Origin of the sequence: Roseateles noduli, from assembly GCF_050626985.1 — a bacterium.
Taxonomy (GTDB): domain Bacteria; phylum Pseudomonadota; class Gammaproteobacteria; order Burkholderiales; family Burkholderiaceae_C; genus Roseateles; species Roseateles noduli_A.
The window spans coordinates 4,749,285-4,863,362 of record NZ_CP192463.1 but is presented as its reverse complement, the minus strand read 5'-3'; the positions used below and the strand labels follow the sequence as shown (position 1 = coordinate 4,863,362).

Below are 114,078 nucleotides of genomic sequence, written 5' to 3'. Positions count from 1 at the left end.
GCACGCGCCCCGGCGCGCGCTGGATGGTCTGGGGCGACTCCTACGCGATGCACCTGGTGCCAGGACTTGTCCGCGTGGCCAGCGACCAGGGTCTGGTGCAGGCGACGAAGTCCTCCTGCGGGCCCTTCCCCGGCCTGACGCCGGTGCGGCCGGAACTTGGCCGGGGCAACAGCTTCGCGTCGCCGTGGATCGAGCAGTGCCAGACCTTCAACGCGTCGGTGCTGCGCTGGCTGGAGCGGCATACGGAGATCGACACGGTCGTCCTGTCGAGCCTGCTGACGCAATACCTGGACGAGTCGAAGTACGAGCTCCAACGCACGCGCGGCGGCGAGCGCCTGCGAGGCGAAGCGGCCATGCGCGCTGCGCTGCTCGACGACATGACGGCGACGGTGAAGCGGCTGCGGGCGATGGGCAAGCGGGTGATGGTGGTGGCGCCGCCGCCGTCGGCGCCGTTCGACATCGCAGGGTGTCTTGAACGACGCCAGGCGCGTCGCTGGACGATCGGCGCGACGCCGGGTTGCGTGATTGACGAGCGCGACGACGAACGCCGGCGCGATGCCGAGCACCGCTTCATCGCCGACCTGGCGAAGTCGGACGCGCGCCTGCCGGTACTGCGCTTCGAGCCGCTGCTGTGCGACGGCAGGACGTGCCAGGTCGAGCGCGACGGCGTGCCGCTCTACCGGGACCAGGGCCACCTGAGCCGTGAGGGCTCGCGCCTGCTGATGCCGGCGGTGATGTCCGAGTCACTCGGCGAGCGGCAGTTGGCCCTCCTCCGAAGTCCCCGGTAGCAAAACCGTCGAAGGACGGCAGTGGTTGGGGACGGGAGGGCATGGGGTTTCCGCGCTTGCCGCGGGGGCCCCATGCCCTCGCGGCCAACGCGCCAGCCGTTGCAGGCGGGCGGTCTTCAGCCCACCAGCAATCCGTGTTCAGCGCGCGCGAGGGCTTCCGGCGTCCCCGACACGACGAGCGTGTCTCCGCCCTGGAGCACCAGGTCGTCGCTCGCGTCTTTCACCGCTCCGCTGGGCCTGCGCACGGACACCACGCTGACGCCCCAGGCGAGCAAGCCGATCTCCCCGAGCGTGCGTCCTTCGAGGATGCTGGCCATCGGCAGGCTGATGGACTGGAGCCGGGCCTGGTCGCGTTCTTCGGAAGTATCGTCATCGGCGCCGTGGAAGTAGCCGCGGAGCAGCCCGTAGCGGCGATCCCGCGCATCCCGCGCGATGCGCAGCACCCGGCGCATCGGCACGCCGACCAGCGCAAGCGCATGGCTCGCCAGCATCAGCGAGCCTTCGATCGCTTCCGGCACCACCTCGGTCGCGCCGGCGGCGCGCAGTTTCTCGAGGTCGGTGTCGTCGATCGTGCGCACGACCACCGGCACATGCGGCGCATGGCCGCGGACCTCATGCAGCACCTTCAACGCCGACGCCGTGTCGTGGTACGAGATGACCACCGCGCTCGCGCGTGTCAGGCCGGCGGCGATCAGGCTGGGCAGCCGCGCCGCATCGCCGAACACGACGCTCTTGCCCGCCGCAGCTGCCTGCCGCACGCGGTCCGGATCCAGGTCCAGCGCCATGTAGGGGATGTGCTCCGCCTCCAGCAGCGTCGCCAGGTTCTGCCCGCTGCGGCCGTAGCCGCAGATGATCACGTGCGCATCGGTCTTGATCGACTTCTTGGCGATGGTCGTCAGCTGCACCGACTGCAGCAGCCAGTCGCTCGCGGACAGCTTCATGACGATGCGGTTGCTGTGTTCGATGATGATCGGCGTCAGCAGCATCGACAGCACCATTGCCGCCAGCACCGGGCTGACCCACTGCGCGGCGATCAGGTTCTGCTGGGCGCCCAGCGTCAGCAGCACGAAGCCGAATTCCCCCGCCTGCGCCAGGTACAGGCCGGTGCGCAGCGCGACGCCGGTCGGCGCGCGGAACAGCTTGGCCAGTCCCGCCACGAGCACGAACTTCGCCAGCGTCGGCACCAGCGTCAGGATGATTACCAGCGGCCACTGGTAGACCAGCGTCTGCCAGTCCAGGCGCATGCCGATGGTGATGAAGAAGAGCCCCAGCAGCACGTCGTGGAAGGGCCGGATGTCCAGTTCCACCTGATGCTTGTATTCGGTCTCCGCGATCAGCATGCCGGCGACGAACGCGCCCAGCGCCAGCGACAGCCCCGCATGCTCGGTCAGCCAGGCCAGGCCCAGCGTGACCAGCAGCAGGTTCAGCATGAAGAGCTCCTGGCTCTTGCGCCGCGCCACCAGCGTCAGCCAGCGGCGCATCAGGTGCTGGCCGCCGGTCAGCAGCAGCACCAGCAGCACGACCGCCTTCAGCGCGGCCCAGCCGAGCGACTCGATCATCTCGGCGCCGCTGCCGCCCAGCGCCGGGATCAGCACCAGCAGCGGCACGACGGCCAGATCCTGGAACAGCAGCACGCCGATCACGCGCCGGCCGTGTTCGCTTTCCAGCTCGAGCCGTTCCGACATCAGCTTCACGACGATGGCCGTCGAGCTCATCGCCATCGCCGCCCCGAGCGCCAGCGATCCCTGCCACCCCAGGTCCCAGGCCCAGCCCATCACGCCGAACAGCCAGCGCAGGAAGAGGTTGCCCGCCATCGTCCCGCCGATGGTCACGACCACCTGCAGCAGCCCGAGCCCGAACACCATCGACCGCATGCTGTGCAGCTTCGGGAGGTTGAACTCCAGGCCGATCACGAACATCAGGAACACCACGCCGAACTCGGCCAGATGCTGCACGCCGGGCACGTCGCTGGCGAGCGCCAGCGCGTTCGGCCCGATCACCACGCCCACGACCAGATAGCCCAGGATGGGCGGCAGCTTCAGCGAACGGCAGACCACCACGCCCAGCACGGCGGCGATCAGGTAGATGAGTGTCAGGTCCAGCGCGGTGAGCATGGCGGCGATGGTACTGGGCCCCCACCCTGGGCGGTCCCGGTTGCGACAAGACTGAGGCTCGATATAGTTTGCGACTCGACGTCCGTCGCATTCCATACACACATCGGACGCGTTTCACGAGGGAGATCCACGCATGACTGCCATTGTCCGCGGCGCCAGCCTGGCGCGCGCGCTGGGCGCTTTCGCGCTCGCCATCGGCCTGACCGGCTGCATGAGCGTTTATGTCGACAACCGGCCGGCGGAAGTGCCGGCCAGCCAGTTCGCCAGACCCGCCGAACCGAAACCGGTCCAGCTGTTCTTCGAGTTCCAGACCAAGGGCGTGCAGAACCAGCAGGCCACCGCCCTGCTGAAGGGTCGCATCACGGACCAGGTCCGTACCAGCGGCGTCTTCAGCAGCGTGTCCGAGACACCGGTGGACGGCGGCGCGTCGCTCAGCATCGTGCTGGACAACGTGCCCACCTCCGACGACGCGTTCAGCAAGGGCTTCGTCACCGGGCTGACCTTCGGCCTGGTCGGCTCGCAGGTCGGCGACGGCTACCTCTGCACCGCGACCTACCGCGCGCCCGGCGCCGCCGAGCCCGTCGTCAAGAAGGCCCGCGGCATCCTGTGGGCCACCGTCGGCGCCAAGTCGTCGCCCGAGGGCGCGACCAAGGCGGACAGCATCGACGCCGCCATGACCCGCATCAGTCGCCAGGTCGTCAGCAATGTGCTGAACGACGTGACGCGCGATCCGGCGTTCCGCTGATCGCGCTGGATCGTGGTCGATCGCGGCTGATCGCCGCGGTCCGCCCGCCTGTCCAGCTCCCCCCTTTCGTCCAGGTTCCTTTTCCCTTTCAAGTTTCGAGAAAGCACTTCCCATGACCTCGTTCCTGATCCGCGCCGCTCGCCTGACCGTCGTGCTGGCCGCCACCGCCGCGCTGACCGCCTGCGTGACCGCCAAGATGCCTGCGCCGTCGTCCAGTGCCGCCAACGTCGAGAAGCTGCGCGCCGCCAAGGCCGCGCCGTCGCAGGTGGGCACCTTCAAGCTCGCCGCCGGCAAGCCGGCCGGCATGGACACCGAACTCGGCGGCCTGCGCGGCTCGTCGATGCAGCCGTCCGCCGGCACGTTCTCGGGCCAGTTGCGCGATGAACTCGCCGCCGAACTGAAGGGCGCCGGCCTGCTCGATCCGAACAGCCCGGTCGTCATCGACGGCGAACTGACCGACAGCCGCGTCGATGCCGCCATCGGCACCGGCACGGGCCGCCTGGCCGCGCGTTTCGTCGTCAAGCGCAACGGCCAGAAGGTCTTCGACAAGGAACTGGCCGCCGAGTCGAGCTGGGAGTCGAGCTTCGTCGGCGCGACCGCCATCCCGATGGCGATCAACCAGTACGGCGCGCTCTACAAGTCGCTGATCGGCAAGCTGCTCGACGACGCGGAGTTCCGCGCCGCGATCAAGGGCTGATCACCGCCCGTCGATCTCGCGCCGGCTGACGGCGCGCGCTGAACAGGCCCTGCGGGGCCTGTTTTTCATGGCGCGGGCCGGAGACGATCACGCCGCGGTCTCGCCCGAAGGGGCTTGGCTTTGGTCATGTCCGAGGCGCAAACTAGCCCCCTTATGCATGGGGCGCATGCCCGCATGTGCACTCGGCTTTGCCGCACGTGGCGGACGGGCAGGGCTTCGGGGTACCGTTCGCGCCACCGAAAAGTTACGGAGCATTTCATGCCCAACCTGTCTTTCGTTTCCCCCACGCGCAACAGTCCCTGGGGCACCTACCTGTCCCAGATCGACGCCGTCGAGCCCTACCTGGGCAAGCTGGCCCGCTGGGTGGAAACGCTGCGCCGCCCCAAGCGCGCGCTGATCGTGGACATCCCCATCGAACTCGACAACGGCACCATCGCCCACTTCGAGGGCTACCGTGTCCAGCACAGCCTGACCCGCGGTCCCGGCAAGGGCGGCGTGCGCTACCACCCGGACGTCACGCTGGAAGAAGTGATGGCGCTGTCGGCCTGGATGACGGTCAAGAACGCCGCGGTCAACCTGCCCTACGGCGGCGCGAAGGGCGGCATCCGCCTGGACCCCAAGACGCTGTCGCTGAAGGAGCTGGAGAAGGTCACCCGCCGCTACACCAGCGAGATCGGCATGATCATCGGCCCGACGCAGGACATCCCCGCGCCTGACGTGAACACCAACGGCCAGATCATGGCCTGGATGATGGACACGTACTCGATGAACGTCGGCGCCACCGCCACCGGCGTCGTCACCGGCAAGCCGATCGCGCTGGGCGGCTCGCTCGGCCGCGTGGCCGCCACCGGCCGCGGCGTGTTCGTCGTCGGCCGCGAAGCGATGCGCCGCCTGAACGTGAACCTGGAAGGCGCGCGCGTCGCCGTGCAGGGCTTCGGCAACGTGGGGTCCGTGGCCGCGAAGATGTTCGCCGCCAACGGCGCCATCATCGTCGCCGTGCAGGACCACACCGGCACCATCCTGAACGAGAACGGCCTGGACATGACCGACCTGCTGGACCACGTGGCCCGCACGGGCGGCGTGGGCGGCTTCAAGGGCGCCGACCGCATCGACAACGAGAACTTCTGGGACGTGAAGTCGGACATCCTGATCCCGGCCGCCCTGGAAGGCCAGATCACCGGTGAACGCGCCAAGCGCGTGCAGACCCGCGTGGTGATCGAAGGCGCGAACGGCCCGACGACCCCGGACGGCGACGCCGTGCTGGCGGACCGCGGGATCATCGTCGTCCCCGACGTGATCGCCAACGCGGGCGGCGTGACGGTCTCCTACTTCGAGTGGGTGCAGGACTTCTCGTCGTTCTTCTGGACCGAGGACGAGATCAACGTCCGCCTGGACAAGATCCTCGTCGGCGCGTTCAAGGGCATCTGGGATACCGCGGAACAGCACAAGATCCCGCTGCGCACGGCCGCCTTCACGGTGGCCTGCACGCGGGTGCTGGAAGCGCGCGAAGAGCGCGGGCTGTACCCCTGAGCCACCGACCGCGGTTTCTCGCGGTTACGGGACGAACGGGCGCCTCTGGCGCCCGTTTTTCTTTTCCTAGTGCGTGATCTTCGTGCCGAGCACTTGCAGGAACTGCGCAATCCAGGCGGGATGCGCGGGCCACGCCGGCGCGGTGACGAGCTTGCCGTCGGTGACGGCCTGGTCGACCGGAATGTCGGCGTAGCTGGCGCCAGCCAGCTCGACCTCCGCGGCGCAGGCCGGATAGGCCGAGACCTTCTTGCCGCGGATGATGCCGGCCGCGGCCAGCAACTGAGCGCCGTGGCAGATCGCGGCGATGGGCTTGTCGGTCTTGGCGAAGTGCTGCACCAGCGGCAGCACGCCCGGCATCGTGCGCAGGTACTCCGGCGCCCGGCCGCCCGGGATCACCAACGCGTCGTAATCCTCCGGCTTGATGTCGTCGAAGCTCGCGTTCAACGTGAAGCGGTGACCCGGCTTCTCCGAGTAGGTCTGCGCGCCCTCGAAGTCATGGATCGCCGTCAGCACGAAGTCTCCGGCCTTCTTGCCGGGGCAGATCGCGTGGACCTGGTGACCCACCGCCTGCAGCGCCTGGAAGGGCACCATCAGCTCGTAGTCCTCGACGTAATCGCCGGCCAGCAGCAGCAGCTTCTTGCCCATCGCATCTCTCCAGAGTCGTTGCAGGAGCGCCGATTCTGGAAGGCCGCGATCGTCAGGGCCATGAATCCGTCATGTACCCGCGTCGGCGTCGCGGACTCGCAGCCAGGGCACCGCGAGGACCGCGAGCGTCCAGCAGATCCACGCGGTCCACATCGTGTGGCTCGGGTAATGCGCGCCGCGCGCCATCTGCGCGAAGCCGTAGAGCACGCCCATCGTCAGCACCGCGCCCAACGCGAACCGCGCCTGTCGCGGATAGGCGCGACGCAGCATGAAGAACAGGCTGAAGAAGGCAAAGGCGGAACTCGCATGTCCCGAGGGGAAGCAGTGACCCGGGCCGCCGTCGCGCACGCCGAAGTGCCAGTGCGACACGTAGTGCGCCACGCCGCCGAACTCGGCCAGGTCCCAGGGACAGCTGGTCGTGCTGCCCTGCTTCATCAATGGAATGACGATCAGGCTGACGGCCGTCAGTACCACCGCGCCCCAGCGTTCACGACGCGTCAGTCCGGGCCACAGCGGCCGGACCGCGTTGATCACCAGCATCACGGCCAGGCCGGTGGCCACCCAGCGTCCGCCTTGATGCAGCAGCCCCGACGTCATCCAGTGGTTGCGCAGCGCGAAGCCATGCGCGTCCGCGAACAGCCGCACGACCGCGAGGTCCCATCCGGCGAGGTCCCACAGCAGCAGCGCCGCCAGGCCGGCCAGCGCGACGAGCCATCCGCGCCGCAGCGCCGGCAGGGACATCGCCCCGACGGGCGACAGGACCGGCGCCGAGGTCGAGCCGGCGCCGAGCTGGAGGGAGGACAGGGGATGCGGCTTCACGGGACGCAGTGGGCGCGCCGGCACTGAAGTCGCCCTGAAGCCAAGCTGAAGGCCGGCTGAAGACCCCCGCCGTTTCGCACATCGGCGGCGCTGCTCGCGCGCCGCCCCGGCGGCTGCTATCTTTCCCGCTCGCCGATCAGGCCTGAAGGCCGCCCCCAACGCCATGCGACTGCTGCTGCTCGAAGACGACGAACTCCTGGGCGAGGCCCTGCGCGACTTCCTGCGCGCCGAGGGTCACACGGTGACCTGGGCCCGTCGACTGTCCGAGGTGCTGCCCCGCCAGCACGAGGAATTCGAGGCGCTGCTGGTCGACTGGCAGCTCCCGGACGGCTCGGGCCTGGACTGGCTGCGCGGACTGCGCCAGCGCGGCGTGTCGACCCCGGCGCTGATGCTGACCGCGCGGGACCTGCTCGCCGACCGCCTGCAAGGCCTGGACGGCGGCGCCGACGACTACCTGGTCAAACCCTTCGCGCCGGAAGAGCTCGCCGCCCGCCTGCGCGCGGTCAGCCGCCGCCATGTGGGCGCGAGCAGCTCGCAGCGGCGTCATGGCGATGTGGTGCTGGACCTGGCGGCGAAGCGCGCGACGCGCGACGGCCATGCGGTCGAATTGACCGCCCGGGAATGGGCGGTGCTGGAGGCGCTGGCGCAGCGCGCCGGCCGGCTGTATCCGAAGCGCGATCTCGAGTTGCAGGTGCTCGGCGACGATGCCGAAGTCCTGAGCAACGCGCTGGAGGTCCATGTGTCGAGCCTGCGCCGCAAGCTCGGCCGGGAACTGATCGAGACCGTCCGCGGCCTGGGCTACCGGCTCGGGCCGGAGGCCGCGTGAAAGTGGCCGTGAACGTGGCGACGAACACGCCCGCGGGACCGCGCCGCCCGTCGATCGCCGGCCGTCTGGCGCGGCAGCTCCTGATGATCTCCGCCTTCTGGGCGCTGCTGGCGGGCGTCAGCGTCTGGCTGGTCGTGCAGGAGGAGGTGGACGAGCTGCTCGACGAGACGCTGCAGGCGTCCTCGCAGGTGCTGGGACAGCTGCTGCGCCAGGGCAGCGCGATGCCGGCCGAGATCGCCGACAGCGACGACCTCAGCACCCACTTCGCCTGGCAACTCGTGGGGTCGGACGGCGCGCTGCTGCATCGTTCGCCGCTGGCGCCGGTGAACGCCTGGAAGCTGCCGCCCGGCTTCAGCGACTGGAAGGACGACGGCACCGATGGCGACGACTGGCGCGTCCATGTGCGTCCGCTGCCGACGGTCGCCGGGTCGGGCTGGCTGATGGTCGCGCAGACCAGCGCCGAGCGGAAGGAAGTGCGCAGCCGCGTCGGGCTCGCGAGCGCCTTCTCGGCCCTGCTGGTCGGCGGCCTCTGCATGATGTGGATGAACCGGCGCGCGCGCGCCGAGCTGGCGCCGCTGGCCGAGCTGTCCCGCGCGCTCGCCGACTATGACCCGCTCGACACGCGCCAGCTGCTGCCCGAGCAGCACCGCCAGGAACTGGCCGGGATCCGTGCGGCGGTGCTCGACCTCGGGCAGCGTCTGGCGCAACGCGTGGCCAACGAACGCGCCTTCAGCGCGCATGCGGCCCATGCGCTGCGCACGCCGCTCGCGGGCATGGACGCGCAGCTCGCGATGGCGCTGCGCGAGGCCCCACCCGAATCGCGCGCCCGGCTGCAGCGCACGCGCGAGGCCGCCGACCGGCTGCGTCGCGTCGTGACCGCGCTGTTGACGCTGTTCCGCACCGGCATGAGTCTGCGCTGGCAGCGCCTGGACCTGATCGAGCTGCTGGCGATGCTGCCGCTGCCGGACGGCCTCGAACTGGATCTGCCGGAGGACGAGGCCGGCATCGACGCCGACCCCGACCTGCTCGCCGCCGCGCTGATCAACCTGCTCGACAACGCCTGGCGCCACGGCGCGTCCAGAGTGCAACTGCGACTGCACCGCCAGTCCGACGGCGGCCTGCTGCTGCAGCTCACCGACGACGGCGAGGGCGTGGCCGACTGGCAGCGCGTGGACCTCAACGACGCGCTGGAGCGCCAGCAGTACGAAGGCCGCATGGGCCTGGGTCTGATGATGGCCGACCTGGTGTCGCGCGCCCACGGCGGCGACCTGCGCCTGCCCCCCGTGGACGGGGGCTTCGGCGTGGCGATGCGGCTGGGTCCGGCGCCGGACTGAATCGACCCCGGCGGCTACACTTTCGCCCTTATGACGACCCATGCCGCCCTCACCCATTCCCGCGCGCTCGACGTGGCCCGCGCGGCCTTGAAAGTCGAGGCCGACGCGCTGCTCGCGCTCGGTCCGCGCCTCGGCGAGTCGTTCGAGCAGGTGGTCCGGACGATCCTCGACAGCGCCGGTCGTGTCGTCGTGATGGGCATGGGCAAGAGCGGCCATGTGGGCCGCAAGATCGCCGCCACGCTGGCGTCCACGGGCACGCCGGCCTTCTTCGTCCATCCGGGCGAAGCCAGCCACGGCGACCTCGGCATGGTCACCCCCGGCGACATCGTGCTGGCGCTGTCCAACTCCGGTGAGAGCGATGAGCTCAACGCGATCATCCCGGTGCTCAAGCGCCTGGGCGTCACGCTGATCGGCATGACGGGCGGACTGTCGTCGTCGCTGGCCAAGCATTCGGACTTCGTGCTGGACTCGCGCGTCGAGCAGGAGGCCTGTCCCCTCAACCTCGCGCCGACGGCGAGCACCACCGCGCAGATCGCCCTCGGCGACGCGCTGGCCGTGGCGCTGCTCGACGCCCGCGGCTTCCGCGCCGAGGACTTCGCCCGCTCGCACCCGGGCGGCTCGCTCGGCCGCCGCCTGCTGACGCACGTGCGCGACCTGATGCGCAGCGGCGATTCGCTGCCCCGCGTGAGCGCGGAGATGCCGCTGCTCGACATGATGCGGGTGATGTCCGACAAGGGCCTGGGCTGCGCCGTGCTGGCCGATGCCGACGGCCACGTCGGCGGCATCTTCACCGACGGTGACCTGCGCCGACTGATCGAACGCGGCACCGACCTGCGCGGACTCACCGCCGGGCAGGTGATGCATCCCAATCCGCGCACGGTCGCCGCCGACGCGCTCGCCGTCGTCGCGGCCGACCTGATGGAGCAGGCGCGCATCACGCTGGTCCTGGCGGTCGACGACGAGCAGCGCCTCGTCGGCGCGATCAGCATCAACGACCTGATGCGCGCGAAGGTGATCTGATGAGCGGCACGCCTTCCTACACCCCGGGCAACCCGGCGGCGGCGATGCCGGCCGTGGTGCGTGAACTCAAGCCCGCGCTGTCCTTCCCGCCCGAACTGCTGCTGAAGGCGCAGGGACCGGCGCTGGGCCTCAAGGCTGCGATCTTCGATGTCGACGGCGTGCTGACCGACGGCCGCATCTACCTGAGCGAAGCGGGCGAGACGATCAAGGCCTTCGCCACGCTCGACGGCCACGGCATGAAGCTGCTGGCGCAGGGCGGCATCGTGCCCATCGTCATCACCGGCCGGGACTCGCCGGCGGTGCGGCGTCGGGTGGCCGACCTCGGCCTGCCGCACGCGGTCTACGGCGCGAAGAACAAGCTGGCCGCGGCGCAGCCGCTGCTCGATCAGCTCGGGCTGCACTGGGACGAAGTCGCCGCGATCGGCGATGACTGGCCCGACCTGCCGCTGATGGTGCGCGCCGGCTTCGCGTGCGCGCCGGCGCAGGCCCATGCCGAGGTGAAGGCGGTGGCGCATCACGTCACCGCCACCGCCGGTGGCCACGGCGCCGCGCGCGAGTTCTGCGACCTGCTGCTGATGGCGGCCGGCCAGTACGCGAAGCTGCTGCACGGCCACCTCGAGACGCTGGACGGGAGCGGGCACTGATGGCGGCACTCGTTCCGCCGCCGACCGCCCCGCGCCGTCGCGCCCAGCCGCTGCTGTGGCGCCTGCAGTCGATGCTGGCCAACTACGTGCCGCTGCTGCTGATGGCGATGCTGGCGGGCTTCACCTGGTGGCTCATCAAGAACACGCCGCAGCTCGAGGCGCCGCGTGAGAAGGCCGCGCCCAAGCATGAGCCGGACTACCGGATGAACGGCTTCGAGGTGCAGCGCTTCAGTAGCGACGGCCGGCTCACCGGCCGGATCACCGGCACCGAGATGCGCCATTACCCGGACAACGACACGCTGGAGATCGATACGCCGCAGCTGCGCGCCTACGGCAAGCTGGACGAGCTGCTGGTCGCCGACGCGCAGCGCGGCGTGTCCAACGGCGATGGCAGCGAGGTGCAGCTGCTCGGCGACGTGAAGGTCAAGCGTTATCCCAACGGCGATACGACGAAGCCGCCGGATCTGGAGCTCTATGGCGAGTTCCTACACGCCTTCGTGCCGCAGCAGCAGATCCGCTCCCACCTGCCGGCGCGGGTGGTCGGCATGGGCGGCGAGATGCAGGTGAAGAGCTTCGTCTACGACCAGTTGACCGGTCGCCTGACTTTCAGCGGCGGCGGTCGCGCGACCTTCGCCGCGCAGCCCGGCGCGCGCCCGTCCCTGCAGCCCGCTAAGGCCGCCGCGAAGGCTGCCGGCACTTCCGCGACCAGCGCTGTTGCCAAGCCGGCTGCCAGACCTGCCACGGCTGCTTCCGGCACCGCGACCTTCAGCAGCAAGCCATGACTCGACTTGTCTACATCACCGGTGCCTCCAGCGGCATCGGTCAGGCGCTCGCGCTGCAGTACTACCGCGAGGGCTGGCACCTGGCGCTGGTGGCGCGCCGCGTCGAGGAACTGGCTGCCTGGGCCGAGCAGCAGCGGCTGGAGCCGTCGCGCTGGCGCGTGTACCGCGCCGACGTCAGCGACGTCGAGGCCATCGCGGCCACCGGTCGCCGTTGCATCGCCGAGCAGGGCCTGCCCGACGTCGTCATCGCCAACGCCGGCATCAGCATCGGCATGGACACGGCGATCTACGAGGACCTCGCGGTGATGCAGCGCCTCTACGCCACCAACAACATCGGCCTGGCCGCGACCTTCCATCCCTTCGTCGGCCCGATGCGGACGCGCCGCAGCGGCACGCTGGTGGGCATCGCCAGCGTCGCGGGCATCCGGGGACTGCCAGGACATGGCGCTTACTGTTCCAGCAAGGCCGCGGTGTTCAGTTATTGCGAGAGCCTGCGCGGAGAATGTCGGCCCGATGGCGTCAAGGTCGTGACGATCGCGCCGGGGTATGTCGATACTCCGCTGACGCGCGAGAACCGGTATGGCATGCCCTTCCTGATGCAGCCCGAGGACTTCGCGCGCAAGGCTTATTCGGCCATCGCGGCGGGCGCCAGGGTTCGATTCATACCGTGGCAGATGGGCGTCGTCGCCCGTGTCATGCGACTGCTGCCGGGCGCGGTGTTCGACCGCCTGCTGGCGGGGCGTCCGCGCAAGCATCGGCAGGGCGAGACCTGACCCCGCTTCACTCCACGGCTGCTGGCCCTCACCCCCACCCTCTCCCGCAAGCGGGAGAGGGGGCAAGACAAGACCTGGCATTGCTGGGCATCTGCTGGTCTGCTGGGAGGGTGATCAAAAGCTGATCACCAAAAGAAAAGGCGCTCCGAGGAGCGCCTTTCTCATTGCAAGGCGGGATGAACCCGCCTGCCGTGCGTGGCTCAGTAGCCGCCGCGACCGCCGCCGTAGCTGCCGCCGCCGCCACCACCGTAGCCGCCACCGCCGCCGCCGCCGTAACCGCCGCCGCCGCTACGGCCACCGCCGTAACCGCCGCCGCCGCCACTGCGACCACCGCCGCCGCCACCACCGTAGCCGCCGCCACCGCCGCCGCCGTAGCCGCCGCCACCGCTGCGACCACCGCCGCCGCCGAAGCCGCCGCCACCGCTGCGGCCACCGCCGCCGCCGAAGCCGCCACCGCCGCCCGGACGGTCTTCACGCGGACGAGCCACGTTGACCACGATCGCGCGGCCGTCGAGGGCCTGACCGTTCATGCCGTTGATGGCAGCCTGCGCTTCATCGTCCGTCGACATTTCCACGAAGCCGAAGCCCTTGGAACGTCCGGTCTCACGATCCATCATGACCTTGGCGGAAATGACGGTGCCGAATGGCGCGAATGCCTCCTGGAGCGACTCGTCTCGCACGCTGTAAGCGAGGTTGCCCACGTATAGCTTGTTTCCCATGGGGGAAGCCCTTTCAAAACCAAATAACCCAATGTGCTGCTTCAACCCATCGTGAACCACTCATACGAAGGCGCTGCATTCAGGCGATCCGATTATGTGTGACAGGATTGGCGGTTCGCAACGCGTCAAGCTGGTTGTTGTTTTTCAGCCGATGCGCGCAAACCCCGAGCAGTGTCAGAGGCGCTCAACAATCTCCGCCTCCGGCGTCTTGGTGGGGCAAAGCATGCTCCCGAGTTGCTCAGTGTTTTCCACTATGCGGATGCAACCCTGCTGAAATCGCACAACGTGTCGTCCATCGCCCCGCAACACCCGCTCCCGGACGCGGCCTCGGCCACGCCGCGGCTGCGCATCGTCTCGCTCGTCCCCTCGGTGACGGAACTGCTGTTCGCACTCGGATTGGGCCCCTGGATCGTCGGCCGCACCGGTTTTTGCATTCACCCGGCGCCGGCGGTGTCAGCAATATCAAAGATCGGTGGGACGAAGGACGTCAACCTCCCGAAAGTGAGGGCGCTGGCCCCCAGCCACGTGGTGGTCAACGTGGACGAGAACCGCCTCGAGACGGTCGAGGCGCTGCGCGCCTGGATCCCCCATGTGGTGGTGACCCACCCCTGCGGGCCGGCGGACAACCTCGCCTTGATCGCGCAGATCGTCGAGATGGTGGAGGTTTTTGCCGCCGAACTGGGGGTCAGGTCTGAACCCGCCGGCAGAAATGTCCTGCCGCCGGACGACAAGGCCTACCCCGAAGGCGTGCTGCCGGATGTCCCCGATCTGCGTGACCGGGCTGAGCATCTCGCCGCCGAGTTGCAGGGGGAGTTGGCCGCGTGCCGGTCCTTCCTCGCCGAACGTCCGATGGCTCAAGCGGGACGCCGCGTGCTCTACCTGATCTGGCGGGCGCCCTGGATGACGGTCGCGCGGGACACCTACATCGCGCGCATGCTCGCCGAAGTCGGTTGGGAGACCTGGCCCCCCGTCGAAGGCGGTCCGCATGGCGCGGCGCGCTACCCGGTCGTCACCGGCGACGAACCCTGGCTGGCGGAGGTCGATGAACTGCTGCTCAGCTCGGAGCCCTACCGGTTCGGCGAGGAGCATCTGGCCGAAGCGCAGGCGCTCTGCCCGAATGCCCGGGTGCGGCTGGTCGACGGCGAACTGATCAGCTGGTACGGCCCGCGCGCCGCGGAGGGGCTGCGCTACCTCCGCGAACTGGCCCAGGCTCCGCGATGATCACGGACATGAGCACGCCTTCCATCGCCACCTCATCCGCCACGTCGCCGTCGTCCGTACCGTTCGCCGGCCAGATCCTGCTGCTGGAGGACGACCCCGCGATCGCCCAGACCGTCAGCTTCGTGCTGGAGCGCGAGGGCTACCGGGTCCGCGCCTGCGGCTGGCTGCACGAGGCGCGTTCGGCCCTGGCCGCGAACGCGCCGGACCTGGCGATCCTGGACGTCGGCCTGCCGGACGGCAACGGCCTGGACCTGTGTCGCGAGCTGCGCCAGGGGCCGCTGGCGCGACTGCCGGTGCTGGTCCTCAGCGCCCGCAGCGAGGAGGGCGACAAGGTGCTGGGCCTGGAGCTGGGCGCCGACGATTACCTGGCCAAGCCGTTCAGCAATCGCGAACTGGTCGCGCGGGTGCGGGCGCTGCTGCGCCGCGCCCAGGCGCCGGTGGCGTCGACCGGGCCCGCCGTCGCCGGCTTCGTGGTCGAGGCCGAGGGCTCCCGCGTGCGCTTCCACGGCGAGCTGCTGCCGCTGACCCGCCGTGAGCTCGGCCTGCTGCTGCGCCTGCTGAAGGCGCCGGGGCGCATCCACAGCCGCGACAGCCTGCTGGACGCCGTCTGGGGCATGGATGCCGACAGCGGCGACCGCACCGTGGACACCCACATCAAGACGCTGCGCGCCAAGCTGCGCCAGGTCCGGCCCGACCTCGACCCGATCCGCACGCACCGCGGCATGGGCTATTCGCTGGAGTGACGGCGGATGCGCCTCGGCCTGCGACTGTTCCTCGGCTTCTTCCTGGTGGCGGGGCTGAGTGCCTTCATCCTGCTGCGCGTCGTGCTGGGCGAGTTCAAGCCCAGCGTGCGCGAGGTGATGGAGGACATGATGGTGGACACCGCCAACCTGGTGGCCGAGCTGGCGCGCGACGAGCTCGCCGCCATGCCGCCCGGCGGTGATCTGAGCGGCACGCGCTTCGCGCAGCGCGTGCGCGACTACGCCGAGCGCCCCGTCGACGCCCGCATCCTCAGCGCCCGCAAGCGCTCGCTGGACTTCCGGATCTACGTGACGGACGCGGCCGGGCGTGTCGTGCTCGACACCAGCCCGGTCCCGGCGGTGGGCCAGGATTACTCCGCCTGGAACGATGTCGCCCGCACCTTGCGCGGAGAGTACGGCGCGCGCTCGACGCCCGAGAAGCCGGCGCTCTACGGCAATGCCGGCGAACTCGGCAACGGCAAGGATGCGCAGGGCAGTCCGGTGATGTACGTGGCGGCGCCGGTGCGCCTGGACGGCCGCACGATCGGCGTCGTCACCGTCGCCAAGCCGGCGGCCGCGGTGCAGCAGATCATCTATCGCGCCGAGCGCCGCATCTGGATCGCCGGGCTGGGGCTGCTGGCGGTCTCGCTGGCGGTGGGCGTCGCGGTGACCGCCTGGATGATCCTCACGGTGCGGCGCCTGCGGCGATATGCGCAGGAGGTTCAGCTCGGCCAGAGGCAGCCGCCGCCGAAGGTGCCCGGCGAACTGGGCGACCTGGCCCAGGCGATGGACGCGATGCGTGAGCGCCTCGACGGCCGGGAGCGCCTGGAGCATCTGGTGCGTGCGCTGACGCATGAACTCAAGAGTCCGCTGGCCGCGTTGCGCGGCGCCGGCGAACTGCTGCAGGACGAACTGCCCGGCGCCGACCGGCAGCGCTTCGCCGCGCAGGTGGTCTCGCAGAGCGAGCGCATGACGGAGCTGGTCGAGCGGCTGCTCGCGCTGTCCACGCTGGAACTGCGGCGCGGCCCGGAGCATCCGCGTCCGGTGGCGCTGGTCGACGCGGTCGATGAGACGCTGGCGCAGCTCGGCGACCGTCTGGAGCAGCAGGCGCTGACGGTGCGCTGGCTGCGCCGCGACGCGGTGGAACTGCAGGCCGACGCCGAGATGCTGGCGCTGGCCATCAGCAACCTGCTGACGAACGCGATCGACTTCGCACCGGCCGGCTCCGAGCTGGCGCTGCAGGTGGGGATCGAGCCCGCGACCGACGCGCAGGCCTCCCGCGCATTCTTCGAGTTGCGCGACCACGGCCCGGGCGTGCCGGCCGGCGCGTTCGCGCAACTGGGCGAGCGCTTCTTCTCGACGGCCCGGCCGGGCAGCCTGCGCAAGGGATCCGGCCTGGGCCTGGCCATCGTGCGCCAGATCGCCGGCCTGCATCGCGGCGAGTTGCGATTCGAACCGGCGGAGCCCGGCCTGCGCGTGCGGCTCGCCTTCCCGCTCTTCACCGTCGGCTCACAAACTTCGTCCTGAGCTCACGGCCGCTGCCGAGACTGCCGCCTTCTGTGGACCGCCGAGGGGCGAGGAGAAGGACGATGCAGATGAAGGCGCTGTGGTGGAAGCTGGTGATCCTGGGCGGCGTGACGCTGCTGTTGCTGCTCGTGCTGTTGCGGATCGGCTGGCTGGTCGACGAACGCCAGGATCGCCAGCGTGCCGCGGAAGCCAGCGTCGCCGCGGCGCAGGCGGGCCCGCAGGTGCTGCTCGGCCCGATGGTGCAGCGCAGCTGCTCTGAGGAGTGGGAGTCCGTCAGCGGCACCGGCAAGGACATCACGAAGACGCCGGAACGGCGCGACTTCGTGCTCTCGGCGGTTCCTGCGGATCTCAAGGTCGACGGCACGCTGAACCAGGAGCAGCGCGAGCGTGGCCTGTTCAAGGTGAACGGCTATGTGGGCGAGGTGGCGCTGCAGGCCCAGTGGGCCTCTCTCGGCGCGCTGATCCCGGTGGCGGAGCACAAGGGCAAGCTGAGCTGCGAGGATCCGCGCGTGATGGTCGCCGTCAGCGACGCGCGGGGGCTGCGCGCCGTGGCGGTCAAGCGCGGCGCCCAGGCCTTGACGGTGAGACCGGGCACCGGTCACGACAGCTATCCGCACGGCCTCCATGCGCAGCTCCCGGACCAGGCGCTGGACCAGCCGCTGACGCTGTCGTTCGCGATCCACCTGGTCGGGATGACCGACTTCGGCATCGTTCCCGCCGCGTCCGCGACGCAGGTCAAGCTGCGCTCGGACTGGCCGCATCCGAGCTTCGGCGGCCGCTTCCTGCCGACATCCAAGCGCATCGACGAGCGCGGCTTCGAGGCGCAATGGCAGGTGACCGAGCTCGCCACGACCGCGCCCCGCGATGTCCTCGCCGGGTTCTCGCTGCCCGGCGTCGAGCGCGACCCGGACGCGGGCCGGGCCTATGCGCCGAACCCGGTGCCCGGACGCGAGGGCAAGTCGGGCATCGTGGCCGACACGCTGGCTTTCTCGATGATCGATCCCGTGAATCCCTACGTGATGAGCGACCGCGCGATCAAGTACGGGCTGCTGTTCATCGTGCTGACCTTCGTCAGCGTCGGCCTGCTGGAACTGCTGTCCGGCCGGCGCGTGCATCCGGTGCAGTACCTGCTGGTGGGCCTGGCGATGACGCTGTTCTTCCTGCTCCTGCTGAGCCTGTCGGAACACCTGAGCTTCGCGCTGTCCTATGCGGTGGCGGCGGGCGCGGCGATCGGACTGCTGACCTTCTACGGGACGGCCATGCTCGGCGCGGTCAGGCGCGGGCTGGGATTCGGCGCCCTGGTGACGGTGCTCTACGCCGCGCTGTTCGTGCTGCTCAACCTGGAGAAGGCCGCGCTGCTGGTCGGAGCCTCGCTGCTCTTCGCGGTGCTGGCGGCGGTCATGGCGCTGACGCGACGCATCGACTGGTACGCGCCGAACGGGCGCACTGCGGATCTGCCCGAAGCGGAGCCGGCCGGCACTCGGTGACAACGTGGTTGCCGGCCGCCCGTGGCTCGGTCAGCATGGGTCTTCACAGACCCAACATGACAAGAGAGACATGGGCGGAGACAACCCGACGAGCCACCGCGACGCGGCCCCCGAGACGGCCTCGGGCCGCTTCGACTACATCATCGTGGGCGCCGGCACCGCCGGCTGCCTGCTCGCCAACCGGCTGAGCGCCGACACGTCCAAGCGTGTGCTGCTGCTCGAGGCCGGCGGTCGCGACGATTACCACTGGATCCACATCCCCGTCGGCTACCTGTACTGCATCGGCAATCCGCGGACGGACTGGCTGTTCAAGACCGAGCCCGACGCGGGCCTGAACGGGCGCAGCCTGCGCTACCCGCGCGGCAAGGTGCTGGGCGGGTGTTCGAGCATCAACGGGATGATCTACATGCGGGGTCAGAGCCGCGACTACGACGGTTGGGCCGAGGCCGCCGGCGACGACGCGTGGCGCTGGGATGCGGTGCTGCCGTACTTCCGCGAGCACGAGGACCATTGGCGCCTGGACGAAGGCGCCGAGCGGCCGCCCGGCTTCGATCCGGCGATGCACGGACACGGCGGCGAGTGGCGCGTCGAAAAGCAGCGGCTGCGCTGGGCGGTGCTGGACGCGTTCGCGACGGCCGCGCAGGAGGCCGGCATTCCGGCGACGCCCGACTTCAATCGCGGCAACAACGAGGGCGTCGGCTACTTCGAGGTCAACCAGCGCGCCGGCTGGCGCTGGAACACGGCGAAGGCCTTCCTGCGCCCGGCCTGCTACCGGCGCCCCAACTTCGAGATGTGGACCGGCGCGCACGCGCAGCGGCTGCTGGTCGAGCAGGTCGACGGCGAGGTGCGATGCGACGGCGTGCTCGTGCGCACGCCGCATGGGCTGGAGACCGTCCGCCTGAACCCGCGCGGCGAGGTGCTGCTCGCCGCCGGTGCGATCGGTTCGCCGCAACTGCTGCAGCTGTCGGGCCTCGGGCCGGCGGTGCTGCTGCAAGAGCACGGCATCGAGGTCGTCAAGGACCTGCCCGGCGTCGGTGCCAACCTCCAGGACCACCTGCAGATCCGCGCGGTCTTCCAGGTCGACGGCGTCAGCACGCTCAACACGTTGGCGTCGAGCTGGTTCGGCAAGGCGCGCATCGGGCTCGAATACGCGCTGCGTCGCACCGGTCCGATGAGCATGGCGCCGTCGCAGCTCGGCGCGTTCGCAAAGAGCGGGCCGGACAAGGACTGGCCCGACCTGGAGTACCACGTGCAACCGCTGTCGCTCGACGCCTTCGGCGAGCCGCTGCATGCGTTCAACGCGTTCACGGCGAGCGTCTGCAACCTGAATCCGACCAGCCGGGGCACGGTCGCGATCCGCAGTACCGATGCGGCCGATGCGCCGTTGATCGCGCCCAACTACCTCAGCACCGCCGAGGACCGCGACATCGCGGCGCGCAGCCTGCGGCTGACGCGGCGCATCGTCGAGCAGCCGGCCCTGTCCCGCTATCGGCCGCGCGAGCACAAGCCGGGCATCGAGTTCCAGACCGATGAGGAACTGGCCCGCCTGGCCGGCGACATCGCCACGACGATCTTCCATCCCGTCGGCACCTGCCGCATGGGCCGCGCCGACGACGAGCGCGCCGTCGTCGACAGCCGCCTGCGCGTGCGCGGTGTCGGCGGTCTGCGTGTCATCGACGCCAGCGTCATGCCGACGATCACCAGCGGGAACACGAACTCGCCCACGCTGATGATCGCGGAGCGCGCCGCCGCCTGGCTGCGCGCCGGGGAGTGATCGGCGCCGATCAGGCGCTGAAGCGTTCCTCGATATAGGCCAGCAGCGTCCGGATCGTCTGGGCCTCGCCGCCGACCGGGCGGCCCGGACGCGCGATGTCGTTCCAGGCGAAGAGGTCGATGTGCAGCCAGTCCTGCTCGGCCGGGATGAAGGCCTCGAGGAACAGCGCCGCGTTGATCGCGCCGGCCAGCGCGCTGCGACCGGTGTTCACGATGTCGGCGATGCTCGACGTGATGCCTTCCTTGTAGGGCGACCACAACGGCATGTGCCACAGCGGATCGTCCATCTTCAGGCCCAGGTCGACCAGGTCGCGCGCGGTGTCCATGTGCTTCGAGAACAGCGCGGGCAGTTGCGCGCCCAGCGCGATGCGCGCGGCGCCGGTCAGCGTGGCCAGGTCGATGATCAGCTCGGGCCTGGACTCGGTGGCGTAGGCCAGCGCGTCGCACAGGATCACGCGGCCTTCGGCGTCGGTGTTGCCGATCTCGATGTGCAGGCCCGCGCGGGTCTTGATCACGTCGCCCGGACGGTAGGCGTTGCCGCTGATCGAGTTCTCCACCGCGGGGATCAGCACCTGCAGGCGCACCGGCAGCTTCAGCGCCATGATCAACGTGGCCAGGCCCAGCGTGTTGGCCGCGCCGCCCATGTCCTTCTTCATCTGGCGCATGCCGTCGGCCGGCTTGATGTCCAGGCCGCCGGTGTCGAAGCACACGCCCTTGCCGACCAGCGTCAGCCGCGGATGCTTGTCGCTGCCCCAGTTCAGCTCGATCAGGCGCGGCGCACGGGTGCTCGCGCGGCCGACGGCGTGGATCGCGGGGAAGTTCTTCTTCAGCAGGTCGTCGCCGACGATCTCCTTGAACTTCGCGCCGTGCTGCTTGCCGACGACGGCCGCGGCCTTCGACAGCTCTTCGGGCCCCATGTGCTCGGCGGGCGTGTTGACCAGGTCGCGCACCGCGCTCATCGCGGTCGCGATCGCCAGGCCGCGCTGGCCGTCCGCGCTGTTCTTGATGAGCAGTTGCGCCGGCTCGCGCTTGCGCGGCTTGTAGAGGTCGAACTGGTAGCACCCCAGCTCCCAGGACATCGCGGCGGCCTCGTCCTGCAGCGGCAGGCCGTCGGGCGACAGGGTGTAGTCGCCTTCAGGGAGCGCGAGCGGCAAGGCCGACAGGGCGAACGGATGGGCCGCGTGCGCCACGCCGGCAAAGACCTGCGCGAGCTTGCCGTCCTCGCCCGGCACCAGGGCGAAGGTGTCCGGGGCGGCGGAGAAGCCCAGCGTCGCCAACCATTGCTGGGTGCGCTTGGGCAGCTTCGGGGCGAGGGCCTGGTAGGCGGCGCGATCCAGCGCCAGGATGGGCGTGGCGCGAGCCACCGAGTTCTTGAATTGGACGTTCATCGATGCAGCGGCCCGCCGCGGGTCGCGCGGAGAGCCGGCCTTGGGGGTTGGCGGTGGCCGCATTCTCGCTCGCCCTCCCTCCGGAGGTGGGGGTCGCCGCGCTGTTCGGAGCCGGGCTGCCGACGAGCGTCACTCTCTGGGCGGAAGGCGTCAAACGGCGGGCGAAGGACGCACGGCGACGGGGCGCCGGCGCAAGAAAGGTCAGCAGGACTGTCGCAGACGCGACAGCAGGGCCTGTGCCGCGGCGGTCGTGCCGGCCGGTGCGTTGGGGCTGGCGGCGGACATCGCGGGGTTGTCCTGCGCGGCCTGGATCAGCCGCTGGGCCGCGGCCGGTCCGGGCAGCACCGGACCGATGAAACACACCCGCTCGCCCTGGCCGATCAGCAGCGTCGGGAATGTCTCGACCTCCAGGTCGTCGACCAGCTCCGAGTCGTCCTCGATGTCCACCCACAGGAAGCGCGCGCCCGGGTGCTGCTGGCGCAGCGTGGCGAAGTCGTCCCGATAGGTGTCGCAGGTCCGGCACCAGGCGGCGCACAGGCAGGCGACCAGCAGGTCGGAAGACCCCTCGGAAGCGGGAGCCGGCAGGGGCGACGAGGGCGAAACAGCGGACATGGGGCCGGAGCTTAGCCGAGTTGCGCCGAGGGCGAATTCGTTCGCTATACGTCCAAAGCACCGTCTTGGTGCCGTGTGCGTGACGATGGCGCGAGCTTTGTTCAGATTTGTGAGGAGGCTGTCAACGGCCTCCCAAGGGCTCGCGTTAGCTGGCACAAAGCGGTCTTTGCCAGCGGTCTTCCCCCCGCTCCCGGCCGCCGAAAGCCAAGAAGGTCCACGACCATGATGAAGTCTCATACCCGTACCGAATCCCAGCCGCGCCGCCTCCCGATGCCGGAACTGGCGCAGCACGACAAGGGCCGCAAGCACGAAGCCTTCGAAGTCGCCAGCCTGGGCTGCGACCGCCGCAGCGTCGCGCGCGCCCTGCGCTTCGACCGCAAGCGCTGATTCCCCGAGCGGGGCCGCCCCGAGTCCGGGCGGCGGTCCCGCCCCTTGCGCCCGTCAGTCCTCGTCGTCCGGGGACTGCAACGGCGCCAGCAGCCGATCGATCTCGTCGGCGCTGAACTTCTCCAGACGCTCCCCCCCGTCACGGCCCAGCAGGCCGTCCGCCAGCGCCCGCTTGCGGGCCTGCAGTTCGAGCATGCGCTCCTCGATCGAGCCCTCGATGGCCAGTTGGTGGACGAACACCGGCCGTGTCTGGCCGATCCGGTGCGCCCGGGCATGCGCCTGCGCGTCGACGGCCGGGTTCCACCAGGGGTCGACCTGGATGACGGTATCCGCCGCCGTCAGCGTCAGCCCCACACCCCCCGCTTTCAGGCTCACCAGCATGAGGGGCGCCTCGCCCGCCTGGAAGCGCCGCACCACATCGCCCCGTTTCCCCTCCGGCGTGGCGCCGGTCAGCTTCATCAGGGGGATCTTGAGCTCGTCCATCGCGGCCTCGATCAGGTCCAGCATGCCGGTGAACTGCGAAAACACCAGGATCGTCCGACCCTGGCTGATCATCTCGGGCACCTTCTCCCGGATCCATTCCAGCTTGGCGGCCTCCATGCCCTGCGGGACCTCGACCCCTGGCACCAGCCGCGGATCGCAGCAGACCTGGCGCAGCTTCAGCATCGCGTCCAGCACGGACATCAAGCCGGAGCCGAAGATCTCCGAATCCTTCAGCAGCCGCCGGACCAGGTGGTCGGCGCCGATCCGCACGCTCTCGTACAGCTGACGCTGTCGCCCTTGCAGGGGGATGCGCTGGGTGAGGACCGTCATTGGGGGGAGGTCCTTGGCGACCTCCTCTTTCAGGCGTCGGAGGATGAATGGCCGCACGCGCGAGGCCAGTTCCCGGGCACGACGGGCGTCGCCGGTCTGTTCGATCGGCTTGCGCCAGTGCCGGGCGAAGGAGCGCGCCTCGCCGAGGTAGCCCGGCATCAGGAAATCGAACTGGGTCCAGAGCTCGCCGAGGTGGTTCTCCAGCGGGGTGCCGGTGAGCACAAGGCGTTGGTCGGCCTGGAGCCGGCGCAGTGCCCGCGCGGCCCGGGAGCGCGGGTTCTTCACCGCCTGGGCCTCGTCCAGCACCAGCACCGAGAACTTCGGTTTCGAAAGCGCCCGGACTTCCCGCCACGCCAGCCCGTAGCTGCACAGCAGCACGTCGATGTCGCCGAGACGCTTCATCACCTGGGCCCGCTCCTCGGGATCGGACAGGGTGGCCACGCGGAGGTCGGGCGCGACGCGCGCGGCCTCCTGCGTCCAGTTGAAGATCAGCGAGGTCGGCGCGACGACCAGCGCCGGCGACCTCAGCCGCCCGGCCTGCTTCTCGACCAGCAGATGCGCCAGGGCCTGGGCCGTCTTGCCCAGCCCCATGTCGTCGGCCAGGATGCCGCCGAGCTCCTGGCGCGCCAGGTACTGGAGCCAGGCCAGGCCTTGCAACTGATAGGGGCGCAGCGTGATGCCCAGACCCTCCGGCGCGGTCGATGCCGGCGGAGGACCGGCGTCGCGCAGGCGCTCCCACATCGTTCGCAGCTCGTCGGCCCCGAAGACCTGCCAGCGGCTGTCGGGGACGTCGAGCGCCGCCAGCCGCGCCGCTTCCCACGAGGTGAGCTTCACCGGTCCGCGCCGTGAGCGTTGGGCGACCAGGACGTCCAGCAGGTTGAGCATCAACCGCTTCAGCGGCGCCGCCGTCGAATGCAGCCGGCGTCCGCCCGGCGCCTTCAGGCTGATGATGGCGTCGTCGTCGATGCCGGCGATCGCGTCGGCGTAGAGCCAGCGGCGGTCCTTGCGCAGCAGGTCCCAGATCATCGGTGCGAGATCGACCCGCTGACCCTGGACCGTCACGCCCAGGCTCAGCATCCACGAGCCCTTGCGGCGCGAGAGCGCCAGCGTCGGCAGGCGGTCGCCCGTGCCGGGCGCGATGGCGGTCTGGACATCGACCGGCTCGTCGCCTTCGGGCTGGATCTCCAGCGACCACGCGTCGATCGCGACGCTGTGGTGCGCAAAGCCGGGCAGGACATCGATCTCCCAGCCGAGCTGGCGCAGGCGGGGCACCTCGTCGGCGGCGAAGTCGGGGAACAGGTCCTCCTGCTCCAGCGTCCAGCACGGGGTCAGGCCCCGCCCGAACGAGGCATCGCGCCACTGCAGCATCCCGGCGTCCACCGGATGCAGCGGCAGCGCCTGCCATTGCTCGAGCGCCGCCGGATCCGCCGGCCAGCGCTCCAGCCGCAACAGCGTCACGCGGTCGCCGCGTGGGCCCAGCTTCCCGTGCGGCCGCATGCCGAGCAGGCCGTCGCCGCGGTTGAGCGTCTGCAGGATCAGCTTCGGCGGGAGCGGGGAAGGCGGTGCGGTCATCGGGGACGCATTGTCGACGCGCCGCCGACCCGCCAGATCGATCCGCCAGCTCAGCCCTCCTTGCGCTCCTTGCCGTCCTTCGGCACACGCGGCTTGGGCAGGCCCGTCTTCGCGAAGTCCGCCGGCACGCGCATCAGCGCGGCCTCGGGCTCGGCGCGGCGGATGTTGCGCAGCTGATAGTTCTGCTCGCCGCTGCGCGGGTCCTTGGTCTGGACGCTGACCGTGACCTTCAGGTCGGGCGACGTCCAGACCTCGCGGGAGATGACGATCGGTTTCTCATTGCCGATCTTGCCCGCCGGGATCGTGCGCGTCGTGCGCCCGCCGGTGACCTTGAGCCCGTCGATCTCCTTGGGCGGCAGATTGTTCGGCTGCATATCCTGTCCGTTCAGGATCAGGGGCTCGACCCGCATCGCCACGGCCGGTGGCAGGGGCGACATCGGCGACAGCGGGCCCAGCGGGTTCGGCGGCGTCTCGACACGGATGACGCGGACCTCCTGGCTGCCTTCTCCCGGGGCGATCACGACGGGTGTTGCGTTGCGCACCGTGGTCGGTGCCGCAGGCGCGGCCGGCGGCTTCGGCGCGTCGACGCGCTGCGCCGCGTCGCCGTGGCCGAAGTTCTCGCGCGCCCAGTCGCGCATCTTTCTGCCGTACTCGCGCATCTTGTCGTTGTAGTCCCGCATCTTGTCCTGGTACTCGCGCATGCGCTCGCCGTACTCGCGCTGCGCGTCGGCATCCGCGCGGCCGCCGCCGAGGTAACGCGCCGTCTTGCGTTCGGGATCGAGCAGCCAGTTCTCACCGCTCACGGCGTCACGCAGATAGACCACCTTGCGGCCCTGGCGTTCGACCTCCTGGCGCGTCCGGCCTTCGCCGTCGCGGCAGAGCTGGCTGGTCTGCTGATGGACGATGCGATTGCCGTCGGCCAGCGGCTGGACGGTCTCGTGCACGGCCTGGGCGCAGTACGGCGCGCCCTTGACGACGCGCTCCGCGCTGAGGATGTGCATCGCGACGCCGGACTCGGCGATCAGCTCGGCCACATCGGGCACGGGCGGCGTCGGCGGAACGGGCGGGACAACGGCGGGCATCTCCGGCGGTGCCGGCTGCGCGCTGGGATCCGGCGATGCATGCGCGACGGGCTGGGCCTGGACCGCGAGGGCGGCGAGTGCCAGGGCAAGGGTGGTGAGGGAAGTCTTCATGGCGGTCTCCAGGGAGGGGAGCGGGACGTCGTTCAAGGGAGCGGGAAGCAGGGTTGCGGCGGGACGGGCGATGCCGGAACGCTCAGGGCATGACCCGCATCGCGAGCACATCGCCGGAGGCGTGCACCAGCAACTCGGCGCGCACCGGCGCGGCGGCATCGGCGGGGTCGTAGGGCAGGCCCAGCAAGGCGAGTCGTTCACGCGGGACCTCCGCGGGGACGAGCCACGCGGTGCCGGCGCCGGCCTTCTCGAAGGCGGCCCAGCGATCGGCGGACACGAGCACGATGAAGCCGCTGCCGGGATTGCCCATGACGGTGGCGCCCGATTCGCCCGGCGGCGCGGAGCCCAGCAGCCAGACGCAGGCGGCCAGCACCGAGGCGCACAAGGCCGGGCCGGCGAGCGCCCATCTCCAGCGGCCAGCCCTGCCCGCCTTCTGACGGGCGGCGAACTGCTGGCGCATCGCGCCGAGCACCGCGTCGTCGCGCTCGAAAGGCGGCGTGCGCTGGCGCAGGTCCTGGGCCACGGCCCACAGCCAGTCGGCCAGGCGCGCGGTGCGGGGCGGGGAGGTGTCGGTGGTCTTCATCATGCGGACTTCGATGAGCGTTCGATCGCGTCCGACGTGGCGGACGACAGGGGTCGGGACTCGTCCTGCAACGCGGCCAGCAGGCGCGCGCGGCCCCGGTGAAGCCGGGTGCGCAAGGTGTTGAGCTCGACGCCGGCGATGCGGGCGGCCTCGGCATAGGCCCGCTCCTGCAGATCGACCAGCACGATGGCCTCGCGGAAAGTCCACGGCAGGGTCTGCAACGCGGCCCATACACGCGCCTGGTCCTGCGCGCGGACCAACTGCTGCTCTGGCGCGTCGGCGTGGTCGTGGTGAAGGTCCTCGGCCTCCTCTTCATGGGCGACCGGCAGATCCCGCCAGCGCGCCAGCAGGTGATGCCGCGCCACGCCGGCGAGGTACGCGCCGAGCGGGCCTCTGCCGGAATCCCAGCCCTCGGGCCGGCCGGCAAACTGCACGAAGGCTTCCTGCATCGCGTCCGCCGCCCAGTCGGACTGGCCGCACAGCGCCAGCGCGTAGCGGTAGACGCCGGGCGATTCGCTGCGGTACAGCGGTTCCAGGGCGCTCGCGTCGCCCTGGCGCAGGCGGCGCACCAGCGCTTCGCCGACGGCGGCGTTGGAAGGCGGCGGCTCGCGCTCGCCACCGTCAGGCGCGGCGGCGGGATCGGGGCGGCCGCGGCCAGCCAGGCGGGTCCAGAAGCTCATCGGGCGTTGGGCGTGCGTTGCGGGGGTGGACGCGAGACAGTTCTCTCGCAGCATGAACGTATTGCGTCAGCGGCTCAGAAAGTTCCCGGCTCGCACACAAGAATCTGGCAAGCCGGCGTTCTTGCCGAGAGGCCCCGCATCAGATCGATCCTCCCCCGTGTTTCAGGGGAATGACACCTCCACGCCACACCGGGCGAACATCGCCCGGAAGTCGAGAACAGTGCACCGTGCGATGTTCGCAAATCGTTTTCGTCGGGGCCATTTCACGCAAGTGAGCGCCGGCAAACCGTTCCATCTTGGTGCATTCGCCGAGTGAAAACCCCAAGTGCGTGCATGGGGGTGCGGTCCTAGCATCCACCCCACTCGACGCGACACCCGTCCCGGGTCGGCGACAAGCCGGCGCAAATGGGGGTTGCCTACGGGGGCTGAGGAGACAAACAGATCAAACCAACACCAACGAATAGCAGTGACACTGTCACAATTCGCGGGCACCTGAATCAGGTGCCCGTTTTGTTTTCGTGGCCTGGTTTTGCGCGCATCCTGCGATCGTTCTCGGCCCGTGTCCGCGGCCCCGAGGCCGCTCTTGCGAGTCGTTGCTGATGATCGAGTTGTTGACCGCGGCCGTGGCGTCGCTGCTGGCCGGATTCGTCGATGCCGTCGTGGGCGGCGGCGGGTTGATCCTGGTGCCCGCGCTGTTCAGCGTTTATCCGAATGCCGCGCCCGCCACCCTCTTCGGCACCAACAAGGGCGCCGCCATCTGGGGGACGGCCTGGGCCACCCATCAATTTTCCAAGCGTGTGTCGCTGCCCTGGCTGGCCTTGATGCCGGCGGCGGCCGCCGCGCTGGCCGGCAGCTTCGCCGGCGCCTGGGCCGTCACGCAGGTGGACCCCAGCGGCCTGCGCAAGGCCTTGCCGGTGATCCTGCTGGGCGTGCTGCTGTACACGCTGGCGAAGAAGGACCTCGGCCGGCACCACGCGCCGCGCCACGAGGCCGCGACGCAGACGCTGATCGCCAGCGTCATCGGGCTGACCATCGGCTTCTACGACGGCTTCTTCGGACCGGGCACGGGCAGCTTCTTCGTCTTCCTGTTCGTGCGGCTGCTGGGCTTCGACTTCCTGCACGCGTCCGCGACCGCCAAGCTGATGAACACGGCGACCAATTTCGCCGCGCTGGTGCTGTTCGCCTCCAAGGGCCACGTCTGGTGGCACGTGGCCGCGGTGATGGCGGTGGCCAACGTCGCCGGCAGTCTGGTGGGGACGCGCCTGGCCCTGGCCAAGGGCGCGAGCTTCGTGCGCGGCATGTTCGTCGTCGTCGTGTCGCTGCTCATCCTCAAGACCGGCTACGACGCCTTCCTGCGCTGAGGCCGCGCACCGCCCTCCGGGCCTGCCAGACGCTATCCGAACAACACGCGCCGGGTGTCCGCCAAAGGCGGGATGCCCGGCAGCCCATCGCCCGGGCTACCATCCGTCCAAACAACCGCTGACCACCATGCCTGTCGATCCTCAACTCCGCGCGCTGGATATCGAGATCCCCACCCAGCCGGACGTGCTGGTCAAGCTCTCCCTGCTGATGGCGGACGAGGACATCGACCTGCAAGCCGTCTCAGGCCTGGTGGAGACCGACATGGCCCTGGCCGCCGCCGTGCTGAAGGCGGTCAACTCGTCGCTCTATGGCCTGCGTGGCCGCGTGCAGACGGTGCACCAGGCGCTGACCTACCTCGGCATGCGCGAGGTCGCTGCGATCACCTTCGAGATGGGCCTGCGCGCGGCCTTCCCGCCGGCCGTCGAACTGGAACCTGTCTGGACCCGCGCGGCCAAGCGCGGCCTGCTGATGGGCCGCATGGGTCAGATGCTGGGTGTCGACCCGTGGGCGGCGCACTCGGCGGGCCTGTTCGAGGAATGCGGCAAGGCGGTGCTCTACCGCCATGCGCCGGGGCACTATCCGGCGATGCTGCGCGCCACCGCCAGCGACAAGGAACTGGTCCAGCTGGAGCACACCGCGTTCGGTGTCAGTCACGACGCGCTGGGCGCGGCCCTCTGCGAGAGCTGGGGCCTGGCGCCCGCCGCCGTCGCCAGCGTGCGGTACCACGTGCAGCTGCAGCATGAACTGCTGATGCCGGAAGCGATGCAGCGCCGCGGCGTCGGCGCGATCTCGCTGGTGGCATGGACGCTGATGAACAAGCCGGAAGCGCTCGACGAGACGGTGATGGAGATCGCCCCGCAGGCGCAGCTTGACGAGACGCTGATGCTGCGCGCCGCGCGCCGTGTCGAGGAGCAGCTGCAGCAGGCCGAGTCCCGCGGCCGCTGACAGCGGTTTTGCGCGTCCCTCGCCTCCCGGGGCGAGGCCGCCGCGCTCACGACGCAAGGCAGAGCCGGTCGCGTCCCATGTGCTTGGCAAGGTAGAGCGCCTCGTCCGCCGCCTGCAGCAGCGCTTGCGGGCTGAGGTAGGGATGCCCCGGCTGGGAGGCCGCGAGGCCGGCGCTGATCGTCACGATCCCGTCGTCCGTCTTTCCCTCGGGCGTCCCCGCCGGCAGCGCCCCATGTGGCACGGCCAAGGCGCGCCAGCCCTCGCGCAGCGCTTCCATCAGCCCCTGCGCGGACTCGATGTCGAAGCCGGGCAGCAGCACCGCGAATTCTTCGCCGCCCAGGCGGGCGACCAGGTCGGTGTCGCGCTGGAAGTGCTCGGCGAGCAGCCGCGCGAGCCGGCGCAGCACTTCGTCGCCGGCGCTGCGTCCGTGGCGCTCGTTGAACGGCTTGAGGTGGTCCACGTCGAGGATCGCCAGCGCCAGTCGCCCCTGGTCGCGCTGCGCGCGCTTGAACTCACGCCGCAGCGCGGCATCGAATTCCCTGCGGTTGGCGATGCCCGTCAACGCGTCGTGGCGTTCCATGGACGCCAGTTCGCGCCGCTTCGCTTCCAGGGATCGCTCCGCCTGCTGCAGCGCGCGGTGCTGGCGGGCGATCTCCTCCCGCAGTTCGCGCCCGCGGGACTGCTCGCGGTGCAGCTCGTCCCCCAGCGAGGTCCGGACATGGTCCAGCGCCTGCTCCAGTTGCAGCAGCTCGCGGGGCCGCGGCTCGCCGGGCTCGAGCCAGGTCAGGGTCTGCGGCGGCAGCGTCGGATCGAAGCGGCGGGCCTGCGCGGACAGGTGGTTCAACTGCCGCAGCAGCCAGCGGTCCAGCAAAAGCGCGGCGACCAGGCCCAGCACGGTCGCCAGGGTCAGGTGGATCAGGGCGGAGCGCAGGAGCGGATCGCGGCGCAGCGTGTCGCCGATCGTCGAGGCCGACGCCTGCAGCCGCAGCTCGCCGCTGCCGGCGAGCGAGAACTCGGCGCTCTGGCCCGGTTCACCGTCGTCGTCGGACAGGGCACGGAACTGCTGGCCATCGCGCGTGTGCAGCTCGACGCGGCGCAGGTTGTGGCGGGTGAGGATGTGGTGGAGCAGGCCGTGCAGCGCTTCGGGCCGCTCCAGCCGCTGCTGGAGGCTGTACGCCAGCGGCCCGGCATAGAGCAGCGGGATGGCACTCAACTCGGCGTCGGCCTCCACGGCGCGGCGTTGTGTCGTTTCGCGCAACTGCCAGCCGCTGGACAACGCGACGAGCAGCAGTCCGAACACGAACAGCGCCAGCAGCGGGCGGGCGCCCACCGAGATGCGGATGGCCTTGTGGGTCATGCGTGGATGCCGAGCTTGCGACGGGAGTCCCGCCATACATCGTCAAGTCATCGTCGGGCCATTGTGCCGAGCCGTGTTCGCTGGTTTCCCCGGGGAAACTCCAAGCCGTGGCGTGTCCCCGAATGGCCCAGGCGGGCCGGGACGGTCGCCCGAATCGATCTGGCGACTCGTCGCACTCAGGGTGGCCCACCTCTGGGGGAACACCGGTCGCAGCCGTGGGGACATGCGGACCGCCCCGCTCCGATCCGGGTTCGGAAACCTAGAATCCGCCGGCTCCGCGTACCCTCTTTCCGAAGGCGCGCGGGGCAGCGTTCTCAGGGCGGGGTGGAAGTCCCCACCGGCGGTATCCGGGGCGCGGTCGACAGACCGACGACCCCGGGAGCCCGCGAGCGCCCGGCACCGCCCTTGTGGTGCCGGGGTCAGCAGACCTGGTGAGAAACCAGGGCCGACGGTCACAGTCCGGATGAAAGAGATCGCGTCCATCGTCGGCCTCGCGGGCCGGCGCAAGCGTTCGCGCCTGCGCCGCCGGGCGGCCGCGTTGTGCGTGCGCGCCCTGATTCATCGTTCCAACCGAAGGGTTCACATGAATCAGACCCAACTCCACTCTCCCTCCTCCGCCGTTCCGCGCGTGGCCATCGTGTCCGCGAGCTGGCATGCCGACCTGGTCGGCCGATGTCGCGAGGCCGCGATCCGCGGACTCGAAGCCGGCGGGCCCGTCCGCGTCGAGACCTTCGAGGTCCCCGGCGCCTTCGAGATCCCGCTCCATGCGATGAAGCTCGCGCGCAGCGGGCAGTTCGACGCGGTGCTCGCGTGCGCGCTCGTCGTCGACGGCGGCATCTACCGGCACGACTTCGTCGCGCAGGCCGTCATCGACGGTCTCATGCGGGTGCAGCTCGATACCGGCGTGCCGGTGTTCTCCGCGGTGCTCACGCCGCTGGCGTTCCATGAGCACGCGACGCATCACGGCTTCTTCCATGAGCACCTCGTGATCAAGGGCACCGAGCTCGCCGGCGCTTGCCGGGCGACGCTGGCCGCGTTGCGCAAGCTCGACGCGTTGAGCGCCTGAGCGCTTTGCCGACGGCGCTCGCGTGCCGTCGCCAGGCGCGGCCCGCCACAGGGTAGGAGGCCTCGCGTCCGCGAACCTCCCACCATGTTCCGGGCCCAGGGAGACCCGTGGGGCGCGCTACGAGGGCGTCGCCGCGGCGGTTAGCTGGAGCGAGGTCACGAACTTCCTCGGCTGACCGCTCACCGGATCCGTGAAGGCGATCTCGCGTGCGAGCAGTTGCAGCGGACGCGTGAAGTCCACCGTGTCCTCGACGGGCTGCAGCACCGGATAGATGCGGTCGCCCTCGATGGGCAACCCCAATGCGCACAGCTGCGCGCGCAGCTGATGCTTCACGCCGCTGTGCGGGCGCAGCTCGTAGCGGGCGCGGTCGGCGCCGAGGCGTTCGATCAGCGCGATGCGCGTGCGCGCATTCGGCGTGGCTTCCATGTCGTTGATGGTGCGCATCTGCATGAAGTCGACGGGATGCTCCTCCAGTCGGCTTTCGTACTCGAATGGGAGTCGTGCGCCGATGTCGTCGCGCCACGGCGCAATGGCCTCGTAGACCTTCTCGACGTCGCGATCACGGAACAGCCGTTGGTACGCGTCGCGCGTGGCCGGCTGCACGGAGAACAAGGTCAGCCCCGCCGTCTCGCGATCGAGCCGGTGCACGGGACTCAGGTCCGCCAGGCCGGTCTCGCGACGCAGGCGCGTCAGCAGCGTCTGCTGCACATAGCGACCCTTCGGCGTGACCGGCAGGAAGTGCGGCTTGTCGGCGACGAGCAGATGCTCGTCGACGTGCAGGATGCGTGCCTCGAAAGGGACTGGCGGCTCGTCGTCCAGCCAGCGCCAGTAGTAGAGGCGACGTTGCGCGCGATAGGGCGCATCGGGCGGCAGCGGCGTGCCCGTGTCGTCGAGCACGTCGCCGCGCGCCATCCGCGCCGTCCAGTCGTCGCGCGCGACCAGCGGCAGACGCTCGGCGAGAAAGTCCAGCACCCGCGTCCACGGGCCCGGCGGGCAGGCGAGCGCACTCGCGGCGACGCCGTCGCGCAGCGGCAGGGCGAGCTTCGGCGGACGGGCCATGCGAACTGAACTTTCAGCCTGCGGCGGTGTTCACTCGATCTGCGCCGGACTGCGAGCGCGCTCGTCGAGGAAACGGTTCAGGCGCTGCAGGTCGTCGGTATCGATCGGCGCGCCGTTGCGCCAGGCCTTGATCCACGCATCGCGCTGCGATTCGGCGGCGAGCTGCCGCGCCGCCTGGTCCATCGCCTCGATGGCGCGGCGACCTTCCGGCGTGCGGCTGCAGCCGGCGGTGGCCACCGATGTGCTGCGACCCTCGGCCAGCGGCAGCTTGGCGAGTTCGGGCGGTCCGGGATGCGTCGCGTTGTACTCGTCCACCATGATCGGGTACTCGAGCGTGTAGTCCATCCGTCTGGCCCGCAGCATGGGCAGCAGGTGGACGCCGCGTCCCGCGACGATGGAGCGCGGCGCGCGTTCCGGATTCGCGGCGAGCAGCTTGTCGATGCGCGGCCCGTAGCTGCGGTCGCGCGGCAGCAGGCCGGTGAGATCGGTGCGACGCAGCAGGTCCGCGAGCTGCAGCGGCTGGCCGTTGGATTCGAAGCGGGCCAGGTCCTCGCGCCGGACGATCACATGGATCTGGCGCGACAGCATGGCCGGGAAGAGCGTCGTGAAGTACAGCCACTGGAGTCGCTCGGGCGTGCGCACATGCAGCACGGAGCACAGCGTCTCGCCCTGGCGCACCTGGGCCTCGAAGCGGGGCAGGCTGAGTTCGATGAACTCGTGCCGGTATTGCGGCATGCGCTCGATGAGCAGGCGCAGGAAGCCGTCGACCTCGCCCTGGCCGAGGTCCTCGGCGCGCTGCGGCGGCTTGCCGTCGCGATAGACGAAATGCGGCGGCATGTCCTGCACGAGCCAGCGCAGCACGGGCGGGGCCGGCGGCGGCGATGGCTGCGCCACCGCGGGCGCGGTGGTCGAGAGCGCGGCAAGTACCGCGACGATCAGTCGCCCTCGACCCATTCCACCTTGGCGCCGAGGCGGGTGATGTTCTCGGCGAACTGCGGATGGGCGCGGCGGACCGGCGTCGCGTTGCGGATCACGGACTTGCCGGGGATGCTGGCCGCGACCATCAGCAGCGCGATGGCGACGCGGATGATGTAGGGGCTCTCGACCTCGGCGGGGCTCAGCGTCTTGCCGCCGAAGGTCACCATGCGGTGCGGGTCGGACAGGAAGGCGTGGGCGCCGAACTTGGACAGCTCGGTGGTCCAGCCCATCGCGCCGTCGTAGACCTTGTTCCAGAACATCACGCTGCCCTCGGCCTTCACGCCGAGCGCGACGAAGATCGGCAGCAGGTCGACCGGCAGGTAGGGCCACGGCGCCGCCTCGACCTTCTGCAGGATGTTGCGGGTGAAGGGCTCCTTGACCTTGAGCTTGCCGTCGACGACGGAGCGCGACCAGCCGTCCTCATGGATGATCTGGACGCCGAACTTGGCGAAGGTGCGGTCGATCAGCGGGAACTGCTCGGGCTGCGAGTTCTTGACCCGGACGTCGCCGCCGGTGATCGCGCCCAGCGCCAGGAAGGTGACGATCTCGTGGAAGTCCTCGGCGAAGGTGAATTCGCCGCCGCCCAGGGCCGCGACGCCGTGGATGGTCAGCCGCGAGGTACCCAGGCCTTCGAGCTTCGCGCCGAGCATCTGCATGAACTGGCAGAACTCCTGCACATGCGGCTCGCTGGCGGCGTTCATCAGCGTCGAGGTGCCGTGGGCCAGCGCGGCGCAGAGGACGAAGTTCTCGGTCGTGGTGACGGAGGCGTAGTCGGTCCAGTGGTCGTTGGCGCGGAGCTGGCCCTCGACCTTCACGACCAGGCCGTCGGGGGCGCGGTCGACGTTCGCGCCGAAGCGCTGGAAGACCTCGACGTGCGGATCGATCTCGCGCGCGCCGAGGGTGCAGCCCTTGACGTCGTCCTCGATGCGGGCGGCGCCGAAGCGCGCCATCAGGCCGGGGACCAGCATGATCGAGGAGCGCATCTCCTCCGGCAGGTGGTCCTTGGCCGGATCGAAATGGGTGTCGAGGTGGTGCAGGTCCAGCACGCCGCTCTTGAAGTCCACGGACACGTTGCTGCCGAGCTTGCGGAAGACCTCGAGGATCTTCTTGACGTCGGTGATCTCGGGCACGCCGTGCAGCCGGACCGGCTCACGCGTGAGCAGGGTGGCGCAGAGGATGGGCAGGACGGCGTTCTTGTTGGCCGAGGGAACGATGCGGCCCTTCAGGGGCGAGCCGCCGTGGACGATGAGGTTGGACATGGCCTGGCGCGGGCGCGCGGATGGAATTCGGTGGACGAGCGCGAATTATCGGGGGTCGCGGGATGGCCCGGCGCTCGAACGGGACATCGATGTGCATCTTGCAACCTGGGCCTCGCGGACACCAGCGAGCTTGTGTTCCGGCGACGGAGGAAATCCTCCGGGGCGAGCGGTTCGAGGGCGGCTGACTTGCATGAGTCGGTTGGCCTACGAATCCAGGGAGGATTCGCTCGAATGACTCCTATCCTGGGCAGGTGTTGGAAGAGGAACTGATGCCTAGAGTCGATGCTTTTGGAGGTGCCCATGCAGCACGGGATGGAAGCAGCGAATGATGATTCTCCGATCGCGGATCGGTCGACCCCAAAAGACTTGCCAGAGGGCCTGCCGGAGCTGTTCTTCGGATTTGTAGGGCCGACAGGGGTCGACCTGAGCCTCGTCTGCGAGACCTTGGCGAGCCAGCTGAACTTGGCGGGCTATGAGACGCGGGTCGTATCGTTAGGCGATCTGATCGACCCCTTCATGGGCTTGGTCCATCGCCCTGGCAATGAGTTCGAGCGCATGGATGCGCTCATTACCAAGGGCACGAAGTTGCGGCGCGCGACAGGCAATGCGGACATCGTGGCACGGCTGGGTCTGGCGCACATTCGAGTTCTTCGCGAGCAGATCACGGGAAGCATGGATGTCCGCGCGACTCATGGCCTTGCCTATCTCGTGAAGTCGTTCTGTCGCCCCGAGGAAATCGCGCTCTTCCGAGAAGTCTACGGTCAGGCCTTCCTGCTCGTTTCCGCCTATGCGCCCAGGGAAAGTCGACGTCGCAATCTCGCCCTGAGGTTTGCTGGTCTTCAGCATGGGAACGCGGGACCAGAGGAACTCGCGATCCGCCTCATTGCCCGCGACCATGCTGAAGACACCCCGTTGGGACAGAAGGTGGGCGACGTGTTTCCGCTGGCGGACTACTTTGTGTTGGCGGGCCGCCGTGCGGCACTGAGGGCAAACCTGAAGCGACTGGTCCAGCTGGTCTTTGCCGAGCCCTTTGTCTCGCCCACGCGCGACGAGCAGGGCATGTTCTTCGCGCATGCGGCCGCGCTCCGCTCGCACGACCTTTCCCTGCCACCTCTGCGCCCGGCACATCCTTGCAAGCGGCATTGCGGACGTGCTCTTCATCGAGCCTTACGAAAAGAGCCGCACGGATCAGCTCCACGCGGACGCCATCAGCGTGGAGCCCGAGGAGCCGTCTCGGATTCGCACCAACTTCCGGGCCTTTGTAGGCGTTGCGCCTCGGCGCTACATGGAGTTCTTCTCCGTAGGCACAGCGCCCCGCAAGACCGACGATGGGCAAGTCACGCAACGCGCTATCCGAGGCTGGGGCCCGCGATTCCGGGCGACATCCATGGACTACGTCACCGAGGAGCAGCGACTCATCCGCGAGCTTCCCGATGCCGGGCCCGACAGTGGGCCCGGAGCACCCCTGCACACCACGAAGGCGGCCTGACCATGACATTCAACAGCAACGATTACCCATTCCTCCGAGCGATCCAAGAGGCCAAACGAGAGGTCGACAGCTGGCCGGAATGGAAGCAGCGCTCTGTGCGCATGAGGATCTGGGCTCCCGGCGTACCCAGCACGGTCTATCTCATTGATGATCGCATCTACCGGGACATCCCCCTCTGGTACCGCGAGGAGCAAGAGCGTGGCGAGAGCTAGGGAAGTCATGGGCCTCGAAGAGGGAACGCCCTCGCGACAATCCTGCCGCATGATCCCGCCCGTTGAACCGCCCACTTCCGAGACCGTTCCGCCGGTGCCGGAAGCGCCCGTGCCTTCGCCTTCGCCTTCGCCTTCGCCAGCGGCGTCCCCTGTCCGCCGGCTGCTCGCGAAGCGGCGCGCCGCGGCGGAGGCGCCCGAGGACCCGCGCGACTGGATCACGCCCGAAGACCTCAACGTCGCGCCGGCCCTGCTCGGCTTGCCGCTGGCCTCTCCCTGGCAGCGCGCCAAGGCGATGGCCGTCGACGTGACGCTGGTGACGCTGCTCTCTAACTTCGGCAACACGCCGCTGCTCGCCGGCTGCTGCTGGGTCGCGTGGCGCTGGTACAAGCTGCAGCGCGCATCGCGCGGGGAAGTCCGCAAGGAATCCGGCTGGCTCGGCTGGGCGCCGGCGCTTTGCCTGGTTGCGTTCGGGCTCTACTCGAGCACGATGGAGCACATCGACGAGCCAACGAAGCAGGCCCGCCGCGAGGCCGCCGCGGCCGCATCGACTGACAAGGCCGCCTCGACCGAGAAGGCCGACCGCCACGACGAGGACAACGACACGACCGAGGTCCACGAGGACGTCAAGGACCTCGTGAAGCACGCGATCGCGACAGCCGCGACCGCGGCGTCGGCCGCTTCCGCCTCGGCCTCCGGCGGGCTGGAGCAGGAGGTGATCCGGCAGGTCGAGAAGGACGGCGAGCTGCAGCGCAAGGCCGACCGCCTGCGCATCAAGGCGCTGCAGGAAGAGGTGCGCACGCTCAAGGACGAGGCCCAGCGCTCGCCGCTCGAGAAACTCCGCCATTGGTGGGAGGTGGTGGGCCTGAACCTGGTCTGGGCCTTCGTGTACTTCGTGGCCTTCCCGCTGATCTGGCCGGGCCAGACGCCGGGCAAGAAGCTGATGGGCCTGCGCATCGTCGAGCTGACCGGCAAGCCGCTCAAGCCGATGCTGTGCGTGCGCCGCTACGGCGGCTACGCGGCCGGCGCGACGACCGGCGGCATGGGCTTCCTGCAGATCCTGTGGGACGCCAACCGTCAGGGCTTGCACGACAAGGCCGCGCACACCGCCGTCATCGACACGCGCAACCCGCGTCGCCTGCGCCTGACCGAAGACCTGACGGGCTGAACTCAGCCCTTCGGATCGAGCCGCTTCGCCCGCGCGAGGCGCCAGGCCTCGGCGGGATCGTCGCCATAGACCTCTTCGGCCGTCGTCGCGGTCTCGCGTCGATGCGTGTCGATCGCGATGCGCTTGTCGAAGACGAAGCACTCGCCGCGCCAGTCCGCGTCGGCATCGGGCATCTGCTCGAAGTAGTTGAGGATGCCGCCGTCCAGTTGCCGCACAGTGAGTCCGCGCGCGGTCATCCAGCCGGACAGCTTCTCGCAGCGGATGCCGCCGGTGCAATACATCGCGACGGTCTTGCCTTCGCGCTGCCAGGCGTCGGCGTGAGCGTCGATGTAGGCCGGAAAGTCGCGGAAGTGACGCACGCCGGGATCGATCGCGCCGTCGAAATGGCCGAGTTCGAATTCGAAGTGGTTGCGGTTGTCGAGGACGACGACGTCATCGCGCCGGATCAGCTCGCGCCATTCGCGCGGCGAGACATGCGTGTCGCGCGTGTCGGCCAGTCCGGTCACGCCATCCAGCCCGAAGGCGACGAGCTCCGGCTTCTCATGCACCTTCAGCAGCGTGAACGGGCGCGTCGCGCAGAAGCTGCGCTTGAAGTGCAGGTCGGCGAACGGTGGCTCGGCACGCAGCGCGGCTTCGTAGGCATCGAGTGCCTGCGGCAGCCCGCCGATGGCGCCGGTGATGCCTTCGGGAGCGAGCAGCAGGTTGCCGCCGATGGCGCGTCCCAGGGCGTCGTTGACGTCGCGCAGCCGCTGCGCGAGCGCCCCCGTCTCGTCCAGCCGGACGAACTTGTAGAACGAGCTGTGCTCATGCGCATGCTCGTGCGCGTGTTCGTGCTGCTGCGCGGGGGAAGACATCGGAGGGACCACTGAAGACGGACGCCGTAAGGCAGGAAGGCAGGCAGGAAGGCGGGCAGGGCGTCATGGTACCGACCTTCCGCGCGGGGCCCGTGGGAGGGCGCGAAGCCCGCTCGGGAGCAACCCGGGTGTGGGACCCGTACTTGCCCGCCTAGAATCCGCCACCCATTTTTCGCCCCTTCGGGGGCCCGATGCCGTGTCCGATCGCCTTGCCGTCCTGCCTCAATACCTGATGCCCAAGGGCGCCATGACGCGGCTGGCCGGTCGGCTGGCGAGCGCGGAACTGGGCGGCTTCACGACCTGGACGATCAAGCGCTTCATCGCCATGTACGGCGTGAACATGGCCGAGGCGGTCGAGTCCGATCCGACCGCCTATTCGACCTTCAACGACTTCTTCACGCGGGCGTTGAAGCCGGGCGTGCGCCCGCTGGCCGACGCGCCGCTGATCTGCCCGGTCGACGGGGCCATCAGCCAGTTCGGTCCGATCCGCGCGGACCAGATCTTCCAGGCCAAGGGCCACCAGTACTCGACCACCGCGCTGGTCGGCGGCGACCAGCAGCTGGGCGCGCAGTTCCGCGACGGCCACTTCGCGACGATCTACCTGAGCCCGCGCGATTACCACCGCATCCACATGCCCTGCGCTGGCCGCCTCGTGCGCATGGTGCATGTGCCGGGCGACCTGTTCTCGGTGAACCCGACGACCGCCCGCGGCGTGCCGGGCCTGTTCGCCCGCAACGAGCGCGTGGTCTGCCTTTTCGAAGGCGAGCACGGCCCGTGGGTGCTGGTGCTGGTGGGCGCGACCATCGTCGGATCGATGGCCACCGTCTGGCACGGCGTGGTCAATCCGCCGCGGCCGGGCCGCCTGCGCACCTGGCACTACGAGAACGAGCACTTCAGCTACGCGCAGGGCGCGGAGATGGGCCGCTTCCTGCTCGGTTCCACCGTCGTGCTGCTGTTCCCGAAGGACCTGCCGATGCAGTTCAACGCGCAGTGGCAGCCCGGCGGCGCGGTGCGCCTCGGCGAGTCGATGGCCACGCTGGGCTGATCGCCCGCGCGCTGGCAACCCCTGTCCCTCCGACGGGGGCCCGCCTTTGCGGGACAATCGCCGTTTTGCGAAACGACGGCGACGAGTTCCCATGACCCTGCGTGTCCTGACCGGCATCACGACCACCGGCACCCTGCACCTCGGCAACTATGTCGGCGCGGTGCGCCGCGCCATCGCGGCCAGCCGCGAGCCCGGCGCCGAGAGTTTCTTCTTCATGGCCGACTACCACGCGCTGATCAAGTGCGACGAGCCGGCCCGCATCGAGGCCTCGCGCCTGCAGATCGCCGCGACCTGGCTGGCCGCCGGCCTGGACACGAGCCGGGTCGTCTTCTACCGCCAGAGCGACATCCCCGAGATCCCCGAGCTGACCTGGCTGCTGACCTGTGTCACGTCCAAGGGCCAGATGAACCGCGCGCATGCCTACAAGGCGTCGGTCGACGCCAACGTGGCCGCGGGCGAGGACCCGGACGCCGGCATCACGATGGGCCTGTACAGCTATCCGATCCTGATGGCCGCGGACATCCTGATGTTCAACGCGCATCGCGTGCCGGTGGGCAAGGACCAGGCGCAGCACATCGAGATGGCGCGGGATGTCGCGCAGCGCTTCAACCACACCTTCAAGACGGAACTCTTCGTGCTGCCCGAGGCAAGCATCGATGAGGAGATGGAGCTGCTGCCCGGCCTGGACGGCCGCAAGATGTCCAAGAGCTACGACAACGTGATCCCGCTGTTCGAAGGCGGCGCGAAGGCGTTGCGCGAAGCGATCTCGAAGATCGTCACCGACTCGCGCCTGCCCGGCGAGCCCAAGGAGACCGAGGGCTCGCACCTGGTCCAGATCTACGACGCATTCGCCACACCCGCGCAACGCCAGGCGTTCCGCGCGGCGCTGCAGGGTGGCCTGTCCTGGGGCGAGGCCAAGGACCAGCTGTTCGCGCTGATCGATGCGGAGATCGGACCGATGCGCGCGCGCTATGACGCGCTGATGGCCAATCCCGAGAAGATCGAGGAGATCCTCATGGAAGGCGCCGCCAAGGCCCGCGCCATCGCAGGTCCGCTGCTGGCGCAGGCGCGCGAGGCCGTCGGCCTGCGACGCTTCCAGCCGCTGGCCGCGCCGGTCGCCCAGGCGACCAAGGCAAAGTCGACGGTGCCGGCGTTCAAGCAGTACCGCGAAACCGACGGCCTCTTCTACTTCAAGCTGCTCGCGGCCGACGGCACCCTGCTGCTGCAAAGCACCGGCCTGTCGCAGGGCAAGGAAGCCGGACAGTGGGTCGCCAGAATCAAGCGCGAAGGCGCGGCAGCGTTGGGCGAGGCGCCGGTGGCCAAGGAGACCGGCGACGATGTGCTGCTGCCGGCGCTGGAGGCGCTCGTGGCCGCAGAGCTGGAAGCGGCGGCGGCGAAGGGCTGATCCTCGGTTCGGGGGACCGAGCGCGTCGGCGGGAGCCGGGGCACCCCCGGGCTCATACGCTCGCAGGCTCCGCTAAATCGCCCGGGGGTGCCCCGGCTCCCGCCGACTGGGGCATCGTGGTCTCCGTGTCGAAAGGAAACCCTGGTTTAGGGTGCCAAGTCGATCACGTTCATCGAAGAAACCCGCTCGTTACTCGACGCGAGGCGTCGTAGTCTCCAACGTTGATTCCGTCACGATTCAACACCACAACAAGGAGACCAACGATGTCCACGACGACCCGCCTGCCTGCCGACTCCCTGGCGCTGCAACGCCTCTATGCCTGGGAGCTGGACACGCCGGACCGGGTCACGCTGCGCCAGCCGATGGGCGGCGGCATCGTCAAGGACTTCACCTGGAAAGAGGTCGCCGATCAGGCGCGCCGCATGGCCGCGCATCTGAAGACGCTCGGCCTCGAACAGGGTTGGGAACCCGGCGCCCGCGTCGCCATCCTGTCCAAGAACTGCGCGTGGTGGCTGATGAGCGACCTCGCGATCTGGATGGCCGGCTACGTCAGCGTGCCGCTGTATCCCACGCTCGCTCCCGACACCATCCATCAGATCCTCAGCCACAGCGAGGCCAAGCTGCTGTTCGTCGGCAAGCTCGACGGCTGGGAAGGGATGCGCCCCGGCGTGCCGCTGGGCCTGACCTGCATCTCCTATCCGGTCTCCCCCGACGACGCCCAGGACACCTACGACCACTGGGACGCGATCTGCGCCGAGACGCAGCCGCTCAAGGGCAAGCCCCTCCGCGCCGCCGACGACCTGGCCACCATCATCTACACGTCCGGCACGACCGGCGCGCCCAAGGGGGTGATGCATTCGTTCGGCAACTTCGCGTGGGCCATCGCCACGGGGCTCAAGCGCATCCCGCTGAGCGAACGCGATCGCATGCTGTCCTACCTGCCGCTGGCGCACGTCGTGGAACGCGCGCTGGTCGAGCACGGCTGGCTCCACACCGGCATGACGATCTATTTCGCCGAGAGCCTGGACACCTTCGCCGCGGACCTGCAGCGCGCCCGGCCGACGGTGTTCTTCTCCGTGCCGCGGCTGTGGACCAAGTTCCAGCAGGGCGTGCAGGCCAAGGTGCCGCAGCCGAAGCTGGAGCGCCTGCTGAAGCTGCCCTTCATCGGCAACCTCGTGCGCAGGAAGATCCTGAAGGCGTTGGGCCTGAACGAGTGCACCTTCGCCGCCGGCGGCGCCGCGCCGATGCCGGTCGCGCTGCTGAAGTGGTACCGCGCGCTGGGCCTGCCGATCAACGAGGGCTACGGCATGACCGAGAACCTGGCGCTGTCGCACATCACCGTGCCGGGCCGCGACCAGATCGGCAGCGTCGGCCCCGCCTATGACGGCGTGCAGACGCGGCTGGATCCGATCACCGGCGAGCTGCAGATGAAGAGCCAGGCGCTGATGCTGGGCTACTACAAGCAGCCCGAACTGACGGCCGAGACGCTCACCGCCGACGGCTGGCTGAAGACCGGCGACAAAGCGGAGATCTCCGACAAGGGGGCGCTCGCGGGCTGCGTGCGCATCACCGGCCGGGTGAAGGACCTGTTCAAGACGAGCAAGGGCAAGTACGTGTCGCCGGCGCCGATCGAGGACCGTCTGTCGACGAACCCCGCCATCGAGGCCTGCGCGGTGACCGGCGCGAACTTCGCGCAGCCGGTGGGCATCGCGATGCTGTCGCCGGAGGCCGCCGCGCGCGATCGCGCCGGGCTGGAGCAGGAATTGACCGCGCATCTGGAGAAGGTCAACGCGCGCCTCGATCCGCATGAGCAGCTCGACTGCCTGATCGTCACGGCGACGCCGTGGACCGTCGACAACGGCCTGATCACGCCGACCTTCAAGGTGCGCCGCAATCGCGTCGACGAGGTCTACGGTCCGCGTCTGGAAAACTGGATCGCCCAGCGCCGGAAAGTCATCTGGGCGGACTGACGCGCCGCCCCAGCGGCTGGCGCATGATGGGCGGATGAAACGCGGATCCCTCAAGCGCTGGGCCGCCCTGCTCAAGGGCGAGCTGCTCACCGTCTTCTACGCGGCACGCGATCCGGAGGCGCCCTGGCTGGCGCGCTTCGTGGCGATCGCGGTCGCCGCCTATGCGCTCAGCCCGATCGACCTGATCCCGGATTTCATCCCGGTGCTCGGCCTGCTCGACGATCTGATCCTGGTGCCGCTCGGCTTCTGGCTGGTGCTGCGCCTGATGCCGCCGCAGGTGATCGCCCGGGCGCGTCTGCGTGCCGCCGAGCAGCGCGGCCGGCTGCCGCGCAACCTCAAGGTCGGCGCGGCCATCGTCGTGCTGTGGGTGCTGCTGATGGTGCTGCTCGTCGTGTGGCTGGCCGGCCGCGGCGGCGCGCCGGCCGGCGCCGTCTGAGCGCTCGACCCCATTGACCGGATCAATCGGGACCGAGGCCCTTCTTCGCCAGCGTCTCGGCCACCCACTCGATGAACACGCGCATCCGCGCCGACACGTAGCGGTTGGGCGAATAGACCAGGTGGACCGGCACCGCGTTGTGGTGCCACTCCGGGAACAGCGGCACGAGCTTGCCGCTGGCGAGCTCCTCCTGCACCGCGTACTTCGCCAGCTGGACGACGCCCAGTCCCGCCAGCCCGGCGGCCACGTAGGCGTTGCTGTCGTTGACGTCGAGCCGGCGGCGGCCCTCGACCTCGATGCGCTCGTCGCCGCGATGGAACACGAACGGGAACACGCGCCCGGTCCGCGGCGAGAAGTAGCCCACGGCCTGGTGGGGCTCCCGGTCCAGGTCCTCCGGCGTCTCCGGCGTGCCGTGCTTGGCGAGGTACGCCGGCGACGCGCAGGTGCAGAACTGGATCTGCCCGACGCGACGCGCGACCAGGCCGGCGTCCTGCACCGCGCCGACGCGCAGCACGAAGTCGACGTTGTCGACCAGCAGATCGATCGCGCGGTCGCTGACACCCAGGGCGATCTGGATGTCGGGATAGCGCTCGTGGAAGTCTCCGAGCGCGGGAATCAGCACCCGCGATCCGGTCAGCGTCGTCACGTCGACACGCAAGCGGCCGCGCGGCTTGCTCTGGTCGTGGAGCATCCCCTGGTCGATGGCCTCGAGCTCGCTCAAGAGCGCCATCGTCCGCTCGTAATAGGCGGCGCCATCCTGCGTGACCGTCACCTTGCGGGTGGTGCGCGTCAGCAGCTGGACCCGCAGCCGCGCTTCCAGCGCCTGCACCAGCCGCGTCAGGCTGGCCTTGGGAAGATCCATCGAGTCGGCCGCCTTGGTGAAGCTGCCGGTTTCCACCACCCGGGCGAACGCCCGCATTTGCACGATCCGGTCCATCCGATGCCCTTGATCTGGCGGCCCGAAGAGGGGGACTGCTGGGGGGCCGCGGGGCGATTCTCCGGGATTCCGCACGGTCGTGCGCGTTGCGCGCCGCATTCCCGTGTCACGCGTTGTTCCGGGGCGATCCGGGCGAATGCCGGATGAATATGTCGTCCCTGCCCGTTGAATATCGGACGGGGTATCGGGGGCGCGAAGACTTAATTGGTGCTTAAGCAAAAGAAAACCCCCTCGGCGAGTAGTGGCTCATCCGAGGGGGGTATAGGCGGTCGGTGACGGACAGGAGGGAGGAGTGCGGAGAACCGCCACCGACCAGGGCCGGAGCCCTTGACCTCAAAAAATGCTCTCTACCAAACTATTGTTCGAGTTCTCTCTCAGGGGGTTGCTTGCAGGCGGGTATCAGGAACGGGAATCAGCGGCCGGCGACGGAAGTGGCCGGGGCGCTGCCGCCGAACTTCTTCACCAGCGTCGCGTAGTACGGCGAGCTGCGCAGTTGGGCGTACTTGGCCTGGGCGGCATCGCGGCGGGCGTTGTCGTAGCCGTAGGTTTCCGACTGCTCGACGGCGGCCAGGCCGGACTCGCGGTAGATCTCCAGGTCGGCCAGCACTTCGGCGCGGCTCACGGCGCTCGGGGTGTTGACGGGCTGGGTATGCGGGTTGTCGTTGGCCATCGCGCTGCCGGCCACCAGGGCGGCGGAAGCGAACAGGACGGAAGCCAGGATGTTCTTGGTGCTCATGATCTTTCCTTTCAGATTCGGTCCCAGGGCAACAGCGAAGGGGCACGGGGTGGATGATTCGACCCGTCGATTGCGCCAGGGATTCAATTCGGTTTCGTTTGAAACCCGTCAGTTGCCCGGAGGTTTCAAGCCGTCGCCTGGTGGAGATTCCCGGAAGCGGTATCGGTGTGTCGATGGGATGAACTATGAACGATAAGGGTTCACCCTTAAATCCATTCCTTCGCAACAGTCCGTTGAAAAGATCGGAACAATCACTGCGCGAATCTCGCGCGGTCTGCGCAAGCGGGGGGCGGGCATGATGGCGGCCTTTCAGGAGATGCATTCGATGCTCGGCACCCACGATCTCGGCCTCTTCATCGCCTCCGGCCTGCTGCTCAACATGACGCCGGGACCGGACTCGCTGCTGATCATGGCGCGCAGCGCCACGCAGGGTTTCCGCGCCGGCTCGGCGGCGGCGCTCGGCATCGGCGCCGGCACCTGCGTCCACATCCTGGCCGCGGCGCTGGGCCTGTCGGCGCTGCTGTCGGCCTCGACGGCGGCGTTCACCGTGGTGAAGCTGCTCGGCGCGGCCTACCTCGTGTACCTCGGCGCCGGCATGCTGTTCAAGCGCCGCGCGGCCGACGCCCGGGCGGAGGACGGGCGCGAGGAACAAGTCCCGACGCCGCCCCCCGCCGCACCGCTGCGGAAGATCTTCGCGCAGGGCTTCCTCACCAATGTGCTGAACCCCAAGGTCGGGCTGTTCTTCCTGGCCTTCGTCCCGCAGTTCATCTCGGCCGACGCGCCGAGCAAGGCGGTCGCCTTCCTGTTCCTGGGCGCCGTCTTCAACGTCAACGGGATGCTGTGGTGCCACCTGCTCGCCTGGTCGAGCGCCGTGGCGGGCGCCCGCGCACGTGGGCAGGGGTGGGCGCGCGCGCTCGGGCGATGGCTCAACCGCGGCATCGGCGCGCTGTTCCTGGCCTTCGGCGTGCGATTGGCGGTGGCCGAAATGGCCTAGCCCATCCGCGGTGCGCGTGGCGTTCGGTTCGTCCGAACCGCGCCTGCGGGTTTTCCATCGCGGGAGTAGGCTGCCGGCATGAATGCCAACACCCCTCCCCTGTCCGGCGGCGCGATGTCGCCGGCGTCCGGTGTCCCCGGGCACTACACCGCGCACGAGAAGCGCGATCGCATCTTCGCCATCGTCGGCGCGTCGTCCGGCAACCTGGTCGAATGGTTCGACTTCTACGTCTACGCGTTCACGTCGATCTATTTCGCGCACGCGTTCTTCCCGAAGGGCGATCCGACGGTCCAGCTGCTCAACACGGCGGGCGTGTTCGCGGCGGGTTTCCTGATGCGGCCGATCGGCGGCTGGCTGTTCGGCCGGATTGCCGACCGCAAGGGCCGCAAGACGGCCATGATGATCTCGGTGCTGATGATGTGCGGCGGCTCGCTGGCCATCGCCTGCATGCCGACCTACGAGACCATCGGCGTCCTGGCGCCGGCGCTGCTGCTGGCGGCGCGGCTGTTCCAGGGCCTGTCGGTGGGCGGCGAGTACGGCACCAGCGCCACCTACATGAGCGAGGTCGCGCTGCGCGGCCAGCGCGGGTTCTACGCGTCCTTCCAGTACGTGACGCTGATCGGCGGCCAGCTGCTGGCGGTGCTGGTCGTGGCGGTCCTGGAGCAGACGCTGAGCGAGACGCAGATGCATGACTGGGGCTGGCGCATCCCGTTCGCGGCGGGCGCCGCGACGGCGGTGATCGCGTTCTACCTGCGCCGCTCGCTGGCCGAGACCGCGAAGGCGGAGCAGCTCGACCGCAAGGAATCCGGCTCGATGCGCGAGCTGTTCAGCAAGCACATGCGCTCGTTCCTGATCGTGCTGGGCTTCACCGCGGGCGGGTCGCTGGCCTTCTACACGTACACGACCTACATGCAGAAGTACCTGGTGCTGAGCGTGGGCATGGACAAGAAGGTGGCGAGCACCGTGATGACGGCGGCGCTCTTCGTCTACATGTGCATGCAGCCGTTGTTCGGCGCGTTGTCGGACCGCATCGGGCGGCGCACGTCGATGCTGTGGTTCGGCATCCTCGGCGCGCTGGGCACGTGGCCGATCCTGTCGGCGCTCAAGGGCGTGCAGAGCCCGTACGCGGCCTTCGGGCTGATCATCCTGGCGATGGCGATCGTGTCGCTGTACACCTCGATCGGCGGGCTGATCAAGGCGGAGATGTTCCCGCCGGAGATCCGCGCGCTGGGCGTCGGCCTGTCGTATGCGATCGGCAACGCGATCTTCGGCGGCTCGGCGGAGTTCGTCGCGCTGAGCCTCAAGTCCGCGAACATCGAGAGCGCGTTCTACGTCTACGTCTCGGTGATGTGCTTCTTCGCCTTCCTCGTCTGCTTCCTGATCCCCGACCTGCGCAAGCATGGGCATCTGAACGAGGTGCATTGAGGGCCGTCCCTGTTTGATCGATCGCCCCTTCAAACCAACAGGCATCGCGCTTACACTGATCACCGACAGTCAAGCGCAGCGCTTGTAGAGGTCTCCGCAAGGAGGCAGCCCTGAATGGGTGGGATCCTCGAAGCTGGGGGCTGTCACCAACTTTCGAATGCCGCACCCAGGTGCGGCATTCGGCTTTTCAGGGATTCGAAGTCCGACAGGAACTTCATGCCGTAGCCCAACCAGCTCCGGCCGTTGCGATAGACGTGCCGTCGTAGCAGGTGGAGATAGCTTGGATCGGTGACCCCGAAACGACTTGGATTGACGGCGTAGAACGTGCTGCTCGCGACGGCATCCGCAATCTGAAGCCCCGCCAACTGGCTGTGCTGCACGGCGCGTAGACGATCGATGTCGATGGCAGGCCAATGGACCTGTCCCTCCAAGTTTGGATCGGTGGCTTGGCGCAGCAGACGCATTTGTCCGCGTATGTCCTCGTAAGACATCGCTGCGCGATCCGAGAAGATCAGCTCCACAGTGCCGTCCCCTTCGCCGGATCGCGCATGGTCTCGACACAGCCAAGAAACCCGTTCGACCAGCAGACGAGTCAGGTCTCGATAGAGCAGGAACTTGTTGGACTGGTAGGTAGCGATGTCCAGGATGTCGGGCTTGTAGCTGAGCACGCTCACGGTACGGAAGCTCAGCTGCGCCAGCTCATGGAACAAGACCAGGCGTGGAAGATGGTCCATCTTGCACAGATGGAACGGGTGCGACCGTTCTCGGCCGAGCCGCTGACGCACGCGCATCAATGCGTCCACGCCTGATCGCTCATTGATCCGTCGAAACACAACGGCCGACAACACGAACCAGCGCGAGCTGCCGCGGCCATCTTCCTTGAAGAGAAATCCTTCGTCGCCGGATTCATCGATGTACGCAATGAAGCTCGAATGCATCCGAGGAATTCTGTTGTGCCCGTCGGAGGTTGACGGACCAAGCTCATCTCGATTCGATCAACATGGACGCACGTTCCAGCGCTGTCATTGCGTCCTCGTGTCGGCAACGTGATCAAGGAGCGTCTCGCATCCCCAGGTGATGCGACAGGTACAAGCGCCCACGGAACCATGATTCCCAGCCGCTGGCCTTGAGCCGGTCGAGCACCGGCCCCTTGACCTCGCTGAGGTCGAGTCGCCGGCCCTGGCGCTCGAGCGTCTCGTGCAGTTCCTTCAGCGCGCTGAGGCCGCTGAAGTCGATGCTGTTGACCGGCGACATCTGCAGCAGCACGCGCCGCGTGGTCGGGTGCGTGTCGAGGTGGGCCTGGACCACGTCGGCCAGGCTGCGACCGTTGAGGAACAGCAGGCTCTCGTCGATGCGCAGGCCCAGGACTTCCGGGTCGAGCTCGACCTGGTAGCGCTCGACGTTGCGATAGTGCTCGGTGCCGGGAATGCGTCCGATCAGCGCGACGTGCGGCCGGGCGCTGCGCTGCAGCAGCAGCGCGATCGCGCTCGCCACGCCCAGGCCCAGGGCCGCGGTGATGCCGACGAAGATCACCAGCAGCGTCACCGCCGTCATGAGCAGGGCCTCGGCGCGGTCGTAGCGCCAGGCATCGGCATAGGGACCGAATTTCAGGCCCGACAGCACCGCGACCATGATGCTGGCCGCCAGCACCGGCTTGGGCACCCAGGCCAGCAGCGGCGACAAGGTCAGCAGCACGAGGCCCATCATCGCGGCGACGAAGACGCCGGTCATGCGCGTGCGGCTGCCCGCGTCGCTCATCAGCACGCTGCGCGAGAAGCTCGCGGCGGCGGGCATGCCGCCCGAGATCGCCGCCGCCAGATTGGCGACGGACAGGCCCATCAGCTCGCGCCGCGCGTCGACGCGTTGACCGACCCGGCGCGCCAGCGATTCCGCCACCGCGAGGCTGGACACGTAGCCGAGCAGGCCGATCAGCGCGGCGCCGGGCAGCATCGCGGTCCAGAGCTCGGGATCCAGCCGCGGCGGCGTGAAGACCAGCGCCAGCGGCGGCAGTTCGCCGACGCGCGGCAGGCCCTGCGGATTCCAGCCCCACGCGACGCCGATGCCGATGAGCAGTACGGCCAGCGGCGCGATCCGGGAGACGAAGCCCTTCGGCAACCGCCGCACCACGACCAGCGCCAGCAGCGACACGACCCCGAACAGCGCCGCGACGCCGCGCCAGTCGAAGCCGTGGGCCGACAGCGAGCGCCACAGCTCCGGCAGCGTGCCGCCGGTCGCCGTCGAGCCGATCAGCACCGGCAGTTGGCTGGCGGCGATGGCGATCGTCGCGCCCGATTCGAATCCGTGCAGCACCGGCACCGACAGCAGCGCGGCCAGCGCGTGCAGGCGCAGCAGCGCCGCCGCGCCGAGGAACAGGCCGACCTCGGCGGACAGCACCAGCGCGGCCTCGCTCGGGCTCACGCCGGCGGGCGCCAGCTGCAGCGTCTGCATGATCATCAGCGCCAGCACCGCGACCGGGCCGATGTTGAGGAAGGGGCTGGAGCCCAGCGCCGCGTAGAACAACGGCGGCAGCAGGCTCGCGTAGAGGCCCACCTGCGGCGGCAGCCCCGCGAGCATCGCGTAGGCCAGACTCTGCGGGATCAGGAGGACGCTGACCACCACGGCGGCGACGAGATCGTCGCGCAAGGCGTCGCGCAGATAGGGCCGGAAGGCGGCGAGGGAGGGCAACGTCGGCATGGGGGGAAGCCGCAGGAGCAGCGCGCGGCAGTATAGGTGCCGCCTTCCCCTCGGGGGCCCGGCCGACGCGCGTGCGGACCTCTTCTCGCCCATCGGCGCTCAGAGGATCAGCGACCCGGCGGGATGGTCCGGCGGCACGCGCGGCAGCGGCGGCGTGCGCGGCTCCAGCAGGTCGATCGACACGCGCAGCGTCAGCTCCTCGCCGCGCGGCAGCGGCTGCAGCCGCGGCGTGTCCGGCGTCATCAGCCGGAGCTGGACCGAACTGCGCGTCGCATGGCGCTCGAAGCTCAAGGTGTCCAGCGGCGGCTCGCCGCGCAGCAGCGCGATGCGCCCGCCGGCGCCGCTCAGCGAGGCGATGCCGCACCAGGGGTCGCGCCGCTCCGCGTGATCGCGGCCGGAGAGCTTCACCACGTCCAGCGTGTCGTCCAGCCACGCGGCGTCGGCGAAGTCTTCCGGGAAGTTCAGCAGCCACCCCAGGCGCGCCGGCATCGGCATGCGGCTCAGGTTGCGCACCGACAGGCTCCAGTCCAGTCGGTGTTCGTCCAGGCGGAATGTCTGGCTCGCCTGCAACCCCCAGGTGCCCGGCGACGGGCTGCGAGGATGCAGCATCAGCGTCATCGCGTCGGGCGCCTGCTGGGTGACGCGCCAGGGCTCATCGAAGGCGCCCGGGTCCGGGACCAGGGTCGCCATTTCCTCGGGCACGTCGGACGGAGGCGCCAGTCTCACGGCGCCTCCGCCGATCAGCCTGCCCCGCTCGATCAGCAGCGGGCGCAGCCACGGTTGGCGACCGCCGGGCCCGCTCTCCCCCAGCCAGCGCAGCCGTCCGCCGCGATCCGGCGCGATCACCGCGCGCCAGCGCCCCGATTTCAGTTCGACGACTTGACCCACATGCATCCCCCATGTCCAAAAGCGGCGGAGTCTGCGCGCGAGGGAAGGGGGCCAGTTCTACCGAAAGAGGGGTGGATCCTTGCAGGTGTGATGGATCGAGGTGGGCCGGCTGCAAGGCTTTGCAGGGCGCCCCTCGTGGCCGCTACGCGCCGGCGATCAGCGCGGCGATGCGCTCGTCGGAGAGGCGGATCGGCGAGCCGTTCGCGGGCAGCAGGGCGACCACGGCGTGGTCCTCGCGGCTGCTGTCGCGCAGCACCGGCGTGTGGCGCGGCTCGCCATTGGCGTTGGTCAAGGCCGACACCATCGGACGGTGCGCCTTGTCGCCGTTGCGCACGACCAGCCCCACCTCGCCGCTGGCCAGCCGCACCAGGCTGCCCGGCGGAAAGATGCCGAAGGACTTGATCAGCGCCGCCGCCAGCGGACTCTGCGCCGCCATCTGGTGGAGCTCGCGGCCCGCCTGCGCGGCGCTCATCGCGGGCCGGTTGGCCCGGCTGCTCAGGCGTGCGGTGTAGATGTCGGCGTAGCGCAGCATCTCGGCCAGCTCGCCGACGTCGCTGATCCCGTGCGGGTAGCCGCGTCCGTCCGGCGTCTCGTGGTGCTGCAGCACGGCGTCCAGCCAGTCGGGATCGTCGATGCCGGCGGCGCTCAGCATCTCGACGCTGCGGATCGGATGTTCATTGATCGCCTCGCGCTGCATCGACGTCAGCGGCGAGACCTGGCTGGACAGCCGCGCCTGCAGGTCCAGCATGCCCAGGTTCATCGTCAGCGCGGCCTGGAAGGCGCGCCGCTGGTCGTCCGGACCCCAGCCCAGATAGCGGGCCGCCGCGTGGCACGCGGTGGCTGCATGCAAGGAATGCGTAACGCCGTAGTGCCCACTGGTGGATTCAGGCTGTCGTACCACCTGTGAGAGTGCGACCTCGGGCGAGCTGTCGATCAGGGTCAGCATCAGCGCCGTCGCGCCGTCGAGCGCCCCGGCCATGCGATCGGGCGAGGCCGAGAGGGCGTTGCGCACATCCTGCATGCCGCGGTCCCATTCCTCGGGCAGCCGGTCGCGCAGGTAGGCGGCGGAGCGCGTCGGCGCGGGCGTGGCCTGGCGCGCGGACTCGGCGAGTTCGTTCGCGTCGACCAGCGCGCCGCGACGCATCAGCGCGTCGAGTTGCGCCGCGTCGGCGATCACCTGCCCGCGCGCAAGCAGCAGCGTCCTGTCGGTGTCGCGCACGCTGAAGGCGAGCGGCTGACCGAGGACGATCCGGTTCTTGACCGATGACAGTGAACAGACACGCATGACAGACGTGGGGAGCGGAGGGCAGGCCGGCCACGTGTCGACATGTCTTGAAGTTGTAACGTGGGCGGCCCGGACTCTACATCGTCCGTTCGGGCTCCGACCTGAACGGTCGCGGCAGCCCCCGCGCCCGGTGGGGCGGGAAAGCGCCGACTCCGTCACGGATCGGCGCCCGGGGACAGGCGGCTGGCCGGTCAGGCGGCGACGGCCGTGACGGCCGCGGCGGTCTCGGTGGCCGCCGGATAGTCGCTGTACCCGGCCGCGGTGCCGCCGAAGAGGGACTCGCCGTCGAAGCCCGCGAGGGGCAGGTCTTGCCGCAGCCGCGCCGGCAGGTCCGGGTTGGCGATGAACGCGCGCCCGAACGCGACCAGGTCCACCAGACCCGAGGCCAGCAGCGACCGGGCGCGCGCAGCGTCATAGCCACCCGCGACGATGATCCGGCCGTCGTAGGTCTCGCGCAGCGCGCGGCGGAAGTCCTCCGGCACCTGCGGCGCGTCGTCCCAGTCCGCCTCGGCCAGATGGAGGTAGCCGACGCCTCGGCGGGACAGCTCGCGCGCGGCCTGCAGGATGGTCGGGATGATGTCGGGGCAGTCCATGTTGCGCGCGGTGATGAACGGCGCCATGCGCACGCCGATGCGCGCCGGATCCACCTCGGCGGCCACGGCGTCCACCACCTCCAGCAGGAAGCGCAGGCGGTGCTCGCGGGGACCGCCGTACTCGTCCTCGCGGTGGTTGGAGGTGGTGCGCAGGAACTGGTCGATCAGGTAGCCGTTGGCGGCATGGATCTCCACGCCGTCGAAGCCCGCGCGCATCGCGTTGGCGGCGGCGCGGCGGAAGTCGTCGACGACGGTGCGGATCTCGTCGCGCGACAGCGCGCGCGGCACCGGGCAGTCGACCATGCGGCCGATGCCGTCCTCGCCGGCGACCCAGACGCGCGCCTCGGGCGACAGCGCCGACGGTGCGACCGGCAGGCCGCCGTCATGGAAGACCGGATGCGACATCCGGCCGACGTGCCACAGCTGCAGCACCATGCGGCCGCCGGCGCGGTGCACCGCCCGGGTGACGAGCTGCCAGCCGGCGACCTGGTCGTCGCTGTGGATGCCCGGCGTGAAGCTGTAGCCCTGCCCTTGCTGCGAGATCTGCGCGGCCTCGCTGACGATCAGCGCGGCACTCGCGCGCTGCGCGTAGTAGTCGGCCATCAGCGTGTTGGGAATGTTGCCGGGCTGGGTGCTCCGGGCGCGGGTCATAGGCGCCATCACGACGCGGTGGGGCAGCGTCAGCGGGCCGAGGGTGATCGGGGTGAAGAGATCGGTCATGGAGGTCCTTGAGGAGGTTTCGGGCGAGTTGCCGGGGGTCACTGGATGAGAGCGCCGCCGTCGATGTCGATGACGCCGCCGGTGACGGCGACCGGGTCCACCGGTCCGATCTCGGCGAGGAAGGCCTCCACGGCCGCCGGATCGGCGACGTCCAGGTCGGTCGATCGACCCGTGACGACGACGCGGCCCGGGCGTGCGTTGAGCGCGTCCGCCACGGCCCGACCGATACCGGCGGTACCACCGAAGACGACGCTGACGGTGTCCGCCGTGAAGACGGAGGAGGCGGAGGAGGCGGAGGCAGAGGCGGGCTGGGTGTCCATGTGTGTTCCAGGCTGTTTGATGGTTGACAGTCTGGAATGGATGGGCTCGGGGTTGAGTGCCCTGGCGGACGAAGCTTTTTCAAAGAAAATCGAACAATGGCCCGGATTGCTGACCTTGAACTGCTGGTGCGCATCGCCGACCTCGGCAACCTCACGGCCGCGGCGAAGGCCCTGGACTGGTCGCCCGCCGCCGCCAGCGCCTCGCTCAAGCGCCTGGAGGAGGAGCTGGGCTTCCCGCTGTTCGTGCGCAGCACCCGCAGCCTGCGCCTGTCCGGCGAAGGCCAGCGCTACCTGCCGCATGCGCGTGCCGCGTTGCGCGCGCTGACCGATGGCCGGGATGAAGCGCTCGCGGGACGCGAGGCGCTCAGCGGCGAGCTGCATCTGACGGTGCCCTCCGACCTGGGCCGCCATGTGCTGCTGCCGTGGCTGGAACAGTTCCAGGAACGCCATCCGGCGCTCACGCTGCGACTGCAGATCGGCGATCCGCTGACGGACCTGCTGCGGCGCCCCGTCGATGCCGCCGTCCGCTACGGTCAACCGGCGAGCGGTGCCCAGGTCGCGTTGCCGCTGCTGCCGGACTGCCGCCGGGTGCTGGTCGCCGCGCCGCATTACCTGGCGCTGAATGGCATGCCGGCGTCGCCCGAGGACATGCCGCGCCACGAGGCGCTGCGCTACCTCGTCGCCGGCGAGGTGCCGACCCACTGGCCCGTCGAGATCGCCAGTCAGCCGGTGGGGCTGCCGCTGGCTGGACGACGCGTCGCCGACGACGGCGAGGTCGTCAAGCGCTGGGCGCTGGCCGGCCTGGGGCTGGCCTACAAGTCGTGGCCGGACGTGGCCCAGGAACTGGCCAGCGGCCAGCTGGTCCACGTCAATCCGCACTGGCGCGGTGACCCGGCGCCGCTGCACCTGATCGTGCCGGGCCGGGCACAGCTGTCGCCCGCGCTGCGGCTGGTCCGGGACGAACTCCGCCGACGGCTGGAGGAATTCGCCCGGGCCATGCCGCGCTGAGCGGCGGCGCCGGCTCGTCCCAGGCTCACCCCTGGTTCATCCCTGGTTCAACCGAAGACCGCCTTGATCTCGGCTGCGACCTGCGGGGCGAACTCATCCAGCACGAAGTGGCCGCCGTCCAGCCAGACCAGCCTGGCCTCGGGCAGGTCGTTCAGGTAGGCGCGGGCACCGGGCGGGATGAAGATCGGATCGTTCTTCCCCCAGACGATCAGCGTCTTCGGGCGGTAGCGGCGGAAGGCGGCCTGCCAGTCCGGATAGAGCGCGACGTTGGTCTTGTAGTTCTCCAGCAGGTCGACGTTGGCGTCCTGCATGCCGGGCCGGTCCAGCAGCGCCTGGTCGACGATCCAGTGATCCGGATCGATCAATTCGGGGTCCTTCGCGCCGACCAGCCAGTGCCACTTCGTGCCGGCCATGGTGATGAGCTGGCGCGCGGGCGCCTCGCTCTCCGGCGTGCGCGATGCCCACAGCGGGCCGAACACCGACTTGGCTTCCTCGCCCACGCCGTCCAGGTAGGCGTTGGCGTTCTGGATGATGAAGCCCTTCACCTGCTCGGGCCGTTGCTGAAAGAGACGGAAGCCGATCGGACCGCCGTAGTCCTGCATGTAGAGCGTGTACGAGCTCAGTTCGAGTGCGTCGACGAGCCCGGCGACATGGGCCGCCAAGTGGTCGAAGGTGTATGCGAAGTCCTCGCGCTTGGGCGCGTCCGAGTGACCGAAGCCGATGTAGTCCGGCGCGATCACGTGGAAGCGGTCCGCCAGCAGCGGGATCAGCGGATTGAACATCCGGCTGCTGGTCGGCAGGCCGTGCAGCAGCAGCAAGGTCGGGGCGGTCGGGTCGCCGGCCTCGCGATAGAACACCTGGCGGCCGAGCACGGTCGCGGTGCGGTGGTGGATGGCGGTGTTGATGGCGCTCATGGCGGTGTCCTTGGCGCCTTCCCCGGGTCGGCGACCCGCCTTGGAAGGCATGGGATGCAGTCTCGGCATTCCCGGATTCCTGCGGAAGCCGCTAGGATCGAGAGCAACCCTCCCGAAAATTGGAAGGCCTGGCCGCTCACGCCCGGTCGCGAGTGCGCATGGATCGAATCGACGCAATGGCGATGCTGATCGCCGCCGTGGACGCCGGCAGCCTGTCGAAGGCGAGTCAGCGGCTCGGGCTGCCGCTGGCGACCGTGAGCCGCAAGGTCGCCGACCTGGAGAAGCACCTGCGCGCGTCCCTGCTGATCCGCTCGGCCAAGGGCCTGGACCTGACCGACGCGGGACGCTCCTACGTGGAGGCGGCGCGGACGATCCTCGACCAGCTCGACGAGGCCGAGCGCGCCGCCGCCGGCGAGTACACCGAGCCGCGCGGCGAGCTGATCGTGACCGCGCCGACGATGTTCGGGCGCTTGCACGTGCTGCCGACGGTGATGGCCTTCCTGGATGCCTTTCCCGAAATCGCCGTGGAGCTGAAGTTCACCGACCGGGTCACGCATTTCCTCGACGACCAGATCGACGTCGCCTTGCGCATCGGCGAGTTGCCGGACAGCAGCCTGGTCGCCACGCGACTCGGCGAGTGCCGCCACGTCCTCTGCGCCTCGCCCGCCTACCTGGCCAGTCACGGGGCGCCGCAGACGCCGGACGACCTGCGTCGCCATCGCGTGGTGTCCTTCGGGAGCCTCTCCAGCGACGGCGCGTGGCCGTTCCGGCAGGATGGCGCGGTGCGCACCGGGACGTTCCGATCGCGCCTGAGCGTGACGACGATCGACGCCGCCATCGATGCCGCGCGCGCCGGCGCGGGCCTGGCGCGGGTGCTGTCGTACCAGGTGAACGAGGACGTCCGGGCAGGTCGGCTGCGACTCGTGCTGGAGCCCTTCGAGCCCGCGCCGCGGCCGGTGCATCTGATGTATGCGCCGCGCAGCCAGAGCCGGCTGCCGCTGAAGCTGCGGGCGTTCATCGACTTCGCGGTACCGCGGCTGCGGGAGCGGCTCGTGCAGGCCGCGCTGCCGTCGGCGGGCTGAGCCTCAGGTACGAGCGACGCTGCTGCGCGGCGCTGTCGGCGCCTCATCCGGATGGCAGGCGCACGCCTCGCCATGCGCCGCCGACACGAGCTCTTCGAGGATCCCGCAGGCGTGATGGTCGTGGTCCGCGTCGCAGCGCTTCTGCAGGGCGACGAGCTGCGCCTCCAGCGCCCGCATGCTCTGCAGCCGGGCGCGGACCTTGCCGAGCTGCGACGCCACCAGCACGTCGACCTTGACGAGCTCCTCCGGGTCGCGGGTCTCCAGGCTGTTCAGCAGCAGCGTGACGTCCGCCAGCGACATGTCCAGCGCCCGGCAGTGCCGGATGAAGGCCAGCCGCTCCAGGTGTTCATGGGCGTAATCGCGGTAGCCGTTCTCGCTCCGCGCCGGCGGCGGCAGCAGGCCGCTCTTCTCGTAGAAGCGGATGGTTTCGATGTCCACGCCGGTGGACTTGCTCAGTTCGCCGATTCGCATGTCGATCAGGATAGCCGCTTGACCTTGGAGCGGCTACAGACTATCCAATCGACCCCCATGGCACATCAGGAACACGATCACCGCCCCGCCGCGCCCGAGTCTTCGGCTTCGTCCTGCGGGGGATGTTGCGGTCACGCCGCCGACGTCGCGACAGCGCCACCCGTCGCGCCGGCCGCCACGCAAGCGCATCGACACGCGGGCCATGCGCACGGGCACGGGCATGGGAGCGGACATGGTCACGACCACGACCACGACCACGACCACGACCACGACCACGGGCATGGCTCGTCGTGCGCCGCGCCCGCGCCGAAGTCCCAGGCTCCGAGCGCCGAGGAACTGGCCGGCACCACACGCCAGCGCTACTTCATCGCCGGCATGGATTGCCCCACCGAGGAAGGCCTGCTGCGCAAGCAACTCCAAGGCAGGAACGGCGTGGTCGCGCTGGAGTTCGACCTGATCAACCGCCTGCTCGACGTGCACCACCGCCTGCCCGACGACGCGCCGTTGCGCGCCGCGATCAGCGCGGCCGGCATGAGCGCCGAGCCCATCGAGGCCGAAGCCCCGCCGCCGGTGCCGCCGCCGGCGATCTCGACCAGCCTGCGCTGGCGCATGGCGATCGCCGGCGTTGCCGCGATCGCGGCGGAGACGCTGGCGTTCTCCGGATTCGACGAGTCCGGTCCGCTGGTGATCGCGCTGTCGGTCGCGACGATGCTGCTCGGCGGTCTGCCGACCTTGCGCAAGGGCTGGATCGCGCTGAAGAGCGTGACGCTCAACATCCACCTGCTGATGAGCCTCGCGGTCATCGGTGCGATCGTGCTGGGCCAGTGGCCCGAGGCGGCGATGGTGGTGTGGCTGTTCGGCCTGTCCGAGATGATGGAGAGCCTGAGCCTGGCCCGTGCTCGCGACGCGATCCGTGCGCTGACGCAGCTCGCGCCGGAGACCGCGCAGGTGCAAGGCACCGATGGTCGCTGGACCTCGGTGCCCGCGGCCGACGTGGCGATCGGCGCGCGGGTTCGTGTCCCTCCCGGCGAACGCGTGCCGCTCGACGGGCGCCTGCTCACGGGCCGCTCCAGCCTGAACGAGGCGGCCCTGACCGGCGAGGCGATGCCGGTGGACAAGGCACCCGGCGATGCGCTGCTGGCCGGCAGCATCAACGGCGATGGCTTGCTCGAAATGACCGTCACCGCCGGCAAGGGTCACACGCTGCTCGACCGCATGGCCGCGGCCGTGCAGCAGGCCCAGTCGCAGCGCGCGCCGACGCAGGCCTTCATCGACCGCTTCGCCCGCGTGTACACGCCGGCGGTGGTGCTGGTAGCCGTCGCGCTGGCGGTGTTGCCGCCGCTGCTGGGCTTCGGGACCTGGAGCGACTGGATCTACAAGGGCCTGGTGCTGCTGGTGATCGCGTGTCCCTGCGCGCTGGTGATCTCCACGCCGGTGACGGTCGTCAGCGGTCTGGCCGCGGCGGCGCGGCGCGGCATCCTGATCAAGGGCGGGCTCTACCTGGAGCGCGCCCGGCAGCTGAAGACGCTGGCCTTCGACAAGACCGGCACGCTGACCGAGGGCAAGCCGCAACTGGCGGCGGTGCAGCCGCTGTACCCGTCGGTGAACGCCGATCAGGCGCTGCACCTGGCCGCGCGGCTCGATGCCGGCAGCACGCACCCGCTCGCACAGGCGATCGTCGCGGCGCACGCGCAGCGCGTGGGGACTGTGCTGGCGCCGGTCGATCACCTGCAGAACCTGCCGGGCCTGGGCCTGACCGCGCAACTGGACGGCGCCGAATTCGCGCTCGGCAACGAACGTCTGGCCGAGCAGCGCGGCGCCGTCGACGACGAGGCTCGCAACGCGGCCCGCGCGTTGCAGGCGCAGGGGCACACGCTGGTCTGGCTGATGCGAGGCGCGCAGACGCTGGCCTTGCTGGCGCTGTCGGACACGCCGAGACCCGAGGCCGCCGAGGTGCTCAAGACGCTGCGCGCGCGCGGCCTGTCGCTGACGATGCTCAGCGGCGACCAGCGTGCGAGCGCCGTCGCGATGGCGGGCCGGCTCGGCATGCCGGAGGACGCCGTGCGCGCGCCGCTGCTGCCGCAGGACAAGCTCGAGGCGATCGCGACGCTCGCGGACGAGCAGGGACCGGTCGCGATGATCGGCGACGGCGTCAACGACGCGCCGGCGCTGGCCCGAGCCGACATCGCGATCGCGATGGGCGCCGCCGGCAGCGCGACCGCGCTGGAGACCGCCGACATCGCGCTGATGCAGGACGACCTGCGCAGGCTGCCCGAGCTGATCGACCTGTCCGAGCGCGTCGCGACGGTGTTGAAGCAGAACATCGTCGTCGCGCTGGGGTTGAAGGCGATCGTGGCGGCGCTGACGCTGGCGGGCATCGGCTCGTTGTGGCTGGCGGTGCTGGCCGACGCGGGCGCGAGCCTGCTGGTGGTGCTGAACGGTCTGCGGCTGCTGCGCGAAGAGCGCCCCTGAACGTCCCCTGAGCGCCGCCCGAGCGCCTCCTGAACGCGTCGCGCGGACGCCCCCGCCGGATCGGCGTTTCAAGCTGCCGCGACGTGTGCGGAGACGCCTTGGGAAGGGTCCCGGCACCTAGGGTGAGCCCTAATGCCGGCGGGCCGGTTCCCGCTGACCTTTGGCTGACAATGGCGCCGCCTGCCGCTGGCGGGCCCCAAGGGATCGGATCGGTCCGGGGCCTGGACCAGCGGCAAACGCGTTCTGATCCCTGGAACGCGGTTTCCCGTGACCCGGACGCCGGGTCATTGATTCCTCAGCGATCCACGAGCGATCGATCACGGAGCGTCGTTTGAACACAATTCAAACTCCCGGAGCGCGGCAGACCATCCTCGGCCAGCCCAACAGCCTGTTCGTCCTGTTCTTCACCGAAATGTGGGAACGGTTCTCCTACTACGGCATGCGGGCGCTGCTCGTGCTGTACCTGATCTCCGAGGCCGCCAAGGGCGGCTGGGGCTGGACGCGCGAGGAGGCGACGAGCCTCTACGGCACGTACACGATGCTGGTGTACCTGACGCCGATCATCGGCGGCTACATCGCGGACCGGTTCCTCGGCACGCGGCGCTCGGTGGTGCTGGGCGGCTTCATCATCGCGGCGGGCCACATCGCGCTGTTCTTCGACACCAAGGCGACCTTCTACGTCGGTCTGGGTCTGGTGATCCTGGGCACGGGCCTGTTCAAGCCGAACATCTCGGCGATCGTCGGCCAGCTCTACAACAAGGACAACGAGGGCCAGCGCGACGGCGGCTACACGCTGTTCTACATGGGCGTGAACGCGGGCGCGTTCTTCGGCATCTCGCTGTGCGGCTACATCGGCGAGAAGATCGGCTGGCACTACGGCTTCGGCCTGGCGGCGGTCTTCATGATCCTGGGCGCGCTGCAGTTCTGGCTGGCGCAGGGCATCTTCGGCGACATCGGCGGTGCGCCTGGCAAGGACGCGCCGCTGGTGGACGCGAGCGAGCCGCTGGACGACACGCCCGCCCACATCGTGCGCGACCGGCTGATCGCGATCGGCGTGTTCTCGTTCTTCACGATCTTCTTCTGGTTCGCCTTCGAGCAGGCCGGCGGATCGATGACCATCTTCGCGGCGGACTACACCGACCGCGCGCTGGTGGGCACGAGCGGGCTGATCTTCAAGATCGTCAACTCGCTGATGACGCTGATCCCGGTGGCGATCCTGAGCTGGCTGCTGGTCAAGCTGGGCCGCAGCACCGAGGGCCTCTACAAGCTGTCCAACGCCCTGCTGGCGCTGGCGCTGGCGGTGATCTGGGGCCTGTCGCTGTGGATGCTGGGCCGCGAGTTCCAGATGGAGCAATCCGAGATTCCGGCCACCTGGTTCGGGGTGCTGAACTCCTTCTTCCTGGTGATCCTGGCGCCGATGTTCAGCAAGATGTGGGAACGTCGCTGGAACCCGAGCGGTCCGGTGAAGTTCGGCGTCGGCCTGGTGCTGCTGGGCCTGGGCTTCGCTGCGCTGTCGTATGGCGCGTCGGGCATCCCGGCGGGCGCGAAGACGGCGCAGGTCAGCATGATCTTCCTGACGCTGGCCTACCTGCTGCACACGATGGGCGAGCTGTGCCTGTCGCCGGTCGGCCTGTCCTACATCTCCAAGCTGGCGCCGGCGCGCCTGCTGGGCCTGATGTTCGGGGTCTGGTTCGTCAACGCGGCGATCGCCAACAAGATCGCCGGCATGACGGGCTCGTACATCGACACGATCTCGTCGACGTACTCGATGTCCACCTTCTTCCTCATCTTCACCATCGTTCCCGCGGGCGCCGGCGTGCTGCTGATGCTGCTCAGCCCGGTGATGAAGAAGCTGATGCACGGCGTGCATTGAGCGGAGGCGCTGAGCGCCTTCCTCGAATCGAACAAACCCGGGCTCTGCCCGGGTTTTTTCTTGTCCGTCGTCACCCCGCGAGGCTTGTGCAGATCCGGTCGAACTTGGTGCCCTCATGGCGGCGTTGAATGCCATCGAGCATTTTGGGAGAGGAACCTGATGCATGGCGTGCATTCAGCCGTGGCGCTCGATTCGACTGCCTGCAAGCTTGTCGAAGGCTTTCTGCAAGCGTTGTTAGTCGAACGTCAATACTTGTGCATCTATCGATCGGCACAGCATTGCTTTACCCGCCGGAAACAAGCCATTTCGCGATCGTCACTCCTAGAATGATTTACATGTCATCCGGATTACGGATTGCTCGCAAGAAATAAATAAGGAGCAAGCCACCGGTCAATCAACTGCTGTCTTGCCTCAAGGGAGTGTGACAACAATGTCAATTGTTCGTCAAGGCGTCGATGCGCCCGCTATTACCAAGATGTTGAGATTCCTGGTATTGCTCGCAATAGTTTCTATATGGGCTTCAACGGCTTGGCCCCAAACTGCGCCGCCGCCTGCTGTGGACCGATTGGAAACATTGGCCGAGTGCGGTGACGCAGTCATCGAAACCATTACCTTCTGCACTCGCTCATCCGTTCCCGGCGAAGGGAGTTGCTTTGGCCAGCAGGTTTCCCTGCGCAACAAATCCGGGTCATACATCTTCCTCCTCGCCAATCCGAATTCCTGGACGGATCGATCCTTGGCCCGCGGGGGCCAATGCATCGCCAGCGGACGTGAACATTTGGTCGCCATCTCGTCCTCCAACCTGGGATCGGGCGCGACATGCGACGAGTGCGAGCGCAATGACGTCTTCGCCCTCTCGCCTGCGCCTCACTACATCGGCAGTGTCGGTGCACTGCCTTCGCTGATCTTTGCTGCGCCGGACCCGCTCAAACCGCTCGATGACGCTTCAGCCCTGCGCGCCTACCGGGACAGGATGGCAAGGCCGGGTGCGCCGATTTATGACTTCGATCTCAAGTGGTTCATTCGTTGATTGAAAGAAGGGGAGCAGGAAAACATGCCGTCGAGCAATTCGCATTACAACGACCCCGGAGTTAGTTCCGGGAATTCCAGGGATTGGGGAGACGCTTCCCAAGATGTTCGTGACTTTGTCGCTGCTGAAATCATTGCCCAGGGCAAGGAGGCGGGTCTCAGCAATGAAGACATCAGCAATCTCCTCGCCATTGCCGACAAGGAGTCGGGCTTCAACCCGGATGCCGCCAATGTCGGATCGTCCGCCTCAGGGGTTTTCCAGATCATCGATGGCTCCGCTGCGGATGCGGGCAGTCGACTCAGCGGCAGCAGCCAGATAAATGGCTACAAGATTGATGTGCCTTACAGCCGATTCGATGCCGCGTCGAACATTGCGACAGGTATTGCAATTTATCTGGATGACAAGAGGAAAGCCGGGAATTCAACGGATATCGGCGCCATCTACAAATTCTTCAACCCCAAGGCGACCGCGAAAGATATCGCCACGTTGAGAGGATTCAAGGCATCGTTCCAAAGCACGGTGCAGAACATCAAGATGATTGGTGGCGGAGAACCGTTGCCGACCTTCCCTGACGGATACAAGGAGATCACCATTGAGGTGCCTTCCCATACGGCCAGTTGGACCATTGGCGCTCCTCAAACCGCATTGACGCCTCAGGCTCCGCAGGGGTCCTACACGGTTGGTCAAGAAATCGACTCTCCCGACGTGGAGAACCCGGACGGCAGGGATCCCGACGGTGGTCAAAGCGGCGATCCGGGTGGCGACCCCGGTGGTGATCCAGGCGGCGACCCCGGTGGTGATCCAGGCGGTGATCCCGGTGGCGACCCGGGTGACACGGAAGGATTCAGCATGTTCGCGATGGCCTCCTCTGCCGTGCATTCGAACCGCAGCGCGGAGGCTGTACAGGCCGCGCCTGTTCCGATCGTGCGTCGGGGGAGATCCGCCCAACCGGAGCCTGCAGAGTTCCTCCATCCGTCGGAGCCAACACACTTTGCCGATGCATCGGCCCTGATCCATGCGATGAGCGCGGTCCATCCGGCCGTTTCGGCGACGGAGCGGCCGCAGGCCCCCCGCTTCCACGAGAGCGTCCACATCGTCAGTCGCAGTCTTTGACGGCGGCTCGATCGGAGAGGGCCTGAGGGCCCTTTTTTTCATGAACTTCGAGTTGCCACGCTCAAGCTTCGTGCCGTTCCCGGTCACGCGCATCGCCGCGCCGCGCCTGCTATGGACGAACCCGTCGATTGTTCAGGAGTGGGTACAGCCGACCACTTTCTGGTGTGTGCCCCATCCGGGCGACGATCCTTCCGCCTTCGGTGCCGAGCAGCGTCCGATGTTCGCCGACAGGTACGGGGGCAAAGGGGTCGGGGCCAACGGCGGAAGCGGGAGATCCGCCGTGGACGCGTCGCTTCAGGTCAAAGGGGTGGGAAGGACGCCGCTTGTCGGGCAGAGCTCCGATCCGGAGTACTCACATGGCGGCATGACGCTGTCGGAGGCCGTCCGTGAAGCCATCTGGAGCGAAATCTACGCCGGGACCACGCCCTTCGGGAGCGTGAAGAGTCTGGCGATCGTGGCGACAGGGACCAAGACCTACCTGGAGTCCGATCGTCGCTCGAAGTCCGCCACCCGAGTGCTGCTGCTGCGAGAGCGCGCCATCAGGCCCGCGCACTTCATGCGCGCCCCGAATTTCTCGCCCGAGCCAGAGCCCGGGCTGCATCAAGCACGCGCCGACGTCGTGAGGACGCGGGACAGCGTTCGTGCGCTCGTGGAGTGTGTGGACAAGCTGCGGCTCGAGTCCTGCACTGCGACGACGCTGATGGACGTCCTCCTGGATGCCGTCCTCCGATTCGCGGCGCAGATCGCCGCGACCCGGGCGAAAAGGATCCCGCATGGATCGCTCAACTGTTCCAACATCGCCATGGACGGCCGGCTGATCGACTTCGGGACGGCGACCAGCCTGTCGGACTTCGGACCTGCGATGACATCGGTCGGAAAGTTCCCGTTTTGGCGCGAAGACCTCGCCCTGCTGCCGTCGATCCGCAATCTCGTGTTCTCCTTTGGCCGATACGCTGGCGGGAAGATGGGGCGAGAAGTTGTTCATGGGGAGCAACATCTCGTCGAGACGTTCTCTCGGGCGCTCGAAGACCGGACGGCCGTCGAGATGGTCAAGCTGACAGGGTTGACTGAGCGCCAGGCAAGTGCGATCCCGCTGTCTTGCAGAGCGCAATTCGCTGCGGTGGCCGAAGGGATCACTGCCCTGCGTGGCGGCGCGCCATTCCTGCTCGAAGAAATGCCGACCAGCATGGGTGGGGCCGCGCACTTGCCGACCGTGCTCGCTTTGCTTGCCTGCTCAAGTTCCCATCAGGCCGCAGCCGGAAGTCTCGCCGCGCTGGGGCTCTCCCCCGGACAGACGAGCAGCCTCGTCGACAGCTATGCGCGACTTCGGCCAGCGGACCCCTCTGCTCAGGGGTCTTCTGCCTTCCATCCCTGGGACCAGGCGGAACCGGTCAGCCGCTCCTGGCGGGCTCTCAATGCGCTTCGCCTCAGCTTGCCGCATCGGCGCCTGCATCGACTCCAGTTGGCACGTGACATCACTGCGGACCTTCAGCAGGGGGGGACCGACTGGCAGCGCTTCATAGACGATCGAGCCACTGCTGGCGTCCGGTCGCTGGCCGATACACAGAGTGTCGACGCGCAGGTCCTGGCCGACGCCATCGCGTCGATCAGGCAGGCGGGGTCGGAGGGCGGGGCGGCATCCACAGGTCCCGCCGCTTGGCGGGCGACCGTGCAGGTGGCCCGGGAGTGGCTGGAAAAGGGCCGGCTTCCCGCTGGGTTCCCATCTTGAGGCCCTACTTCTCGGTCTTCGCGCCCGTCGATCCGGCGACACAAGGCGTGTCGACGGCGCTCGGCGGCATCGCTGCGATCGAGTTGTGCACCGGCAATCCGAACGGACTGACGCCGGCGCGTCTTCGCGAAGTGGTCCTTCCGGCGATTCACCAGCGCCGGGTCCGTTGGGTTCTTGACGACGCGTCTCGGCCGGTCGCTTTCGCGGTGTGGGCAATGCTGGCCGACGATGTCGATGCCTCCTTCCAGCATCTCTACGGAAATCGTCTGCACGTCAGCCAGTGGAACGAGGGGCGGTGCCTCTGGATCCTGCTTGCCGGAGCCCTGCCCGGCTCTGCCATGGCGCTCTTCCTGAATCTTCGTCGAAGCCTCTTCCGGGAAGCCGGCGGAGTGAACTACTTTCAGCGGCCGCGGGGCGCCCTCCCGAGCCAGACGCAGCGAACCTCCGGCATCCGGTCCACCCACTTCATCGATCCGCGACGGATCGAGGATCTGGGACACATCCTGACGCTGCAGGCGCTGTCCCCCGTACATCGCGACAGGTCACTGGGCGAATGCATTGGGGACGTGACCGTTACCCGTGCCACAAGGCGCCTGAAGGTGTTCTTCGGTGTCGAGGGGCGCCCGGCTGGTTACGTGATCTGGCAGCAGCGACCGGCGAAGACCGGGAGGGGTGGGCCCGTGGTGCGGATCCTCGAGGTCGTCGCGCCGTTCGGCCACTTGAGGCATCTGCTGCGGCGTCTTCTCGAGACCGAGTTCCAGGGCTGCGCGACAGTCATCTACACGAGAGAGAACAGGCGCCATGTCCGTCGATTCCGTCACCCGAGCCCCCCTTCGCAAGATGCATAGCGCGCCGTCATGCCTCCGCCTGATTGCGGATTTTCATCATCGAGCACTTGATGCGGCGAAGTTGCTTCACGAGTTCGGCACGGAAGACTGGTCCGCGGACACGCTGGTTCTTGCGGCGCGGTCGTCGGGGTTCATCGCCAGGCTGATCCGCCAGACACCGAGCCGGCTCGCCCGAACGCCGCTGCCGGCCATCGCCATCGATGACGGCGGACGATGCTTCGTGCTGGCGAAGGTCTACGAGGAAGGCGGCGTCGCCAAGGTGCTGCTGCAGGATCCGGAGAGTCCCCGCGAATCGTGGACGTGGAGGCGCTGACAGCGTCGTGGTCCGGTCGACTGGTCTTGCTGCAGTCCTCGGAGTCGCTGGTGGGAAGTCTCGCGCGCTTCGACATCAGCTGGTTCATTCCCGCCCTCGTGAAGTACCGCCGGATCTTTGCGGAGGTGCTCGCCATCTCGATGGCGCTTCAGTTGATCGGCTTCGCGACGCCCATGGCGTTTCAGGTCGTGACTGACAAGGTCATCGTGAACCACGCCGTCCAGACACTCGACGTCGTCGGTGTGGCACTGGCGGTCTCCATCCTTTTTGAAGTGATCCTGACGTTCCTGCGCACGGTGGCTTTCAACCACGCCACCAGCAAGATGGACGTGGAACTCGGCTCCCAACTCTTCCGGCACCTGCTCAGTCTTCCCATTTCCTACTTCCACTCGCGGCGGGTGGGCGATTCGGTCGCAAGGGTCAGGGAGCTGGAGAACCTGCGTGCCTTTCTGACCGGCAATGCGATCACGCTGATCCTGGATCTTCTGTTTTCGACGGTCTTCATCGCGATGATGCTCTGGTACAGCCCGGCCCTGGCTGTCATTCCGTTGGCCTCCATCCCGCTTTACGCATTGATCTCGGCGGCCCTCACGCCGGAAATCCGGCGACGGCTGAACGACAAGTTCACGAAGGGGGCGGCCTCCCAGTCCTTCCTGGTCGAATCGATGACCGGCATCGACACCGTCAAGTCGCTGGCGGTCGAGCCGAGGTGGAAGGAGCAATGGGACCGGAAACTGGCGGCCTACGTGAGCGCCAGCCTGCGGGTGACCGGTATGTCTGCCGCGGCATCGGGCGCGGTGACGGCAGTCGGCAAGATCTCCGGCGCTCTGGTGCTGTGGTTTGGCGCATCGCAGGTCATGCAAGGGGCGATGACCGTCGGTGAGCTGATCGCCTTCAACATGTTCGCTGGGCAGGTCGCCTCGCCGATCCTGCGGATGGCTCAGCTCTGGAATGATTTCCAGCAAGCCTCCGTCTCCATCGAACGGCTGGGCGACATCCTGAACACGCCGGTCGAAGGCGCGGTGGGAAAGCCGCAGACGCCGCCGCTTCGGGGCGCCTTGCGCCTCGACAACGTCCGCTTCCGATATCGCCCGGACGGACCGGAGATCCTGCGCGGGATCTCCATGTCCATCGCCCCAGGCAGCATCGTGGGGATCGTCGGGCGGTCGGGATCGGGCAAGAGCACGATCGCCAAGGTCCTCCAGAGGCTCTACCTCCCCGAGAGCGGAAGGATCTCCGTCGACAACATCGACGTGACGCAGATCGAACTCTCGACCTATCGGAACCAGGTCGGGACGGTGCTGCAGGAGAGCTTCCTGTTCACCGGGACGATCAGGGACAACCTGAGCGTGAGAAAGCCGAACGCGTCCTTCGAGGAGATCGTCGAGGTCTGCCGCCTCGCCGGCGCCCACGACTTCATCAGCGAGTTGCCGGAAGGCTATGACACGTCGGTCGGCGAGAACGGCACCGGACTGTCCGGAGGGCAGAAGCAGCGGATCGGCATTGCCCGGGCCCTCCTGGGCGACCCGCGAATCCTGATCTTCGACGAGGCCACCAGTGCATTGGACTTCGAGTCTGAACGCGCCATCCAGGAGAACCTGAGAGACATCGCCCGTGGCCGCACGGTGATCATGATTGCGCATCGTCTGTCGACGGTGAGGGACGCGCACCAGATCGTCGTGATGGATCGCGGCCTGATTGCCGAGCACGGCAATCACGACGTGCTGATGCGCCAGCCGGACGGCATCTACGCCGCGCTTTGGAACGCGCAGGCGCCTAGGCGAGGGAGTCTCCCTCTTCCAGGGGACGCCGCCTTGGAGTCGCAATGATCCCAGGACCAGCATCACCGGTCTTCCTGCTGTGGTCCCGGTATTGGGCGGTATTGAGGCAGGCCTGGTCGAGTCGGAAAGCGAACCGATCGCCGGGATATACCGCACAGGAGGCGGAGTTTCTCCCTGCTGCGCTGGCGGTCCAGGAGCGGCCGGTTTCCGGGACGTCGCGCTACACCGCCTATGTCTTGCTGCTGCTGCTGTCCGTCGCGATCGGGTGGGCAGCACTCTCGCGCGTCGACATCGTGATCCAGGCGACAGGGAAAGTCGTTCCTGCTTCCCGGACACGAACGATCTCCGCCACCGAAACGGCATCCGTGCTGGCGATCGATGTGAGGGAAGGGCAGGTCGTCAAGGCGGGCGACACATTGCTGGAGCTCGATAGCATCTCTGCCGACGCGGACCGCAAGAGATCGGAAGTGGATCTCAGGATGGCGATTCTTGACGGACGGCGGGCGGCGGCTTTGCTCAGAGGCCTCGGATCGATGACTGCCCCCCGGTTCGGCCCTTGCGACGGATCCTGGGAGTGTCAGCAGATGTCGCGCAGCCTGGATGCCCAGTGGGCGGAGTTCACGACGCGGCTGAACCAGGTGGACGTGCAACTAGAGCACGACCTGCTCAATCTGGCGACTGCGCGTCGGCGGGCCGACGACTACGAGGCGCTGCTGGTGCATCGCGATATCGCTGAGCACGCCTGGCTGGACAAGAAGCAAGCCGTGGAGGATCTGGTCGCCCAGGTGAAAGCGCTTCGGCTGCAGCGAGCGGAGGTCGTCGGCCAGATCAGGCGCGAGGCGTTGTCGGCGCTGCTCGAGGCAGAGAAAGCGAACAAGGCTCGCACGGTCGACGTGGAGCGCGCGTCCTCCAAGGGCCGCCAGTCCATCCTGACCAGCCCGGTGGATGGGGTTGTCCAGCAGCTCAACGTCCATACGATCGGCGCCGCAGTGGCCGCCACCCAGCCGCTGCTCCTGATCGTTCCCCGGGACGACAAGCTCGAGATCGAGGCCACCGTGGACGCCAAGGACGTCGGCTTCCTGCGTACCTCTCTCGGCGCGGAGGTCAAGGTCGACGCCTTCGACTACACGCGCTACGGAACGGTCCCGGCCGAAGTGACGAACGTCTCGGCCGACGCCATCCAGGACGAGAAGAAGGGCCCCCAGTTCGCCATCAATCTCAAGCTTGCGCGGGACCAGATCGTCGTGGACGGCAAGCCCGCCCCGCTAACTCCGGGGATGGGGGTCCGCGTCAATATCAGGTCGGGATCCCGCACGGTGCTGCAATACCTGCTGTCCCCCGTGCTGAGCCATGCGCAGGAGTCCTTGAATGAGCGTTAGCCGGAAGCTGAGCGGGTGGATCGCCGCGAATCTGGCGCTTCTCGCCGGTGTGGCGGGGGCGACTCCACTGTCCGAAGGCCCAACGGATGTGCGCCCGGGCGACGCGTTCTGCAAGGAACAAGGGCCCCTGCCCACGCATCCCCTGACATTGGACGAAGTTACCGCGCTCGCGATCTGTCACAGCGCGTCGATTTCCGCCGCCCAGGCGCAGGTGCGCCACCAATCCGCACAAGTCCGGGTTGCCCGCGCGCCCGCTTATCCCCAGGTGAGCGCGAGCACGTCGAGGGTGGCTGATCGGACGAGTTTCTCTGGCGCGGAACCCGGCACCCGCCTGAGAAGCACGTCCTTCACCGCCGGCGCATCATGGCGCGCTTACGACTTCGGCGCGAGGAGCTATGCGGTGGCCGCAGAGGAGCATGCTCGGCTGGCCTCCCTGGCGGGCGCGGATGATGTGAGGGACGCGGTTGTCCAGGACACGACGGCGGCCTTCTTCGACCGTCAGCGTATGGAGGCGCTGGCGCTCTTGAAGGAAGAAGAGGTCGCGCTGGCTCAAGACGCCCTGGATGGCGTCAATCGCAAAGTCGTGTCCGGGGTCGGCAGCGAGTTCGAGCGACTCCAGGCGCTCACCTTTCTCGGCAGGATGATGCTGGAACGGCGCCTGGCGACGGCCAACGTCGAGAAGGCCCGGTCGACCCTGGCTTCGCTGCTGGAGCAGTCGGCCCCGTTCGCCATCTCGGACCAGCCCCTGGACGCGCTCGAGCCCGACTTGGCCTTCGGCGAAGGGGTGCAGGATGCCCTGATCGAGGGCAACGCCGCCGTGCAGGCTGCGCGCGCTCAGCTTGAGGCGGCAAGGCAACGGGTGAGGCAGGCGCGGGCCGAATCGAAGCCGACCGTCGATACGAGCATCGACTACTACCGCAATGGTCGGCCGGCGGTGGGACTCTCGTCGGTCAGGGCGAGCGAACGAGTTGCTTCGATTTCGCTGACCATTCCGCTGTTTGATGGATTCAGGGGAAGCGCCTTGATCGATCAGGCGGCCGCACTGGTGGATCAACGCCAGGCGGAACTGGCGCAGGCGCGAAGCCGCGTAGCGCTCGATACGCGGCACATGGTGGATGACATCCTTTCGGCGACCGATGCGCTCTCGATCTCAAGCTCGACGGTCAAGTCCGCAGAAGACGCTTACGCCTCGGCGCGGAGACGTTTCCAGCACGGCGTGGCCGACCTGTCCGAATTGATCGCCGCTCAGACGGGTCTGGTCAGTGCCCGAGAGGCGCGGGTGGACGCTCGCACCAGTCTTTCTCTCGCGGTGGCGCGCATCCGGTCCGCCAGGAAGTGATCTCCGCAAGTCCGGCGACCTTGCCCAATCCTCCGAACCCCCATCCTCCTGACGTTTTCCGGCAGTGTCTCCAACGAGACTTGCTCATAACCTTGCCCAGGCAGTCAATCGTTTCCAAGAAGCCCTCCGGCAAAGGGACAGGTATTGCCTGAGGCACTGGAAGCGTTTTCATGTACCGCGTACATTCCGCCGCACGCTGCGGTGCAACAGATGCCGTGGGCGTTTTCGGGAGTGATGCATGGCTGGACCTTCTTTCAATCGCAACGCCGTCGCCGGTGCCTTCGTGGCGCTGCTGCTGACCGCCTGTGGACAACAGGATCAACAACAACAGCATGGCGGCCCTCCGCCCGTGACGGTCGCCCCGGCGATCTCGCGCGAAGTCCAGGACTTCGATGAATTCACCGCGCGCCTGGAAGCGCCCGACACCGTCGAGATCCGCGCCCGTGTCGCCGGAACACTCGACAAGGTCCACTTCCGCGAGGGCCAGGTCGTCAAGAAGGGCGACCCGCTCTTCACCATCGACCCGCGGCCGTTCCAGGCCGAGCTCGCCCGCGCCGAGGCGCAGGCCGCCGCCGCCCGCACCGCCGCCGATCTGAGCAAGTCCGACCTGGGCCGCGCCGAGAAGCTCGTCGCCATCCAGGGCGTCAGCCAGCAGGAGATCGACCAGCTCAAGGCCGCCGTCCGCAACAACGAGGCCAACATCCGCGCCGCCGAGGCCGCCGTGACGCAGGCCAGGCTGAATGTGGAGTTCACGCAGGTCCGCGCCCCGGTCACCGGCCGCAGCTCGCGCGCCAACGTCACGCCCGGCAACCTCGTCAACATCGGCGAGCCGGTGCTGACCACCGTCGTCTCCAGCGACAAGGTCTACGCCTACTTCGACGCCAGCGAGGCGACCTTCCTGAAGTACGCCGCGGCCGCCCGCGCCGGCGGCGCCAAGCGCGAGCAGGCCAACAGGATCCGTCTCGGCCTGGCCAACGAGCAGGGCTACCCGCACGAGGGCCGCATGGACTTCGTCGACAACCGCCTGAATCCGGCCACCGCCACCATCCGCGGCCGCGCCGTGTTCGACAACAAGGACGGGCTCTTCACCCCGGGCCTGTTCGCGCGCGTCAGGCTGGAAGGTTCCGGCTCCTACACCGCCACGCTGATCCCCGACCGCGCCATCGGCACCGACCAGGCCAACAAGGTCGTGATGGTGGTCGGCGCCAACAACATCGTGGCGCCGCGTCCGGTCGTGGCCGGCGCCCTGTTTGACGGCTACCGCGTGGTGCAGGGCGTCAAGCCCGGCGAGCTCGTGATCATCGACGGCCTCCAGCATGTGATGCCCGGCGCGCCGGTCACGCCGCAGCAGGCCAAGCTCGACGACAAGGGACGCCCCGTCGCCGCGCCGCAAGGCGCCGCTCCCGCCGCTCCTGCCGCGTCGTCGAAGTAACCCGACGCGAGGCCGTCCATGGATATCTCACGCTTCTTCATCGAGCGGCCGCGCTTTGCGTCGGTCCTCTCGATCTTCATCTTCCTGGTGGGCCTGCTGGCGATCTTCCGGCTGCCCATCTCCGAGTACCCCGAGGTCGCGCCGCCGCAGGTCGTCGTGCGCGCCCAGTTCCCCGGCGCCAACCCGCGCGTGATCTCCGAGACGGTGGCCACGCCGCTCGAGGAACAGATCAACGGGCTGGAAAACGTCCTGTACTTCGACAGCCAGGCCACCGCCGACGGCGGCATGACGCTGACGGTCACCTTCAAGATCGGCACCAACCCGGAAGCCGCGGAAACGGCGGTCCAGAACCGCATCAACCGCGCGCTGCCGCGCCTGCCCGACATCGTCCGGCAGATCGGCGTGACGACCGAGAAGTCCAGTCCCAACCTGACCATGGTCGTCCACATGGTCAGCCCGGACAACAGCCGCGACGCGCTGTACCTGCGCAACTACGCGCAGCTGCAGGTCCGCGACGAGCTGCTGCGCGTGCAGGGCATGGGCTCGGTGCAGGTCTTCGGCTCCGGCGACTACGCGATGCGCGTCTGGCTGGACCCGGCCAAGCTGGCCGGTCGCGGCCTGACCGCGTCCGACGTCACCAACGCCATCCGTGAGCAGAACACGCAGGTGGCGGCCGGTGTCGTCGGCGCGCCGCCCGCGCCCAAGGGCACCGACTTCCAGCTGCAGATCAACACGCAGGGCCGCCTCGTCACCGAGGAAGAGTTCGCCGACGTCATCATCCGCACCGACACCGCCACCGGCGGCCTGGTGCGCGTGCGCGACGTGGGCCGTGTCGAGATGGGCCCCGGCACCTACGCGCTGCGCAGCCTGCTGAACAACAAGGAAGCGGTCGGCATCGGCATCTTCCAGGCCCCGCAGTCCAACGCGCTGAACATCTCCAAGGATGTGCGCGCGACGATGGAGCGCCTGAAGACCAGCTTCCCGGCCGGCGTCAGCTACGACATCGTCTACGACCCGACGCGCTTCGTCGCCACGTCCATCGAGAAGGTCATCCACACCCTGATCGAGGCCGTGCTGCTGGTCGTGCTGGTGGTGATCATCTTCCTGCAGACCTGGCGCGCGTCGATCATCCCGCTGCTGGCCGTGCCGGTGTCCATCGTGGGCACGTTCGCGGTGCTGCTGCTGCTGGGCTACTCGATCAACACGCTGACGCTGTTCGGGCTGGTGCTCGCCATCGGCATCGTGGTCGACGATGCGATCGTGGTCGTCGAGAACGTCGAGCGCAACCTCGAGGACGGCCTCACGCCGCATGCCGCGACGATCAAGGCGATGCAGGAGGTCTCCGGGCCCATCATCGCGATCGCGCTGGTGCTGTGCGCGGTGTTCATCCCGCTGACCTTCGTGCCGGGCCTGTCGGGCCAGTTCTATCGCCAGTTCGCGGTCACGATCGCGATCTCGACGGTGATCTCGGCCTTCAACTCGCTGACCCTGTCGCCCGCCATGGCGGCCTTGCTGCTGCGTCCGCACGACGCGCCCAAGGACCCGATCATGAAGGTGATGGACAAGCTGTTCGGCCGGTTCTTCCACTGGTTCAACTGCTTCTTCCAGCGCCGCAGCGAAGGCTACAGCCGCGGCGTCACCGGCATCCTGAAGCGCAAGGGCGGCGCGCTGGTCGTCTACGCGATCCTGCTGGGCCTGACCGCGCTGCTGTTCACGCGCATCCCGTCGGGCTTCGTGCCGGCGCCGGACAAGCAGTACCTGATCGGCATCGCGCAGCTGCCGGCCGGCGCCACGCTGGACCGCACCGAAGAGGTCATCCGGCGCATGAGCGACATCGCGCTGAAGGTGCCCGGCATCCGTGACTCGATCGCCTTCCCGGGCCTGTCGATCGCCGGCTTCTCGGCCGCGCCCAACGAAGGCATCGTGTTCTTCGGCCTGGACGAATTCGAGAACCGGACCTCCGCCGACAAGTCCAAGGACGCGATCCTGGGCAAGGTCAACGGCGCGATCCAGCAGATCCAGGGCGCGCGCATGTTCGTCGTGCCGCCGCCGGCGGTGGACGGCCTGGGCAACGCGGGCGGCTTCAAGGTGCAGGTGCAGGACCGCTCCGGCCTCGGCGAGCAGGCGCTCTACGGCGCCGTCTGGGGCACGCTGGGTCCGATCTACGGCGACCCGAAGAGCGGCATCGGCACGCCGTACTCGACCTACGACATCAACGTGCCGCAGCTCTTCGCCCACGTCGACCGGGTCAAGGCCAAGCAGATGGGCGTGAAGCTGCAGGACATCTACGACACGCTGCAGATCAACCTCGGCTCGCTGTACGTCAACGACTTCAGCCGCTTCGGCAAGACGTATCAGGTCATCGTGCAGGCGGACGCGCCCTTCCGTTCCAACGCCGGCAGCATCACCGACCTGAAGACGCGCAACGAGAAGAACGAGATGGTGCCGCTGGGCGCGCTGATGAACGTCGATCCGACCTTCGGACCGACGCGCGTGACGCGCTACAACGGCTTCCCGAGCGCGGACATCAACGGCGCGGCCAAGCCCGGTTTCTCCAGCGGCCAGGCCGAGGCGGAGATCGAGCAGCGCCTGAAGAACCTGCCGCGCGGCATGACCTACGAGTGGACGGAGCTGACCTACCAGGACCGGCTGACGCGCGACATCAAGGTCGGCGGCTTCTCGATCCCGACGCTGGGCGCGGTGCTGGCGATCTCGGTGCTGCTGGTGGTGCTGGTCCTCGCGGCCCAGTATGAAAGCTGGTCGCTGCCGCTGGCCATCATCCTGATCGTGCCGATGTGCATCCTGTCCGCGCTCTTCGGCGTGTGGCTGTCGCACTTCCCACCGTTCGCGCAGGCCGGGGATCTCAACATCTTCTCGCAGGTGGCGCTGGTGGTGCTGGTCGGCCTGGCGTGCAAGAACGCGATCCTGATCGTCGAGTTCGCCAAGGAACTCGAGGAGCGCGGCGAAGCGCTGCACGACGCGATCATCCACGCCTGCCGCATGCGGCTGCGTCCGATCCTGATGACCTCGATCGCGTTCTGCGCGGGCGTGATCCCGCTGATCCTGGGCTCCGGCGCGGGCAGCGAGATGCGCCGCGCGATGGGCATCGCGGTGTTCTCCGGCATGGTCGGCGTGACGCTGTTCGGCATCTTCCTGACGCCGGTCTTCTACGCGCTGCTGCGCAAGAGCACCGAGAAGAAGCGCGCCCATGCGGTCGAGCTGCGTCATCAGATCGATGCCGCCGCCCATCCGTTCCACCCGGGCGTCGACGACGCCGACCCGCCCAAGGGCGGCACGCCTTCGCCGAAGGGGGGCGCATGATGTTCTTCCGAGTCTCTCTGATGGCCGCCGCGGCGGCCGCAACGGTGGCGCTCACGGGCTGCTCGACAGCCCCGGCGCCGAAGAAGCCTGAAGTGCCGCTGGCGAATGGCTTCGCCAACGCGCCGCAAGGCGACGGCGCCACGCTGGCGCAGGCGCCGGTGGGCCGCTTCTGGCAGGGCTTCAACGACAGCGGGCTGGACTCGCTGGTGAACCGTGCGCTGCAGGCCAACACGGACCTGCGCATCGCCTCGGCCAACCTGCGCGAAGCGCGGGCGCTGTCGCGCTTCGCTGATGCGCAGCTGTTCCCGACCGTCGACCTGACGGCCGGGGCCGGCCGCGCCCGTGCGCCGGACTATCAAGGCAATCCGCAGAGCAGCAACGCGTTCTCCGTCGGCTTCGACGTGCGCTGGGAGGCGGACCTGTTCGGTCGCCTGTCCGACGAGCGACGAGCCACTGCGGCCGAGCTGCTGGCCGGCGAGGCCGGCCTGCGTTCGGCGCAGGTCAGCGTCGCGGCGGAAGTGGCGCGCAACTACTTCGAGCTGCGCGGTCTGCAGGAGCAACTGCGCGTCGCCCAGCAATCGCTGGAGACGCAGCAGGGCGCGCTGAAGCTGGTGGCCGGTCGCCAGGAAGCGGGCCGCGGCAACGGCTTCGACACCGAGCGCGCCCGCGCGCTGGTGCAAAGCACAGCGGCCACGATTCCCGCACTGGAAATGGCGCTGGCGCGCACGCGCTACCGCCTCGCCGTGCTGACGGGCCAACCGCCGACGGCGCTCGACGTGGAGCTGTCCGATGTCAAGCCCTTGCCGGGCCTGAAGACGATCGCGCTGGACCGCATCGGCACGCCCGAGGACCTGCTGCGTCGTCGCCCGGACGTCCGTGCTGCTGAAGCGCAGGCGGCCGCGGCTGCGGCGCGTGTCGGCGTGGCGCGTTCGTCGATGTTCCCGCGCATCACGCTGGGCGGCACGATCGGCCAGAACGCCTCGCGCATCGGCGACCTGGGCGATGGTCCGGCCTACGCCTACAACCTCGGCGCGCAGCTGGTGTGGAACCTGATCGACTTCGGTCGCATCCGCGCACAGATCGCAGCGGCGGACGCGCGCAACGAGGCGGCCTTCATCAGCTACGAGCGCACCGTGCTCGCCGCGCTGGAGGAGACTGAAGGCGCGCTGGTGACCTACAACCGCAGCCAGCAACAGGCGCAGGCGCTGTTCGACGCGGCGGTGTCGGCGGAACGTGCCGCCAACATCGCGCGCGAACGCTTCAAGGTCGGCATCAGCGATTTCCTGGCGGTGCTCGACGCCGAGCGCGAGCTGCTGACGGCGCGCAACCAGCTGGCGCAATCGCAGACGGCGGCCGCGACCTCGCTGGTCGGTGTCTACAAGGCCCTGGCGGGCGGCATCGATGCCGAGGCCCCCGCGCCGACCGCGATGCGCTAAGGGCACGCCTCGCTGCCTCGGATCGAGGCGGCCGAAGTCCCCTTTTCGGAAGTCAAGGAGGGAATTCGGCTGCCGCGAGGCAGACGAAGGAGGGACATGGAGAAAAGGGGACTTCGGCCGGCTCGATCAGCGCGCCGCCGGTGGCAGTCTTCTCATCGCAGTACGCTGCTCTCCGACGCTTCCTTGAGCAGACGATCGCGATCGGCGGACAGGAGAAATCCTTCCGTCGATGCCTTTTCTGCCGCCGCTTTCACTGCGCCGACGTAGCCCGCGTGATCGCGATACCGCTCTTCCAGCGACAAACGCGGGTCACCGTTGGCTTCACGCTCCGCGCGGGTTCGTGCGAACGGCACATAGCCACCGGCGTAGTTGCAGACCTGCCCGGCATGGATGCCGTTGGCGGTGATGTTCCAGCCGAGGTAGGTCCCCAGAGGGGCCATCGTCAGCACGGTGGGCACGCCGCCGACCTCGTTGCCATCGGCGTCCACGCGGGGCACCTTCGCCGGCAGCACGCGTTTGATTTTCGGCGGGATCTGGTCCGGCACGCCTGAGGCTTCGACGCGATCGAAGCCAGGCCCCCAGTCGTAATCGAAGACGGGGAAGACGAAGTTCTCCGGCAGGAACACGCGCTCAGGAATGCCCGGCACGCCACGCGGGAAGCCCATCGCCGCGCGCGTCGGATCGACGAGCTCGCCGCGTGCCAGCGTCGGATAGCGACTGGGTGGCGGCGACCTGCCCTTGAGCACCCAATCGCGCATCGCCGCGCTCAACACGTTGCGCAGCTCGCGATGCGGCACCGGATTGGGCGCCAGCGTCGCCTGCCCGAAGTGGTTGCCCGGACAGCTGAATGACGTGCCCTCCGCCTCGTGACGGAAGCCGCCGCCCCCGCCGCCATGCGGGCTGCCGGCGACGTAATAGCGGCGCACGTCCGGCGCGAGCGGGATGTCGGTATCCGCCGACGATCCCACCCATTCCAGCGACAGCTTCAACGCGTAGACCTCGGCGGCGCCGAAGTGCTCGAACACCTTCGGGCAGGTCCTGCTCGCGGTACAGCGGGTCAGCAATCCCTTCGCGGGCAGACCCCGCGCCTTGTCGGCCCAGTCGACCCACCATTGCGGCCCTTCGCTGCCCATCTGGAAGAGCTCCAGCACACCGTCCGGCTGCGCCCAGCGCGCGTTCGCCGCGACGCGCCGGCCCGCGATGATGGCCCAGGCGCCGTCGTGGACCTGGCGGCCGGCCTCGTCCTGGTTCAGGCCCATGAACAGGAACTGCCGAACCATGTTCCCCGATTGCGAGACACCCCGGATCGCGCTGCCGCGCACCTGGCCGGCGATCGGGTTGGGCGTGCCGGCGTCATCCGCCTTCGCGTGGCGGAAGAACGCGCCCACATCGCGGAACGCCGCCATCCCGACGCCCAGCACGTAGGCGTTGCCGGCCGTGTAGACGAGCTGGTAGACCTTGTCCGCTTCGAACCCATTGCGCAGACAGACGTGGATCGGCAGGTTGGCCGGCGCGCGCGCCGGATCGATGTCGATCGGCGTGCCTGGGAAAGCTTGTCCGCGATCGCAGCGGGCGAAGGCCCAGTCCTTCGGGTCGACCGTGCCGGCCGTCGTGATGCGGCCGTCGACGGTCTCCTTCGTGTGGACCGTCAGCGTGGCGCCCGTCGTGTCCAGCGAGACCGGCAGGTAGGGCATCGGGTTGCCCTGCACCATCAACGGCTGCGAGTCCGGCCCGCTGCGGTTGACGATGCGCGCCATCACGCTGCCGGTCACCGGCTTGCCGTCGATGCGCGCGATCGGAACGCGGACGTAGTGGCTGCGGGCCGCCTCAGGCCGGAAGCGTGGCACGCCGGTGTTGCCCGCGTTGTCGGCCTGCCAGCCGCTGCGCAGGCCGATGTCCCCAGCGGCAAGTTCCCCGGACTGCAGCCGGACTTCGCCACCGCGATTGGGCACGTCGTGCCACAGGAAGCCGCTCGAAGACTTGCGACCGACGGGCCGGGTGATCACCCAGTTCGTCTCGTAGCGCACGAGGCCGTCGGCATCGGCGCCCAGCTTCAGATCGGTGATCACCGCGTTGTGCGGATCGGCCGGATCGAGCTCGCCGAACGCGCGTCCGCGGATCTGCTCGTAGCCGCGCTGCTCGCCGATCAGCGGCGACACCTCGTCGACGACGATGCGCGTCACGCGCGCCTGCGCCGCGCCGACGGCGAGCAGGGCCATCGTCACCAGCGTCGTTGCCCGGAGGTCTCGTCGCGTGCGGCGATCCCGCATCACTGGCCCTTGAACAAGCCCTGGAACTGCCGCGATACCGGCAGCTTCTCCACGCAGCCCTTCAGCGAGAGCTGCATCGTGTTCTCGTCGACGCGCGTCGCGCTGGTGATGAAGCGGCTGTTGACCAGCACCGAGCGGTGGACCTGCCAGAACACGCCCGGGTCGAGGTCGCTCAGCAGTTCCTTGAGCGCGGTGCGGATCCAGGCCTCGCCGTCGCGATGCACGACGCGGGTGTAGCGGCTGTCGCTCTGGAAGAACAGGATGTCGTCGGGGGCGATCAGCTGGATCTCGCGACCCTGGCTGGCCTGGATGGGGCGCATCGAGGGCCGCTGCGCGGGCAGCAGCTGGCGCAGCAGTTCCAGCGTGGCCGCCGGCATCTCCGCCGAGGTCGCGCGTCTGTCCTCGCCGTCGTCCGATCTGTCGTCATCGGTGGCAGCGCCGTTCGAGGCCTGCCGCTGTCGCAGTCGCTGGAGGCATTGCTCGAGCCGCGCATCCTCGACCGGCTTCAACACGTAGTCGACCGCGCCCGCTTCGAAGGCCGACAGCGCGTGGTCACCATAGGCCGTGACGAACACGACCTGCGGCGGCTCCGCCAGCTGCGACAGGCGCTGTCCGACCTCCAGGCCGGACATGCCCGGCATGCGGATGTCCAGGAAGCAGAGGTGCGGCTCATGTTCGAGGCAGTCGTCCCAGGCGTCGCAGCCGTTGACGCTCGCCGCCACGATCTCGATCTCCGGCGCCAGCCGGGCCAGCGCGGCGCGCAGCTGCTCGCGCGGGCCTTCCTCGTCGTCCGCGATCAGGGTGCGGATCTTTGTCGTCATGCGTGTTCTCTCCCCGATGTGACCGATGAGGTCTTCGATGTGTCCTTCGGCCTATACCGGCGGCGGCCGCCGATCCTGCGACCGTCAGGCGGTCGGCACCTCGACCCACGCGAGGCATCCGGGCGCTTCCGCCGAACCCGACTCCAGGCCCAGCGCGGCGCGGGTACCGAACTGGGCGCGGAGCCGCTCCCGCGTGTTGGCGAGCCCCAGACCCTCGCAGGCACCCGGTGTCAGGCCCTGGCCGCCATCCTGCACCTCCAGGCGCAGGTGCCCGTCCGCCGCCTTCACCCGCACGGCGATGTGCCCGCCGCGCAGGCTGGGCTCGATGCCGTGCGTGATCGCGTTCTCCGCCAGCGTCAGCAGCGTGCCCGGCGGCAGGCTTGCGCGGGCGATCGCGGCCCGCGCCGTCTCGTCCGTGTCCAGCGACCAGCTCAATCGCTGCCCCAGCCGCGCCTGCATGATGTCCAGGTAGCTGCGCACGATCTGGAGCTCCTGCTCCAGCGGCAGCCGGTCCTGCTCGAACATCGGCAGCGTCGCCCGCAGATACCGCGTCAGCGAGCGCAGCATCGGCCCGGCGCGGTCGTCGCGGGTGTCGACCCAGTGTTGCAGCGACGCGAGCGTGTTGAAGAGGAAATGCGGCTGGATCTGCGCCGTCGCCAGCCGCTGCGCCATCGCGATGCGCTCGTCCTGCGCGTCGAGCTCCGCCAGCCGCGCGCCCAGCTGCTGCGTCCGGTACAGCGTCAGGAACCACCACGACGAGACCGTCAGCGTCATCCCGCCGGCCACGAAGGGCAGCAGGTCGCGGGCTTCCTCGCGGAAGCCCGCCTTCACCATGCCCAGCGTGAACAGCACCATCAGCACGCTCAGCGCGAGCGTCGCGCCGTTGAAGCGGGTGCGGGTCGGCTGGCGCCACAACCAGCGCGCGACGGCCAGTCCCACCGACGCCATCGCCAGGCCGCCGATCAGGATCACATGCGCCAGCTCGCGCGGCAGCATCGTGTAGAAGACCAGCCCGAGCACCAGCACGTTGCTCATCACGTAGCTGTCGATGGCGGTGGACCACCGCTTCAGGCCGGAGCGCTCGATCTCCGCCTCGCTGAACGCGCGCCGCGGGCCCGGGAACAACCACTGGGTCCAGTCGACCTGGACGGTGCCGGCGTCGGCCGATGAGGCCGTTGCCGTGGCGGTCGGTGCCGCGGTGCCAGCCGCCACGGGCGGCTTGGCGTCAGGGACCGCGTCGGCGGGAGCGCTGGGCGAAGTCATGGGGCGAGTCTAGGCGAGGGGTCCGGCAAGCGCCTCCGGATGCGGCGAATGGCGGTCGGCGGCGACGGTTGGCCGACTGCGACGACCGAGCGAACGCCGTGGCGGCTGGTGCCCCGTTCCGCTCAATCGCCTCCTCACGCTCGGCATTCGCTTCACGGGGCACCGGCCGCCACGGCTAGCAGAGCGGCTCGCCGCCGACGAAGACCTTCAGCGTGCCGGGCTCGATGGGGAGCCAGGCCTCGCCGCGCGTGAGCGGCTCGGTGGCGACGATCGCGATGCGGTCGTCCTCGGTGGTCTTGGCGGCCAGGTCGACGCTCACATCCTCGTCCTGCAGCGTGACGTGGCCGAACGGCGGCCGGCGCAGCAGGTAATGCAGCTTCGTCGAGCCGTGCGCCCACAGCGCCTGGCCGTTGGACAGCAGCATGTTGAAGGTGCCGTGGCCGTTGAGACGCGGCAGCAGCTCGCGCAGCGTGTGGTTCAACTCCTCGATCGCCGGCATGTCGGCGTGCGCCTTGGCCAGTTCCTGCATCAGCCAGCAGAAGGCCTGCTCGCTGTCCGTCTGCCCGACCGGCTTGAACGCCGCGTGCAGCCGGGGCGTGAAGCCCTTCAGGTCGCCGTTGTGCGCGAACACCCAGTAGCGGCCCCACAGCTCGCGCACGAACGGGTGCGTGTTCTCCAGCGACACGACGCCCTGCGTCGCCTTGCGGATGTGCGCGATGACGACGTCGCTGCGGATCGGGTAGGTCTTCACCAGCTCCGCCAGCGGCGAGACCCGCGCGCTGTGGTGGTCGACGAAGTGCCGCAGCCCGCGGCCCTCGAAGAACGCGATGCCGAAGCCGTCCTTGTGCTCGTGCGCCCGCGTCGCCAACCCGGCGAAGCTGAACATCACATCGGTCGGTCGGCGGGCGTTCATGCCCATCAGCTGGCACATCGCGGTCTCTCCAGGCTCAGGTCGCGGCGCTCATCCTAGGCGACTTGCCGAACCTCATTCCAGGAACAGCCGCGTGAGCCCCTTCAGGCTCACCAGGTTGCCGGGATTGCTGGTCTCGTTGAGCACGCCGCTCATCCGCTTCAGCAGGCGCGGGCTCTTCTGCGCGCGCCAGATCAGCAGGTCGGCCAGCCAGGGGAAGCGGTTGACGCGGTTGCCGCGCTCATAAAGGTCGTACTTCGGCTGCAGCGCTCGCAGGCCTTGCTCGTATTGCTCGCGGACCTGGGCGTCGGCGGCGGCCGCCGTTCCGGCCCGGTGCGCCAGGATGGCCTCCGCGGCCAGCAGGCCGGTCTCCATCGCCTTGCCGATGCCCTCGCCGGTGAACGAGTAGGTCGAGCCCGCCGCCTCGCCCGTCACCAGCAGGCCGGGCCGCGTCCAGCGCGCGCCGTTGAGCGTGCAGCGCAGCGGCGCGCCCTTGAGTTCGCCGATCAGTTCGCCCTCGGCCATCAGCCGCTTCGCGGGGGGGTAGTGCTCGACGAAGGCATCGAAGATGGCGCGCAGGTTCACGTCCTTCTTCTGCCCCTTGCCGGCCATGTCCTTGTGGCTGTCGGTCACGCCGACGCCGATGTTGAAGCTGCCGTCCGGCGCCGGGAAGATCCAGCCGTAACCCGGCTGCACCGGCTTGCACCAGACCACCTCCAGCGCCTTGATCTCGCCGACCATCGAGGGCGCGCGCACGTAGCCGCGCAGCGCGACGCCGCTGGGGGTGTGGCGTTCGCACATGCCGGCGGCCGTGAGGGCCTTGGGCACGGCGCCGGTGGCCAGGATCACCCAGTCGGCGGTGATCTCGTGGGGCTGGCCGTCGATGGTGAACCGCGCGCCGCGCACGCGGCCCTGATCGTCTTCCAGCGCCGCCTCGAAGCGGGCCGGCGCCAGGAACCGCGCGCCGGCCTCCTGCGCGCCGAGGTTCAGGATCTCGTCGAGCTGCTTGCGCGGCAGCACCGCGAGGTGACCCGGCACGTCGATCCGGCCGCCGCGCGGTCCGATGCAACCCACGTGCGCCGAGCGCTGCGCCCTGGCCATCACACGGTCCAGCAGGCCCAGTCGGTCGAGCGCCTTGTGCGCGTCCGGGATCAGCCCGTCGCCGCAGACCTTGTCGCGACCCAGCGGCTGCTGGTCGGCGAACACCACGTCCACGCCCGCCCTGGCCAGCCAGCGCGCCGCCGCGCTGCCGGCGGGGCCGGCGCCGATGATGAGGATCTGGCAATGGGACGGAGCGCGCGGCGTTTCAGACATGGATGAAGGAAGGAACGCGGTCGAAGTGACGCGGAAATGAAAAAGAGCCCCGAAGGGCCCTTGGATTGTGCTCGGATTTCTGAGGATCAGAAGTCGTACGAGCCACGGACGTAGAAGGTGCGGCCCGATGCGTCGGTGAAACGCGGGTCGTAGCCAGCCTGGAACACGGCCTGCTGGTACGACAGCGGGGGATCGCGGTCGAACAGGTTGCGCACGCCAGCGGTCAGCGACAGGCTCTTGATCGGCCTGTACGCGCCGTACAGGTCGAACGTCGTGTACGACGCGACGCGGTTGGCGGCGCCTTCGTCCGTCGACGGATCATCCGCGTAGCCAGTCTTGTGGTGCGCCGTCAGGCCGACGGTGTACTTGTTGGCGTAGCTCCACACCGCGCTGACCGTGTGCTGCCAGCGGAAGACCGGACCCGCGCCGGCATAGACCGACACGTTCTGGTTCCAAGGACCGTTCTGGTATTCCTGGAACTCGTACTTGGTGACGTAGGTGCTGTTCAGGCCGAACGTGACGTTGCCGTAGGCGGTGCGCAGGCGGTAGTTGCCGTTCAGGTCGAAACCATTGGTGTTGGTGCCACCCAGGTTCTGCTGACGCACGTCGATGTAGCCGCAATCCGCGCCGGGGCAGGCGGTGCCGTCGGTGGACAGCTGGCCGGCCGGGTTGCGGTGGAAGTACTGACCGAACTGGCCGTAGTTCGCAGGGTCGTACAGCGAGGCATCACCGATCACGCCGATCAGGTTCTTCAGGCGCAGCCACCAGAAGTCGATACCGAAGCTGGCATCGGCGATCGGGGCGAACTGGAAGCCCAGGGTCGCGCTCTTGCTCTTTTCAGGCTTGAGCTCGGTGTTGCCGCCGTTCAGGACCTGGAACTGCGTCTTGCAGAGCAGCGGGCTGCCGGCGCCGGTGGGGCACAGCTGCGGGTCGCTGACGGTGCTCGAGTTCGTGTAGGTCTGCGCGGCGTTCAGCTCATACAGCGACGGGGCACGGAAGCCGGTCGAGTACGAACCACGCACCAGCACTTCCTTCGTCGGCTGATAACGGAAGCTGAACTTGGGGTTGGTCGTGTTGCCGAAGTCGTTGTACTTGTCGTAGCGGACGGCGGCGGTCAGGTCCAAGTCCTTGAGCACCGGAACGTTCAGCTCGCCGTAGAAGGCGTAGACCTTGCGGTCACCACGGCTGTTCGTGTTCGGGTCGACGCCGGTGGAGGCGACGACGATCTCGGCGTAGTCGGTGTTGGCGACCTGCGAGAACTTCTCCTTGCGGAACTCGGTGCCCAGCGCGATGGCTGCGGCGCGGCCGGCGCCGAACCAGTCGCCGACTTCGCGGCTGGCGTGGGCGTCGACGTTCCAGGTCTCACCCTTGCCGGTCATCAGCGTGCCCGCGGCCGCAGCGCTTTCGGCCAGGGCTTGGCCGGCTGCGGTCTGCGATCCGAACGGGTTGATGATGCCGTCGGCGACACCCTTCGTGATCACGTTGCCGTCGGCGTAGCCGTGCGTCAGCTTCTCGGTGACCTTGTTGACGTTGTAGCTCGCGCCGGCCGAGTAGTCCCAGCCCTGCACGGTGCCGTCGGCGGTCAGCAGGAAGCGCTGCTGCGTGTTGACGTTCTCGTCACGGCGCGGGCCGTTGACGGTGTCGCGCCAACGCACCACGATGTCCTGGCCGCCCAGGGCCGGGTTGTTCGGGTAGTTGGGATTGGTCGCACTCATCGACAGCGCGCCGTATGGCACCGGAGCGATCTGGGTGCGGACTTCGCTGCGGGTCACGAAGTATTCAGCGCCGATCTGGTGATCGTTGTTGATCTTCAGGGTGCCCTTGATCATGCCCGAAGCGCGTTCGCTCTCGGGGATGTAGTCCACGTACGGCGAGGTCGTGATGTAGCACGACGTGTTGTCGCCAGAAGGCAGCAGGTTGTTGCCCGAGCAAGCCGGACCGGCCGGGTTGTACACCGTGACGGTGTCGGCGGCGGTCTTGGGCGGGACGTAGTAGTTGGCCGGGAACGTGCTGGCCGACAGACCCCCTGGGTAACGGCGGTTGAAGTCGCGCTGGTTGCCGTTGATCGAATCCTGCTTCTGCAGGTCGACGAAACCGAAGACATTGAAGCCTTCCTTGTCCAGGTCGCCGTAGCCGAAGCCGGCGTTGGCGTTGCGGGTCTTGCCGCCGGCGTGCTGCGGCGAGTCGAAGCCCAGGCTCACCGAGCCGCCGGTGTAGTCCTTGCGGGTGATGAAGTTGATCACGCCGCCGATCGCGTCCGTGCCGTACAGCGACGAGGCGCCGTCACGCAGCACCTCGATACGCTCGATGGCGGCGATCGGGATCATGTTCAGGTCGGGCGCGGAACCGTCGAACGCGTTGTTGGCGATGCGGCGGCCGTTCAGCAGCACCAGCGTCTTGTTGGCGCCGATGCCGCGCAGGTCGGCGAAGGACGCGCCGCCCGTCGAGGAACCGACGGCCTGGCTGGTGCCCAGGCTGCTCTGGCTCGCGGTCAGCGTGCTCAGGATCTGCTCGACCGTCGTGAGACCCTGGTCACGGATGTCGCTCATCTTCAGCGTGGTCACGGGGACCGACGACTCGGCGTCCAACCGCTTGATCGCCGAGCCCGTCACCACGACGCGTTCCAGCTGCGTCTGGTCCTGTTGACTCTGTGCCAGCGCCGGGAAGGACGCGGCCGCGAAGGTGGCGGCGACTGCCAGGCTCACCGCGTTCAGCTTGTACATATGCACCTCTAGGGAGAGCGCCCGCCCTCCTCGTGGGTGCGGCGAGCCGGAATTGAAACGGCCCCGCATCGCGAGGCCTGACAAAAGTGTGCTGACGAATTGCCAGAGGTCATAGGTGCCTGTTCGTAAAGCGCGCGAATTGGGGACCGTGCGCGCCGAAACGGCCCGTTTTCGCGGGTTTCTCCTTACCGTTTGGTGACGGTTCGGTCGTGCCTGCGCCACAGTTTCGGAATTTACGAATGCTTAACTCGCATGGAAATGTCGGATTTCAAACGGCGGGGTTTTGAGCGGTTTTCGCACGTATCGTTGATTTATCGTTTGTGTGACGTTAAGGAGTCGAGAATATTCGTCGGTGCGAAGCAACGTCGAATTTATCGATTCGATGTGATGAATATGGAAAATAGCCGTCAATCCAATGGGTTATGGATATCGGACGGAGTATGGAAACAATACTTAACCTGCGTGAATCGACCTTAAGCCCTTGCGATGGATTCCGTCCCGTGGCAGCCGAAAAAAAAGGACTCCCGGAGGAGTCCTTGTCGTGAGGCATCCGATGCCCCGCCGTGGTGCGGCGGGACGTCGTGATCGCGATCAGAAGTCGTAGCTGGCCTTGACCTGGACGGTCCGGCCCATCGGGCTGTAGTAGCGGTAGTCGAAGCCGAGCATGTGGCCGCCGTTGGCGCGCAGCGACAGGGGAGGTTCCTTGTCGAACACGTTCTTGATGCCCAGGGCGACCGTCAGCTGCTTGTTCCAGGTGTAGGCGGTCTGCCAGTCCAGCGTGGCGTACGGCTTGACCTTCAGGCGGACGTTGTGTTCGTTCGTCTGCGGATTCGGGTCGTCACGGTCGACCACCCAGGTCGGGAAGTCCTTGTAGCCCGACTGGAAGTTGATGTTGGCCGTGTGCGCCCAGTTGCCAGTCTGCAGCGTGTTGGTCCACTGGCCCTTCCAGCGGAAGGTCACTGTGCCCAGCGAGGCGTGGTTCTCGGCGACGTCGGAGAAGTACTCGCCGTTGGCCAACAGCTGTACCTTGCGATCCAGCATATAGGTGGCCCGCACGTTCGACGTCAGGCGGCCGAACGGCGTGTTCACGCGGCCAGTCACGTCGAAGTCGATGCCAGAGCTATACGACTTGCCCAGGTTGGTCGTGCTGGCGTTGTAGGCCAGGAACTTTTCGCCGGTGACCGGGTCCGTGTAGACCAGCCAAAGGTTGGAGTACTTCTGCGGATCGCCGAAGGCCTCATTCTCGTCAACCGAGCCGAAGGTCTTGTCGATACCGACCCACCACCAGTCGGCGCCGAAGGAGAACGACGACGTCGGCTCGATCCGGAAGCCCAGCGTGGCCTGCTTCGACTCTTCCGGCTTGACGGACTTCACGCCGCCGGTGAACACGTTGTATTGCTTCTCGCCGGGTTGGCATGTGGCGCCCAGGCTGGCGGCCATCGCGGCCATGCCGGGGCTGCACTCGTACGGCGTCGCCGTGACGCCGAATTCCTGCAGCGGACGGTACAGCTGGCGCAGCGTGGGGGCGCGGAAGCCGGTGCCGACCGAGCCGCGGAACAGCAGTTCAGGCATCGGCGTGAACTTGAAAGAGAGCTTGCCGTTGGTCGCGCTGTCAACGTTGCGGTAGTTGTCGTAACGCACGCCGCCGGTGATTTCCAGGTTCTTCACCACGGGGACGACAAGTTCCGCGAACGCGCCCATCGTGTCGCGCTTGGCGTCGTAGGGGATCACGACGGTGCTGTCGCCGAAGCGTTGGTCATCGCCGTTCACGCCGCCTTCGCCGCGGGCGACCTTGCCCGGGTTGTCCTCGACCTTGTCCTGCTGGAAAGAGGCGCCCAGCGCCAGGTAGGCACCGCCGGACGCGGTCTTGAAGATCTCGCGCGAGGCGCGGAAGTCGACGTTGGCCATCGTGCTGGTCTCCACGCCGTAGGCGCCGGAGATCATGATCTGCGACACCGCGTCCTTGGCCGCCTGCGATTGCTGTCCAGGCAGCACGAAGGGGTTGTAGACGCCGCTGCGCAGCAGCGTGCCGAAGGCCTTGGCGAGCGGGTACCCGGAGTTGCTTTCCTCGACTTCCGCGCGCTGGTAGCCTGCCGTCGCTGTGTAGTCCCAGCCGGCCAGTTGGCCTTCCAGGGACAGCCAGAAGGCCTTGTTGTCACGCTCGAAGATGCTGGTGCGGTTGCCCAGGTCGAAGGCGCGATACGACACCGAGGCGATCCGGCTCGGATCCAGGCCCAGCGACTGCAAGTAGGCAGGCGTGTAGCCGACGGCGGCCAGTTCCGCGGCGAACGGACCATTCGGGTCCACCGCCACGGCGCCCGGCACGGCGGCGATCTTGCCGCTCGTCTTGGTCTTGCCCAGCAGGAGGTCAGCGCGCAGCGTGTGCTCGCCCAGCTTCACGGAGCCCGAGCCAAAGAGGTTGGTGCGCTTGCGGTCCGGGAAGGCCTGGACGGTGCCGGCGTAGTCGAAAGAGCAGTAGTCGTCGACGCGCACGTGCTGCGGCGCGCATTCGCCGTTCTGCGCCAGGTATACGTTGCGCAGCTCGGAGCCGATCGAACCGTCGGGGTTGCGGATCGGCACGTTGACGTTGCCCGGGATCGCCGACGGCGAGCCGTTGAAGAACTGGTAGTTCTTGCCTTCGTGACCGAAGTTGATCACCCCCGTCTTCGAGAAGTCGCGCTGGCTGGCAGTCAGCGCGTCGCGCTTGTCCATCGACAGGCCGAACATCACGTTGAAGCCGTTGTCCTCCAGGTCGCCGAAGCCGCCGGAAATCGATGCGCTGCGTTCCTTGCCGCCGCTCTCCGTGGGCACGGAGACGAACGCGGAGATGTTCTTGCGCTGCGAGTTGGTGCGAGTGATGAAGTTCACCACGCCGGCCACGGCGTCGGAACCGTACAGGGCCGAGGCGCCGTCGGTCAGCACTTCCACGCGCTCGATGATCGAGAGCGGGATCATGTTCAGGTCGACCGCGCCGCCGGCTTCGCCCAGCAGGCGCCGGCCATTGAGCAGCACCAGGGTGCGGTCGCCGCTCAGGTTGTGGATGGAGACCGTGGCCAAGCCGCCACCGCCGCCGCCGACGGTGTCACCTTCGGTGAAACCGCCCTGGACGGAGGACAGGCTCTGCATCAGCTCGGTGACCGAGGTCACGCCGCTGCGCTCGATCTCGGCGCGGGTGACGGTCTGCACGGGCAGCGAGCCTTCGGCGGCGATCCGCTTGATCGCCGAGCCGGTCACGACGACGCGTTCCAGCTGGGTCTGGTCCTGGGCTTGGGCGATCGCGGCCGACGACGCGATTGCAATGGTGGCGGCGACTGCCAGGCTCACCGCGTTCAGTTTGGTCTTCAAAGAAACACTCCTAAAGGTGTCGAGCGGCGGCGCTTGTGACGTCGCGCGAAACATGTCCGGACGACCTTGTTCCGCAGAATTGCGTGAAGGTCGCGTGAAAGAAGTGTCAATGACTGCAATTCGACAACCGGCGCGGGTTCCTACCAATTGAGGCAGTACCGGCCCTCGGGAACGGGGCATCCTGGAAGGACCGATACCCCTGCATGACCGGCGTCACGGGTGACTTCCGGCCATGCAGGGGTATCGGCGGGCAATCCTCTCCCGAGGATTGCCCGATTCATCATGCGCCCAACTCGTTGTTGAGTAGCAACAAACAGTATCCCGGCTGCCACAGACAGCCGGAAGGGTCTGTCAGGGACCTATCAGAAACCGTACGCGGCGCGCAGGAAGAAGGCGCGGCCGGTGGGGTCCGAATAACGGGGGTCGTAACCGCGCTGCGAGCGCGTCGACTGGTTCGAGAACGACGGATCGGTGTCGAACAGGTTCTTCACGCCCAGCGTCAGCGACGTGGACTTGTTGAACTTGTAGGTGCCCGACAGGTCGACCAGCGTGTACGTCGCGACATCGCCGTAGAACGAGGCGCCGCCGACCACGGTGGTGGGATCGTTCTGGTCGCGGTAGCCGCTCTGGTGACGGATCGACAGACGCGAGCTCCAGCTGTTCAGCGCCCAGGCGGCCGAGAACGTGTGCTTCCAGCGCAGGACCGGATTGGCATCCTTGTAGATGCCGACGTTCTCGATGAAGTCGCCCGACGGGTTCGTCTGGTACTTGTAGCTGTGGACGTAAGTGCTCTCGTACGACAGCGCCAGATTGCCCCAGCCAGCCAGCGGGGTGGAGTAGGCCGCCGCGAAGTCGATACCGTCGGTCTTGACCCGGCCGATGTTGTCGTTCGTCTGGATGACGTAGCCGATGGCGTTGCTGTTGACGTCCAGTCCGCCGCAGCGCTGCAGGTTGGCCTGCACAGCGGTCGGCAGCGTGTTGCAGCGCACGATGTTGGCGGCGTAGCGGGTCGGGTCCGCGAAGATCACGTCGATCGGCAGGACGTTGATCTGGTCCTTCAGGCGGATGTTCCAGTAGTCCACCGAGACCGTCAGCGCCTTGATCGGCTCGACCACCAGACCCACGGTGAAGGTCTTGGACTTCTCCGGCTTCAGGGCCGGGTTGCCGCCGTTCTGCACCTGCGGTTGCGATTGGCAGTCACGGCTCTTCACGCCGCCGTTGATCGCGTTGCCCTGGGCGTCGCACAGCAGCGGGTCGTTCTTCGCGCCGGACGAGAAGGTGACCGTCTGCGGTGCGTACAGGTCGTCCAGGCCGGGGGCGCGGAAGCCGGTGTTGTAGGAGCCGCGCAGCGCCAGTTCCTTGATCGGCTGGAAGCGGATGCCGACCTTCGGGTTGGTCGTGGCGCCGGCGTCGGAGTAGTCGTCGCGGCGCACGGCCAGCTGGACTTCCACCGACTTCAGCACCGGCAGCAGCAGTTCGGCTCCGACGGCCTTCACGTTGCGGTCGCCGCCGACGTGGTTGGGCGAACGGCCGGCCGACGGGATCGCCAGCACGACATCGTCATTGGTGTCGCTTCTGTACTCTTCCTTGCGGTACTCGGCGGCCACGGCCAGCGCGGCACGGCCGCCAGGCAGGTCGAAGAGTTCGCGCGACGCGCGGAGGTCGACGCTCTTCGTTTCGCCGGTGGCGTTGGCGAACACACCGCGGCGCTTGGCCTGCTGGATGATGGCCAGCTGTGCCGGCGTCGCGTCGGCGAACGGGTTCAGGTTGCCGGCGGCGACCTGGGCGCGGACGAACGGCGCGTTGACGTAGCCGTCGACGGCGGCGTCATTGGCGGTGCTCTTCGAGTAGAGCGCGCCGGCGCGGTAGTCCCAGTCGGCGATCACGCCCGACAGGTCGGCCACGGCGCGTTCGGCGGTGGAGTGTGAACCGTTGGTCCGCGGGCCCGCCGGCACCATGCGCCAGCCCACGCTGATCGGCTTGGTCGGATCGATGCCCGGGTAGGTGCTCGGGAAGAACGGGTTGTTCGGCTGGATCGTGATGGCGGACACAGGGTCCGGCGCCACGCGGGCCGTGTTGTCGTTCTTGGTCGAGATCGCGTCCAGCGACAGGATGTGGTTGTCGCCGATCTTGACGGTGCCGCGGCCGGACAGGGTCGTCTGGTCGATGTCGGGCGCGATGTCGATGGTCGAGCTGAAGTCGAAGATGCAGACCTTGTTGTTGGTCGGGTTCACGACCGACAGGGGGCCCTGGCAGCCGGGCGCCGTCGGGTTGCCCGACAGGCTGCCCTGCGTGAAGTTGCCCGGGAAGGTGGTCGGCGAGCTGCCGGCGACGCCCTTGCTCGCGATGATGCCGGTCTTGGCGAAATCACGGTCCAGCGCGCGGATGCGGTCGCTGCGACGCTTGTCGAGCGAGCCCCAGAAGTTGACGCGATCCTTCTCGAGGTCGCCGAAGCCGAAGGTGACGGAAGCGCCTTCCTTCTTGCCGCCCTTTTCCTGCGGGTTGGACAGCTCGACCACCGCCTGGCCGCCGCGGAAGTTGGACTTGGTGATGAAGTTGATCACGCCGCCGATCGCGTCCGTGCCGTACACGGCGGAGGCGCCGTCACGCAGCACTTCCACGCGGTCGATGACGGCGAAGGGGATGGAGTTCAGGTCGACCGCGTTGGCGCCGAAGGCGAACGCCGTCATGCGGCGGCCGTTCAGCAGGACCAGGGTCTTGTTGGTGCCCAGGCCGCGCAGGTTCGCGTAGGTCGCGCCGCCGGTGCTCGAACCGATGGAGTTGGCGCCGGTGTTGCTGGACTGGCTGGACGACAGCAGTTCGATGATCGCCTCGACGCTCGTCACGCCGGAGGCGCGCAGTTCTTCGGCCTTCATCACCGTGATCGGCAGGGCGCCTTCATCGGAGATCGAGCGCTTGATGGCGGAGCCGGTGATTTCGATGCGTTCGAGCTGCGTGGCCTCTTGGGCTTGAGCGGCGCCGATCGAAGCCGCGAGGATCGCGGTGGCGATGCTGATGCGGCGGAGTTGATGCGAAGGGGTCATGCCTGTTCCGTGAAATGGCAAAAATGATTGCTGAGCCGATGGCTTTTTGTCACCGGACACTGCGCGTAAGTGAAGAAACTTTAAGGAACAGGAAATGCCGCCCACCCCAGGGCCCTCCCCTAAGGGTTTCCATGCTTGAACGTTCACGTTTCGCCCATGACGGCATGCCGAATGGCATCCGCATGCCGAAAGTCACTCAGACTGGTTATGTCCAAGTGCTGAAAGTGACAAGGCCGCAACGAGAAAAGCGGCCCGGAGGCCGCTTTCGCATGTGGAGACGTACCCCGCACGATGGCGGCGATTCGCTGCAGATCGTTACCGTTGCCGCGTCATTCAGTGACTGGTGGCGTTGCCGGCAGCCTTGCGCTTCTGCCGCCACGCGTGCAGCAGCGGCTCGGTGTAGCCGCTCGGTTGCTCACGTCCCTTGAACACCAGATCGAGCGCCGCCTGGTATGCCATGCTGTCCGGATGGCCGGCCATCGGTGCGTACAGCGGGTCTCCAGCGTTCTGGCTGTCGACAACGGCTGCCATCCGTTCGAATGTCGCCCGAACTTGTTGTTCGGTCACGACGCCGTGGTACAGCCAGTTCGCCACGTGCTGGCTCGAAATGCGCAATGTCGCACGGTCTTCCATCAGGCCGATCTGGTTGATGTCCGGCACCTTCGAGCAACCGACGCCCTGGTCGATCCAGCGCACCACGTAACCGAGGATGCCCTGGATGTTGTTGTCGAGCTCCTGCTGCTTCTCCGTGTCGCTCCACGACGGCGCGGCCGCCACGGGGATCGTGAGCAGGCGCTGGAGCAGCTCGGCGCGATCGACGCCGGGGGCCTCGGCCTCGATCTGCTGCTGCACCTGCGCCACGCTGACCTGGTGGTAATGCAGCGCATGCAGCGTCGCGGCGGTCGGGCTGGGCACCCAGGCGGTGTTGGCGCCGGCCTTGGGGTGGGCGATCTTCTGCTCGAGCATCGCGGCCATCAGGTCGGGCATCGCCCACATGCCCTTGCCGATCTGGGCGCGGCCGCGCAGGCCGGCGCTCAGGCCCGTCAGCACGTTGTTGCGCTCGTAGGCCTGGATCCAGGCGCTGGCCTTCATGTCGCCCTTGCGCAGCATCGGACCGGCGAGCATCGCGGTGTGCATCTCGTCGCCGGTGCGGTCCAGGAAGCCGGTGTTGATGAAGGCGACGCGGCTCGGCGCCTCGGCGATGCAGGCGGCGAGGTTGACGCTGGTGCGGCGCTCCTCGTCCATGATGCCCAGCTTGACCGTCGAGGCCGGCAGGCCGAGCAACTGCTCGACGCGGCCGAACAGCTCGTTGGCGAAGCCGACCTCGGCCGGGCCGTGCATCTTCGGCTTGACGATGTAGATCGAGCCGCGGCGCGAGTTGCGCAGCCCCGAGCCCGAGAGCTGCTTCAGGTCGTGGATCGAGATGAGCGTCGTGATGACGGCGTCCAGGATGCCTTCGGGGATCTCGCGATCGCCGTCGAGCAGGATGGCCGGGTTGGTCATCAGGTGGCCGACGTTGCGGACGAACAGCAGCGAGCGGCCCGGCAGCACGACGTCGTCGCCGCCGCCGGCGGCCTTGTAGACGCGGTCCGGATTCAGTCGGCGGACGAAGGTCCGGCCACCCTTGCTGACCTCCTCGGTCAGCGAGCCGCGCAGGATGCCCAGCCAGTTGCGGTAGGCCAGCAGCTTGTCCTCGGCGTCGACGGCGGCGATCGAGTCCTCGAGGTCCAGGATGGTCGACAGCGCCGATTCCATCAGCACGTCCGAGATGCCGGCCGCGTCGCCCTGGCCGATCATCGAGCTGCGATCGAACTGGATCTCGAGGTGGATGCCGTGGTGGCGCAGCAGGATCGCGTCCGGTGTCGCGGCATCGCCCAGATAGCCGATGAATTGGGCCGGATCGGCCAGCGCGACCGTGCGGCCGTCCTTCAGCGCCACGGACAGCGCGGTGCCGCTGACCGTGTAGCCCGCCGCGTCGGCGTGCGACGCGCCCGTCAGCGGCGCGGCTTGGTCCAGCACCTGGCGCGCGAAGGCGATGACCTTCGCGCCGCGCACCGGGTTGTAGCCGCCAGCGCGCTCGGCGCCGTCGGCCTCGGGAATGACGTCGGTGCCGTAGAGCGCGTCATAGAGCGAGCCCCAGCGCGCGTTCGCCGCGTTGAGCGCATACCGGGCATTCAGGATCGGCACCACCAGCTGCGGACCGGCCTGGATCGCGAGCTCGGCGTCCACGTTGGCGGTCGTCGCCTTCGGGTCCGCCGGCAGGGGCACCAGATAACCGATCTGCTTCAGGAAGGCCTGGTAGGCCGCCATGTCGGCGATCGGGCCAGGATGGGCGCGATGCCAGCCGTCGATCTCGGTCTGCAACCGGTCGCGCTCGGCCAGCAGCGCGGCGTTCTTCGCGGCCAGCTCGTGCGCCAGCGCGTCGAAGCCTTGCCAGAACGCGGCTGGCTCAACGCCGGTGCCGGGCAGCGCCTCGGTTTCGATGAAACGGGCCAGGGCGGCATCGACCTGGAGACGGTGGTGTTGGCTGCGTGCGGTCATGACGACTCCCAAAGGCGGTTCAACGGTTCAGCGGTCCGTCGACTGTAGGTCGTGCAGGGGTGCCGATTCATGTCGGCCCTGGTCGAAGATCCCTGACTTTTTTGCACAAATAACAACGTGCAGAGTCGTCATTCATTGCGCCGGGCGGCGCAACGGGCCAACAATCACCGCCCATGGACCGCCTCAAACAGATCGAGTCCTTCGCCCTGGTCGCGACCAAGGGCAGCCTGACCGCCGCGGCGCAGGCCGAGGGCGTGGCGCCGGCGGTGATGGGTCGCCGCCTCGACGCGCTGGAGGCGCGGCTCGGGGTGAAGCTGCTGCTGCGCACGACGCGCAAGCTCACGCTGACGCACGAGGGGATCGCCTTCCTCGAGGACTGCCAACGTCTGCTCGCCGAGTTCGCCAGCGCGGAGGCCAGCGTCAGCGCCGGCGGCGTGAAGGCCAGCGGGCACCTGCGCATCACCGCGCCGGCGGGCTTCGGCCGGCGCCACGTCGCACCGCTGGTGCCGGACTTCCTGTCGCGGCATCCGGAGGTCAGCGTGTCGCTGAACCTCAGTGATCGGGTGGTCGACATCGTCAACGAGGGCTTCGACTGCGCGGTGCGTGTCGGCGACCTCAGCGATTCCAGCCTGATCAGCATGCGTCTGGCCGACAACCGGCGCCTGTGCGTGGCCGCGCCGTCCTATCTGAAGCGCGCCGGCACGCCGAAGCATCCATCCGAGCTGATGCGGCACGAATGCCTGACGCTGAGTTCCGACGCGAGCCAGACGCGCGGCTGGGCCTTCCGCATCGACGGCCAGGTGCAGCACCTGCGGCCCAGCGGGCGGCTCGACTGCAGCGATGGCCAGGTGCTCCATGACTGGTGCAGGCAGGGACTCGGCCTGGCCTGGCGCAGCACCTGGGAAGTGGCCGCGGCGCTGCGCGCGGGCGAACTGGTCAGCGTGCTCGACGACTTCGCCGCGCCGCCCAACGGCATCTTCGCCGTGCTGCCGCAGCGCAAGCACCTGCCGCTGCGGGTGAGGCTCTGGATAGACTTCCTGAAAGAGCATCACGGCAGTCCCGACTACTGGACGCGCGCCTCTATCTGGGAGACCCCATGACCCTCGAAGCCCTGCTCGCCGGCCTGCACATCGTGGCCATCCTCAGCCTGGTCGTGTTCCTGTCGAGCCAGGCGGCGCTGTGCCGCAGCGAATGGATGAATCCGGCCGTCGTGCGCCGGCTGTCGCGGCTGGACATGATCTACGGCATGACCGCGGTGGCCGTGCTGCTGACCGGCCTGGCCCGCACCTGGTGGGGCATGAAGGGCCTGGGCTGGTACTGGCACCAGCCGCTGTTGCACTTCAAGTTCGGCATGTTCGTCGTGATCGGGCTGATCTCGATCAAGCCGACGCTGACCTACCGGCGCTGGCTCAAGACGCTGGACGGCGGCGGCGGCCTGCCCAGCGAGACCGAGGTGCGCGCCACGCGCCGCCTCGTGATGATGCAGGCGCACCTGCTGATCCTGATTCCGATCGCCGCGGTGATGCTCGCGCGCGGCGTGCTGGTCAAGTAGCGCCCAGTCGCCGGAGGAACGCGGCGTCGCATCGGGAGGCCCGCGTCAGGCGCAGACCGGAGCCATGGCGGCGCCATGGCGGGGATCTGCAACGACGCGGGGCGCCCCATGCGGCGTCGCGTTACTTCGCCGAGAGGCATTCCTTCATGAAAGCCTTGCGCTCGTCGCCGGTCTTGCCCTTGGCGTCGGCATTGCAGGTGGTCATCTTGGTCTGCTGAGCGGTCTTGGCCGGCGCGGTCTCGCCCTTGAGGCAGCTGCTCATGAAGGCCTTGCGCTCGTCGCCCGCCTTGCCCTTGTCCTTGGCCTCGGCGTTACAGGACTTCATCAGTTCCTGCTGCTTCAGCTGCTTCTCGGACGGCGCCTTCTTGGCATCGTCCGCGGCGTGGGCGCCGAGCGCCGCCAGCGCGAGCACGGCGCCGGCAAACAGCGAGGTCGGGGTCAGGTGTTTCATCACTCTCTCCTACGGGGCTACAGGGGGTTTGGGGAAGGACCTGTGCAGCAGTTGAGCATACGAACGAACCGCCCTCAAGTGCGGTTGACGTACGTCAAGAAACCCGGTGACCGGAACCGGCTGACATCCATTCGACTCGCGCTTCCCGACGCGAGTCAGATGACCACTCACATGATCCGGCGCGGAGAAGCCAGCGCCTCATGGGCGAGATGGAGCCGCCTGACAAGAACCTGGATGAAAGCCCGGTCGAAGCGGTGCTGGCACTCGGGGCTGAGCTGCCCCAGCGACTCCGGCGTGAAGGACACGGTTGTGCAAAGTTGGGTCACCCGGATGTCGGTGCTGTGGCGGCGCAGATCGGGATTCGGCGCCAGGTAGGCCATCTCGCCGACGGAGGTGCCGGTGCCCAGCGTCGCGACCAGCGCCTCGTCGCGCCAGACCTCGACCTCGCCCTGCGTGATGATGTGGAAGGTGTTCCCTTCCTGGCCCTTCTTGAACAGCAGGTAGTCGAGCGGATAGCGGCGCCAGCGCGCGCGCCGCACGACCTCCCAGAGCTCGACGTCGCCGAAGCCCGCGAAGAACTCCAGCCCGCGCAGCAGGTTGAAACGTTCCGAGTCCTTCACCTCGTTGAGCCGCGCCAGCGGCACCAACTGCTTCGCGACCAGCTCCGACAGCGCCTGGCCGAAGGACTCCCAATCCGGGTAGCGCTCGGACGGGTGCTTGTAGAGCGCCCGCTGGATGACCGCGTCCAGTTCCGCCGTCACGCCGCCGCGCTGGCCCAGCAGCGGCTGCGGCGCCTGGTGGTAGATCTGATGCATCAGCGCCATCTGGTTGGGCGCGTCGAAGGGCGGCCGGCCGCTGACCAGGTGGTACAGCACGGCGCCCAGCGCATAGATGTCGGCCTGCGCGCCGACGTCGCCGCCCTCGATCTGCTCCGGCGGCATGTAGGCCAGCGAGCCGACGCGATGCACCTGCGTCATGTCGGCGTTGAGGTTGAGCGCGCTGCCGAAGTCGCTGACCTTGACGTCGGTGACCTGACCCTGGTTGTCGAGCACCGCCAGCAGGTTCGCGGGCTTGATGTCCCGGTGGACGACGCCCTGGCGGAAGACATACGACAGCGCCATCGCGCACTTGAAGCCGAGTTCGACGATCTGGTCCAGCGGCAGCAGCCGGTCGTTGCGGCAGAAGTGCTTCAGCGTGACGCCGTGGACGAACTCCATGACCAGATACGGCAGGTCGCCGTCCTGCACGGCGTCCAGGATCTGCACGACGTTCGGGTGCTGCAGCCGGCCGGCCAGCGCGGCCTCGGCGGCGAAGAAGCGGATGCTGAGCGTGTCTTCCTCGGTGCGGCCGCCGGGTGACCAGGTGCGCATGCGCTTGATGGCGACCTCCTGGCCCTTGAAGTCGTCCATCGCGAGGAAGACGTCGCTGGTCGCGCCTTCGCCCAGCCGTCTCAGCACGCGGTACTTGCCGATCTGCTCCGGCAGGTCGGCCAGTCCGCCGAGCGTCGAATCGGAAAAGGCGGAGGGACGGAGATCGTCGGAGGCGCTCATCGGAGGGTCATCCTGCCCCAGGGAGAGGGTGCGGGCAAGGGGGCACACGGTCTCTTACAGGGGAGGTCCCCTAAAATGCGGCCCCATGATCCAAGCCAAGCAGGAATTGCTCGCCGCCCTCGGCACCGTGCTCCAGGGCCTGAGCCAGGAGGCCGTCGACGCCGGCCTCATCGCCGCCGCGCCCGCGGCCGCCTTCGAGAACCCCAAGCAAGCCTCCCACGGCGACTTCGCCTGTACGGCGGCGATGCAGCTGTCCAAGGCGCTGAAGAAGAACCCGCGCGAACTGGCGCAGACGCTGATCGCCCAGCTGCAGGCGCAGCCCGCGTTCGAGCGCTGGGTCGACGCGCTGGAGATCGCCGGCCCCGGCTTCATCAACATCCGCCTGAAGCCTGCGGCCCGGCAGGCCGTGGTCGGCGAAGTGTTCGCGGCGACCTCGCGCTTCGGCCATCAGCCGGCGCGCGACACGTCGGCGCTGGTCGAGTTCGTCTCTGCCAACCCGACCGGCCCGCTGCACGTCGGCCATGCGCGCCAGGCGGCGCTGGGCGATTCGCTCTGCCACCTGTTCGCGACGCAGGGCTGGAAGGTCAGCCGCGAGTTCTATTACAACGACGCTGGCGTGCAGATCGCGACGCTGGCGCAGTCCACGCAGTCGCGCCTGAAGGGCCTGAAGCCGGGCGATGCCGGCTGGCCCGAGTCGGCCTACAACGGCGACTACATCCAGGACATCGCCGACGCCTTCCTGCGCCAGGAGACGGTGAAGGCGGACGACCGCGAGTTCACCGCCTCCGGCGACATCGAGGACCTCGACGGCATCCGCCAGTTCGCCGTGGCCTACCTGCGTCACGAGCAGGACCTGGACCTGCAGGCGTTCGGGCTGCGCTTCGACAACTACTTCCTCGAGTCCTCGCTGTACAGCGGCGGCCAGGTCGAGGACGCCGTGTCGCGCATCATCGCCAACGGCAAGACCTATGAAGACGGCGGCGCGCTGTGGCTGCGCTCGACCGACTACGGCGACGACAAGGACCGCGTGATGCGCAAGTCCGACGGGACCTTCACCTACTTCGTCCCGGACGTCGCGTACCACGTCAACAAGTTCAAGCGCGGCTTCTCCAAGTGCATCAACGTGCAGGGCAGCGATCACCACGGCACGATCGCCCGGGTGCGCGGCGGCCTGCAGGCCACGGGCGTCGGCATCCCGCCCGGCTTCCCCGACTACGTGCTGCACAAGATGGTCACGGTCATGAAGGGCGGCCAGGAGGTCAAGATCTCCAAGCGCGCCGGCAGCTACGTCACGCTGCGCGACCTGATCGACTGGACCAGCCGCGACGCGGTCCGTTTCTTCCTGATCAGCCGCAAGGCCGACACCGAGTTCGTCTTCGACATCGACCTCGCGCTCAAGGCCAACGACGAGAACCCCGTGTTCTACGTGCAGTACGCGCATGCGCGCATCTGCTCGGTGCTGCGCAAGGGGGCGGAGCAGGGTCATGACGAGGCGTCCGTGGCCGGCGCCGACCTGTCGCTGCTGACCGCGCCGACCGAGTCCGCGCTGATGCTCAAGCTGGCGGACTATCCCCGCATGCTGACGGCGGCGGCGCAAGACCTGGCCCCGCACGACGTCGCGTTCTACCTGCGCGACCTGGCCGGCGCGCTGCACAGCTACTATGGCGCCGAACGCGTGCTGGGCGACGACCCGGCCCTGACGCGCGCGCGCCTGGCGCTGCTGGCCGCGACGCGGCAGGTGATGCGCAACGCGCTGGCGGTGCTGGGGGTGTCGGCCCCGGACGCGATGGAACGTGACTCGCAGGAGCAGCAATGAGCAAAGAGAAGCAGCGCGGCGGATTCGCCATGGGCCTGATCGTGGGCCTGCTGCTGGGGCTGGGGATCGCGCTGGGCGTGGCCCTCTATGTGACGAAGGCCCCGGTGCCGTTCGTCAACAAGCTGCCGCAGCGCACCGCGGAGCAGGACGCCCAGGAAGCCGAACGCAATCGGAACTGGGACCCGAACGCGCCGCTGGCCGGCCGCGCCGGCGCGAAGGCCGCGTCGGGCGTGGTGACGCCGGCGGTGGCGCCGCCCGCGACCCCGCCGGCCCCGCAGGTCAGCACGGGCACGACGCCGGCACCGGCGGTCGAAGGCCGCCCGGTGGAACGCGCCCCTGCGGTTCAGCCGCAGGCCCAGAGCCAGATCCCGTCCGTCAAGCCGGAGCAGCGTCCCACCGAGCCGCGCGCCGACGGGGCGCGTCCCGACGGCTCGCGCGGCAGCTTCTTCGTCCAGGCCGGCGCCTACACGCGCATGGAAGACGCCGAGCAGCAGCGCGCCAAGCTGGCGATCCAGGGTTTCGCCGCCAAGGTCATGGAACGTGAGCAGTCCGGCCGCACCGTGTTCCGCGTCCGCCTGGGGCCTTTCGACACGCGTGACGAGGCCGAGGCGCAGCAGAAGAAGCTCGAGGGCGCCGGCGTCGAGGCCAACCTCGTGGCGATCCAGCGCTGAGCGCCTGAACGGCGCGCGTCCCGCCCCCGTACAACGTTAATGCCGCTCTAAGTTTGACTTTCTAGGATGGCCGGCCGCTGCCGCGCCGGTCGAAGCGGAACCAACAAGGAATCGAAGATGAAGCGTCGCGAATTCAACGCCCTCACGGCCCTGTCGACCGCCGCGGGCGGTGGTGCGCTCCTGGCCGGCGCGCCGGCGCAGGCGCAGGGCGGCCCGGTCGAAGGCCGCCAGTACCAGCGCCTGGCCACGCCGGTGGCGGGCTCGGTGCCGGGCAAGGTCGAGGTGATCGAGTTCTTCTGGTACGGCTGCCCGCACTGCTACGTCTTCGAGCCGACGATCGAGGCCTGGGCCAAGCAGCTGCCCGCGGACGTGGTGTACCGCAAGATCCACGTGGCCTTCCGCGCCAACGTGAAGATCCACCAGCAGCTGTTCTTCACGCTGGAGGCGATGGGCAAGGAAGCGCAGGTCCGTCCTGCCATCTTCAACGCCATCCACCGCGGCAACCAGAGCCTGCTCGACGTGGACGAGATGGCCAAGTTCCTGGCGCCGCTGGGCGTGGATCCGGCCAAGTTCAAGGAAACCTTCAAGTCCTTCACCGTGCAGTCCAAGTGCCAGCAGGCCGAGAAGCTGCAGAACCAGTACAACATCGACGGCGTGCCGTCCGTCGCGATCGGCGGTCGCTTCCTGACGTCGCCCGCGATGGCCGGATTCGGCCTGCGCGTCAGCGAGGAAGAGCTCGGTCAGCGTTGCATCGCCGTCGCCAACTACCTGCTGCCGCTGGCGCGCAAGGGCGCCTGAACGGCCTGATCGACGTACTGCCCCGGCTACCGGCCCTCACCCCGCCCTCTCCCGCGGTGCGGGAGAGGGAGTCCAGCCGGAGTCCTTGGTAAGCGCCCCTCGTGGGCGCTTTCTGCTTTTTCGGTGCCAGGACTTGCGCAACCGTGCGTCCGGGGCTTAAAGTGATATCACCTTTTTGGAGGAGTTGGTGATGAGCACGACCGCAGTCCCGAAGACCCCCCCGTTGCGCGCCGCGGCGCCGGCGACGATGGAGCGCCGCGCCGGGACGGCCAACGGCTACGCCGCGCTGCTGATCGGCCTGGGTCTGCTGGCCTTCGCCGTCTGGCGCGTCATCGCGTTTCGCCACGATGCGATCGACCTGACGCAGTTGACGCTGATCCTGGCGGGTCTGATCCTGCTGTCGGGCCTGTACATCCAGCAACCCAACGAGGCGCGCCTGCTGACGCTCTTCGGCCGCTACGTCGGCACCGACCGTGTGTCCGGCCTGCGCTGGACGATCCCGCTGTTCATGGCGAAGCGCCGTCTCTCGCTGCGCGCGCGCAACCTCGATGCGCCGACGCTGAAGGTCAACGACAAGCGCGGCAACCCGGTCGAGATCGGCGCGGCCGTGGTCTGGCGGGTCCAGGACACGGCGCGCGCGGTGTTCGAGGTCGACGACTTCGAGCAGTACGTCAGCATCCAGGCGGAGGCCGCGATCCGGCATGTCGCCTCGCAGTTCGCCTACGACGAGGGCGACGACATCGACAGCCAGGAGATCACGCTGCGCGCCGGTGCCGACGAAGTGATGGCCGCGATGATCGACGAGCTGCAGGCGCGCCTCCAGCCCGCCGGTGTCAGCGTCGAGACGGCCATGCTGACCCATTTGGCCTATGCGCCGGAGATCGCGCAGGTGATGCTGCGCCGCCAGCAGGCCGAGGCCATCATCAGCGCCCGCAAGAAGATCGTGCACGGCGCGGTCAGCATGGTCGAGGAAGCGCTCAAGGGCCTGAGCGAGCGCGAGATCGTGCAGCTCGACGACGAGCGCAAGGCGGCGATGGTGTCCAACCTGCTGGTGGTGCTGTGCTCCGACAAGGACACGCAGCCGATCATCAACGCGGGCACGCTCTACAACTGAGCGCGGCCAGGGGAGCAGGCATGGCCACGACACCGCGGACATCACGCGCATCACGCACGCCATCGACCGGGACCTCCGCGGAGACGGTCATCCCGTCGAAGGGGGGCGGCTGGAGCCCCTGGCGGGCCTTGTTCCTCGCGTGCTGGGGCGCGCACCTCTCGTTCATCCTGCTGTCCGCCGATTCGTTGCCGGCCGTCGTGGTGGATCCTTCCCACGGGGGCAAGACCTGGAGCCGGGACGCCTATCTGGCGATCTCGCTCGGCATGGGTGTCTTCGTGCCCGCGATGTGCACCTGGGGCGTGACCTTCATCGCCCGGCATTTCTCCGGTGCGCTCAACATGCCGAACAAGGACTACTGGATGGCGCCGGAGCGCCGCGCGTCGACGCTCGCCACGCTGGGCCGGCTGATGTGGCCGCTGGGATTGCTGATCGTGCTGGCGCAGACCGGATCGACCGTGATGGTGCTGGTCTCGGTGATGCATTGGCCGCTGGACGCCGGGATGCCCATCGCCGGCGGGGTGCTGTGGGTCGTGGCGATGGCGGCCTGGGTGGGCGTGGTGCTGCGGACCTTCCGCCTGCCCGAGCGGCCATCGATGTCGACGACATCGTCGTCGGCGCCGCAGGGCATCCGTCAAAGACCGCGCACCCCCCACCGCCGTCCCGGGCGCTGACGACGGAGCGACGCAGCGATGGGCAGCCCCGGCAAGAAGCAGTTTCCGCTGCGCCTCGATCCCGCGTTGTGGGAGGAGATCGAGCGACTGGCCGCGGTCGAGCTGCGGTCGTCCAACGCGCAGATCGAGCTGCTGCTGCGCGAGGCCCTGAAGCGCCGCGGCATCAAGCCTGCGCTCTCGCCCACGCCACGTCGTGGTCGCCCGCCGGCCGGCGACGCCGACGCCGACGCCTCCACCGGCAACGACAGCGGCAGCGGCGAGGCCTCTGGTGATTCTGACGATCACAACGCTGACGAATAACCCGTCCGGTGTCCTTGCCTTCGCGGTGATCAGCGGACTTCGCACGACCGTGCTAAATTTCAGTCCATGGAAGCCAAGACCGCCCGCAGCGAACTGACGCAGAGCGCCATCGTCGATGTCGCGCTGGAGATGGCGCGCCTGGACGGTCTGGACAGTTTGTCGATCGGCGAAGTGGCCAAGCGGCTGAATCTGTCCAAGAGCGGCGTGTTCTCGCGCATCGGCTCGCGCGAGGCCTTGCAGGCCGCGGTGCTGGATGCGTTCGAGAAGATCTTCCAGCAGGAGGTCATCCTGCCCGCGCTGCGCGAGCCGCGCGGCCTGCCGCGGATGGACGCCATGGTGCGTGCCTGGCTGAACCGCGTCGACGGACCGCACGGCAACTGCCTCTACGTCGCCGGCGCCTTCGAATACGACGACCGCGACGACGTGATGCGCGATCATCTGCTGGACGGCGTGCGACGTTGGCGCGGGACGCTGCGACGCACGCTGCTGCAGGCGCAGGACGCCGGCCAACTGCGCGCCGATGCCGACCTGGATCAGTTGATCTTCGAGCTCGACGGCCTGTTCACCGCGCTGGTCCGCGAGGTGCGTTTCCTGCGCACGCCGGACGCCGTCGATCGGGCCTGGACCAGCTACCGCCGCCTGATGGCGCCGGCGCTGGTCGCGGGCGATCCGCCCACCCCCGGTTCCCCCGTTTCCTCCGTCTGAGGCGGCCGACCATGAACCGCCTCGTCCGCATCGTTTCCACCAATTTCGCACGATCGTGCGAAGTCGTTCGCGGCGTGTGCCGCGACGCCTTTTGATCACCTTGAAGGAGTCGATCATGACCATCCTGCTGATCCTGAGCCTGCTGTCCGGCGGCGCGCTGTGGCGTGCCTGGGCGTCCTGGCGCCGCCTGCTGCGGCAACTGCCGCGGCGCAATCGCGACATGGTGCTGTTCTGATCCCGCGCCGCGGGGACGCCGATCCGCCGCCGGCCGACCACCCGGTCACGGGATAAGCCGGAGTGGCGATGCCATGAGCGCTCCTTACACTCGCTGGCTTGTCCCATTGAGGAAAGTCCATGGCGTGGTTGATGCGCTGGCGGCCCGTGACCGTCGGCCCCGAGAAGGCGATTGCTCCCGATGAACGCCTGTCCTGGCCGCAGACTGCGGCGCTCGGCCTGCAACATGTGATCGCCATGTTCGGCGCCACCGTGCTGGCGCCGCTGCTGATGGGCTTCGATCCCAACGTCGCCGTGCTGATGAGCGGCGTGGGCACGCTGCTCTTCTTCTTCCTGACCGGCGGCCGCGTGCCGAGTTACCTCGGCTCGAGCTTCGCATTCATCGGCGTGGTCATCGCCGCGACCGGTTATGCCGGCAGCGGTCCCAATCCCAACCTGCCGCTGGCGCTGGGCGGCATCATCGCCTGCGGTGTGCTGTACACCGCCATCGGCCTGCTGGTGTCGGCCACCGGCAGCGGCTGGGTCGAGAAGCTGATGCCGCCGGTCGTGACCGGTGCCGTGGTCGCGGTGATCGGGCTGAACCTCGCGTCGGTGCCGATCAAGAACATGGCGCCGACGCCCTTCGACGCCTGGATGCAGGCGGCGACCTTTGTCAGCGTCGCCGTGGTCGCGGTCTTCGCGCGCGGCATGCTGCAACGGCTGCTGATCCTCGCCGGCCTGATCCAGGCCAGCCTGATCTACGCGCTGCTGACCAACGGCTTCGGCCTGGGCGCCCCGATCGACCTGTCCAAGGTCGCGGCGGCGGCGTGGATCGGCTTGCCGCAATTCCATGCCCCGGTCTTCGATGGCGCCGCGATGCTGATGATCGCGCCGGTCGCGCTGATCCTGGTCGCGGAGAACCTGGGCCACCTGAAGGCGGTCGGCGCGATGACCGGCCGCGACATGACGCCCTTCCTCGGTCGCGCGTTCATCGGCGACGGCCTCGCGACGATCGCCAGCGGCGCCGTCGGCGGCACCGGTGTCACGACCTACGCCGAGAACATCGGCGTGATGGCCGCGACCCGCATCTATTCGACGGCGGTTTTCGTCTTCGCGGCATTGATGGCGCTGGCGCTGGGCTTCTCGCCGAAGTTTGGCGCGCTGATCCAGGCCATCCCGCTGGCCGTGATGGGCGGCGTCAGCATCGTCGTGTTCGGCCTGATCGCGATCGCGGGCGCCCGCATCTGGGTGGACCACCAGGTCGACTTCCGCGACCCGCGCAACCTGATGGTGGCCGCGATCACGCTGGTGATCGGCACGGGCGACTTCACGTTGAAGCTGGGTGGGTTTACCCTGGGCGGCATCGGAACTGCCACCTTCGGCGCGATCCTGCTGCATGCGCTGCTCCGGCGCGGCCGCACGGACTGACCCCAACGCCGCATGCACGAGCGCGAACTCGTGCACGCTTCACCGGTTCAACAGGGTCGCACGTCAAGTAACGAGACATACAACTCGACATCAGCACGATGAGCAAGGTTGGGGTGTTGCGAGCAGCGGTGACAGCAGGGTCGTCGGCAGGCGTGGCCGATGGGCGCGTGCGTCCGCCCGCCCGCCGCTCGGCGTCCTTCATCCGCCTGATGCTCCCGGCGCTTCCGGATCTCTGCGCAGCGGCGCTGGCGCTGGCGGTGAGCCTCGCGCTGCTGTCCGGCTGCGGGCCCGGCGACGGCGCCGGATCGCGCGGCAACGCCGCCTCGGCCGGGGCCGCCGGACCGGCCTTGCAGGACCGCGCGCTGCAGGCCGAGCTCGAACAGCAGGAGCGCGTCGGTCAGGCCCATCCCCGCGAGCACGTGCGGGAATTGCAAGCCATCGAGGCGCGCGCCCCGGTGGGCAGCGCCGAGCGGCTGGAAGCGCTGAGTCAGCGCGCGGCGCTGCTCGCACAACTGCGCGACCGCAGCGGCCATGAGGCGGCGCTCGAGCAGCTCAAGGCCTGGCCCGAGGCCGCGCCGACGCGGGGGCAGATTCCGCTGGCGCTGATGCTGGCGCGAGCGCAGTGGCTGAAGGCGAACGGCGAACTGGGTGCGGGCGTGCGGCTGCTGGGCGGCCTGTCCGACATCGACGCCGCCACCGCCGACCGCCGCATGATGTGGCGCGCGACCGAGCTGCGCGCCTATATCCAGGGCGATTACGGCGAGGTCGACGCGGCGGTCGAGAGCGGACTGAAGGCGCTGGACCAGGCGCGCGCGATGGAATCGCGCTGGCGTGCCGCGACCACCGAGGCGACCCTCGCCTTCAACTACTACCGCAGCCAGCAGATCGACCATGCCAAGCGCACCGCGCGCGAGGCGTTGCAGGCCGCGCAGCAGGATCCTGACCCGGTGCTGCTGTACTCGGTCCACACGATCCTGGGCATCGTGTATTCGCAGGACGAGGATCCGAAGTTCAGCCAACAGGCCCGCGAGCAGGCGCTGCAGTACGCCCGCGAGGCGCAGGCCCAGGGCCTGCAGGCGCTGGCGCTGGGCAACCTGGCGGACTACGAGCTGCGCAGCGGCAACTACGCGCGGGCCCTGGAGATGTCGACGCAAAGCCTGGCACTGGCGCACGAGAGCGGCGACATTTCCACCGAGATCCTGGCCCGGCACAACTCGGGCATCGCCAAGATCGGCCTGCGCAAGCTGGAAGAGGGCAAGCGCGACGTGCTGCAGGCCATCACGATGGATGCCCAGCGCGAGGCCGGCAGCTACACGGCCGAGTCCTGGCTGGAGCTCGGCATCTACCTGGAGAAGTTCGACGACCTGCCCGGCGCGATCGCGGCCTTCCATCAATCGCGCAAGGAATTCGACGAGGTGCTGCGCGACGAGACCCGCAAGGCCGTGCTCGAGGCGCAGGCGCGCTTCGAGGACCAGCAGCGCCAGCGCGAGATCCGGCTGCTCAACCAGGACAACAGCCTCAAGGCCGAACAGATCCGCACGCGCGACCTGCAGCTGAAGCTGTGGGCGGAGGTCGGCGGCTGCGTGCTGCTGTCGGGCGCGCTGCTGGCGCTGGCCTACCGGCGCATCCGCCGCACGAACGCAGCGCTGGCGCAGACCAACGAATCGCTGCGCGTGCAGAGCGAGCGCGATCCGTTGACGGGACTCGCCAACCGGCGGCACTTCCAGCAGGCCATCGCGTCGCGCACCCGCGAGGGCGGGCTGCGCGGCAGCCTGTTCCTGATCGACATCGACCACTTCAAGCGCATCAACGACCAATGGGGCCATGCGGCCGGCGACACCGTGCTGGTCGAAGTCGCGCGCCGTTTGCGCGGCGTGCTGCGCGAGCAGGACCTGGTCGTGCGCTGGGGCGGCGAGGAGTTCCTGATCCTGGTGAATTCCGAGTCGACCGAGGATGCGCGCCAGCTCGGCCAGCGCCTGCTGGACCAGATGGGCGGCCAGCCCGTCGACCACGGCGCGCTGCGCATCCCGATCAGCGCGTCCATCGGCTTTGCGAGTTTCCCGATGGCGCCGCAAGACCTGACCCTGGAATGGGAGCGCGCCATCGATCTCGTCGACACCGTGATGTACATGGCCAAGGCGCACGGCCGCAACAAGGCCTACGGCGTGGCGGCGATGCAGGCGCGCGATCGGGATCAGCTGCTGGCACTGGCCGGGCGCATCGAGTCCGCCTGGCACCAGGGGCAGGTGCAGCTGGTCAGCCTGCTCGGCCCGACGCAGGAGCCGCGCGCATGAGGACAGGGTTCCGCGCCTGCTTGATGACTGCCGGGACGGCCCGGACGGCCCGGACCGTCCGGACGGCCGCCAGGATGGCGGTCCTGACGACCGTCCTGCTGGGCCTGGGTGCGACCCTGGCGCACGCGGAGATCCCCGACCGCGCGCTGGATGCGCAGCTCGCGCAGCTGGACCGCTTCGGCTACAACGAGCCGGGCAAGGCGGGCCAGCAGTTGCGCGCGTTGCTCGCGGAGCCGGCGCATGCGCCGCATCGTCTTCACATCGAGTACACGCTGGGCCGCAACGCGGTGCAGGCCGGACGTCCCGAGGAGGTGCGCCGCATCGCCCGCGAGCTGGAGGCCAAGCCCGGCGGGCGGCCGCTGTCGCGCATGCTGCTGGCCGAGTTGCAGGATCGGCAGGGCCAGACCGGGCGCTCCGGCGAGATGGCCCAGCTGGCGCTGGATGAATTGGCGCCGGCCTGTGCGTCCGCGTCGGCGTCGACGATTCCGACTGGCTGCGATGCGCGCGTGATGATCCAGGCCCTGCGGCTGATCGCCCGGGCCCAGGGCGCGCGCGGCGAGTACGCCTTCGCCGAGACCTCGTTGCGGCGCGCGTTGACGCTGGCGCAGGCGATCCAGGACCACAGCGTGACCGGCACGATGATGGGATCGCTGGCGGTCAACAGCCAGGTGCGGGACGAGTCCACGGCGGCCCAGCAATGGATGGCGCAGGCGTGGCAACTCGCGCAGGGCGACGTCTCGGCGATGAGCCGCGCGAAGATGGTCGAGTCGATGGTCGCGTCCCGGCGCGGGGACCGGACGACCCAGCTGGCCGCGCTGGAAGATGCGCTGCGGCTCGCCGAGCAGGCGGGCGGCCGGCGCGATGTCGCGCTGCTGCAGAACAACCTGCTCGACGCCTACATCCACACCGACCAATCCGCCAAGGCCGTGCAGCTCGCGCGACTGGCGCTGCCCGTGGTGCAGTCCTACAACGACCAGACGGTCGAGCGCACGCTGCGCCACAACCTGTCGGTGGCGCTGGTCCAGCAGCGGCAGTTCGAGGCGGCGCGGCGCGAGATCGCACGGGTCCTCGAGCTTGCGCAGGGCGACTTCGATCCCGTGCGCCGTGCGCTGCAGTTGCGGGAACTGGGCGAGGCCTACGCCAAGGTCGGTCAGGCCAAGGAAGCGCTGCGGCTCTATCACGAGGAACGCGCGCTCAGCGCGGACACGGCGCGCCGCAACCGCGAGTCCTCCTTGCAGCAGCTGCGGCTGAAGTACGACAGCGAGGCCAAGCAGCGCGACCTGGAACTGCTGCGCCGCGAGCAGACGCTCAAGGACCGCGAGCTCGGCAACCGCCGGCTGGCGCAGTACGTCGGCGTCGGGCTGGCGGCGCTGCTCGGGCTGTCGCTGATCCTGATGGGCGTGATGCTGGCGCGGGTGCGCGAGGCCAACCGCAAGCTCAAGGCCAACCAGAGTCTGCTGCGCGCGGCGAGCGAGCGCGATCCGCTGACGGACCTCGCCAACCGCCGGCACTTCCTCGCGGTCATGGACCGCCATGCGAAGGACATGTTCACCGGCGCGCTGCTGATGATCGACATCGATCACTTCAAGCACGTCAACGATCGCCACGGTCACGCGGCCGGCGACGCCGTCATCATCGAGGTCTCCCGGCGCATCGCGCAGGCGGTGCGGGCGGAGGACCTGGTGGTGCGCTGGGGTGGCGAGGAGTTCCTGGTCTTTGCGCGCAATGTCGCGCCGGACCAGCTGCAGCTGCTGGCCGAGCGCGTCCTGTTCATCGTCGGCGAGACGCCGGTGCAGACGGCGGCCGGGCCGCTGCGGGTGACCTGCTCGATCGGCTTCGCGCATTTCCCGTTGCCGCCGGCGCAGCTCGCGCTCCACTGGGAGCAGGCCGTCAACTGGGCCGACATGGCGCTGTACACGGCCAAGTCGCAAGGCCGCAACCGGGCGCGCGGCATCGTCACCGTCGAGGCCGGCGACGCGCAGGCGCTGATCCAGATCGAGGCCGACTTCGACGCGGCCTGCAGCTCGGAGCGCGTGCAGCTCCAGACCATCCTGGGTCCGGAGTCGCCCGAGGTGCCCGGCGCGGACTAGTCACCCATACTGGGGCGGCCAAGATCACAACATCGGAGACGCCCCCATGAGCCTGAACCGCCGCGCGCTGCTCGCGCTGTCGTCCACTGTCTGGCTGCCGGAACTCGTCCGCGCGCAAGCGGCCTGGCCCTCGCGCCCGCTGCGCATCGTCGTGCCGTTCCCACCGGCGGGCACCACCGACCTCCTCGCCCGCGCGATGGCGCCCGAGCTGCAGAAGGCGCTCGGCCAGCCGGTCGTCGTGGAGAACAAGCCCGGAGCCGGTGGCAACACCGGCTCCGCCGACGTGGCCCATGCGACCGACGGGCACTCGCTGCTGATGGGCACCGTGGGCACGCATGCGATCAACCAGTCGCTGTATCCGAAGATGCCTTTCGATCCGGTCAGGGACTTCGCGCCGATCACGCTGGTCGCGGCCGTGCCCAACGTGCTGGTCATGAATCCGGCGAACGCGCAGAAGTACGGCATCAACAGCGTGGCCGACCTGGCACGCGTGGCCAAGGCCAACCCGGGCAAGCTGAACATGTGCTCCAGCGGCAACGGCACCTCCATCCATCTGGCGGGGGAGCTGTTCAAGAGCCTGACCGGCACCTACATGATCCACTTCCCGTACCGCGGCTCGGGGCCGGCGCTGCTGGACCTGATGGGCGGGAACATGGACCTGATGTTCGACAACCTGCCCTCGGCGCTGCCGCACATCAAGTCCGGCAAGCTGAAGGCGATCGCGGTGACCAGCGCGAAGCGCAGCGAGGCGCTGCCCGACCTGCCGACGATCGCCGAGAGCGGCGTGCCGGAACTGAAGGCCTTCGAGGCCTCGTCATGGTTCGGATTGCTGGCGCCGATCTCGCAGCCGGCCGATCAGGTCGCGCGCGTGCAGCGCGAGGTGGCAAAAGCCTTGGCGACGCCCGTGATGAAGGAGCGCATGGCCGCGCAGGGCGCGGTCCCGGGCGGCGGCACGAGCGCGGAGTTCGCCGCGCTCATCGCTCGCGAGACGACCAAGTGGGCGAAGGTGGTCAAGGCATCGGGCGCGAAGGTCGACTGACCGCGCCGACTCGACCGCGCTCCACCCTTCGACCGCCGAGCGCAGATCCGAAGCCGGCGCTGCCGGTGCCCCTCAGAGCGAATGCCGAGCGTGAGGAGGCGATTGAGCGGCGAGGGGCACCGGCAGCGCTGGCTGGCGCAGTCAGAGAACCTCTTCAAAAGACTCAGAACTTGAAGTCGTAATCGATCGTCAACGGCGCATGGTCGCTGAAGCGCTGCTCGAGGTAGATCGCTTCGCGCGTGGCCAGGTGGGCCATGCCGGGGGTGGCCAGGTGGTAGTCCAGGCGCCAGCCCACGTTCTTCGCCCAGGCCTGGCCGCGGTTGCTCCACCAGGTGTATTGATCGGGCTTGTCGTTGAGGAGACGGAAGACGTCCACCAGTCCGACGTCCTTCTCGAGCAGGCGTGTCATCCAGTCGCGTTCCTCGGGCAGGAAGCCGCTGTTCTTCTGGTTGCTCTTCCAGTTCCGGAGGTCGATCTCCTTGTGGGCGATGTTGACGTCGGCCACGAGGATGAACTCGCGCTCCGCGCGCAGGGCCATCAGGTAGGGGTACATCTCCGCCAGGAAGCGGAACTTCGCGGCCTGGCGCTCCTCGCCGCTGGAGCCGCTGGGGAAGTAGCAGCTGATGAGGCTGAGCTTGCGTCCCGGCTTGTCGAAGCGTTTCTCGATCCAGCGGCCTTCGTTGTCGAACTCGCTGCTGCCGAAGCCGACGATCACGTCGCTGGGCGTCTCCTTCGTGTAGAGGCCGACGCCGGAGTAGCCCTTCTTCTGCGCGTAGTGGAAGTGGCCGCTCAGGGTGTCGTAGCCCGCGAACTGAGATTCGACGACATCGGCTTGCGCCTTGAGTTCCTGGACGCCGACCACGTCGGCCTGCTGCGGCGGCAGCCAGTCGAAGACGCCCTTGGTGGCGGCCGAGCGGATGCCGTTGAGGTTGAGGGTGATGAAGCGCATGGGCGGTGGACGGGTGACCCTGGAAGAGGGCGGCAGTATCGCAAAGCCTCGTTCCGAAG

At 68.5% G+C, this 114,078-nt stretch carries 93 protein-coding genes and 1 riboswitch (1 of these 94 cut by a window edge); of the genes, 55 read left to right on the top strand and 38 right to left on the bottom strand.

Going from position 1 to position 114,078, the window contains the following annotated elements:
• Positions 1-788: the end of an acyltransferase family protein gene (locus ACQ4L4_RS21060; RefSeq protein WP_431100814.1), read on the top strand. 1,294 nt of this gene lie to the left of the window's left edge; the window shows 788 of its 2,082 coding nt (coding positions 1,295-2,082); its start codon lies off the left edge, out of view; it ends in the stop codon at positions 786-788.
• 116 nt (positions 789-904) lie between these two features.
• Here ACQ4L4_RS21060 and ACQ4L4_RS21055 read toward each other — a convergent pair whose 3' ends face one another.
• Entirely contained in the window at positions 905-2,902 is a 1,998-nt protein-coding gene (locus ACQ4L4_RS21055) for a cation:proton antiporter (RefSeq protein ID WP_431100813.1), read from the bottom strand.
• Between the two features lie 133 nt (positions 2,903-3,035).
• Between ACQ4L4_RS21055 and ACQ4L4_RS21050 the strand changes: the two genes are divergently transcribed.
• The 3 genes from ACQ4L4_RS21050 (at position 3,036) to ACQ4L4_RS21040 (ending at position 5,874) form a co-directional block, all read left to right on the top strand.
• On the top strand, positions 3,036-3,647 hold the full coding sequence (locus ACQ4L4_RS21050; protein ID WP_377159057.1) for a hypothetical protein: 612 nt from the start codon (positions 3,036-3,038) through the stop codon (positions 3,645-3,647).
• A gap of 112 nt (positions 3,648-3,759) precedes the next feature.
• A complete protein-coding gene (locus ACQ4L4_RS21045; RefSeq protein ID WP_431100812.1) occupies positions 3,760-4,344 on the top strand; it encodes a hypothetical protein in 585 nt (194 codons plus the stop codon).
• 258 nt (positions 4,345-4,602) lie between these two features.
• Positions 4,603-5,874, top strand: a complete 1,272-nt coding sequence (locus ACQ4L4_RS21040; protein WP_377159060.1) for a Glu/Leu/Phe/Val family dehydrogenase — start codon at positions 4,603-4,605, stop codon at positions 5,872-5,874.
• Between the two features lie 66 nt (positions 5,875-5,940).
• Here the strand turns inward: ACQ4L4_RS21040 and ACQ4L4_RS21035 are convergent, their stop codons facing one another.
• Together ACQ4L4_RS21035 and ACQ4L4_RS21030 are read right to left on the bottom strand one after the other, a co-directional pair.
• Complete coding sequence (locus tag ACQ4L4_RS21035; protein ID WP_377159061.1) at positions 5,941-6,519, bottom strand: DJ-1/PfpI family protein; 579 nt, start codon at positions 6,517-6,519, stop codon at positions 5,941-5,943.
• A gap of 69 nt (positions 6,520-6,588) precedes the next feature.
• Positions 6,589-7,338, bottom strand: coding sequence for a phosphatase PAP2 family protein (locus tag ACQ4L4_RS21030; protein ID WP_431100811.1), 750 nt, complete (start codon positions 7,336-7,338; stop codon positions 6,589-6,591).
• Between the two features lie 163 nt (positions 7,339-7,501).
• Here ACQ4L4_RS21030 and ACQ4L4_RS21025 point away from each other — a divergent pair, with 163 nt between their 5' ends.
• From ACQ4L4_RS21025 to ACQ4L4_RS21000, 6 genes are read left to right on the top strand one after another with little or no spacing between them, the layout of a single operon-like run.
• Positions 7,502-8,164, top strand: a complete 663-nt coding sequence (locus ACQ4L4_RS21025) for a response regulator transcription factor (RefSeq protein WP_377159064.1) — start codon at positions 7,502-7,504, stop codon at positions 8,162-8,164.
• Complete coding sequence (locus ACQ4L4_RS21020) at positions 8,161-9,498, top strand: sensor histidine kinase (protein WP_431100810.1); 1,338 nt, start codon at positions 8,161-8,163, stop codon at positions 9,496-9,498. The genes ACQ4L4_RS21025 and ACQ4L4_RS21020 overlap by 4 nt, the downstream gene beginning before the upstream one ends.
• A gap of 30 nt (positions 9,499-9,528) precedes the next feature.
• Positions 9,529-10,518, top strand: coding sequence for a KpsF/GutQ family sugar-phosphate isomerase (locus tag ACQ4L4_RS21015; protein ID WP_431100809.1), 990 nt, complete (start codon positions 9,529-9,531; stop codon positions 10,516-10,518).
• Between the two features lie 44 nt (positions 10,519-10,562).
• Positions 10,563-11,162, top strand: a complete 600-nt coding sequence (locus ACQ4L4_RS21010) for a KdsC family phosphatase (protein WP_377161682.1) — start codon at positions 10,563-10,565, stop codon at positions 11,160-11,162.
• On the top strand, positions 11,162-11,944 hold the full coding sequence (lptC, locus tag ACQ4L4_RS21005; protein ID WP_431100807.1) for an LPS export ABC transporter periplasmic protein LptC: 783 nt from the start codon (positions 11,162-11,164) through the stop codon (positions 11,942-11,944). The genes ACQ4L4_RS21010 and lptC overlap by 1 nt, the downstream gene beginning before the upstream one ends.
• Entirely contained in the window at positions 11,941-12,717 is a 777-nt protein-coding gene (locus ACQ4L4_RS21000; RefSeq protein WP_377159069.1) for an SDR family oxidoreductase, read from the top strand. Before lptC ends, ACQ4L4_RS21000 begins: the two co-directional genes overlap by 4 nt.
• Positions 12,718-12,917: 200 nt before the next feature.
• Here ACQ4L4_RS21000 and ACQ4L4_RS20995 read toward each other — a convergent pair whose 3' ends face one another.
• The gene (locus tag ACQ4L4_RS20995; RefSeq protein WP_067280428.1) at positions 12,918-13,436 is read right to left on the bottom strand and encodes an RNA recognition motif domain-containing protein; all 519 of its coding nucleotides are present in this window, start codon (positions 13,434-13,436) and stop codon (positions 12,918-12,920) included.
• Positions 13,437-13,730: 294 nt separating this feature from the next.
• Between ACQ4L4_RS20995 and ACQ4L4_RS20990 the strand changes: the two genes are divergently transcribed.
• The 5 genes from ACQ4L4_RS20990 (at position 13,731) to ACQ4L4_RS20970 (ending at position 20,185) form a co-directional block, all read left to right on the top strand.
• A complete protein-coding gene (locus tag ACQ4L4_RS20990) occupies positions 13,731-14,657 on the top strand; it encodes a helical backbone metal receptor (protein ID WP_431104980.1) in 927 nt (308 codons plus the stop codon).
• Between the two features lie 8 nt (positions 14,658-14,665).
• A complete protein-coding gene (gene creB, locus ACQ4L4_RS20985; protein ID WP_431100806.1) occupies positions 14,666-15,400 on the top strand; it encodes a two-component system response regulator CreB in 735 nt (244 codons plus the stop codon).
• Positions 15,401-15,406: 6 nt separating this feature from the next.
• Positions 15,407-16,924 carry a two-component system sensor histidine kinase CreC gene (gene creC / locus ACQ4L4_RS20980; protein WP_431100805.1) on the top strand — a complete coding sequence of 506 codons (1,518 nt, stop codon included), beginning with the start codon at positions 15,407-15,409 and terminating at the stop codon, positions 16,922-16,924.
• Positions 16,925-16,986: 62 nt separating this feature from the next.
• Positions 16,987-18,411 carry a cell envelope integrity protein CreD gene (gene creD / locus ACQ4L4_RS20975; RefSeq protein WP_431100804.1) on the top strand — a complete coding sequence of 475 codons (1,425 nt, stop codon included), beginning with the start codon at positions 16,987-16,989 and terminating at the stop codon, positions 18,409-18,411.
• Between the two features lie 70 nt (positions 18,412-18,481).
• The gene (locus ACQ4L4_RS20970; RefSeq protein WP_431100803.1) at positions 18,482-20,185 is read left to right on the top strand and encodes a GMC family oxidoreductase; all 1,704 of its coding nucleotides are present in this window, start codon (positions 18,482-18,484) and stop codon (positions 20,183-20,185) included.
• A 10-nt stretch (positions 20,186-20,195) separates the two neighbouring features.
• Here ACQ4L4_RS20970 and ACQ4L4_RS20965 read toward each other — a convergent pair whose 3' ends face one another.
• Both ACQ4L4_RS20965 and ACQ4L4_RS20960 read right to left on the bottom strand, forming a co-directional pair.
• Positions 20,196-21,572 carry a leucyl aminopeptidase family protein gene (locus ACQ4L4_RS20965; RefSeq protein ID WP_431100802.1) on the bottom strand — a complete coding sequence of 459 codons (1,377 nt, stop codon included), beginning with the start codon at positions 21,570-21,572 and terminating at the stop codon, positions 20,196-20,198.
• Positions 21,573-21,773: 201 nt separating this feature from the next.
• A complete protein-coding gene (locus ACQ4L4_RS20960) occupies positions 21,774-22,184 on the bottom strand; it encodes a thioredoxin family protein (RefSeq protein WP_377159077.1) in 411 nt (136 codons plus the stop codon).
• A 222-nt stretch (positions 22,185-22,406) separates the two neighbouring features.
• Between ACQ4L4_RS20960 and ACQ4L4_RS20955 the strand changes: the two genes are divergently transcribed.
• On the top strand, positions 22,407-22,571 hold the full coding sequence (locus ACQ4L4_RS20955; RefSeq protein WP_377159078.1) for a hypothetical protein: 165 nt from the start codon (positions 22,407-22,409) through the stop codon (positions 22,569-22,571).
• A 54-nt stretch (positions 22,572-22,625) separates the two neighbouring features.
• Here the strand turns inward: ACQ4L4_RS20955 and ACQ4L4_RS20950 are convergent, their stop codons facing one another.
• The 4 genes from ACQ4L4_RS20950 to ACQ4L4_RS20935 form a co-directional block, all read right to left on the bottom strand.
• On the bottom strand, positions 22,626-24,956 hold the full coding sequence (locus ACQ4L4_RS20950) for a DEAD/DEAH box helicase (protein WP_431100801.1): 2,331 nt from the start codon (positions 24,954-24,956) through the stop codon (positions 22,626-22,628).
• A 50-nt stretch (positions 24,957-25,006) separates the two neighbouring features.
• The gene (locus tag ACQ4L4_RS20945) at positions 25,007-26,149 is read right to left on the bottom strand and encodes a hypothetical protein (RefSeq protein WP_431100800.1); all 1,143 of its coding nucleotides are present in this window, start codon (positions 26,147-26,149) and stop codon (positions 25,007-25,009) included.
• 82 nt (positions 26,150-26,231) lie between these two features.
• Positions 26,232-26,735 (bottom strand): hypothetical protein, encoded by a 504-nt coding sequence (locus ACQ4L4_RS20940; RefSeq protein ID WP_431100798.1) that lies wholly within the window; start codon positions 26,733-26,735, stop codon positions 26,232-26,234.
• Positions 26,732-27,412: an RNA polymerase sigma factor gene (locus ACQ4L4_RS20935; RefSeq protein WP_431100797.1), complete on the bottom strand. Its 681-nt coding sequence runs from the start codon at positions 27,410-27,412 to the stop codon at positions 26,732-26,734. Before ACQ4L4_RS20935 ends, ACQ4L4_RS20940 begins: the two co-directional genes overlap by 4 nt.
• Before the next feature lie 599 nt (positions 27,413-28,011).
• Here ACQ4L4_RS20935 and ACQ4L4_RS20930 point away from each other — a divergent pair.
• Both ACQ4L4_RS20930 and ACQ4L4_RS20925 read left to right on the top strand, forming a co-directional pair.
• Entirely contained in the window at positions 28,012-28,773 is a 762-nt protein-coding gene (locus ACQ4L4_RS20930) for a TSUP family transporter (RefSeq protein WP_431100796.1), read from the top strand.
• Between the two features lie 127 nt (positions 28,774-28,900).
• Positions 28,901-29,719: an HDOD domain-containing protein gene (locus tag ACQ4L4_RS20925; RefSeq protein ID WP_331612937.1), complete on the top strand. Its 819-nt coding sequence runs from the start codon at positions 28,901-28,903 to the stop codon at positions 29,717-29,719.
• Positions 29,720-29,765: 46 nt separating this feature from the next.
• On the opposite strand, the gene ACQ4L4_RS20920 is transcribed toward ACQ4L4_RS20925, so the two are convergent.
• Entirely contained in the window at positions 29,766-31,076 is a 1,311-nt protein-coding gene (locus ACQ4L4_RS20920; protein ID WP_431100795.1) for a diguanylate cyclase domain-containing protein, read from the bottom strand.
• A 306-nt stretch (positions 31,077-31,382) separates the two neighbouring features.
• Positions 31,383-31,555, top strand: a riboswitch (FMN riboswitch).
• Between the two features lie 104 nt (positions 31,556-31,659).
• Here ACQ4L4_RS20920 and ACQ4L4_RS20915 point away from each other — a divergent pair.
• The gene (locus tag ACQ4L4_RS20915; RefSeq protein WP_431100794.1) at positions 31,660-32,142 is read left to right on the top strand and encodes a 6,7-dimethyl-8-ribityllumazine synthase; all 483 of its coding nucleotides are present in this window, start codon (positions 31,660-31,662) and stop codon (positions 32,140-32,142) included.
• A gap of 117 nt (positions 32,143-32,259) precedes the next feature.
• On the opposite strand, the gene ACQ4L4_RS20910 is transcribed toward ACQ4L4_RS20915, so the two are convergent.
• The 4 genes from ACQ4L4_RS20910 to ACQ4L4_RS20895 all read right to left on the bottom strand — a co-directional run bounded on the left by ACQ4L4_RS20910 (position 32,260) and on the right by ACQ4L4_RS20895 (position 36,512).
• Positions 32,260-33,201 carry a pseudouridine synthase gene (locus tag ACQ4L4_RS20910; RefSeq protein ID WP_431100793.1) on the bottom strand — a complete coding sequence of 314 codons (942 nt, stop codon included), beginning with the start codon at positions 33,199-33,201 and terminating at the stop codon, positions 32,260-32,262.
• A 30-nt stretch (positions 33,202-33,231) separates the two neighbouring features.
• On the bottom strand, positions 33,232-34,155 hold the full coding sequence (locus ACQ4L4_RS20905) for a TIGR02285 family protein (protein ID WP_431100792.1): 924 nt from the start codon (positions 34,153-34,155) through the stop codon (positions 33,232-33,234).
• A complete protein-coding gene (locus tag ACQ4L4_RS20900) occupies positions 34,137-35,438 on the bottom strand; it encodes a UDP-N-acetylglucosamine 1-carboxyvinyltransferase (RefSeq protein WP_431100791.1) in 1,302 nt (433 codons plus the stop codon). Before ACQ4L4_RS20900 ends, ACQ4L4_RS20905 begins: the two co-directional genes overlap by 19 nt.
• 492 nt (positions 35,439-35,930) lie before the next feature.
• Positions 35,931-36,512: a hypothetical protein gene (locus tag ACQ4L4_RS20895; protein ID WP_431100790.1), complete on the bottom strand. Its 582-nt coding sequence runs from the start codon at positions 36,510-36,512 to the stop codon at positions 35,931-35,933.
• A 417-nt stretch (positions 36,513-36,929) separates the two neighbouring features.
• Here ACQ4L4_RS20895 and ACQ4L4_RS20890 point away from each other — a divergent pair, with 417 nt between their 5' ends.
• Positions 36,930-37,139, top strand: coding sequence for a hypothetical protein (locus ACQ4L4_RS20890; protein WP_377159093.1), 210 nt, complete (start codon positions 36,930-36,932; stop codon positions 37,137-37,139).
• A 109-nt stretch (positions 37,140-37,248) separates the two neighbouring features.
• On the top strand, positions 37,249-38,304 hold the full coding sequence (locus ACQ4L4_RS20885) for an RDD family protein (protein ID WP_431100788.1): 1,056 nt from the start codon (positions 37,249-37,251) through the stop codon (positions 38,302-38,304).
• A 2-nt stretch (positions 38,305-38,306) separates the two neighbouring features.
• Here ACQ4L4_RS20885 and ACQ4L4_RS20880 read toward each other — a convergent pair whose 3' ends face one another.
• Positions 38,307-39,158 (bottom strand): rhodanese-related sulfurtransferase, encoded by an 852-nt coding sequence (locus tag ACQ4L4_RS20880; protein WP_431100787.1) that lies wholly within the window; start codon positions 39,156-39,158, stop codon positions 38,307-38,309.
• A 196-nt stretch (positions 39,159-39,354) separates the two neighbouring features.
• Here ACQ4L4_RS20880 and asd point away from each other — a divergent pair, with 196 nt between their 5' ends.
• The 4 genes from asd (at position 39,355) to ACQ4L4_RS20860 (ending at position 44,014) form a co-directional block, all read left to right on the top strand.
• On the top strand, positions 39,355-40,203 hold the full coding sequence (asd, locus tag ACQ4L4_RS20875; RefSeq protein ID WP_431100786.1) for an archaetidylserine decarboxylase: 849 nt from the start codon (positions 39,355-39,357) through the stop codon (positions 40,201-40,203).
• Between the two features lie 91 nt (positions 40,204-40,294).
• Positions 40,295-41,608, top strand: a complete 1,314-nt coding sequence (locus ACQ4L4_RS20870) for a tryptophan--tRNA ligase (protein ID WP_431100785.1) — start codon at positions 40,295-40,297, stop codon at positions 41,606-41,608.
• Between the two features lie 263 nt (positions 41,609-41,871).
• On the top strand, positions 41,872-43,578 hold the full coding sequence (locus tag ACQ4L4_RS20865) for an AMP-binding protein (protein ID WP_431100784.1): 1,707 nt from the start codon (positions 41,872-41,874) through the stop codon (positions 43,576-43,578).
• 34 nt (positions 43,579-43,612) lie between these two features.
• The gene (locus tag ACQ4L4_RS20860) at positions 43,613-44,014 is read left to right on the top strand and encodes a YkvA family protein (protein ID WP_377159098.1); all 402 of its coding nucleotides are present in this window, start codon (positions 43,613-43,615) and stop codon (positions 44,012-44,014) included.
• A gap of 22 nt (positions 44,015-44,036) precedes the next feature.
• Here ACQ4L4_RS20860 and ACQ4L4_RS20855 read toward each other — a convergent pair whose 3' ends face one another.
• Together ACQ4L4_RS20855 and ACQ4L4_RS20850 are read right to left on the bottom strand one after the other, a co-directional pair.
• Complete coding sequence (locus ACQ4L4_RS20855; protein WP_431100783.1) at positions 44,037-44,933, bottom strand: LysR family transcriptional regulator; 897 nt, start codon at positions 44,931-44,933, stop codon at positions 44,037-44,039.
• 430 nt (positions 44,934-45,363) lie between these two features.
• Positions 45,364-45,687, bottom strand: coding sequence for a DUF4148 domain-containing protein (locus ACQ4L4_RS20850; RefSeq protein ID WP_377159100.1), 324 nt, complete (start codon positions 45,685-45,687; stop codon positions 45,364-45,366).
• Positions 45,688-46,012: 325 nt separating this feature from the next.
• On the opposite strand from ACQ4L4_RS20850, the gene ACQ4L4_RS20845 reads away from it, so the two are divergent.
• On the top strand, positions 46,013-46,681 hold the full coding sequence (locus ACQ4L4_RS20845) for a LysE family translocator (RefSeq protein WP_431100782.1): 669 nt from the start codon (positions 46,013-46,015) through the stop codon (positions 46,679-46,681).
• Between the two features lie 78 nt (positions 46,682-46,759).
• A complete protein-coding gene (locus ACQ4L4_RS20840; RefSeq protein WP_431100781.1) occupies positions 46,760-48,106 on the top strand; it encodes an MFS family transporter in 1,347 nt (448 codons plus the stop codon).
• A 143-nt stretch (positions 48,107-48,249) separates the two neighbouring features.
• Here the strand turns inward: ACQ4L4_RS20840 and ACQ4L4_RS20835 are convergent, their stop codons facing one another.
• From ACQ4L4_RS20835 to ACQ4L4_RS20810, 6 genes are all read right to left on the bottom strand, one after another.
• Entirely contained in the window at positions 48,250-49,044 is a 795-nt protein-coding gene (locus ACQ4L4_RS20835; RefSeq protein WP_431100780.1) for a DUF3800 domain-containing protein, read from the bottom strand.
• Positions 49,045-49,156: 112 nt separating this feature from the next.
• Positions 49,157-50,800 carry a SulP family inorganic anion transporter gene (locus ACQ4L4_RS20830; RefSeq protein ID WP_431100779.1) on the bottom strand — a complete coding sequence of 548 codons (1,644 nt, stop codon included), beginning with the start codon at positions 50,798-50,800 and terminating at the stop codon, positions 49,157-49,159.
• 99 nt (positions 50,801-50,899) lie between these two features.
• Positions 50,900-51,694, bottom strand: coding sequence for a hypothetical protein (locus ACQ4L4_RS20825; RefSeq protein ID WP_431100778.1), 795 nt, complete (start codon positions 51,692-51,694; stop codon positions 50,900-50,902).
• A gap of 136 nt (positions 51,695-51,830) precedes the next feature.
• Positions 51,831-52,973 (bottom strand): HD-GYP domain-containing protein, encoded by a 1,143-nt coding sequence (locus ACQ4L4_RS20820; protein WP_431100777.1) that lies wholly within the window; start codon positions 52,971-52,973, stop codon positions 51,831-51,833.
• A gap of 191 nt (positions 52,974-53,164) precedes the next feature.
• Complete coding sequence (locus tag ACQ4L4_RS20815; RefSeq protein WP_431100776.1) at positions 53,165-54,286, bottom strand: alkene reductase; 1,122 nt, start codon at positions 54,284-54,286, stop codon at positions 53,165-53,167.
• 38 nt (positions 54,287-54,324) lie between these two features.
• A complete protein-coding gene (locus ACQ4L4_RS20810; RefSeq protein WP_431100775.1) occupies positions 54,325-54,606 on the bottom strand; it encodes a hypothetical protein in 282 nt (93 codons plus the stop codon).
• 96 nt (positions 54,607-54,702) lie between these two features.
• On the opposite strand from ACQ4L4_RS20810, the gene ACQ4L4_RS20805 reads away from it, so the two are divergent.
• Positions 54,703-55,614 (top strand): LysR family transcriptional regulator, encoded by a 912-nt coding sequence (locus ACQ4L4_RS20805; protein WP_431100774.1) that lies wholly within the window; start codon positions 54,703-54,705, stop codon positions 55,612-55,614.
• Between the two features lie 47 nt (positions 55,615-55,661).
• Here ACQ4L4_RS20805 and ACQ4L4_RS20800 read toward each other — a convergent pair whose 3' ends face one another.
• A complete protein-coding gene (locus ACQ4L4_RS20800; RefSeq protein WP_431100773.1) occupies positions 55,662-56,528 on the bottom strand; it encodes an alpha/beta fold hydrolase in 867 nt (288 codons plus the stop codon).
• Between the two features lie 158 nt (positions 56,529-56,686).
• Here ACQ4L4_RS20800 and ACQ4L4_RS20795 point away from each other — a divergent pair, with 158 nt between their 5' ends.
• Positions 56,687-57,610, top strand: coding sequence for a LysR family transcriptional regulator (locus ACQ4L4_RS20795; RefSeq protein WP_431100772.1), 924 nt, complete (start codon positions 56,687-56,689; stop codon positions 57,608-57,610).
• Between the two features lie 3 nt (positions 57,611-57,613).
• Here ACQ4L4_RS20795 and ACQ4L4_RS20790 read toward each other — a convergent pair whose 3' ends face one another.
• Positions 57,614-58,081 (bottom strand): Cd(II)/Pb(II)-responsive transcriptional regulator, encoded by a 468-nt coding sequence (locus ACQ4L4_RS20790; protein WP_431100771.1) that lies wholly within the window; start codon positions 58,079-58,081, stop codon positions 57,614-57,616.
• Positions 58,082-58,138: 57 nt separating this feature from the next.
• Here ACQ4L4_RS20790 and ACQ4L4_RS20785 point away from each other — a divergent pair, with 57 nt between their 5' ends.
• The 13 genes from ACQ4L4_RS20785 to ACQ4L4_RS20725 all read left to right on the top strand — a co-directional run bounded on the left by ACQ4L4_RS20785 (position 58,139) and on the right by ACQ4L4_RS20725 (position 78,147).
• Positions 58,139-60,553 (top strand): heavy metal translocating P-type ATPase, encoded by a 2,415-nt coding sequence (locus ACQ4L4_RS20785; RefSeq protein ID WP_431100770.1) that lies wholly within the window; start codon positions 58,139-58,141, stop codon positions 60,551-60,553.
• A 331-nt stretch (positions 60,554-60,884) separates the two neighbouring features.
• Positions 60,885-62,426, top strand: coding sequence for a peptide MFS transporter (locus ACQ4L4_RS20780; RefSeq protein WP_431100769.1), 1,542 nt, complete (start codon positions 60,885-60,887; stop codon positions 62,424-62,426).
• 430 nt (positions 62,427-62,856) lie between these two features.
• Complete coding sequence (locus tag ACQ4L4_RS20775) at positions 62,857-63,456, top strand: hypothetical protein (RefSeq protein ID WP_431100768.1); 600 nt, start codon at positions 62,857-62,859, stop codon at positions 63,454-63,456.
• A gap of 24 nt (positions 63,457-63,480) precedes the next feature.
• A complete protein-coding gene (locus ACQ4L4_RS20770) occupies positions 63,481-64,569 on the top strand; it encodes a transglycosylase SLT domain-containing protein (RefSeq protein ID WP_431100767.1) in 1,089 nt (362 codons plus the stop codon).
• Positions 64,570-64,609: 40 nt separating this feature from the next.
• Entirely contained in the window at positions 64,610-66,298 is a 1,689-nt protein-coding gene (locus ACQ4L4_RS20765) for a hypothetical protein (RefSeq protein ID WP_431100766.1), read from the top strand.
• Positions 66,295-67,146 (top strand): toxin-activating lysine-acyltransferase, encoded by an 852-nt coding sequence (locus ACQ4L4_RS20760; protein ID WP_431100765.1) that lies wholly within the window; start codon positions 66,295-66,297, stop codon positions 67,144-67,146. Before ACQ4L4_RS20765 ends, ACQ4L4_RS20760 begins: the two co-directional genes overlap by 4 nt.
• The gene (locus ACQ4L4_RS20755; RefSeq protein ID WP_431100764.1) at positions 67,100-67,459 is read left to right on the top strand and encodes a cysteine peptidase family C39 domain-containing protein; all 360 of its coding nucleotides are present in this window, start codon (positions 67,100-67,102) and stop codon (positions 67,457-67,459) included. The genes ACQ4L4_RS20760 and ACQ4L4_RS20755 overlap by 47 nt, the downstream gene beginning before the upstream one ends.
• Entirely contained in the window at positions 67,441-69,288 is a 1,848-nt protein-coding gene (locus tag ACQ4L4_RS20750; protein ID WP_431100763.1) for a type I secretion system permease/ATPase, read from the top strand. The genes ACQ4L4_RS20755 and ACQ4L4_RS20750 overlap by 19 nt, the downstream gene beginning before the upstream one ends.
• A gap of 188 nt (positions 69,289-69,476) precedes the next feature.
• Complete coding sequence (locus ACQ4L4_RS20745) at positions 69,477-70,619, top strand: HlyD family efflux transporter periplasmic adaptor subunit (protein ID WP_431100762.1); 1,143 nt, start codon at positions 69,477-69,479, stop codon at positions 70,617-70,619.
• Complete coding sequence (locus tag ACQ4L4_RS20740) at positions 70,609-71,958, top strand: TolC family protein (protein WP_431100761.1); 1,350 nt, start codon at positions 70,609-70,611, stop codon at positions 71,956-71,958. The genes ACQ4L4_RS20745 and ACQ4L4_RS20740 overlap by 11 nt, the downstream gene beginning before the upstream one ends.
• A 238-nt stretch (positions 71,959-72,196) precedes the next feature.
• Positions 72,197-73,390, top strand: a complete 1,194-nt coding sequence (locus ACQ4L4_RS20735) for an efflux RND transporter periplasmic adaptor subunit (RefSeq protein WP_431100760.1) — start codon at positions 72,197-72,199, stop codon at positions 73,388-73,390.
• Positions 73,391-73,408: 18 nt separating this feature from the next.
• Positions 73,409-76,711: an efflux RND transporter permease subunit gene (locus ACQ4L4_RS20730; protein WP_431100759.1), complete on the top strand. Its 3,303-nt coding sequence runs from the start codon at positions 73,409-73,411 to the stop codon at positions 76,709-76,711.
• A complete protein-coding gene (locus tag ACQ4L4_RS20725) occupies positions 76,708-78,147 on the top strand; it encodes an efflux transporter outer membrane subunit (RefSeq protein WP_431100758.1) in 1,440 nt (479 codons plus the stop codon). The genes ACQ4L4_RS20730 and ACQ4L4_RS20725 overlap by 4 nt, the downstream gene beginning before the upstream one ends.
• A gap of 152 nt (positions 78,148-78,299) precedes the next feature.
• Here the strand turns inward: ACQ4L4_RS20725 and ACQ4L4_RS20720 are convergent, their stop codons facing one another.
• The 9 genes from ACQ4L4_RS20720 to ACQ4L4_RS20680 all read right to left on the bottom strand — a co-directional run bounded on the left by ACQ4L4_RS20720 (position 78,300) and on the right by ACQ4L4_RS20680 (position 96,378).
• On the bottom strand, positions 78,300-80,366 hold the full coding sequence (locus tag ACQ4L4_RS20720) for an alpha/beta hydrolase domain-containing protein (RefSeq protein ID WP_431100757.1): 2,067 nt from the start codon (positions 80,364-80,366) through the stop codon (positions 78,300-78,302).
• Between the two features lie 50 nt (positions 80,367-80,416).
• Positions 80,417-81,238: a LytR/AlgR family response regulator transcription factor gene (locus ACQ4L4_RS20715; protein ID WP_431100756.1), complete on the bottom strand. Its 822-nt coding sequence runs from the start codon at positions 81,236-81,238 to the stop codon at positions 80,417-80,419.
• Positions 81,239-81,322: 84 nt separating this feature from the next.
• The gene (locus ACQ4L4_RS20710) at positions 81,323-82,501 is read right to left on the bottom strand and encodes a sensor histidine kinase (RefSeq protein WP_431100755.1); all 1,179 of its coding nucleotides are present in this window, start codon (positions 82,499-82,501) and stop codon (positions 81,323-81,325) included.
• A gap of 175 nt (positions 82,502-82,676) precedes the next feature.
• On the bottom strand, positions 82,677-83,432 hold the full coding sequence (locus tag ACQ4L4_RS20705) for a class II glutamine amidotransferase (RefSeq protein ID WP_431100754.1): 756 nt from the start codon (positions 83,430-83,432) through the stop codon (positions 82,677-82,679).
• Between the two features lie 54 nt (positions 83,433-83,486).
• A complete protein-coding gene (locus tag ACQ4L4_RS20700; protein ID WP_431100753.1) occupies positions 83,487-84,725 on the bottom strand; it encodes a geranylgeranyl reductase family protein in 1,239 nt (412 codons plus the stop codon).
• 86 nt (positions 84,726-84,811) lie between these two features.
• Complete coding sequence (locus ACQ4L4_RS20695; protein WP_431100752.1) at positions 84,812-87,448, bottom strand: TonB-dependent receptor; 2,637 nt, start codon at positions 87,446-87,448, stop codon at positions 84,812-84,814.
• 591 nt (positions 87,449-88,039) lie between these two features.
• Positions 88,040-90,793: a TonB-dependent receptor domain-containing protein gene (locus tag ACQ4L4_RS20690; RefSeq protein WP_431100751.1), complete on the bottom strand. Its 2,754-nt coding sequence runs from the start codon at positions 90,791-90,793 to the stop codon at positions 88,040-88,042.
• A 362-nt stretch (positions 90,794-91,155) separates the two neighbouring features.
• On the bottom strand, positions 91,156-93,837 hold the full coding sequence (locus ACQ4L4_RS20685) for a TonB-dependent receptor (RefSeq protein WP_431100749.1): 2,682 nt from the start codon (positions 93,835-93,837) through the stop codon (positions 91,156-91,158).
• Between the two features lie 333 nt (positions 93,838-94,170).
• Positions 94,171-96,378 carry a malate synthase G gene (locus ACQ4L4_RS20680; protein ID WP_431100748.1) on the bottom strand — a complete coding sequence of 736 codons (2,208 nt, stop codon included), beginning with the start codon at positions 96,376-96,378 and terminating at the stop codon, positions 94,171-94,173.
• Between the two features lie 173 nt (positions 96,379-96,551).
• Here ACQ4L4_RS20680 and ACQ4L4_RS20675 point away from each other — a divergent pair, with 173 nt between their 5' ends.
• A complete protein-coding gene (locus ACQ4L4_RS20675; protein WP_431100747.1) occupies positions 96,552-97,478 on the top strand; it encodes a LysR family transcriptional regulator in 927 nt (308 codons plus the stop codon).
• Positions 97,475-97,930, top strand: a complete 456-nt coding sequence (locus ACQ4L4_RS20670; protein WP_377159127.1) for a DUF2214 family protein — start codon at positions 97,475-97,477, stop codon at positions 97,928-97,930. Before ACQ4L4_RS20675 ends, ACQ4L4_RS20670 begins: the two co-directional genes overlap by 4 nt.
• A 121-nt stretch (positions 97,931-98,051) precedes the next feature.
• Here ACQ4L4_RS20670 and ACQ4L4_RS20665 read toward each other — a convergent pair whose 3' ends face one another.
• Both ACQ4L4_RS20665 and ACQ4L4_RS20660 read right to left on the bottom strand, forming a co-directional pair.
• On the bottom strand, positions 98,052-98,381 hold the full coding sequence (locus tag ACQ4L4_RS20665; protein WP_431100746.1) for a PsiF family protein: 330 nt from the start codon (positions 98,379-98,381) through the stop codon (positions 98,052-98,054).
• Positions 98,382-98,548: 167 nt separating this feature from the next.
• Positions 98,549-99,931 (bottom strand): serine/threonine-protein kinase, encoded by a 1,383-nt coding sequence (locus tag ACQ4L4_RS20660; protein WP_431100745.1) that lies wholly within the window; start codon positions 99,929-99,931, stop codon positions 98,549-98,551.
• An 85-nt stretch (positions 99,932-100,016) separates the two neighbouring features.
• On the opposite strand from ACQ4L4_RS20660, the gene argS reads away from it, so the two are divergent.
• The 11 genes from argS (at position 100,017) to ACQ4L4_RS20605 (ending at position 113,070) form a co-directional block, all read left to right on the top strand.
• Positions 100,017-101,747 (top strand): arginine--tRNA ligase, encoded by a 1,731-nt coding sequence (gene argS / locus ACQ4L4_RS20655; RefSeq protein WP_431100744.1) that lies wholly within the window; start codon positions 100,017-100,019, stop codon positions 101,745-101,747.
• Positions 101,744-102,418 carry an SPOR domain-containing protein gene (locus ACQ4L4_RS20650; protein ID WP_431100743.1) on the top strand — a complete coding sequence of 225 codons (675 nt, stop codon included), beginning with the start codon at positions 101,744-101,746 and terminating at the stop codon, positions 102,416-102,418. Before argS ends, ACQ4L4_RS20650 begins: the two co-directional genes overlap by 4 nt.
• A gap of 117 nt (positions 102,419-102,535) precedes the next feature.
• Positions 102,536-103,216 carry a thiol:disulfide interchange protein DsbA/DsbL gene (locus ACQ4L4_RS20645; RefSeq protein WP_431100742.1) on the top strand — a complete coding sequence of 227 codons (681 nt, stop codon included), beginning with the start codon at positions 102,536-102,538 and terminating at the stop codon, positions 103,214-103,216.
• Between the two features lie 190 nt (positions 103,217-103,406).
• Positions 103,407-104,330, top strand: coding sequence for an SPFH domain-containing protein (locus ACQ4L4_RS20640; RefSeq protein ID WP_377159133.1), 924 nt, complete (start codon positions 103,407-103,409; stop codon positions 104,328-104,330).
• Positions 104,331-104,350: 20 nt separating this feature from the next.
• On the top strand, positions 104,351-105,001 hold the full coding sequence (locus ACQ4L4_RS20635; protein ID WP_431100741.1) for a hypothetical protein: 651 nt from the start codon (positions 104,351-104,353) through the stop codon (positions 104,999-105,001).
• An 18-nt stretch (positions 105,002-105,019) separates the two neighbouring features.
• Positions 105,020-105,301: a hypothetical protein gene (locus ACQ4L4_RS20630; protein ID WP_431100740.1), complete on the top strand. Its 282-nt coding sequence runs from the start codon at positions 105,020-105,022 to the stop codon at positions 105,299-105,301.
• A 66-nt stretch (positions 105,302-105,367) separates the two neighbouring features.
• A complete protein-coding gene (locus ACQ4L4_RS20625; RefSeq protein WP_431100739.1) occupies positions 105,368-106,006 on the top strand; it encodes a TetR/AcrR family transcriptional regulator in 639 nt (212 codons plus the stop codon).
• A gap of 354 nt (positions 106,007-106,360) precedes the next feature.
• Positions 106,361-107,647 (top strand): solute carrier family 23 protein, encoded by a 1,287-nt coding sequence (locus ACQ4L4_RS20620; protein ID WP_431100738.1) that lies wholly within the window; start codon positions 106,361-106,363, stop codon positions 107,645-107,647.
• Between the two features lie 167 nt (positions 107,648-107,814).
• A complete protein-coding gene (locus ACQ4L4_RS20615; RefSeq protein ID WP_431100737.1) occupies positions 107,815-109,941 on the top strand; it encodes a diguanylate cyclase domain-containing protein in 2,127 nt (708 codons plus the stop codon).
• A 74-nt stretch (positions 109,942-110,015) separates the two neighbouring features.
• The gene (locus ACQ4L4_RS20610) at positions 110,016-112,031 is read left to right on the top strand and encodes a diguanylate cyclase domain-containing protein (protein WP_431100736.1); all 2,016 of its coding nucleotides are present in this window, start codon (positions 110,016-110,018) and stop codon (positions 112,029-112,031) included.
• Positions 112,032-112,077: 46 nt separating this feature from the next.
• A complete protein-coding gene (locus ACQ4L4_RS20605) occupies positions 112,078-113,070 on the top strand; it encodes a Bug family tripartite tricarboxylate transporter substrate binding protein (RefSeq protein ID WP_431100735.1) in 993 nt (330 codons plus the stop codon).
• A gap of 163 nt (positions 113,071-113,233) precedes the next feature.
• On the opposite strand, the gene ACQ4L4_RS20600 is transcribed toward ACQ4L4_RS20605, so the two are convergent.
• Complete coding sequence (locus ACQ4L4_RS20600; protein WP_377159141.1) at positions 113,234-114,019, bottom strand: exodeoxyribonuclease III; 786 nt, start codon at positions 114,017-114,019, stop codon at positions 113,234-113,236.
• Positions 114,020-114,078 lie beyond the last annotated feature (59 nt).

Bases quoted from the DNA above. Each gene is read 5' to 3' on its own strand.
- ACQ4L4_RS21055 (WP_431100813.1), bottom strand. From the start codon at position 2,902: ATGCTCACCGCGCTGGACCTGACACTCATCTACCTGATCGCCGCCGTG.
- ACQ4L4_RS21050 (WP_377159057.1), top strand. From the start codon at position 3,036: ATGACTGCCATTGTCCGCGGCGCCAGCCTGGCGCGCGCGCTGGGCGCT.
- ACQ4L4_RS21045 (WP_431100812.1), top strand. From the start codon at position 3,760: ATGACCTCGTTCCTGATCCGCGCCGCTCGCCTGACCGTCGTGCTGGCC.
- ACQ4L4_RS21040 (WP_377159060.1), top strand. From the start codon at position 4,603: ATGCCCAACCTGTCTTTCGTTTCCCCCACGCGCAACAGTCCCTGGGGC.
- ACQ4L4_RS21035 (WP_377159061.1), bottom strand. From the start codon at position 6,519: ATGGGCAAGAAGCTGCTGCTGCTGGCCGGCGATTACGTCGAGGACTAC.
- ACQ4L4_RS21025 (WP_377159064.1), top strand. From the start codon at position 7,502: ATGCGACTGCTGCTGCTCGAAGACGACGAACTCCTGGGCGAGGCCCTG.
- ACQ4L4_RS21015 (WP_431100809.1), top strand. From the start codon at position 9,529: ATGACGACCCATGCCGCCCTCACCCATTCCCGCGCGCTCGACGTGGCC.
- ACQ4L4_RS21010 (WP_377161682.1), top strand. From the start codon at position 10,563: ATGCCGGCCGTGGTGCGTGAACTCAAGCCCGCGCTGTCCTTCCCGCCC.
- lptC (WP_431100807.1), top strand. From the start codon at position 11,162: ATGGCGGCACTCGTTCCGCCGCCGACCGCCCCGCGCCGTCGCGCCCAG.
- ACQ4L4_RS21000 (WP_377159069.1), top strand. From the start codon at position 11,941: ATGACTCGACTTGTCTACATCACCGGTGCCTCCAGCGGCATCGGTCAG.
- ACQ4L4_RS20995 (WP_067280428.1), bottom strand. From the start codon at position 13,436: ATGGGAAACAAGCTATACGTGGGCAACCTCGCTTACAGCGTGCGAGAC.
- creB (WP_431100806.1), top strand. From the start codon at position 14,666: ATGAGCACGCCTTCCATCGCCACCTCATCCGCCACGTCGCCGTCGTCC.
- creC (WP_431100805.1), top strand. From the start codon at position 15,407: ATGCGCCTCGGCCTGCGACTGTTCCTCGGCTTCTTCCTGGTGGCGGGG.
- creD (WP_431100804.1), top strand. From the start codon at position 16,987: ATGCAGATGAAGGCGCTGTGGTGGAAGCTGGTGATCCTGGGCGGCGTG.
- ACQ4L4_RS20970 (WP_431100803.1), top strand. From the start codon at position 18,482: ATGGGCGGAGACAACCCGACGAGCCACCGCGACGCGGCCCCCGAGACG.
- ACQ4L4_RS20965 (WP_431100802.1), bottom strand. From the start codon at position 21,572: ATGAACGTCCAATTCAAGAACTCGGTGGCTCGCGCCACGCCCATCCTG.
- ACQ4L4_RS20960 (WP_377159077.1), bottom strand. From the start codon at position 22,184: ATGTCCGCTGTTTCGCCCTCGTCGCCCCTGCCGGCTCCCGCTTCCGAG.
- ACQ4L4_RS20955 (WP_377159078.1), top strand. From the start codon at position 22,407: ATGATGAAGTCTCATACCCGTACCGAATCCCAGCCGCGCCGCCTCCCG.
- ACQ4L4_RS20950 (WP_431100801.1), bottom strand. From the start codon at position 24,956: ATGACCGCACCGCCTTCCCCGCTCCCGCCGAAGCTGATCCTGCAGACG.
- ACQ4L4_RS20945 (WP_431100800.1), bottom strand. From the start codon at position 26,149: ATGAAGACTTCCCTCACCACCCTTGCCCTGGCACTCGCCGCCCTCGCG.
- ACQ4L4_RS20940 (WP_431100798.1), bottom strand. From the start codon at position 26,735: ATGATGAAGACCACCGACACCTCCCCGCCCCGCACCGCGCGCCTGGCC.
- ACQ4L4_RS20935 (WP_431100797.1), bottom strand. From the start codon at position 27,412: ATGAGCTTCTGGACCCGCCTGGCTGGCCGCGGCCGCCCCGATCCCGCC.
- ACQ4L4_RS20930 (WP_431100796.1), top strand. From the start codon at position 28,012: ATGATCGAGTTGTTGACCGCGGCCGTGGCGTCGCTGCTGGCCGGATTC.
- ACQ4L4_RS20925 (WP_331612937.1), top strand. From the start codon at position 28,901: ATGCCTGTCGATCCTCAACTCCGCGCGCTGGATATCGAGATCCCCACC.
- ACQ4L4_RS20920 (WP_431100795.1), bottom strand. From the start codon at position 31,076: ATGACCCACAAGGCCATCCGCATCTCGGTGGGCGCCCGCCCGCTGCTG.
- ACQ4L4_RS20915 (WP_431100794.1), top strand. From the start codon at position 31,660: ATGAATCAGACCCAACTCCACTCTCCCTCCTCCGCCGTTCCGCGCGTG.
- ACQ4L4_RS20910 (WP_431100793.1), bottom strand. From the start codon at position 33,201: ATGGCCCGTCCGCCGAAGCTCGCCCTGCCGCTGCGCGACGGCGTCGCC.
- ACQ4L4_RS20905 (WP_431100792.1), bottom strand. From the start codon at position 34,155: ATGGGTCGAGGGCGACTGATCGTCGCGGTACTTGCCGCGCTCTCGACC.
- ACQ4L4_RS20900 (WP_431100791.1), bottom strand. From the start codon at position 35,438: ATGTCCAACCTCATCGTCCACGGCGGCTCGCCCCTGAAGGGCCGCATC.
- ACQ4L4_RS20895 (WP_431100790.1), bottom strand. From the start codon at position 36,512: ATGCGCGAAGAACATGCCCTGCTCGTCGCGCGTGGGCGAGACAAAGGG.
- ACQ4L4_RS20890 (WP_377159093.1), top strand. From the start codon at position 36,930: ATGACATTCAACAGCAACGATTACCCATTCCTCCGAGCGATCCAAGAG.
- ACQ4L4_RS20880 (WP_431100787.1), bottom strand. From the start codon at position 39,158: ATGTCTTCCCCCGCGCAGCAGCACGAACACGCGCACGAGCATGCGCAT.
- ACQ4L4_RS20870 (WP_431100785.1), top strand. From the start codon at position 40,295: ATGACCCTGCGTGTCCTGACCGGCATCACGACCACCGGCACCCTGCAC.
- ACQ4L4_RS20865 (WP_431100784.1), top strand. From the start codon at position 41,872: ATGTCCACGACGACCCGCCTGCCTGCCGACTCCCTGGCGCTGCAACGC.
- ACQ4L4_RS20860 (WP_377159098.1), top strand. From the start codon at position 43,613: ATGAAACGCGGATCCCTCAAGCGCTGGGCCGCCCTGCTCAAGGGCGAG.
- ACQ4L4_RS20855 (WP_431100783.1), bottom strand. From the start codon at position 44,933: ATGCGGGCGTTCGCCCGGGTGGTGGAAACCGGCAGCTTCACCAAGGCG.
- ACQ4L4_RS20850 (WP_377159100.1), bottom strand. From the start codon at position 45,687: ATGAGCACCAAGAACATCCTGGCTTCCGTCCTGTTCGCTTCCGCCGCC.
- ACQ4L4_RS20845 (WP_431100782.1), top strand. From the start codon at position 46,013: ATGCTCGGCACCCACGATCTCGGCCTCTTCATCGCCTCCGGCCTGCTG.
- ACQ4L4_RS20840 (WP_431100781.1), top strand. From the start codon at position 46,760: ATGAATGCCAACACCCCTCCCCTGTCCGGCGGCGCGATGTCGCCGGCG.
- ACQ4L4_RS20835 (WP_431100780.1), bottom strand. From the start codon at position 49,044: ATGCATTCGAGCTTCATTGCGTACATCGATGAATCCGGCGACGAAGGA.
- ACQ4L4_RS20830 (WP_431100779.1), bottom strand. From the start codon at position 50,800: ATGCCGACGTTGCCCTCCCTCGCCGCCTTCCGGCCCTATCTGCGCGAC.
- ACQ4L4_RS20825 (WP_431100778.1), bottom strand. From the start codon at position 51,694: ATGCATGTGGGTCAAGTCGTCGAACTGAAATCGGGGCGCTGGCGCGCG.
- ACQ4L4_RS20820 (WP_431100777.1), bottom strand. From the start codon at position 52,973: ATGCGTGTCTGTTCACTGTCATCGGTCAAGAACCGGATCGTCCTCGGT.
- ACQ4L4_RS20815 (WP_431100776.1), bottom strand. From the start codon at position 54,286: ATGACCGATCTCTTCACCCCGATCACCCTCGGCCCGCTGACGCTGCCC.
- ACQ4L4_RS20810 (WP_431100775.1), bottom strand. From the start codon at position 54,606: ATGGACACCCAGCCCGCCTCTGCCTCCGCCTCCTCCGCCTCCTCCGTC.
- ACQ4L4_RS20805 (WP_431100774.1), top strand. From the start codon at position 54,703: ATGGCCCGGATTGCTGACCTTGAACTGCTGGTGCGCATCGCCGACCTC.
- ACQ4L4_RS20800 (WP_431100773.1), bottom strand. From the start codon at position 56,528: ATGAGCGCCATCAACACCGCCATCCACCACCGCACCGCGACCGTGCTC.
- ACQ4L4_RS20795 (WP_431100772.1), top strand. From the start codon at position 56,687: ATGGATCGAATCGACGCAATGGCGATGCTGATCGCCGCCGTGGACGCC.
- ACQ4L4_RS20790 (WP_431100771.1), bottom strand. From the start codon at position 58,081: ATGCGAATCGGCGAACTGAGCAAGTCCACCGGCGTGGACATCGAAACC.
- ACQ4L4_RS20785 (WP_431100770.1), top strand. From the start codon at position 58,139: ATGGCACATCAGGAACACGATCACCGCCCCGCCGCGCCCGAGTCTTCG.
- ACQ4L4_RS20775 (WP_431100768.1), top strand. From the start codon at position 62,857: ATGTCAATTGTTCGTCAAGGCGTCGATGCGCCCGCTATTACCAAGATG.
- ACQ4L4_RS20770 (WP_431100767.1), top strand. From the start codon at position 63,481: ATGCCGTCGAGCAATTCGCATTACAACGACCCCGGAGTTAGTTCCGGG.
- ACQ4L4_RS20765 (WP_431100766.1), top strand. From the start codon at position 64,610: ATGAACTTCGAGTTGCCACGCTCAAGCTTCGTGCCGTTCCCGGTCACG.
- ACQ4L4_RS20755 (WP_431100764.1), top strand. From the start codon at position 67,100: ATGTCCGTCGATTCCGTCACCCGAGCCCCCCTTCGCAAGATGCATAGC.
- ACQ4L4_RS20740 (WP_431100761.1), top strand. From the start codon at position 70,609: ATGAGCGTTAGCCGGAAGCTGAGCGGGTGGATCGCCGCGAATCTGGCG.
- ACQ4L4_RS20735 (WP_431100760.1), top strand. From the start codon at position 72,197: ATGGCTGGACCTTCTTTCAATCGCAACGCCGTCGCCGGTGCCTTCGTG.
- ACQ4L4_RS20730 (WP_431100759.1), top strand. From the start codon at position 73,409: ATGGATATCTCACGCTTCTTCATCGAGCGGCCGCGCTTTGCGTCGGTC.
- ACQ4L4_RS20725 (WP_431100758.1), top strand. From the start codon at position 76,708: ATGATGTTCTTCCGAGTCTCTCTGATGGCCGCCGCGGCGGCCGCAACG.
- ACQ4L4_RS20720 (WP_431100757.1), bottom strand. From the start codon at position 80,366: ATGGCCCTGCTCGCCGTCGGCGCGGCGCAGGCGCGCGTGACGCGCATC.
- ACQ4L4_RS20715 (WP_431100756.1), bottom strand. From the start codon at position 81,238: ATGACGACAAAGATCCGCACCCTGATCGCGGACGACGAGGAAGGCCCG.
- ACQ4L4_RS20710 (WP_431100755.1), bottom strand. From the start codon at position 82,501: ATGACTTCGCCCAGCGCTCCCGCCGACGCGGTCCCTGACGCCAAGCCG.
- ACQ4L4_RS20705 (WP_431100754.1), bottom strand. From the start codon at position 83,432: ATGTGCCAGCTGATGGGCATGAACGCCCGCCGACCGACCGATGTGATG.
- ACQ4L4_RS20700 (WP_431100753.1), bottom strand. From the start codon at position 84,725: ATGTCTGAAACGCCGCGCGCTCCGTCCCATTGCCAGATCCTCATCATC.
- ACQ4L4_RS20695 (WP_431100752.1), bottom strand. From the start codon at position 87,448: ATGTACAAGCTGAACGCGGTGAGCCTGGCAGTCGCCGCCACCTTCGCG.
- ACQ4L4_RS20685 (WP_431100749.1), bottom strand. From the start codon at position 93,837: ATGACCCCTTCGCATCAACTCCGCCGCATCAGCATCGCCACCGCGATC.
- ACQ4L4_RS20680 (WP_431100748.1), bottom strand. From the start codon at position 96,378: ATGACCGCACGCAGCCAACACCACCGTCTCCAGGTCGATGCCGCCCTG.
- ACQ4L4_RS20675 (WP_431100747.1), top strand. From the start codon at position 96,552: ATGGACCGCCTCAAACAGATCGAGTCCTTCGCCCTGGTCGCGACCAAG.
- ACQ4L4_RS20670 (WP_377159127.1), top strand. From the start codon at position 97,475: ATGACCCTCGAAGCCCTGCTCGCCGGCCTGCACATCGTGGCCATCCTC.
- ACQ4L4_RS20665 (WP_431100746.1), bottom strand. From the start codon at position 98,381: ATGAAACACCTGACCCCGACCTCGCTGTTTGCCGGCGCCGTGCTCGCG.
- ACQ4L4_RS20660 (WP_431100745.1), bottom strand. From the start codon at position 99,931: ATGAGCGCCTCCGACGATCTCCGTCCCTCCGCCTTTTCCGATTCGACG.
- argS (WP_431100744.1), top strand. From the start codon at position 100,017: ATGATCCAAGCCAAGCAGGAATTGCTCGCCGCCCTCGGCACCGTGCTC.
- ACQ4L4_RS20650 (WP_431100743.1), top strand. From the start codon at position 101,744: ATGAGCAAAGAGAAGCAGCGCGGCGGATTCGCCATGGGCCTGATCGTG.
- ACQ4L4_RS20645 (WP_431100742.1), top strand. From the start codon at position 102,536: ATGAAGCGTCGCGAATTCAACGCCCTCACGGCCCTGTCGACCGCCGCG.
- ACQ4L4_RS20640 (WP_377159133.1), top strand. From the start codon at position 103,407: ATGAGCACGACCGCAGTCCCGAAGACCCCCCCGTTGCGCGCCGCGGCG.
- ACQ4L4_RS20635 (WP_431100741.1), top strand. From the start codon at position 104,351: ATGGCCACGACACCGCGGACATCACGCGCATCACGCACGCCATCGACC.
- ACQ4L4_RS20630 (WP_431100740.1), top strand. From the start codon at position 105,020: ATGGGCAGCCCCGGCAAGAAGCAGTTTCCGCTGCGCCTCGATCCCGCG.
- ACQ4L4_RS20625 (WP_431100739.1), top strand. From the start codon at position 105,368: ATGGAAGCCAAGACCGCCCGCAGCGAACTGACGCAGAGCGCCATCGTC.
- ACQ4L4_RS20620 (WP_431100738.1), top strand. From the start codon at position 106,361: ATGGCGTGGTTGATGCGCTGGCGGCCCGTGACCGTCGGCCCCGAGAAG.
- ACQ4L4_RS20610 (WP_431100736.1), top strand. From the start codon at position 110,016: ATGGCGGTCCTGACGACCGTCCTGCTGGGCCTGGGTGCGACCCTGGCG.
- ACQ4L4_RS20605 (WP_431100735.1), top strand. From the start codon at position 112,078: ATGAGCCTGAACCGCCGCGCGCTGCTCGCGCTGTCGTCCACTGTCTGG.
- ACQ4L4_RS20600 (WP_377159141.1), bottom strand. From the start codon at position 114,019: ATGCGCTTCATCACCCTCAACCTCAACGGCATCCGCTCGGCCGCCACC.